This window comes from Pseudomonas sp. S2_F07, assembly GCF_054668325.1.
The window spans coordinates 5,923,583-6,035,013 of sequence record NZ_CP162758.1; the positions used below are offsets into that span (position 1 = coordinate 5,923,583).

106 protein-coding genes, 5 tRNA genes and 2 pseudogenes (2 of these 113 running past the window's edge) are annotated in these 111,431 nt (G+C 57.8%); 64 read left to right on the top strand and 49 right to left on the bottom strand.

The features are described from left to right. The 8 genes from AB4O40_RS26895 to sthA all read left to right on the top strand — a co-directional run. Nucleotides 1-520 carry the end of a glyceraldehyde-3-phosphate dehydrogenase gene (locus AB4O40_RS26895; protein WP_056722011.1) on the top strand. 944 nt of this gene lie to the left of the window's left edge, so only the last 520 of its 1,464 coding nucleotides appear in the window; its start codon lies beyond the left edge, outside the window; it ends in the stop codon at nucleotides 518-520. 216 nt (nucleotides 521-736) lie between these two features. Continuing rightward, a complete protein-coding gene (locus AB4O40_RS26900; protein WP_414914695.1) occupies nucleotides 737-1,222 on the top strand; it encodes a hypothetical protein in 486 nt (161 codons plus the stop codon). A gap of 115 nt (nucleotides 1,223-1,337) precedes the next feature. Continuing rightward, nucleotides 1,338-2,432, top strand: coding sequence for a polymorphic toxin type 44 domain-containing protein (locus AB4O40_RS26905; RefSeq protein ID WP_460057221.1), 1,095 nt, complete (start codon nucleotides 1,338-1,340; stop codon nucleotides 2,430-2,432). Then, nucleotides 2,404-2,829, top strand: coding sequence for a hypothetical protein (locus AB4O40_RS26910; RefSeq protein WP_414914697.1), 426 nt, complete (start codon nucleotides 2,404-2,406; stop codon nucleotides 2,827-2,829). The genes AB4O40_RS26905 and AB4O40_RS26910 overlap by 29 nt, the downstream gene beginning before the upstream one ends. A gap of 699 nt (nucleotides 2,830-3,528) precedes the next feature. Next, the gene (locus AB4O40_RS26915; RefSeq protein WP_460057218.1) at nucleotides 3,529-3,885 is read left to right on the top strand and encodes a hypothetical protein; all 357 of its coding nucleotides are present in this window, start codon (nucleotides 3,529-3,531) and stop codon (nucleotides 3,883-3,885) included. A gap of 49 nt (nucleotides 3,886-3,934) precedes the next feature. Then, the gene (locus AB4O40_RS26920) at nucleotides 3,935-4,378 is read left to right on the top strand and encodes a hypothetical protein (protein WP_460057215.1); all 444 of its coding nucleotides are present in this window, start codon (nucleotides 3,935-3,937) and stop codon (nucleotides 4,376-4,378) included. Between the two features lie 330 nt (nucleotides 4,379-4,708). Continuing rightward, nucleotides 4,709-5,746 carry an FAD:protein FMN transferase gene (locus tag AB4O40_RS26925; RefSeq protein ID WP_056722013.1) on the top strand — a complete coding sequence of 346 codons (1,038 nt, stop codon included), beginning with the start codon at nucleotides 4,709-4,711 and terminating at the stop codon, nucleotides 5,744-5,746. Nucleotides 5,747-5,953: 207 nt separating this feature from the next. Further along, nucleotides 5,954-7,348 carry a Si-specific NAD(P)(+) transhydrogenase gene (gene sthA, locus AB4O40_RS26930; RefSeq protein ID WP_007984277.1) on the top strand — a complete coding sequence of 465 codons (1,395 nt, stop codon included), beginning with the start codon at nucleotides 5,954-5,956 and terminating at the stop codon, nucleotides 7,346-7,348. 42 nt (nucleotides 7,349-7,390) lie between these two features. On the opposite strand, the gene AB4O40_RS26935 is transcribed toward sthA, so the two are convergent. Together AB4O40_RS26935 and AB4O40_RS26940 are read right to left on the bottom strand one after the other, a co-directional pair. Further along, complete coding sequence (locus AB4O40_RS26935) at nucleotides 7,391-8,113, bottom strand: glycerophosphodiester phosphodiesterase (protein WP_056722015.1); 723 nt, start codon at nucleotides 8,111-8,113, stop codon at nucleotides 7,391-7,393. Nucleotides 8,114-8,127: 14 nt separating this feature from the next. Then, nucleotides 8,128-8,709 (bottom strand): PilZ domain-containing protein, encoded by a 582-nt coding sequence (locus tag AB4O40_RS26940; RefSeq protein WP_414914701.1) that lies wholly within the window; start codon nucleotides 8,707-8,709, stop codon nucleotides 8,128-8,130. A gap of 94 nt (nucleotides 8,710-8,803) precedes the next feature. Here AB4O40_RS26940 and AB4O40_RS26945 point away from each other — a divergent pair, with 94 nt between their 5' ends. The 3 genes from AB4O40_RS26945 (at nucleotide 8,804) to AB4O40_RS26955 (ending at nucleotide 12,053) form a co-directional block, all read left to right on the top strand. Beyond that, on the top strand, nucleotides 8,804-10,054 hold the full coding sequence (locus AB4O40_RS26945; protein WP_056722020.1) for a lipoprotein-releasing ABC transporter permease subunit: 1,251 nt from the start codon (nucleotides 8,804-8,806) through the stop codon (nucleotides 10,052-10,054). A gap of 7 nt (nucleotides 10,055-10,061) precedes the next feature. Then, the gene (lolD, locus tag AB4O40_RS26950) at nucleotides 10,062-10,745 is read left to right on the top strand and encodes a lipoprotein-releasing ABC transporter ATP-binding protein LolD (protein WP_173677889.1); all 684 of its coding nucleotides are present in this window, start codon (nucleotides 10,062-10,064) and stop codon (nucleotides 10,743-10,745) included. 63 nt (nucleotides 10,746-10,808) lie between these two features. After that, on the top strand, nucleotides 10,809-12,053 hold the full coding sequence (locus AB4O40_RS26955) for a lipoprotein-releasing ABC transporter permease subunit (protein ID WP_414918614.1): 1,245 nt from the start codon (nucleotides 10,809-10,811) through the stop codon (nucleotides 12,051-12,053). Nucleotides 12,054-12,173: 120 nt separating this feature from the next. Here AB4O40_RS26955 and AB4O40_RS26960 read toward each other — a convergent pair whose 3' ends face one another. Further along, the gene (locus AB4O40_RS26960) at nucleotides 12,174-13,523 is read right to left on the bottom strand and encodes a heavy metal sensor histidine kinase (protein ID WP_414918613.1); all 1,350 of its coding nucleotides are present in this window, start codon (nucleotides 13,521-13,523) and stop codon (nucleotides 12,174-12,176) included. Further along, nucleotides 13,523-14,203 (bottom strand): heavy metal response regulator transcription factor, encoded by a 681-nt coding sequence (locus AB4O40_RS26965; protein WP_007995297.1) that lies wholly within the window; start codon nucleotides 14,201-14,203, stop codon nucleotides 13,523-13,525. The genes AB4O40_RS26960 and AB4O40_RS26965 overlap by 1 nt, the downstream gene beginning before the upstream one ends. A gap of 155 nt (nucleotides 14,204-14,358) precedes the next feature. Between AB4O40_RS26965 and copI the strand changes: the two genes are divergently transcribed. Together copI and queF are read left to right on the top strand one after the other, a co-directional pair. After that, entirely contained in the window at nucleotides 14,359-14,895 is a 537-nt protein-coding gene (gene copI / locus AB4O40_RS26970) for a copper-resistant cuproprotein CopI (protein WP_056722025.1), read from the top strand. Nucleotides 14,896-14,956: 61 nt separating this feature from the next. Further along, entirely contained in the window at nucleotides 14,957-15,787 is an 831-nt protein-coding gene (gene queF / locus AB4O40_RS26975) for an NADPH-dependent 7-cyano-7-deazaguanine reductase QueF (RefSeq protein WP_056722027.1), read from the top strand. Nucleotides 15,788-15,973: 186 nt separating this feature from the next. Here the strand turns inward: queF and AB4O40_RS26980 are convergent, their stop codons facing one another. Continuing rightward, nucleotides 15,974-16,237, bottom strand: coding sequence for a DUF4404 family protein (locus AB4O40_RS26980; RefSeq protein WP_008053327.1), 264 nt, complete (start codon nucleotides 16,235-16,237; stop codon nucleotides 15,974-15,976). Nucleotides 16,238-16,349: 112 nt separating this feature from the next. After that, nucleotides 16,350-16,970, bottom strand: coding sequence for a hypothetical protein (locus tag AB4O40_RS26985; RefSeq protein WP_056722029.1), 621 nt, complete (start codon nucleotides 16,968-16,970; stop codon nucleotides 16,350-16,352). Between the two features lie 201 nt (nucleotides 16,971-17,171). Between AB4O40_RS26985 and AB4O40_RS26990 the strand changes: the two genes are divergently transcribed. From AB4O40_RS26990 to rssC, 3 genes are all read left to right on the top strand, one after another. After that, nucleotides 17,172-17,861 (top strand): MlaA family lipoprotein, encoded by a 690-nt coding sequence (locus AB4O40_RS26990; RefSeq protein WP_056722030.1) that lies wholly within the window; start codon nucleotides 17,172-17,174, stop codon nucleotides 17,859-17,861. Nucleotides 17,862-18,249: 388 nt separating this feature from the next. Then, complete coding sequence (rssB, locus tag AB4O40_RS26995; RefSeq protein ID WP_056722032.1) at nucleotides 18,250-19,431, top strand: two-component system response regulator RssB; 1,182 nt, start codon at nucleotides 18,250-18,252, stop codon at nucleotides 19,429-19,431. Continuing rightward, a complete protein-coding gene (gene rssC, locus AB4O40_RS27000; protein ID WP_046038063.1) occupies nucleotides 19,431-19,913 on the top strand; it encodes an anti-sigma factor antagonist RssC in 483 nt (160 codons plus the stop codon). The genes rssB and rssC overlap by 1 nt, the downstream gene beginning before the upstream one ends. A gap of 262 nt (nucleotides 19,914-20,175) precedes the next feature. Here rssC and tal read toward each other — a convergent pair whose 3' ends face one another. Together tal and AB4O40_RS27010 are read right to left on the bottom strand one after the other, a co-directional pair. Further along, nucleotides 20,176-21,102 carry a transaldolase gene (gene tal, locus AB4O40_RS27005; RefSeq protein ID WP_056722034.1) on the bottom strand — a complete coding sequence of 309 codons (927 nt, stop codon included), beginning with the start codon at nucleotides 21,100-21,102 and terminating at the stop codon, nucleotides 20,176-20,178. 200 nt (nucleotides 21,103-21,302) lie between these two features. Continuing rightward, entirely contained in the window at nucleotides 21,303-22,268 is a 966-nt protein-coding gene (locus AB4O40_RS27010) for a glycosyl hydrolase family 5 (RefSeq protein WP_460057185.1), read from the bottom strand. Nucleotides 22,269-22,558: 290 nt separating this feature from the next. On the opposite strand from AB4O40_RS27010, the gene AB4O40_RS27015 reads away from it, so the two are divergent. The 8 genes from AB4O40_RS27015 to AB4O40_RS27050 are packed head-to-tail and all read left to right on the top strand — an operon-like array spanning nucleotide 22,559 to nucleotide 32,061. Next, nucleotides 22,559-22,999 carry a low molecular weight protein-tyrosine-phosphatase gene (locus AB4O40_RS27015; RefSeq protein WP_056722037.1) on the top strand — a complete coding sequence of 147 codons (441 nt, stop codon included), beginning with the start codon at nucleotides 22,559-22,561 and terminating at the stop codon, nucleotides 22,997-22,999. Nucleotides 23,000-23,038: 39 nt separating this feature from the next. Next, on the top strand, nucleotides 23,039-25,267 hold the full coding sequence (locus tag AB4O40_RS27020) for a polysaccharide biosynthesis tyrosine autokinase (RefSeq protein WP_409078434.1): 2,229 nt from the start codon (nucleotides 23,039-23,041) through the stop codon (nucleotides 25,265-25,267). Nucleotides 25,268-25,307: 40 nt separating this feature from the next. Further along, the gene (locus AB4O40_RS27025) at nucleotides 25,308-26,390 is read left to right on the top strand and encodes a glycosyltransferase (protein ID WP_056722040.1); all 1,083 of its coding nucleotides are present in this window, start codon (nucleotides 25,308-25,310) and stop codon (nucleotides 26,388-26,390) included. Nucleotides 26,391-26,405: 15 nt separating this feature from the next. Continuing rightward, nucleotides 26,406-27,518: a polysaccharide pyruvyl transferase family protein gene (locus AB4O40_RS27030; protein ID WP_008053317.1), complete on the top strand. Its 1,113-nt coding sequence runs from the start codon at nucleotides 26,406-26,408 to the stop codon at nucleotides 27,516-27,518. Further along, nucleotides 27,515-28,744 (top strand): MATE family efflux transporter, encoded by a 1,230-nt coding sequence (locus AB4O40_RS27035; protein ID WP_056722042.1) that lies wholly within the window; start codon nucleotides 27,515-27,517, stop codon nucleotides 28,742-28,744. Before AB4O40_RS27030 ends, AB4O40_RS27035 begins: the two co-directional genes overlap by 4 nt. Beyond that, entirely contained in the window at nucleotides 28,735-29,838 is a 1,104-nt protein-coding gene (locus tag AB4O40_RS27040) for a hypothetical protein (protein WP_056722044.1), read from the top strand. The genes AB4O40_RS27035 and AB4O40_RS27040 overlap by 10 nt, the downstream gene beginning before the upstream one ends. A gap of 12 nt (nucleotides 29,839-29,850) precedes the next feature. Beyond that, complete coding sequence (locus tag AB4O40_RS27045; RefSeq protein WP_223542354.1) at nucleotides 29,851-30,888, top strand: acyltransferase family protein; 1,038 nt, start codon at nucleotides 29,851-29,853, stop codon at nucleotides 30,886-30,888. Nucleotides 30,889-30,915: 27 nt separating this feature from the next. Further along, nucleotides 30,916-32,061 (top strand): SGNH/GDSL hydrolase family protein, encoded by a 1,146-nt coding sequence (locus AB4O40_RS27050; protein WP_056722048.1) that lies wholly within the window; start codon nucleotides 30,916-30,918, stop codon nucleotides 32,059-32,061. Between the two features lie 1,809 nt (nucleotides 32,062-33,870). Here AB4O40_RS27050 and AB4O40_RS27055 read toward each other — a convergent pair. Then, on the bottom strand, nucleotides 33,871-34,287 hold the full coding sequence (locus tag AB4O40_RS27055; protein ID WP_056722050.1) for a hypothetical protein: 417 nt from the start codon (nucleotides 34,285-34,287) through the stop codon (nucleotides 33,871-33,873). Between the two features lie 47 nt (nucleotides 34,288-34,334). Further along, nucleotides 34,335-35,168, bottom strand: a complete 834-nt coding sequence (galU, locus tag AB4O40_RS27060) for a UTP--glucose-1-phosphate uridylyltransferase GalU (protein WP_008053311.1) — start codon at nucleotides 35,166-35,168, stop codon at nucleotides 34,335-34,337. A gap of 390 nt (nucleotides 35,169-35,558) precedes the next feature. Between galU and galE the strand changes: the two genes are divergently transcribed. The 6 genes from galE (at nucleotide 35,559) to AB4O40_RS27090 (ending at nucleotide 41,763) form a co-directional block, all read left to right on the top strand. Next, nucleotides 35,559-36,575, top strand: coding sequence for a UDP-glucose 4-epimerase GalE (gene galE / locus AB4O40_RS27065; RefSeq protein WP_056722052.1), 1,017 nt, complete (start codon nucleotides 35,559-35,561; stop codon nucleotides 36,573-36,575). Nucleotides 36,576-36,807: 232 nt separating this feature from the next. Further along, nucleotides 36,808-37,044, top strand: a complete 237-nt coding sequence (locus tag AB4O40_RS27070) for a hypothetical protein (protein ID WP_046038091.1) — start codon at nucleotides 36,808-36,810, stop codon at nucleotides 37,042-37,044. A gap of 90 nt (nucleotides 37,045-37,134) precedes the next feature. Continuing rightward, a complete protein-coding gene (locus tag AB4O40_RS27075) occupies nucleotides 37,135-38,250 on the top strand; it encodes a polysaccharide biosynthesis/export family protein (RefSeq protein ID WP_457654017.1) in 1,116 nt (371 codons plus the stop codon). Between the two features lie 14 nt (nucleotides 38,251-38,264). After that, the gene (locus tag AB4O40_RS27080) at nucleotides 38,265-38,930 is read left to right on the top strand and encodes a YjbF family lipoprotein (protein ID WP_082562893.1); all 666 of its coding nucleotides are present in this window, start codon (nucleotides 38,265-38,267) and stop codon (nucleotides 38,928-38,930) included. Continuing rightward, nucleotides 38,927-39,688, top strand: coding sequence for a capsule biosynthesis GfcC family protein (locus AB4O40_RS27085; RefSeq protein ID WP_460057173.1), 762 nt, complete (start codon nucleotides 38,927-38,929; stop codon nucleotides 39,686-39,688). Before AB4O40_RS27080 ends, AB4O40_RS27085 begins: the two co-directional genes overlap by 4 nt. Next, entirely contained in the window at nucleotides 39,685-41,763 is a 2,079-nt protein-coding gene (locus tag AB4O40_RS27090; RefSeq protein ID WP_460057170.1) for a YjbH domain-containing protein, read from the top strand. Before AB4O40_RS27085 ends, AB4O40_RS27090 begins: the two co-directional genes overlap by 4 nt. Nucleotides 41,764-42,497: 734 nt before the next feature. Here AB4O40_RS27090 and AB4O40_RS27095 read toward each other — a convergent pair. From AB4O40_RS27095 to AB4O40_RS27105, 3 genes are all read right to left on the bottom strand, one after another. Beyond that, nucleotides 42,498-43,892, bottom strand: coding sequence for an undecaprenyl-phosphate glucose phosphotransferase (locus AB4O40_RS27095; protein WP_056722061.1), 1,395 nt, complete (start codon nucleotides 43,890-43,892; stop codon nucleotides 42,498-42,500). Nucleotides 43,893-44,283: 391 nt separating this feature from the next. Further along, nucleotides 44,284-44,943 (bottom strand): winged helix-turn-helix domain-containing protein, encoded by a 660-nt coding sequence (locus AB4O40_RS27100; protein WP_056722063.1) that lies wholly within the window; start codon nucleotides 44,941-44,943, stop codon nucleotides 44,284-44,286. A 281-nt stretch (nucleotides 44,944-45,224) separates the two neighbouring features. Continuing rightward, nucleotides 45,225-45,965 (bottom strand): winged helix-turn-helix domain-containing protein, encoded by a 741-nt coding sequence (locus AB4O40_RS27105; protein WP_056722065.1) that lies wholly within the window; start codon nucleotides 45,963-45,965, stop codon nucleotides 45,225-45,227. A gap of 558 nt (nucleotides 45,966-46,523) precedes the next feature. Here AB4O40_RS27105 and AB4O40_RS27110 point away from each other — a divergent pair. After that, entirely contained in the window at nucleotides 46,524-47,357 is an 834-nt protein-coding gene (locus AB4O40_RS27110) for an undecaprenyl-diphosphate phosphatase (RefSeq protein WP_409079154.1), read from the top strand. Nucleotides 47,358-47,412: 55 nt separating this feature from the next. Here AB4O40_RS27110 and dusA read toward each other — a convergent pair whose 3' ends face one another. Further along, a complete protein-coding gene (dusA, locus tag AB4O40_RS27115; RefSeq protein ID WP_056722071.1) occupies nucleotides 47,413-48,351 on the bottom strand; it encodes a tRNA dihydrouridine(20/20a) synthase DusA in 939 nt (312 codons plus the stop codon). Nucleotides 48,352-48,524: 173 nt separating this feature from the next. On the opposite strand from dusA, the gene AB4O40_RS27120 reads away from it, so the two are divergent. After that, complete coding sequence (locus AB4O40_RS27120) at nucleotides 48,525-49,637, top strand: tyrosine-type recombinase/integrase (RefSeq protein ID WP_460057163.1); 1,113 nt, start codon at nucleotides 48,525-48,527, stop codon at nucleotides 49,635-49,637. Here AB4O40_RS27120 and AB4O40_RS27125 read toward each other — a convergent pair. Genes AB4O40_RS27125 through AB4O40_RS27135 form a run of 3 tightly spaced genes read right to left on the bottom strand, consistent with a single transcriptional unit; the run spans nucleotide 49,634 to nucleotide 51,874 of the window. Next, a complete protein-coding gene (locus AB4O40_RS27125) occupies nucleotides 49,634-49,915 on the bottom strand; it encodes a pyocin activator PrtN family protein (RefSeq protein WP_460057160.1) in 282 nt (93 codons plus the stop codon). The genes AB4O40_RS27120 and AB4O40_RS27125 overlap by 4 nt on opposite strands. Continuing rightward, nucleotides 49,912-50,280, bottom strand: coding sequence for a hypothetical protein (locus AB4O40_RS27130; protein ID WP_460057157.1), 369 nt, complete (start codon nucleotides 50,278-50,280; stop codon nucleotides 49,912-49,914). Before AB4O40_RS27130 ends, AB4O40_RS27125 begins: the two co-directional genes overlap by 4 nt. Then, entirely contained in the window at nucleotides 50,258-51,874 is a 1,617-nt protein-coding gene (locus tag AB4O40_RS27135) for a hypothetical protein (RefSeq protein ID WP_460057154.1), read from the bottom strand. The genes AB4O40_RS27130 and AB4O40_RS27135 overlap by 23 nt, the downstream gene beginning before the upstream one ends. A 253-nt stretch (nucleotides 51,875-52,127) precedes the next feature. On the opposite strand from AB4O40_RS27135, the gene AB4O40_RS27140 reads away from it, so the two are divergent. The 6 genes from AB4O40_RS27140 to AB4O40_RS27165 all read left to right on the top strand — a co-directional run bounded on the left by AB4O40_RS27140 (nucleotide 52,128) and on the right by AB4O40_RS27165 (nucleotide 58,927). Beyond that, the gene (locus tag AB4O40_RS27140; RefSeq protein WP_460057151.1) at nucleotides 52,128-52,781 is read left to right on the top strand and encodes an HNH endonuclease; all 654 of its coding nucleotides are present in this window, start codon (nucleotides 52,128-52,130) and stop codon (nucleotides 52,779-52,781) included. A gap of 22 nt (nucleotides 52,782-52,803) precedes the next feature. Beyond that, nucleotides 52,804-53,469 (top strand): hypothetical protein, encoded by a 666-nt coding sequence (locus AB4O40_RS27145; protein WP_460057148.1) that lies wholly within the window; start codon nucleotides 52,804-52,806, stop codon nucleotides 53,467-53,469. A gap of 482 nt (nucleotides 53,470-53,951) precedes the next feature. After that, complete coding sequence (locus tag AB4O40_RS27150; RefSeq protein WP_460057145.1) at nucleotides 53,952-55,313, top strand: hypothetical protein; 1,362 nt, start codon at nucleotides 53,952-53,954, stop codon at nucleotides 55,311-55,313. Nucleotides 55,314-56,219: 906 nt separating this feature from the next. Beyond that, nucleotides 56,220-57,050, top strand: a complete 831-nt coding sequence (locus AB4O40_RS27155) for a PD-(D/E)XK nuclease family protein (RefSeq protein ID WP_460057142.1) — start codon at nucleotides 56,220-56,222, stop codon at nucleotides 57,048-57,050. 14 nt (nucleotides 57,051-57,064) lie between these two features. Continuing rightward, a complete protein-coding gene (locus AB4O40_RS27160) occupies nucleotides 57,065-57,688 on the top strand; it encodes a hypothetical protein (RefSeq protein WP_460057139.1) in 624 nt (207 codons plus the stop codon). 180 nt (nucleotides 57,689-57,868) lie between these two features. Further along, nucleotides 57,869-58,927: a hypothetical protein gene (locus AB4O40_RS27165; RefSeq protein WP_460057136.1), complete on the top strand. Its 1,059-nt coding sequence runs from the start codon at nucleotides 57,869-57,871 to the stop codon at nucleotides 58,925-58,927. 520 nt (nucleotides 58,928-59,447) lie between these two features. On the opposite strand, the pseudogene AB4O40_RS27170 reads toward AB4O40_RS27165, so the two are convergent. Beyond that, nucleotides 59,448-59,801, bottom strand: a pseudogene (locus tag AB4O40_RS27170) (P-loop NTPase family protein); the annotation flags it as partial. A gap of 51 nt (nucleotides 59,802-59,852) precedes the next feature. After that, nucleotides 59,853-60,659, bottom strand: a complete 807-nt coding sequence (locus AB4O40_RS27175; RefSeq protein ID WP_414913374.1) for an MmyB family transcriptional regulator — start codon at nucleotides 60,657-60,659, stop codon at nucleotides 59,853-59,855. 118 nt (nucleotides 60,660-60,777) lie between these two features. Between AB4O40_RS27175 and AB4O40_RS27180 the strand changes: the two genes are divergently transcribed. Then, entirely contained in the window at nucleotides 60,778-61,137 is a 360-nt protein-coding gene (locus AB4O40_RS27180) for a DUF2834 domain-containing protein (protein WP_093215836.1), read from the top strand. Between the two features lie 46 nt (nucleotides 61,138-61,183). On the opposite strand, the gene tnpC is transcribed toward AB4O40_RS27180, so the two are convergent. The 4 genes and pseudogenes from tnpC to AB4O40_RS27200 form a co-directional block, all read right to left on the bottom strand. Continuing rightward, on the bottom strand, nucleotides 61,184-62,761 hold the full coding sequence (gene tnpC, locus AB4O40_RS27185) for an IS66 family transposase (protein WP_414913365.1): 1,578 nt from the start codon (nucleotides 62,759-62,761) through the stop codon (nucleotides 61,184-61,186). A 61-nt stretch (nucleotides 62,762-62,822) separates the two neighbouring features. Continuing rightward, on the bottom strand, nucleotides 62,823-63,158 hold the full coding sequence (tnpB, locus tag AB4O40_RS27190) for an IS66 family insertion sequence element accessory protein TnpB (RefSeq protein ID WP_047542313.1): 336 nt from the start codon (nucleotides 63,156-63,158) through the stop codon (nucleotides 62,823-62,825). After that, nucleotides 63,155-63,472 carry an IS66-like element accessory protein TnpA gene (gene tnpA / locus AB4O40_RS27195; protein WP_414913366.1) on the bottom strand — a complete coding sequence of 106 codons (318 nt, stop codon included), beginning with the start codon at nucleotides 63,470-63,472 and terminating at the stop codon, nucleotides 63,155-63,157. The genes tnpB and tnpA overlap by 4 nt, the downstream gene beginning before the upstream one ends. Before the next feature lie 100 nt (nucleotides 63,473-63,572). Then, a pseudogene (locus AB4O40_RS27200) lies at nucleotides 63,573-63,752 on the bottom strand (AAA family ATPase); the annotation flags it as partial. Nucleotides 63,753-63,961: 209 nt separating this feature from the next. Between AB4O40_RS27200 and AB4O40_RS27205 the strand changes: the two are divergent. Then, a complete protein-coding gene (locus AB4O40_RS27205) occupies nucleotides 63,962-64,723 on the top strand; it encodes a GIY-YIG nuclease family protein (RefSeq protein ID WP_460057134.1) in 762 nt (253 codons plus the stop codon). 378 nt (nucleotides 64,724-65,101) lie between these two features. Here the strand turns inward: AB4O40_RS27205 and AB4O40_RS27210 are convergent, their stop codons facing one another. From AB4O40_RS27210 to AB4O40_RS27220, 3 genes are all read right to left on the bottom strand, one after another. Further along, nucleotides 65,102-66,214, bottom strand: coding sequence for a DUF2971 domain-containing protein (locus AB4O40_RS27210; RefSeq protein WP_460057131.1), 1,113 nt, complete (start codon nucleotides 66,212-66,214; stop codon nucleotides 65,102-65,104). 232 nt (nucleotides 66,215-66,446) lie between these two features. After that, a complete protein-coding gene (locus tag AB4O40_RS27215; RefSeq protein WP_460057128.1) occupies nucleotides 66,447-66,815 on the bottom strand; it encodes a hypothetical protein in 369 nt (122 codons plus the stop codon). Between the two features lie 5 nt (nucleotides 66,816-66,820). Beyond that, nucleotides 66,821-67,066, bottom strand: coding sequence for a hypothetical protein (locus AB4O40_RS27220; RefSeq protein WP_460057125.1), 246 nt, complete (start codon nucleotides 67,064-67,066; stop codon nucleotides 66,821-66,823). A gap of 966 nt (nucleotides 67,067-68,032) precedes the next feature. Between AB4O40_RS27220 and AB4O40_RS27225 the strand changes: the two genes are divergently transcribed. Continuing rightward, complete coding sequence (locus AB4O40_RS27225) at nucleotides 68,033-68,251, top strand: hypothetical protein (protein ID WP_223542387.1); 219 nt, start codon at nucleotides 68,033-68,035, stop codon at nucleotides 68,249-68,251. A 50-nt stretch (nucleotides 68,252-68,301) separates the two neighbouring features. On the opposite strand, the gene AB4O40_RS27230 is transcribed toward AB4O40_RS27225, so the two are convergent. Then, on the bottom strand, nucleotides 68,302-68,730 hold the full coding sequence (locus AB4O40_RS27230; protein WP_056722089.1) for a DUF2628 domain-containing protein: 429 nt from the start codon (nucleotides 68,728-68,730) through the stop codon (nucleotides 68,302-68,304). 232 nt (nucleotides 68,731-68,962) lie between these two features. Then, nucleotides 68,963-69,724: a transporter substrate-binding domain-containing protein gene (locus AB4O40_RS27235; RefSeq protein ID WP_460058035.1), complete on the bottom strand. Its 762-nt coding sequence runs from the start codon at nucleotides 69,722-69,724 to the stop codon at nucleotides 68,963-68,965. Nucleotides 69,725-70,113: 389 nt separating this feature from the next. Between AB4O40_RS27235 and AB4O40_RS27240 the strand changes: the two genes are divergently transcribed. From AB4O40_RS27240 to AB4O40_RS27250, 3 genes are read left to right on the top strand one after another with little or no spacing between them, the layout of a single operon-like run. Further along, nucleotides 70,114-70,611: a hypothetical protein gene (locus AB4O40_RS27240; protein ID WP_223542389.1), complete on the top strand. Its 498-nt coding sequence runs from the start codon at nucleotides 70,114-70,116 to the stop codon at nucleotides 70,609-70,611. Next, entirely contained in the window at nucleotides 70,608-72,020 is a 1,413-nt protein-coding gene (locus AB4O40_RS27245) for a PAAR domain-containing protein (RefSeq protein ID WP_056722095.1), read from the top strand. The genes AB4O40_RS27240 and AB4O40_RS27245 overlap by 4 nt, the downstream gene beginning before the upstream one ends. A gap of 17 nt (nucleotides 72,021-72,037) precedes the next feature. After that, nucleotides 72,038-72,406 carry a hypothetical protein gene (locus AB4O40_RS27250; protein ID WP_223542390.1) on the top strand — a complete coding sequence of 123 codons (369 nt, stop codon included), beginning with the start codon at nucleotides 72,038-72,040 and terminating at the stop codon, nucleotides 72,404-72,406. 184 nt (nucleotides 72,407-72,590) lie between these two features. Here AB4O40_RS27250 and copD read toward each other — a convergent pair whose 3' ends face one another. The 5 genes from copD to AB4O40_RS27275 form a co-directional block, all read right to left on the bottom strand. Continuing rightward, nucleotides 72,591-73,514, bottom strand: coding sequence for a copper homeostasis membrane protein CopD (gene copD / locus AB4O40_RS27255; protein ID WP_409079150.1), 924 nt, complete (start codon nucleotides 73,512-73,514; stop codon nucleotides 72,591-72,593). 3 nt (nucleotides 73,515-73,517) lie between these two features. Continuing rightward, nucleotides 73,518-73,901: a copper homeostasis periplasmic binding protein CopC gene (gene copC, locus AB4O40_RS27260; protein WP_056722101.1), complete on the bottom strand. Its 384-nt coding sequence runs from the start codon at nucleotides 73,899-73,901 to the stop codon at nucleotides 73,518-73,520. Between the two features lie 52 nt (nucleotides 73,902-73,953). After that, nucleotides 73,954-74,841: a copper resistance protein B gene (locus tag AB4O40_RS27265; RefSeq protein WP_223542392.1), complete on the bottom strand. Its 888-nt coding sequence runs from the start codon at nucleotides 74,839-74,841 to the stop codon at nucleotides 73,954-73,956. Between the two features lie 10 nt (nucleotides 74,842-74,851). Beyond that, nucleotides 74,852-76,543, bottom strand: a complete 1,692-nt coding sequence (locus AB4O40_RS27270; RefSeq protein WP_223542393.1) for a copper resistance system multicopper oxidase — start codon at nucleotides 76,541-76,543, stop codon at nucleotides 74,852-74,854. A gap of 79 nt (nucleotides 76,544-76,622) precedes the next feature. Beyond that, entirely contained in the window at nucleotides 76,623-77,351 is a 729-nt protein-coding gene (locus AB4O40_RS27275; RefSeq protein ID WP_056722106.1) for a murein L,D-transpeptidase catalytic domain family protein, read from the bottom strand. Nucleotides 77,352-77,432: 81 nt separating this feature from the next. On the opposite strand from AB4O40_RS27275, the gene AB4O40_RS27280 reads away from it, so the two are divergent. Further along, on the top strand, nucleotides 77,433-79,187 hold the full coding sequence (locus AB4O40_RS27280) for a L,D-transpeptidase family protein (RefSeq protein ID WP_056722108.1): 1,755 nt from the start codon (nucleotides 77,433-77,435) through the stop codon (nucleotides 79,185-79,187). A 128-nt stretch (nucleotides 79,188-79,315) separates the two neighbouring features. Here AB4O40_RS27280 and AB4O40_RS27285 read toward each other — a convergent pair whose 3' ends face one another. Next, on the bottom strand, nucleotides 79,316-79,783 hold the full coding sequence (locus AB4O40_RS27285; protein ID WP_414918947.1) for a hypothetical protein: 468 nt from the start codon (nucleotides 79,781-79,783) through the stop codon (nucleotides 79,316-79,318). A gap of 212 nt (nucleotides 79,784-79,995) precedes the next feature. Between AB4O40_RS27285 and AB4O40_RS27290 the strand changes: the two genes are divergently transcribed. Continuing rightward, complete coding sequence (locus AB4O40_RS27290; protein WP_460154621.1) at nucleotides 79,996-81,567, top strand: sensor domain-containing diguanylate cyclase; 1,572 nt, start codon at nucleotides 79,996-79,998, stop codon at nucleotides 81,565-81,567. A 135-nt stretch (nucleotides 81,568-81,702) separates the two neighbouring features. Here the strand turns inward: AB4O40_RS27290 and AB4O40_RS27295 are convergent, their stop codons facing one another. Continuing rightward, nucleotides 81,703-82,026, bottom strand: coding sequence for a hypothetical protein (locus tag AB4O40_RS27295; RefSeq protein ID WP_223542397.1), 324 nt, complete (start codon nucleotides 82,024-82,026; stop codon nucleotides 81,703-81,705). 205 nt (nucleotides 82,027-82,231) lie between these two features. On the opposite strand from AB4O40_RS27295, the gene AB4O40_RS27300 reads away from it, so the two are divergent. Then, nucleotides 82,232-83,026, top strand: a complete 795-nt coding sequence (locus AB4O40_RS27300) for an exodeoxyribonuclease III (RefSeq protein WP_056722114.1) — start codon at nucleotides 82,232-82,234, stop codon at nucleotides 83,024-83,026. 114 nt (nucleotides 83,027-83,140) lie between these two features. Then, nucleotides 83,141-83,971 (top strand): arylamine N-acetyltransferase family protein, encoded by an 831-nt coding sequence (locus tag AB4O40_RS27305; RefSeq protein WP_460057107.1) that lies wholly within the window; start codon nucleotides 83,141-83,143, stop codon nucleotides 83,969-83,971. A 55-nt stretch (nucleotides 83,972-84,026) separates the two neighbouring features. Here the strand turns inward: AB4O40_RS27305 and AB4O40_RS27310 are convergent, their stop codons facing one another. Next, nucleotides 84,027-84,332 (bottom strand): BrnA antitoxin family protein, encoded by a 306-nt coding sequence (locus tag AB4O40_RS27310; protein WP_056722118.1) that lies wholly within the window; start codon nucleotides 84,330-84,332, stop codon nucleotides 84,027-84,029. 3 nt (nucleotides 84,333-84,335) lie between these two features. After that, the gene (locus AB4O40_RS27315) at nucleotides 84,336-84,617 is read right to left on the bottom strand and encodes a BrnT family toxin (protein ID WP_108217825.1); all 282 of its coding nucleotides are present in this window, start codon (nucleotides 84,615-84,617) and stop codon (nucleotides 84,336-84,338) included. 256 nt (nucleotides 84,618-84,873) lie between these two features. On the opposite strand from AB4O40_RS27315, the gene AB4O40_RS27320 reads away from it, so the two are divergent. Then, entirely contained in the window at nucleotides 84,874-86,391 is a 1,518-nt protein-coding gene (locus tag AB4O40_RS27320; RefSeq protein WP_414914735.1) for a nucleobase:cation symporter-2 family protein, read from the top strand. Between the two features lie 126 nt (nucleotides 86,392-86,517). After that, entirely contained in the window at nucleotides 86,518-87,144 is a 627-nt protein-coding gene (locus AB4O40_RS27325) for a TetR/AcrR family transcriptional regulator (RefSeq protein ID WP_056722125.1), read from the top strand. Between the two features lie 148 nt (nucleotides 87,145-87,292). Here AB4O40_RS27325 and AB4O40_RS27330 read toward each other — a convergent pair whose 3' ends face one another. Then, nucleotides 87,293-88,753, bottom strand: a complete 1,461-nt coding sequence (locus AB4O40_RS27330; RefSeq protein ID WP_056722128.1) for an efflux transporter outer membrane subunit — start codon at nucleotides 88,751-88,753, stop codon at nucleotides 87,293-87,295. Between the two features lie 216 nt (nucleotides 88,754-88,969). Here AB4O40_RS27330 and AB4O40_RS27335 point away from each other — a divergent pair, with 216 nt between their 5' ends. Further along, a complete protein-coding gene (locus AB4O40_RS27335; RefSeq protein WP_056722130.1) occupies nucleotides 88,970-90,079 on the top strand; it encodes an efflux RND transporter periplasmic adaptor subunit in 1,110 nt (369 codons plus the stop codon). Beyond that, entirely contained in the window at nucleotides 90,076-93,231 is a 3,156-nt protein-coding gene (locus AB4O40_RS27340; RefSeq protein ID WP_056722131.1) for an efflux RND transporter permease subunit, read from the top strand. Before AB4O40_RS27335 ends, AB4O40_RS27340 begins: the two co-directional genes overlap by 4 nt. 113 nt (nucleotides 93,232-93,344) lie before the next feature. Here AB4O40_RS27340 and AB4O40_RS27345 read toward each other — a convergent pair. Next, nucleotides 93,345-93,420, bottom strand: a tRNA-Asn gene (locus tag AB4O40_RS27345). Between the two features lie 227 nt (nucleotides 93,421-93,647). Here AB4O40_RS27345 and AB4O40_RS27350 point away from each other — a divergent pair. Continuing rightward, nucleotides 93,648-93,878: a hypothetical protein gene (locus AB4O40_RS27350; protein WP_056722139.1), complete on the top strand. Its 231-nt coding sequence runs from the start codon at nucleotides 93,648-93,650 to the stop codon at nucleotides 93,876-93,878. On the opposite strand, the gene AB4O40_RS27355 is transcribed toward AB4O40_RS27350, so the two are convergent. The 3 genes from AB4O40_RS27355 to AB4O40_RS27365 all read right to left on the bottom strand — a co-directional run bounded on the left by AB4O40_RS27355 (nucleotide 93,875) and on the right by AB4O40_RS27365 (nucleotide 95,849). Then, nucleotides 93,875-94,084 (bottom strand): hypothetical protein, encoded by a 210-nt coding sequence (locus AB4O40_RS27355; protein WP_056722141.1) that lies wholly within the window; start codon nucleotides 94,082-94,084, stop codon nucleotides 93,875-93,877. The genes AB4O40_RS27350 and AB4O40_RS27355 overlap by 4 nt on opposite strands. Nucleotides 94,085-94,317: 233 nt before the next feature. Continuing rightward, the gene (locus AB4O40_RS27360) at nucleotides 94,318-95,514 is read right to left on the bottom strand and encodes an amino acid aminotransferase (RefSeq protein WP_008050829.1); all 1,197 of its coding nucleotides are present in this window, start codon (nucleotides 95,512-95,514) and stop codon (nucleotides 94,318-94,320) included. Then, a complete protein-coding gene (locus tag AB4O40_RS27365; RefSeq protein WP_056722143.1) occupies nucleotides 95,514-95,849 on the bottom strand; it encodes a hypothetical protein in 336 nt (111 codons plus the stop codon). The genes AB4O40_RS27360 and AB4O40_RS27365 overlap by 1 nt, the downstream gene beginning before the upstream one ends. Here AB4O40_RS27365 and uvrB point away from each other — a divergent pair. Beyond that, on the top strand, nucleotides 95,848-97,863 hold the full coding sequence (gene uvrB, locus AB4O40_RS27370) for an excinuclease ABC subunit UvrB (RefSeq protein WP_056722145.1): 2,016 nt from the start codon (nucleotides 95,848-95,850) through the stop codon (nucleotides 97,861-97,863). The genes AB4O40_RS27365 and uvrB overlap by 2 nt on opposite strands. A 108-nt stretch (nucleotides 97,864-97,971) precedes the next feature. Here uvrB and AB4O40_RS27375 read toward each other — a convergent pair whose 3' ends face one another. Beyond that, nucleotides 97,972-99,522 carry an MDR family MFS transporter gene (locus AB4O40_RS27375; protein WP_056722147.1) on the bottom strand — a complete coding sequence of 517 codons (1,551 nt, stop codon included), beginning with the start codon at nucleotides 99,520-99,522 and terminating at the stop codon, nucleotides 97,972-97,974. Next, the gene (locus AB4O40_RS27380) at nucleotides 99,512-100,600 is read right to left on the bottom strand and encodes an HlyD family secretion protein (protein ID WP_056722149.1); all 1,089 of its coding nucleotides are present in this window, start codon (nucleotides 100,598-100,600) and stop codon (nucleotides 99,512-99,514) included. The genes AB4O40_RS27375 and AB4O40_RS27380 overlap by 11 nt, the downstream gene beginning before the upstream one ends. A 230-nt stretch (nucleotides 100,601-100,830) precedes the next feature. Between AB4O40_RS27380 and gltX the strand changes: the two genes are divergently transcribed. The 10 genes from gltX to AB4O40_RS27430 all read left to right on the top strand — a co-directional run bounded on the left by gltX (nucleotide 100,831) and on the right by AB4O40_RS27430 (nucleotide 106,834). Continuing rightward, entirely contained in the window at nucleotides 100,831-102,312 is a 1,482-nt protein-coding gene (gltX, locus tag AB4O40_RS27385) for a glutamate--tRNA ligase (protein ID WP_056722150.1), read from the top strand. Nucleotides 102,313-102,568: 256 nt separating this feature from the next. Continuing rightward, nucleotides 102,569-102,644 (top strand) — tRNA-Ala (locus tag AB4O40_RS27390). Nucleotides 102,645-102,723: 79 nt separating this feature from the next. After that, nucleotides 102,724-102,799 (top strand) — tRNA-Glu (locus tag AB4O40_RS27395). A 53-nt stretch (nucleotides 102,800-102,852) separates the two neighbouring features. Next, a tRNA-Ala gene (locus AB4O40_RS27400) sits at nucleotides 102,853-102,928 on the top strand. Between the two features lie 80 nt (nucleotides 102,929-103,008). Beyond that, a tRNA-Glu gene (locus AB4O40_RS27405) sits at nucleotides 103,009-103,084 on the top strand. Between the two features lie 186 nt (nucleotides 103,085-103,270). Next, entirely contained in the window at nucleotides 103,271-103,810 is a 540-nt protein-coding gene (locus AB4O40_RS27410) for a TetR/AcrR family transcriptional regulator (RefSeq protein ID WP_056722152.1), read from the top strand. 29 nt (nucleotides 103,811-103,839) lie between these two features. Then, on the top strand, nucleotides 103,840-104,673 hold the full coding sequence (locus AB4O40_RS27415; RefSeq protein WP_056722154.1) for an alpha/beta fold hydrolase: 834 nt from the start codon (nucleotides 103,840-103,842) through the stop codon (nucleotides 104,671-104,673). Between the two features lie 49 nt (nucleotides 104,674-104,722). Then, complete coding sequence (locus AB4O40_RS27420; RefSeq protein WP_056722156.1) at nucleotides 104,723-105,172, top strand: acyl-CoA thioesterase; 450 nt, start codon at nucleotides 104,723-104,725, stop codon at nucleotides 105,170-105,172. Nucleotides 105,173-105,295: 123 nt separating this feature from the next. After that, the gene (locus AB4O40_RS27425) at nucleotides 105,296-106,255 is read left to right on the top strand and encodes a tRNA dihydrouridine synthase (RefSeq protein WP_008050845.1); all 960 of its coding nucleotides are present in this window, start codon (nucleotides 105,296-105,298) and stop codon (nucleotides 106,253-106,255) included. 132 nt (nucleotides 106,256-106,387) lie between these two features. Beyond that, the gene (locus AB4O40_RS27430) at nucleotides 106,388-106,834 is read left to right on the top strand and encodes an Hsp20 family protein (protein ID WP_057715580.1); all 447 of its coding nucleotides are present in this window, start codon (nucleotides 106,388-106,390) and stop codon (nucleotides 106,832-106,834) included. An 84-nt stretch (nucleotides 106,835-106,918) separates the two neighbouring features. Here AB4O40_RS27430 and AB4O40_RS27435 read toward each other — a convergent pair whose 3' ends face one another. The 5 genes in view from AB4O40_RS27435 to AB4O40_RS27455 are tightly spaced (at most 9 nt apart) and all read right to left on the bottom strand, a layout consistent with a single transcriptional unit that may run on beyond the window. After that, nucleotides 106,919-107,851 (bottom strand): phosphatidate cytidylyltransferase, encoded by a 933-nt coding sequence (locus AB4O40_RS27435; RefSeq protein WP_460057092.1) that lies wholly within the window; start codon nucleotides 107,849-107,851, stop codon nucleotides 106,919-106,921. 1 nt (nucleotide 107,852) lies between these two features. Then, nucleotides 107,853-108,473 (bottom strand): lysophospholipid acyltransferase family protein, encoded by a 621-nt coding sequence (locus tag AB4O40_RS27440; protein WP_460057089.1) that lies wholly within the window; start codon nucleotides 108,471-108,473, stop codon nucleotides 107,853-107,855. Between the two features lie 9 nt (nucleotides 108,474-108,482). Further along, nucleotides 108,483-108,938 (bottom strand): hypothetical protein, encoded by a 456-nt coding sequence (locus AB4O40_RS27445; RefSeq protein WP_460057086.1) that lies wholly within the window; start codon nucleotides 108,936-108,938, stop codon nucleotides 108,483-108,485. Next, nucleotides 108,928-110,271, bottom strand: coding sequence for a phosphatase PAP2/dual specificity phosphatase family protein (locus AB4O40_RS27450; protein WP_460057083.1), 1,344 nt, complete (start codon nucleotides 110,269-110,271; stop codon nucleotides 108,928-108,930). Before AB4O40_RS27450 ends, AB4O40_RS27445 begins: the two co-directional genes overlap by 11 nt. Beyond that, a protein-coding gene (locus AB4O40_RS27455; protein ID WP_460057080.1) for a bifunctional alpha/beta hydrolase/class I SAM-dependent methyltransferase crosses the window boundary here: on the bottom strand, nucleotides 110,271-111,431 show its 3' portion. It continues 594 nt past the right edge of the window; 1,161 of the gene's 1,755 nt are visible here — the last part of the coding sequence; the start codon falls outside the window, past its right edge; its stop codon occupies nucleotides 110,271-110,273. Before AB4O40_RS27455 ends, AB4O40_RS27450 begins: the two co-directional genes overlap by 1 nt.

Sequence of the window (111,431 nt, forward strand, 5' to 3'; positions counted from 1 at the left end):
CATCGTCAACGGCCACGTCGAAACCGTTCACTCGTTCACCAACGACCAGAACCTGATCGACAACTTCCACAAGGGTAGCCGTCGTGGCCGCGCCGCGCCGCTGAACATGGTTATCACCGAGACCGGTGCCGCCACCGCAGCCGCCAAGGCGCTGCCAGTGCTCAAGGGCAAGCTGACCGGCAACGCGATTCGCGTTCCTACGCCGAACGTGTCGATGGCCATCCTGAACCTGAACCTGGAAAAGGCCACCACTCGCGAAGAGATCAACGAGTACCTGCGCCAGATGGCCATGCACTCGGACCTGCACAAGCAGATCGACTACGTGAGCTCCCAGGAAGTGGTTTCCACCGACTTCGTTGGCTCGCGCCACGCAGGCGTAGTGGACGCTGAAGCGACCATCACCCAGGATAACCGCGTTGTTCTGTACGTCTGGTACGACAACGAGTTCGGTTACAGCTGCCAGGTGGTTCGCGTGATGGAAGACATGGCCGGTGTAAACCCGCCAGCATTCCCGCGCTAAGCCTTTAGCTGCACATGAAACGCCCCGGCCTTGGTCGGGGCGTTTTTGTTTGTGCGCTCCGCAATAAATACGCTTTAGAAACAGTCCTGTAGGAAAAGGATCGTTTCTATTGGCGAAACTTCTGAATCATTCTTTTGACCCTGCCGTGAGGATCGCGACGCTGTTAGCGTCCGCCGCATTATTTCTGAACACCCTTCCTGGGATATGGATTTTGAAATGAATGCACCCATGCAGCCTTTGTATACCAACGATGTTTCCCCAGAGTATCTGCGCAGTCTGGACAATCCACACTTCACTGAGCAGCAAATTGCGCAATTCCATGAGCACGCCCAAGTGGTTGTGCGTCAACAGCAGGCTTACATCGACGCTCATCCTGCTATCGCAATCTTCCGGTGCGCAACCGAGGGCAGCCACACCCGTAACGGCGGGGTGATCCAGCAAGGGACGGGGCCGCTGGAGTTCAAGTTGGAAAATGGACGCTCGGTGCGCGTAGCGCGAACAGGCGACTACGTCCTGTATGCCGATGGCAGTACGGCGCAAATCATCACCGGCGCAGGGCAAGACAACAATGATGTGGCGCTGGTCGGCAGCATGCTCAGCAATGGCGACGAAATCATCAATACACCGCAAGGCGGCTACGTGTTTATTGCGCGCGAAGGTGTGTCGATGGGCGAGGATTTTTTGCCATCGGTCGCGGATTGAGTGACGAAGTCTGGCGCTGTCCAAAGCTGTCTCAGTGCTGCGTTGCTTAAATGCTCACGCAGCTGATGGTCGAAAACTTTCTGGACTCGGCCGGAAGTAACGGAGAAGAAATTCAATGAAAGAAGGACATTTCATCGGTCTGAATGACCGAACCACTTGTGGTGGCAAAGTTCTGGATGGTGACACCCGGATCATGATGTATGGCGTTGCCCACGCCTGCGATGGTGATCGAGTTACCTGTGGAAAAGACGGGAAGACGTATCGGATCGTCGGTGGTATTTCGCACATGATCAGTCATGGAAAGCTCATGGCTGGTACGCTGGACAGTTACAGTAATTGCCCCTGTAAAGCTCGACTGATCCCCTCCGTAATGACGGCCACGTATCAAAGCAACGCAAGCCCTGCACAGCCGGCCACCAGGGCTGCGGGCTCATCGGCGGCTCCGGCTGAAAACAGCTTTACGGCCAAACCTCAGGTGGTTGATCTGAAGCTGGCAGATAAAATCTCTGCACCACCCGGCGACCTTGGTGGAAGCGAAGCCTGTAACCATCCAGACCAGATGGAAGAGCTTGCCAGCTACATCGCAGGTGAGATGAATAGGAACATCAAGCATCCGTCCGTGTTGAAAATGAAAGAGCTGATGAGCTACGACAGCAGCGCGCAAGCCAGGAAATTTCGGGCGTTACCCTGGTACGCCAGACTGGCTGGACCACCAAATTTCAACGGAATTGCATGGACGAAGAAGCTTGAGGCGATGGCGATCTGGACGAAGCAGGTGGGTCAGAATATGGAGTGGGATCACAAGCCGAAGCTTCGGGCTATGTACAACGATGACGTCCGGCACAAGCAAGGCCGATATGACTACTACTACGATATTTGGTCGAACATCCATTATGGGTACGTCGGCATAGTAGGTGGGCTTTCACAAAGCGTATTGTTGGATGGTGCGGGAGTTGAGCAAATTGGCTCGGACACAAAAAGGTGGATTGAAGACCATAAGAAATACCCAGGCCCGCATCTAACTGCGAGTCTAGTTGACGGACTACGGGCATTTGACGATATAGCCGATAGGGTGGCGATAAGTATTGGTGTGAAACTCGCCAGTCAATACGCAAATGGCGGGGTGACAGCCAAAATCATCATGAGCGAAGTTTTGGCAGTCGCACCCGAAAATTGGGGGGATGGAGTTCGTGAGCACTCCTGCACGTAAAAGAGGTCAATCTTTTAAAAGGTGGTTGTGGATTCCGATTGTGTATCTGGCCATCACCCACTGGGATATTGCGCTACCTACGGTTACTATTCACTATCCCGAGAGCGGGAGGGAGGAGCTCAGATACATCTGGAATGTCCAAGACCGGGTATACAAAGGAGGGATGCAACCCGGCGGAGGCACAGTCGATAATGGTCACCTGTTTCCGGATGATAATTTTTTTATGGAAATCTCCTGGTGGAGCAAAAATGTTCGTGCCCACTGCGTCAACATAACCCCGAAGTGGCCTAATACGGATATCTATCTTGATGCCAATGGTGATATTGATCTCAGCGAAGGCAGTGGCACTGATTCGGATCGCTTGAAACAATGTATCACAGATACCGCGAGCCCCTGAAAGATGCCAAGTTCTGAGGGGATCGGCTTCACAAGATTATCAGTATCCCAAAATGTAAATAAAAGGGTGCTGCTTTTGTTTATGCGTAGACTGCTAGCAATATTGCTTCTGATATATTTTGTCTGGTATGTCTCCGTGCCAAGGGTGAAAGTCTATTTCTCAGAGGAGGGGGGCGGAAAGTTGGAGTTTGTTCTAAATACTCAGCACGATATATTTCGAGGAGAAATCTCCCCTGGCCAATCTACAGGAGGTCCCGGCCATATTTTTAAAAATAATGATTTTTTCATGCAGTTCGACTGGACTGTCTCAGGGAAAAGTCATTGCGTAAGGATAAGTCCTAAGTGGCCAACGACCAGTATATATATTGGAGCAGATGGAGCTCTCGATAGCGGTCACACTAGTGCAGCCGATTCAGATCGATTAACGGAATGCCCTCGGCAATGAGTACAGGATCAAAAAAACGCTCCGACCTTCATTCTACGGTCAGCCCTTGGACTGAATTGTGACCATGGGAGGATAAAGTGTCGATAAACATCGGTTTAAAACTCGCCAATCAGCACCCTGATGGCGGGATAACTGCGCAGATAATTATGAGTGAAGTGTTGGCAATTGCTCCGGAAAACTGGGGGGAAGGAGTCCGTGTCCACGACTGCAAGTAAATCCCGGAGGCGGTATAAGCGATGGTTGTGGATTCCAGTTGTGTTTTTGGCCATCACTCATTGGGATATTGCGTTACCTACTGTGACTGTTCACTACTCCGAAGATGCTCGTGGCGAACTTAAATACATATGGAACGTGCAGGACCGTATTTTCAAGGGGCTTATGCAACCCGGAGGCGGTACGCGTGATTATGGCTTTCTGTTTCCGGATGAGAATTTTTTCATGGAAATTTCCTGGTGGAACGATGGCGCGCTCCGACATTGCGTCAACGTAACCCCTAGGTGGCCCAATACGCATATTTACCTCAATGCCAATGGCGACATTGATTACAGCGAAGGCAGTGGCACGGATGCGCATCGACTGAAGCAATGCTTCACGGATACCGCAAGCCCATGAAGAGTAGTGAGATGCACAACTTGTAAGGTGAATCTAGGAGACGGAGTCCGTGTCCATTCCTGGTAATAAACCTCGGTCGCGTTACATTCGGTGGCTATTGATTCCGTTGATACCACTATTGCTGCCATTGGTGGTTCTTCTCTTGATCGCCCTCTGGCAAATTATTGTGCTGCCCGCCGCGACGGTTCATTACTCCAAGAATGGCGAAGGCGAATTGCGGTTCATCTGGAATGTACAACGCCGGATATACAAAGGTGGTATGCCCCCTGGCAGCAGCACACGCGATCATGGTTTTTTGTTTCCAGATGAGAAGTTTTTCATGGAGATCTCTTGGTGGAACGATAAAGATCTCCGACACTGCGTAAATATCACCCCGACATGGTCCAATACGCACATCTACCTTGATGCCAACGGCGATATTGATCGCAGCGAAGGCAGCGGTACGGATTCGCATCGACTAAAACAATGCGTCACCGATACCGCGACTCCATGAAAAGACCCCGTTTGCAGCCATTGCAGTTCGGTCAAGAACTTTGTAGGAGCGAGATTACTCCGGGCGGTGTTCCGATGATGGAGCCAAGAGCGCTGCGTTTAACCAGTAAACATGCGTTATCGTTGACGACCATCGCGAGCGAGCTCGCTCCTACAGGGATTGGTGGTGTTTGCGCGGTCGTGATCACACCAGCGATCCAATGTGGGAGCGAGCCTGCTCGCGATAGCGGTCTGACAGAAATATCAATGTTGACTGTGATGGCCTCTTCGCGGGCAAGCCCGCTCCCACAGTTCTATCGCATAATGGCTGGCCCTGGCGGCGTGTCAGGGGATGTTTCGGGGAGCTCGGGAATTGTTGATCAGGTGGCAGGGGGTGGCATTTTTGCTGCTCGGCGCACTATCAGGCTGTGGTAACGGCGACGCCCTCGAAAGCTTTGGCGGCCCGACCATGGGCAGCACTTATTCGATCAAGTATGTACGCCATGCCGGTCTTCCGGCGCCGGACGTGGTCCGCGTCCAGGTTGAGCAGATCCTCGCTGACATTGACCGGCAAATGTCCACTTATCGCAGTGACTCGGACATTGAGCGCTTCAATGCATTGCCGGCCAACCGCTGTCAGGCGATGCCGGCCTCGATCCTCGAATTGGTCCGCGTGGGCGAGCAGCTGTCAGTGCAAAGCGACGGTTCCTACGATCTGACGGTGGAGCCGTTGCTCAATCTCTGGGGATTTGGTCCGCAGGCCCGTGGGGAGAAAGTCCCGACCACCGAAGCCCTCGCCGAAGCCCGCAAGCGCGTCGGCCATGAACACTTGCGTATCGAGGGCGACCGGTTGTGCAAGGACGCTGCCGTCGAGGTCGACTTCAACAGCATCGCCGCCGGTTATGCGGTGGACACGATTGCCGCAAGACTCGAGACGATGGGCATCCACGACTACCTCGCCGAGGCTACGGGCGAGCTCAAGGCCTCCGGTAAGAAAGCTGACGGTTCGCCATGGCGCATTGCCCTGGAAGAGCCGCGGGATGACCGGCAGGTGGCCGATCGGGTCATTGTCGTCGACGGCTATGGCCTGTCCACTTCCGGCGACTACCGCAATTATTTCGAGCAGGACGGCCAGCGTTTTTCCCACACCTTCGATGCCCGCACTGGTGCGCCGGTCTCACACACCCTGGCATCGGTCACGGTAATTCATCCTTCCGCGTTGATGGCCGATGGCTTATCGACGCTGTTGCTGATTCTCGGCCCGGAGCGCGGTTGGGACTACGCAGAAAAACACGATATCGGCGCATTTTTTGTGATTCGTGCCGATACAGGTTTCGTCACACGCAGCAGTCACGCTTTTGAGCGCCTCAGTGGCAAAAAAACCGAATGATTTCGGCGATTTGAGCATTGAAAACTGGCGTTGTAGCGCAGGCAAAAGTAGCCTACGACGCGACCAAGGGTTAATGTGCGCGGCGTTGACGCTTCTATAGACTGTGTCCGGGTTCTGCACTGGCCCCAAATTGTTCCTTCATGCCACGCATTGGCGTGATTTAGCCGCAGGTGCCGAGGGTGCCGCGGCCTGTTCTGAGGAGTACGCATGGCTGTCTACAACTACGACGTGGTGGTGTTGGGTTCCGGCCCGGCAGGGGAAGGCGCGGCAATGAACGCCGCCAAGGCAGGGCGCAAGGTGGCGATGGTCGATAGCCGTCGCCAGGTCGGCGGCAACTGCACTCACTTGGGCACCATCCCGTCCAAGGCACTGCGTCACTCGGTGCGGCAGATCATGCAATTCAACACCAACCCGATGTTCCGGGCCATTGGTGAGCCGCGCTGGTTCTCGTTTCCGGACGTGTTGAAAAGCGCCGAGAAAGTCATCTCCAAACAAGTCGCTTCGCGTACCGGCTACTACGCCCGTAACCGCGTCGACGTGTTCTTCGGCACCGGCAGCTTCGCCGACGAGCAAACCATCGAAGTGGTCTGCGCCAACGGCGTGGTCGAGAAGCTGGTGGCCAAGCACATCATCATCGCCACCGGTTCGCGTCCTTATCGCCCGGCGGACATCGATTTCCACCACCCGCGTATCTACGATAGCGACACCATCCTCAGCCTCGGCCACACCCCGCGCAAACTCATCGTTTACGGCGCTGGCGTGATCGGTTGCGAATACGCTTCGATCTTCAGTGGCCTGGGCGTATTGGTCGAACTGGTGGACAACCGTGGCCAGTTGCTGAGCTTCCTCGACTCGGAAATCTCCCAGGCGTTGAGCTATCACTTCAGCAACAACAACATCACGGTTCGCCACAACGAAGACTACGACCGCGTCGAAGGCGTGGACAATGGCGTGATCCTGCATCTGAAGTCCGGCAAGAAGATCAAGGCCGACGCCTTGCTCTGGTGCAACGGCCGTACCGGCAACACCGATCAGCTCGGTCTGGAGAACATCGGCGTCAAGGTCAACAGCCGTGGCCAGATCGAAGTCGACGAGGCGTACCGCACCTGCGTGCCGAACATCTACGGCGCCGGTGATGTGATTGGCTGGCCGAGCCTGGCCAGTGCCGCCCATGACCAGGGTCGTTCGGCCGCCGGCAGCATCGTTGATAACGGTAGCTGGCGCTTTGTGAATGACGTGCCGACCGGCATCTACACCATTCCGGAGATCAGCTCGATCGGCAAGAACGAGCAGGAGCTGACCCAGGCCAAGGTGCCGTACGAAGTGGGCAAGGCGTTCTTCAAGAGCATGGCGCGGGCGCAGATCGCCGGCGAGCCGCAAGGCATGCTGAAGATCCTGTTCCACCGTGAAACCCTGGAAGTGCTGGGCGTTCACTGCTTCGGTTATCAGGCGTCGGAGATCGTGCACATCGGTCAGGCGATCATGAACCAGCCGGGTGAACTGAATACGCTGAAGTACTTCGTCAACACCACGTTCAACTACCCGACCATGGCCGAAGCCTATCGGGTAGCTGCGTACGACGGCCTCAACCGGCTTTTTTGACGGGCTCCGGCCGGTGGCCTGAGCCGGCCGGGGAGACCGATTTCAGCAATTCTCGAGCGTGGCAGTGGCCAAACCGGGAAAGTCTGTAATCAGGCTGTCAACGCCGAAGTCGGCGAGTCTGCGCATCAGCGCGGGCTCGTTGACGGTCCATACCGACACATGCAGCCCCTGACGCTGCGCCTTTTGCAGGCGTTCCGGCGTGCACAGGGTCCAGTTCAGCGCCAGAATCTCACAGCCATAGCTGGCCGCGACCTTCAGCGGGTCGAGCCAGGCATACTCGGCCACCAGCCCGCGGGACACGTCCGGCACCAGTTCCAGCGCAGCCTTGAGCACTTCACGGGAACTCGAAGTGATGGTCACCTTGTCCATCAGGCCATGACGCTGCGCCATTTCACGGATTGCCAGCACGGTGGTCGCGGCACGCATCCTCGATGCGCTTTTGACTTCCAGCTGCCAGTGATCGAAGTCGCATTTCTCGAACAGTTGTTCCAGCGTCGGAATCGGGCACGGCTTGATCCAGCCCGGGCCACCCTTGCGTGCGTCATACGTCACCAGCTCGGCCGCCGTGTGTTCGACGACCTTGCCGCGACGGTCAGTGGTGCGCTTGAGGGTCGGGTCGTGGATGACCATCAGCTCGCCGTCCATGGACAGGTGCAGGTCCAGTTCGCAGCGACGCACGCCGTGCTTGAGACATTCCTGAAAGCTGGTCAGGGTGTTTTCCGGTGCTTCGCCCTTGGCGCCGCGATGGCCGTAGATGAGGGTCACGGTTCTTCCTTAAATTAATTGCCTGATTCTAGTTGGTCGCGGGCCAGGCGTCGTTCCTGGGCCTGCTTCTGCAAGATGTGGCGGGCCAGCAGTTGGCGTTGGGCGTCGGTCAGGTGTTCGAACTCGGTACCGACGTCATAGCCGTCGTCCTTGCGGTCGCAATGGGTGACGCGGGCGCGCAGCAGCAGGCCCAGGGCTTGCGGCATCAGCACCAGTTTGACCGACAGGCGTGCGCCGGCGGCAAGGGGCGATGGATGCTGAAAGTCGATGCCGCCTTCGGAGATGATCACCGGCTGCGGTTCGCCGATCTGCCCGAGCACGGTGATGGCGATCACCTGGCTCAGCAGGTCGATGCGTTTGTTCTGGGATTTGAGGAACGCCGCGAGGTTGCGGTCGCGTTCGCTGATCTGGCGCAACAGGTGTTGCGACTCGAATTCGCTCAGGTGCAGTTCGCTGAGCAAGTTGAAGAGTGGGGAAGCATCCTGCAACACTTCCTGGCCTGTGGCTTCAGAAGCGGACAGGGGCCGAATTTCCAGTGCGATCGTATCCTCGATACGGTAGTATTCGCGGCGATCTTCTTCATCTAATGTCGACATGGCGAACCCATGGTAGCGGCGGTGGTCTGAGTGTAAAGCTGGTTATCGACCCCCGCCACAAGGACGTTCCTTTTCCCTCCGAACAAGCCCCGACATGTTCAGACCTCTCTTCGTATTTATCGGCACGCGTTACACCCGTGCAAAGCGTCGCAATCATTTTGTGTCATTCATTTCCCTGACTTCGATGATCGGGCTCGCCCTTGGCGTGGTCGTGATGATCGTGGTGTTGTCGGTGATGAACGGCTTCGATCATGAAATGCGCACCCGCGTGCTGGGCATGGTGCCCCACGCGACCATCGAGTCCGGCGAGGCCATCAGCGATTGGCAAAGCCTGGCCGCGAAGGTCAAGCAGAACCCGCAGGTGACGGCCGTGGCGCCGTTTACGCAAATGCAGGGTTTGCTGACCAACAACGGCAAGGTCTCGAAGGTCCTGCTCAATGCCATTGACCCGGTGCAAGAGCGCCAGGTGTCGATCATCGATCAATTCATGACCCAGGGAAAACTCGACGACCTGGTGCCGGGTGAGTTCGGCATCGTCATCGGTGACAAGGCCGCGGCCAAGCTCGGGGCCGCGATTGGCGACAAGCTGACCTTCGTCGCGCCGGAAGTCACCGTGACCCCGGCCGGGATGTTCCCGCGCATGAAGCGCTTTACCGTGGTCGGCATCTTCCATGTCGGCGCCGGTGAACTCGATGGCTATCTTGGCGTCACCAACCTGCAGGATCTGGCCCGGCTGCACCGCTGGAAACCGGATCAGGTCCAGGGCCTGCGCCTGAAGTTCGACGACCTGTTCCAGGCACCGCGCACCGCGTGGAGCATCGCCCGCGATCTCGGCGAAGACCGCTTCTACGCCCGCGACTGGACCCGTACCCACGGTAACCTGTACCAGGCAATCCGCATGGAAAAAGCCATGATTGGCCTGTTGCTGCTGCTGATCGTTGCCGTCGCGGCGTTCAACATCATTTCCACGCTGGTGATGGTGGTGAACGACAAGAAGGGTGACATCGCGATCCTGCGCACACTGGGCGCCACGCCGGGCACGATCATGCGCACGTTCATGGTGCAAGGCACCGTGATTGGCGTGGTCGGCACGGCCATTGGCGCCGTGGTCGGGATCTTTGCCGCGCTGAATGTCAGCGCCGCGATCTCGGCCCTCGAAGGCTTGATCGGGCACAAATTCCTCAACGCCGACGTGTATTTCATCGATTACCTGCCGTCGCAAGTGCAGAGCCAGGACGTGGTGATGGTCTGCTCTGCGGCGTTGGTCCTGAGTTTCCTCGCCACCCTGTATCCAGCCTGGCGTGCCGCGCGCACCCAGCCTGCGGAGGCGCTACGTTATGAGTGAGTCGGGCATGAGTGATAAAGCAATCTTGAGCTGCCGCAGCCTGGGCAAGTCCTACGAGGAAGGCCCGGAATCGGTGGAAGTGTTGGCCGGCCTGCAACTGGAGTTGCACCCGGGAGAGCGTGTGGCGATTGTCGGCAAGTCAGGCTCGGGCAAAAGTACCTTGCTCAACCTGCTGGGCGGCCTCGATACCCCGACCAAGGGCAGCGTCTGGCTCGACGGTGAAGAACTGTCGGCGCTGAGCGAGAAGAAACGCGGCCTGCTGCGCAATCGCGCCCTCGGCTTCGTGTACCAGTTCCACCACCTGCTGCCGGAATTCACCGCCCTGGAGAACGTCTGCATGCCGCTGCTGATCGGCAAGACCGCGATCCCCGAAGCGCGCCAGCGTGCCACGGCATTGCTGGAGCGGGTAGGGCTGGGCCATCGCCTGGAGCACAAACCGGCCGAACTGTCCGGTGGTGAGCGCCAGCGCGTGGCCATCGCTCGCGCCCTGGTGAACAATCCGGGCCTGGTGATGCTCGACGAGCCGACCGGCAACCTCGATTCCCACACCGCCCAGGGGATCCAGGACTTGATGCTGGAGCTCAGCACCTCGATGCGCACAGCGTTCCTGGTGGTGACCCACGACATGAACCTGGCCCGCCAGATGGATCGCGTCCTGCACCTGCAGGAAGGTTGCCTGACTCCCATCTGATTGGCTTAAACCCGATGCCTGAAAAGGCGTCGGGTCATTTATTTCCATACGGTGCCCCAGCGAATGTTCAGACCGTTATCGATCTTTATCGGCACGCGCTATACCCGCGCCAAGCGCCGCAATCGCTTTGTTTCCTTCATCTCGATGACCTCGATGATCGGTCTCGCCCTCGGCGTGCTGGCGATGATCGTGGTGCTGTCGGTGATGAACGGCTTCCAGCGCGAAATGAGCTCGCGCATCCTCGGCATGGTGCCCCACGCCACCATCGTCGGCGTCAATCCGATTGATGACTGGAAGCCCGTGGCGGCGGCCGCGATGAAAAACCCGCAAGTGACGGCGGCGGTGCCGTTCACCGAGATGGAGGGCATGCTGTCCTACAAGGGCACGATGCAGCCGATCCAGGTCAGCGGTGTCGACCCGGCGCTGGAAGGCCAGGTGTCGATCGTTGCCAAGCACATCGTTCAGGGCAGCCTCGAAGCCCTGAAGCCGGGCGAGTTCGGCGTGGTGATCGGTGAGATCACGGCGCGCCGTTTCCGCTTGAATGTCGGTGACAAGATCACCCTGATCGTGCCGGAAGTCAGCAATGCGCCGGGCGGCATCACCCCGCGCATGCAACGGCTGAACGTGGTCGGCGTGTTCAAGGTGGGCGCCGAACTGGACGGCACCATGGCGCTGATCCACATGGCCGATGCCGCGCAGATGCAACACTGGGAGCCGAATCAGGTGCAGAGCGTGCGCCTGGCGGTGAAGGACCTGTATGCCGCGCCGCAAGTCTCGAACGACATCGCCACGGGGCTGGGCGCCGCCTACAAGGCTGACGACTGGACCCACACCCAGGGCAGCCTGTTCAGCGCGATGAAGATGGAAAAAACCATGATCGGCCTGCTGTTGCTGATGATCGTCGCGGTGGCGGCGTTCAACATCATCGCGACCCTGATCATGGTGGTGAACGACAAGGGCGCGGACATCGCGATCCTGCGCACCATCGGCGCCACGCCCCGGCAGATCATGGCGATCTTCGTGGTGCAGGGCACGGTGATCGGCATCGTCGGCACCCTGATTGGCGGTGTGTTGGGCGTGATTGCAGCGCTGAACGTCAGCCAGATCGTGGGCTGGATCGAGCGGGTCAGCGGGCAGCACATCTTCAGTTCCGACGTGTATTTCGTCAGCAACCTGCCGTCCGAGCTGCAAGGCGCGGATGTGGCGCTGATTTGCACGGCGGGGTTTGTCATGAGCTTCCTGGCCACGGTTTACCCGGCCTGGCGGGCGGCGAAGATCGAGCCGGCTCATGCGCTGAGATATTCGTAACCAGTAACACCGCCTTCGCGAGCAAGCCCGCTCCCACATTAGATCTGAGTCAACTCGGTCAACTGTGGGAGCGGGCTTGCTCCGGGCGGCGTTCCGACGAAGAGGCCGGTACTGCCAGCCTCAATCCCCCCTTGGCAACTCGATCACAAACCGCGTCCACCCAATCTCCGATTCACAACGAATCTGCCCGCCATGGGCGCGGATGATCGACTGGGTAATCGCCAGTCCCAGTCCCGCATGTTCACTGCTGCCTTCGCGGCGCGCAGGATCGGCCCGGTAAAACCGGTCAAACAGGCGCGGCAATAAATCTTTGGAAATCTGTTGGCCCGTGTTTTCAACGGTCAGGCGCAACTGTTTTGGCTGATCGACGATTCGCACCCGAACCTCACCATCGGCCGGCGTAAAGCGCAGTGCGTTGTCCAGCAGGTTCGACAGCGCCCGCCGCAACATGCTGCGGTCACCTTCGATGCGGGCATTGCCGTCACGACTCAGTTTTACCTGCGCGTCTTCGGCCAATGGCGCAAAGAACTCCAGCAACAGATCCGCTTCCTCCGCCAGTTCCAGTGGCTCGCATTTGGGCATTAACAACCCGTGATCGGCTTTCGCCAGGTAGAGCATGTCGTTGACCAACTGCGCCATCCATTGCAGCTCTTCGAGGTTGCTGTGCAGGGCTTCGCGGTAATCCTCGATGGGGCGAGGGCGGGTGAGGGTGACCTGGGTATGGGTCAGCAGGTTCGACAGTGGCGTGCGCAGTTCATGGGCAATGTCGGCGGAAAAGGCCGACAGCCGCTGAAACGAGTCGTCCAGGCGTCCGAGCATGGCGTTGAAGTTGTGAGACATTTCCGCCAGTTCCGGCGGCATGTTTTCCTCAGGCAACCGCGCGTTCAGCGATTGCGCGGAAACACCGCTGGCCACCGCGCTGATCCGCCGCAACGGGCGCAAGCCGCTGCGTGCCGCCCAGGCGCCCAGCAGTGCGGTGGCCAGGGCTGACAGGCCGACGGTCAGCCAGATCAGATGCTGCATGCGTTGCAGGAAGTGCTGGTGGTGGGTGATGTCCAGCAGCAACGTCAGTTGCGGTGAGTCGGGTTTGTCGGCGAAAAGCGGCGCATTCAGGACGCGGTAATCCATGCCCTCATGGCTCACCGTCGATAACCCGGGCTGGCGCGGCAGTGCCTGGGGAATGTTGGCCGAGCTGTCATACCAATGCTGGCCGTCGCTGCCGGTGATTCGCAGGGACAGGTCCGCCTGCCGGCTCAGTTCTTCGGCCAGTTTCACCTCGCTGTCACTCGACTGAAGGTCGTGCAGGGCCCGACGCAAGCCAATCAGCTTGCCGTCCAGCAATTGCTGGTCGAGCTCAACGAAGTGCGCCTCGCTGGCGCGACTGAACAGCACGCCGGCGAACAACGACACCACGGCGGTGCACGCCGCAAACAGCAGCGCCAGGCGGCTGCTCAGGGAGAGGCGGCGCATCAGGCCGGGCGCTCTTCAAGGACATAGCCCATGCCGCGCACGGTATGAATCAGCTTGTTGGGGAATTCATCGTCGATCTTCAGGCGCAGGCGACGGATCGCCACTTCGATGACATTGGTGTCGCTGTCGAAATTCATGTCCCACACCTGGGACGCAATCAGCGACTTGGGCAGGACTTCGCCCTGGCGGCGCAGGAGCATTTCCAGCAGGGCGAACTCCTTGGCGGTCAGGTCGATGCGCTGGCCGCTGCGTTCGACCCGGCGCCGGATCAGGTCCAGGCGCAAGTCGGCCAGTTGCAGGCTGGTTTCCTGCGGCGTGGCGCTGCCGCGGCGCAACAGGCTGCGAACCCTGGCCAGCAGTTCGGAGAAGGCAAACGGCTTGACCAGATAGTCATCGGCGCCCAGTTCGAGGCCGTGAACCCTGTCTTCCACGGCGTCCCGGGCGGTCAGGAAAAGTACCGGCGTGTCCAGGCCGGCGCTGCGCACCGCTTGCAGGATCTGCCAGCCATCACGACCTGGCAGCATCACATCGAGAATCAGCAGGGCATATTCGCCGCTGAGGGCCAATTGCTGGCCGGTGTTGCCGTCGGCTACCAGTTCGGTGTTGAACCCGGCCTCGGCCAGGCCCTGGCGCAGGTAATGGCCGGTTTTCGGTTGGTCTTCGACGATCAGCAGTTTCATGGGCGACTCTTGGCAAGTGGAACGAACGCTTTATACCGTGGGCAGCATTGGCACAGGGCAACCTGACAAAGTTGTAATCTGGCTGTCAGGTTACGGGCAGTGGCAGCAGTTTAGAGTTTTGCCCATGCTGAGCCTTATCTTGTTGGAGTATGACGATGTTTTTACACAAAACCGTGGCGCAAATCCTGTGTTTGCTGGCGCTGAGTTCGCCGGTGTGGGCGGACGCCGGGCATACCTTCGATTTCGGTCAGCCGGCCCCGGCGGCCAAGGCGACCCGCAGCATCGAGGTGGTGATGGAGGACATGTCCTTCACGCCGCGGGCCATCGACATCAAGGCCGGGGAAACCGTGCGCTTCGTGCTGGTCAATAAAGGCCAGTTGTTGCATGAGCTCAACCTGGGGGATGCGGCGATGCACGCCAAACACCAGCAGGAAATGCTGCAGATGCAACAGAGCGGCATGCTGACGCCCACCGGCATGAAAGCAATGGACCACGGCAACATGGCCGGCATGGATCACGGCAAAATGGACCACGGCATGAAGCATGACGACCCCAACAGCGTGCTGGTGGAGCCAGGCAAGACCGCCGAGCTGACCTGGACCTTCAGCAAGGCCACCAGTCTTGAATTTGCCTGCAACATTCCCGGTCATTATCAAGCCGGCATGGTCGGCAAATTGACTGTCAGTCAGTAAGCACTCAAAGGCGGGAGCAAAGGCTGATAGAATCCGCTGATTCTTCAGTCAGGTTTCCGTCATGCATCCCGCAGCCGAACATTCGCCGCTGGGCAAGTCCAGCGAATACATCGCCACCTACACGCCGTCCTTGCTGTTCCCGATCCCGCGCACCGCGAAATGGGCGGAACTGGGCCTGACGGCGCAAACCCTGCCGTACAAAGGCGTGGACTTCTGGAACTGCTTCGAGCTGTCCTGGCTGCTGCCTTCGGGCAAGCCGGTGGTGGCGATCGGCGAATTCAGCATCCCGGCGGATTCGCCGAACATCATCGAGTCGAAGTCGTTCAAGCTGTACCTCAACTCCCTGAACCAGACGCCGTTCGCCGATACCGCGAGCCTTGAGGCGACGCTGGCCAAGGATTTGTCGGCGGCTGCCGGCAAGCCGGTGGGCGTGCGTATTCGCAGCCTCAAGGATGTCGAGAACGAAGGCGTCGTGGCCTTGCCGGGCGTGTGCATCGATGAGCTGGATATCAGCGTCAGCAACTACGAGCATCCACGGCCGGAACTGCTGCGTTGCGATGATTCGCGCATTGTCGAGGAGAGCGTGCACAGCCATTTGCTCAAGTCCAACTGCCCGGTGACCAGCCAGCCGGACTGGGGCAGCGTGGCGGTGGAGTACCGTGGCTCGGCGCTGGATCACGCGAGCCTGCTGGAATACATCGTCAGCTTCCGCCAGCACTCGGACTTCCACGAGCAGTGTGTGGAGCGGATATTCCTCGACCTGCAGCGGTTGCTCAAGCCGGAGAAACTGACGGTGTATGCGCGTTATGTGCGCCGTGGCGGGCTGGATATCAACCCGTATCGCAGCACTGAAGAGGTGCAACTGCCGAACCATCGTCTGGTCCGTCAGTAAAGATCTAATGTGGGAGCGGGCTTGCTCGCGAAAGCGGTGGGTCAGTCAACATCATCGTTGAGTGTGAAGCCGCCTTCGTCGGAGCGCCGCCCGGAGCAAGCCCGCTCCCACAGGGGATTTGTATTGCCAGGCGCAGAAACGAAAAAGCCCTGCTGGCGATAGCAGGGCTTTTTTTATCAGCAGGGTTCAGATCCCCATGTTGGCCAAGGCCTGCCCGATGTTGCGCAAGGTGCCAGCAAGGGTAGGGTGTTCGAGTTCGAAGCGTTCCACGGCCAGGTTGACGCCATCGGCGAGGCTGGAATCCTGGGTTTTGGTTTCGAGCTCAAGCTTCAACTCGATCTGTTGCATCAGTTCGTGTAGCTCGGCGCGTTCGGCTTCAGACAATGGAGGATTCTGTTCCAATTGCTCGCGCAGGGCATTGAGCTGTTCTTGCAGTTCGCGGGCAGGCATGGCGTTCTTCCTTCTTTAATCGATAGGCACTGGCATAGACCATGGCAGCAGGCCAAAGGTCGATGGCTGACCTTTAGATTAATCCACTCGCGCCCAACGTGCATGATCTCGATCAGGGCTTTTCGCCCTTGAGCCGACGCAAGCTGATATCCGCCAGGCAGGTGTCGAGTTCACCGAGATGATCGATCACCGAATGCACGCCCAGGCCGAACAGTTGCATCGTCGCCTTGGCGCGTTTGATGTCGCGTTCCTGCGGGGATAAGGCTTGCCATTGCTCGGGCGCCAGGCCGCACAGCGAGCCGCAGGAGGCCAGGCCGATGGTCCACAACCCGGCATTGAGCCCCGCTTGCAGCAAGCGGGGTTCGCCGCTCACCAGTACGCAGCCGTCGAGTCGCTCGACGTTCAGGGTCATCAAGGCTTGCCAGCAGGCATTCGGGGCGGGCCATGGGTTGTTTGTTGCTGGATGTTGCGAAGGTTTGATCCATTCCGGCAGCGCAGCGGCCAGGGATTGGCTGAGGGCAGGGGGCAGTTCATCGAGCCAGGCGCAGGGGATCTGCTGGCGCTGCAAGCTGCGCAGGCTATCCAGTGCGCCGGGAGTGGCCTCGGCGTGTTCGGCCGAGTGGCTGCCGTGCCTATGCGTGTGCGCGCCGAAATCCACCAGGCAGCCACTGAGGCCGAACAGTACGGCGGTCAGGCTGGGTGCGGTTTGGGGCAAGGCTTCGGCGAGCGGCATGTGGACGTCCCTGAAATAGCCTGAAGGCTAGTGGGCGACGGTGACAGTTCAATGACAAGGATGTGAATCGCTCACACTTGGCACGATTGTGTTTGTGTGGATCTCGTGCAAAGTGCGTTAAACGGCGTTTACGTCTTATACTTGGCAACTTATTGCCTGGGCCAAGTGCCCGAGCCGGTACAAACCAAGGAGTTTTTTTCTATGCGCTGGAGCAATCATCTAGCCAGGATTTGTGTATGCGCCAGTGTGATGCTGGTTCCGTTCGTTGCCCAGGCAGCCACGGAGGATGATCCTTGGGAAAGCGTCAACCGCCCGATTTACAAATTCAACGACGTGATCGACACCTACGCGCTCAAGCCCCTGGCCCAGGGCTACCAGTACGTGGCGCCGCAGTTTGTCGAAGACGGCGTTCACAACTTCTTCCAGAACATCGGTGATGTGCGTAACCTGGCCAACGATATCCTGCAGGCCAAGCCTCGCGCCGCAGGCGTTGATACCGCACGAATCATTTTCAACACCACTTTCGGTTTGCTGGGCGTCATTGATGTCGGCACCAAGATGGGTTTGCAGCGCAATGACGAAGACTTCGGTCAGACGCTGGGTTACTGGGGTGTCGGCAGCGGTCCTTACTTGATGCTGCCGCTGCTGGGGCCAAGCACCCTGCGTGATGCGCCGTCCAAGTACGTCGACAGCTATACCGGTGCTTATCGTTACGTAAACGACGTTCCGGTGCGTAACTCGTTCTACGCGCTGGACATCGTCGATACCCGTGCCAACCTGCTGTCGAGCGAGAAGCTGATCACCGGCGACAAGTACACCTTCATCCGTAATGCGTACTTGCAGAACCGTGAATTCAAGGTCAAGGACGGTCAGGTCGAAGACGATTTCTAATCTCGACCGATAAACTGAAAAAGGCGGCCATCAGGCCGCCTTTTTTGTCTGCGAAGACCGGCATGGGGATGTCATCGCGCTTTTTGCTGTAGTCACGAGGGGTTTGACTCATGGGTTCGAACCTTCCATTGGGTTACGGATTTGCCTGTTCTTATAACTCTCGGTGATTTGACAAATAAAGACGTCAAGCGACCATCGGCGTGAGCTTGAAACGCCCCGCGGATGGGAGTACCGTCTGCGCCTTAGAAGGGCACCTCTGGTGAACATGTGTGTAGGGCAAATGCCCGAAAGCGGTGCGACAGAGAGGCTAGAAAGCGAATCCAGTAGTCAGTGCCGGGCCAAAGTCCCCGCCTGCTACGCCAACCTAATTCTGGCGCCGTTTGCCCACATGCCAAAAACCAGTGCCACGCTGCTGATAATCGATGATGACGAAGTAGTGCGCGCGAGCCTCGCCGCCTATTTGGAAGACAGTGGTTTCAGCGTCTTGCAGGCCAGCAATGGTCAGCAGGGTCTTCAGGTATTCGAGCAAGACAAGCCCGACTTGGTCATCTGCGATCTGCGCATGCCGCAGATGGGCGGACTCGAACTCATTCGCCAGGTGACCGAACGGTCACCGCAAACCCCGGTGATCGTGGTGTCGGGTGCCGGCGTGATGAACGACGCGGTCGAAGCCCTGCGCCTGGGCGCGGCGGACTACCTGATCAAGCCTCTCGAAGATCTGGCTGTGCTCGAGCACTCTGTGCGCCGGGCCTTGGATCGTGCGCGCCTGCTGCTGGAGAACCAGCGCTACCGCGAGAAGCTGGAGAAGGCCAACCGCGAACTCGAAGCCAGCCTGAACCTGCTCCAGGAGGACCAGAACGCCGGTCGCCAGGTGCAGATGAACATGCTGCCGGTCAGCCCCTGGACCATTGACGAGTTCAAGTTTGCTCACCAGATCATCCCGTCGCTGTACCTGTCGGGTGATTTCGTCGATTACTTCCGGGTCGACGAGCGCCGGGTCGCCTTTTACCTGGCGGACGTTTCCGGTCATGGCGCCTCTTCAGCCTTCGTCACCGTGCTGTTGAAGTTCATGACCACGCGCTTGCTGTTCGAGTCCAAGCGCAGCGGCACCTTGCCGGAATTCAAGCCTTCAGAGGTTCTTGGTCATATCAACCGGGGCCTGATCAGTTGTAAGCTGGGTAAACACGTCACAATGGTCGGTGGAGTCATCGACGAGGAGACCGGTTTGTTGACCTATAGCATCGGCGGTCATCTGCCGTTGCCAGTGTTGTACACGCCAGACAGTGTTCGTTATCTGGAAGGGCGTGGCCTGCCGGTGGGCCTCTTCAACGAAGCCACCTACGAAGACCACGTGCTGGAACTGCCACCGACGTTCAGCCTCACGCTGATGTCTGATGGCATTCTGGACCTTTTGCCAGAACCCACACTCAAAGAAAAAGAGGCGGCGTTGCCCCAACGGGTCAAGGCTGCGGGCGGCACCCTGGATGGGTTGCGGCAGGTTTTTGGATTGGCCACGCTAGGGGAGATGCCGGATGATATCGCCCTGTTGGTGTTGAGCAGGAATCTTTGATGAGTACCGGTAGAATCCAGTTCGCCGAGCAGGATGGCACCTTCGTCCTGAAGTTCGTCGGTGAAGTTCGCCTGACCCTGTGTTCGGCGTTGGATGCGACTATTGAGCGGATCTTCAGCGCGTTGAATTTCAACACGATCGTGATCGATCTGACCGAAACCCGCAGCATCGACAGCACCACCCTTGGCCTGCTGGCCAAGCTGTCGATCCTGTCGCGGCAGAAGGTCGGCCTGCTGCCGACCGTCGTCACCACCCACGAAGACATCACGCGTCTGTTGCAGTCCATGGGCTTCGAGCAGGTGTTCAACATCGTTGACAAGCCAGTGCCGTGCCCGGAATGCCTGGACGACCTGCCAGACCAGGATCAGTCCGAAGAAGTGGTGCGGATCAAGGTGCTTGAAGCGCACAAGATCCTCATGGGGCTGAACGACACCAATCGTGAAGCTTTTCATGACCTGGTGAATGCGCTGGAGCGTCACTGATTTCCTGAAGTGATGTGGGTCAGCCTGGCCCACAAAACTCCAATTCCAACTTCAATCTCCTGTGGGAGCGGGCTTGCCCACGAAAGCGTCAGTCCGTTCACCGCGATGTTGAATGCGAGGCCGCCTTCGCGAGCAAGCCCGCTCCCACATTGGTTTTGCACTGAACGCACGAATCGATTTCAACCCATAATCCCTGTGAGTGCGCTCACAAAAAAGGGCGAACCTGTGAGGGTTCGCCCTTTTTGCATTACACCCGCTCAGATCACAGCTTGGCTTGCAACAACGCCTCGAGCTTCTCCTGGTCCCGCGCAAACTGACGAATGCCTTCAGCCAGTTTCTCGGTCGCCATCGCATCTTCGTTGGACAACCAGCGGAACTGCGATTCGTTGAGGCTCAGGCGCGCTTCACCGGCATGGCCTGGCACCAGTTTGCGCTCCAGCTTGCCGGTATCCGCGGCCAGCTTGTCGATCAGGTCCGGGCTGATGGTCAGGCGGTCGCAGCCGGCCAGTTGCTCGATCTGCCCCAGGTTGCGGAAGCTCGCCCCCATGACCACGGTCTTGTAGTCATTGGCCTTGTAGTAGTTGTAGATGCGCGTCACCGACTGCACGCCCGGATCATCCGCGCCGGTGTAGTCGTTGCCGTTGGCTTTCTTGTACCAGTCGTAGATACGGCCCACGAACGGCGAAATCAGGAACACCCCGGCGTCGGCGCAGGCGGCGGCCTGGGCGAAGGAGAACAGCAGGGTCAGGTTGGTCTGGATGCCTTCCTTCTCCAGGATCTCGGCAGCGCGGATGCCTTCCCAGGTGGAGGCGATCTTGATCAGCACGCGGTCGCGGCCAATGCCGGCCTTGTCGTACAGCTCGATCAGGCGATGCGCCCGCTTGAGCATGGCATCGGTGTCGAACGACAGGCGCGCATCCACTTCGGTGGAAATGCGGCCCGGGATCACTTTCAGGATTTCTTGCCCCACGGCCACGCCAAAACGGTCGCTGGCCAGTCCCACATCGCCCTTGCAGTCATGGACGCAGGCGTTCAGCAGCTCGGCATACGCAGGAATGGCCGCGGCCTTGAGCAGCAGGGAAGGGTTGGTGGTGGCGTCCACGGGTTTAACGCGAGCGATAGCTTCGAAGTCGCCGGTATCGGCAACGACGGTAGTCATTTGTTTGAGTTGTTCCAGCTTGGAAGTCATGGGCGTGCTCTGTCCTATGGGTCTGATGACATTACCCGAGCGCTGACAGCCACTCAAGGGCGTGTACGTGTATCGACGGCCCCTGCGGCAACAACCGGAATACAGTTGTTTGAAAGGCGGGCCCGGTATTGATCAATACGATGCCGAAACGCGGCACAGGTTCCAGGCAACTGACCGTCAGCACCCCGTGGACGTACCTCCTACTGCGGATTCAGCTGGGTAGAGGCTGCCATTTTTGCTGGTTTCGCTTGACCGTCGGAGGTCAGGAAACCGAAATTTCGCTCTCGGTCATTGCTGCCCGTTTCACTGTTTTTCCACTCGTAAATCGATGTCAGCGGGATGTCGAGCTTCTTGACGTCGGCGATGAAGGTGCTGATTTTGCTGGCCTGCGCTTCGATCCCGCCGTTGGAACTGAGCGAAGGAACGCCCCATTCACTGATGACCCCCGGTAGATGGAAGTTTTGCTGAATAAACGCCTGGGTCTTGCTGATCTGTGCGCCCGACATGCCGTAGGGGTGATAAGAGATCGCACTCAGGCACTGGGGGTATTCACTGACGATTTTTTTCAGCGCCAATGCTGACGTCGTGCCGGCACTCGGTGCCCGGGCGAAGCCAAAACCGATCAGCGGCGTCGATTGTGGTTGTTCCTGCAGCGACTTGCACAGGGCGCTCATGAACGGAACAAAGGTCGTGTCGAGATTTCGGGTTGGCCAGTACTTCGCTAGGTCCGGTTCGTTCCATATTTCAATCGCGACGAGCTGTGCGCCGTATGACTGCTCCAGCCCTTTCACCGAACTGGCGAACGATTCGCCGGCAGCGACGAGTTCGCTGGTGTTGTCGGGCGCGGAGGTCAGCGCCTTGGTCGAGCGTACGGTCATCAGTACCGGCAGGTCGGCGGACTTGGCCGCGGCGAAGGCATCGCTGATCTGCTTTTGATACGCAGCGCCGCCCATGCTGTTGGTCCACACGCCAAAGCGCACGAATCCGAAGCCAGCGGCCTTGATTTGCTCGGCGTCGGTGGGGGAGAAGGTCTGGATCTTCACCTGGACACCGATGGTTTTGTTGGCGGCAAGCAGGGGGAACAAGTCGCTGGCGTCAACCTGGCTGGCTGCACCCAGCATTAACAGGGTTGAAGCGGTGAGCCGTTTGAGACGTGCTGATTTCATGCCTGCACTCCTGGCGGGTAATGACATTTTCCAATGATTGATTCGTTACTTTCATTTGGATGCTCGCGAGGGTGCCAAGTGCGCGAATGTTATTTTTTGTCAGGTAGTTAGTTCCGGAAAATCACAGTTATTTTTGGTCCGGTAATTCTGGTTGGGTGGCTTTTGGGGGCTGTGGTACTTAATGCACTTGTATTAACAGGGCGAATCTATTTCTCAGTGCCGCAAGGTCTTTTGGGTTCACTAAGCCCACTCGAAATGTTGGCATATTGATATTACACGGGAAAGTAACCTTGTTCAGAAAGATCCTTGTCGTCTGCGTGGGCAATATCTGCCGAAGTCCGACAGCAGAAACTTTGCTGCGTAACGCGCTGGCCCCTTCAGCGATCTCGGTCACCTCGGCGGGCCTTGCCGCACGGGTTGGCGAGGCCATGGAACCGTCGGCCCTCCAGGTTCTGGAAGACCACGGGCACAACGCCCAAGGGTTTAAGGCGCGGCAAATTACACCGGACATCGTCAATGAATCAGACCTGATTCTGGTCATGGAAAAAGAGCATGTAAAACAAGTACTGAAGATTGCCTCTCATGCCAGGGGCAAAGTGTTTCTGCTCGGCAAGTGGCAGAGCGAGCGAGAAATACAGGATCCGTATCGTCAAGGAAAGGCCGCTTTTATTCATGCCCATGCATTGATTGAAGATGCTGTTAGCTCATGGGCGCAGCGCCTCGGACATTGATGAATATTCTTCAGATCAGTGAATGGTAAGAACAGACTTATGCAGTTACCGTCAGTAATCGGCACCCGTGACAACGATCAAGACAGCATTGATCTTCTCGGCATATTTGGCAGTTTGGTCGACCAGAAATGGTTGATCGGCGCGCTCACCGGTGCCTTCATGGCGACCGGCGTTGCCTATGCGGTTTTGGCGACTCCCGTGTACCTGGCGAACGCGCTGGTGCAGGTCGAGCCGAAGAAGAACGACATGCTCGGGTTCTCCGATCTCAACAGCATGCTCGGCGGGCAATCGCCGTCGGTGACCGAAATCGGCATCATCAAGTCCCGCGCGGTGATCGGCAAAACGGTCGATGATCTTCGCCTTGATATCGACGTCACCCCCAACACCTTCCCGGTCATTGGCGGCTTCCTCGCCCGACGTTATCGCGGCGAGACCGAGTTCAGTGTCGCGGCGCCGCGCTTGGGCCTGAACAGCTACGCCTGGGGCGGTGAGCGTCTGGAGATCAACCGGCTCAATCTGCCGAAAGAACTGCTGGGCAAGAAGCTCACGCTGGTCGCTGGCGAGCAGCATCGATTCCAGTTGTTCGATGAAAACGACAACTTGCTGGCCGAAGGCGTCGCAGGCGAAGCGTTCAAACAGGACGATGTAGAGGGGTTGATCGCTCAACTCTCGGCAAACCCTGGCACCCGTTTCGAAGTAGTGCGCAATCCACGGATCGTGACCATCCAGAGTTACCAGGATGCGCTGGATATTTCCGAGCAAGGCAAGGAGTCGGGGATCATCCGTTTGGCCCTGGCCAGCAGCGACGCGGCCGAGGCGGTGAAAATCCTCAATAAAATCGCTTCGTTGTATGTGCAGCAGAACGTGCAACGCACGTCGGCGGAAGCGGCGCAGAGCCTGGAGTTCCTGCAAGGCCAACTGCCGCAGGTCAAACGCGACCTGGCCAAGGCCAGCGATGCACTCAATGGTTATCAAACCCGTGGCAAGACGGTCAACATTTCCCTCGAAACCCAATCGGTGCTGGAACAGGTCGTCAGTCTGGACACCCGTATCTCCGAACTGAAAATGCAACAGGCGGAGATGGATCGCAAGTTCACCAAACAGCATCCGGCGTACCGCGCGCTGATGACCCAGATCGGCGAATTGACCCAGCAGCAGAAGGCGCTGGAGGGCAAGGCCCAGGACCTGCCTGCCACGCAACAGGAACTGCTGAACCTGACCCGCGACGTGGAAGTGGCGTCGCAGATCTACACGCAACTGCTGAATAAATCCCAGGAGCTGGACATCGTCCGGGCGGGGGCCGTGGGCAACGTGCGATTGGTCGACCCCGCAGATGTCGACCTGACCAGCCCGGTCAAACCGAAAAAAGCCTTGATCGTGCTGATTGCAACCTTCCTCGGCGCCTTTTTCGGCGTTGCGCTGGTGTTGCTGCGCAAGTCCCTGAGCCGGGGCCTGGAAGGTCCGGAGGCCATCGAGCAACTCGGTTTGCCGGTGTACGCGTCGATTCCCTATAGCGCCTTGCAACAGGAAGAGGACAGCAAAAAAGGTCGCGCCCGGGACGGCGCGGACAAGCCGGCGTACCTGTTGGCCCTGCGTAACCCGACGGACCTGTCCATCGAGTCGATCCGCAGTCTGCGCACCTGTCTGCACTTTGCCGGGCTGGATTCGACCAACAACCGGATCATGATTTCCGGCCCGAGCCCGCAGGTCGGCAAAACCTTCGTTTCTTCCAACCTCGCGGCAGTCATGGCGCAGAGCGGACAGCGGGTGGTGCTGATCGATGCCGACATGCGCAAAGGCCATCTGCACAAGACGCTGAACACACCGATCACCAATGGCTTGTCGGACCTGTTGGTCAAGCGCTGCAGCATCGAGCAGGCGATCAATAAAGTCGAAGTCGACAACCTGCATTTCATCAGTCGTGGGCAGGTCCCGCCCAATCCTTCAGAACTGCTGATGCACGTCAATTTTCGTGAGCTGCTGGCGCAACTCAGTGAGCTGTATGACGTGGTGATCATCGACACGCCACCGCTGCTGGCGGTGACGGATGCGGCGATTGTCGGTCGTGACGCGGGGATCAGCCTGATTGTCACGCGCTTCGGGGTGAACCCGGCCAAAGAGATCGAACTGACGATTCGTCGATTCGCCCAGAACGGCATCGAGTTGAAGGGCGCGGTGTTCAACGGCGTCGAGAAGCGTGCGGCCAGTTACTACGGTAACGGTAGCTACGGCTATTACAACTACGAATACGCGTCCGACAAATCCTGAGTGTCAGCGATTGTCCTTTCATGTTTGAAGTGGGTGAGTTGTGAAAAAAATACTGCACGTGGCAGAGACGATCAAAGGTGGCGTCGCGACGGTGATCCGCACGATTTCGGCTTCGCCCGAAGGCGACGCGGCAAGCTATGAGCTGGTCTATCTGGTCCCGCAAGATCAGGAAAAGGAACTGCACGGGATTGCCGGGCAACAGATCCGCACCTTCGCCCGGACCGGACGCAATGTGCCGTCGTTGCTGCGCTTCGCCTGGCGACTGACCCAGGTGATGCTCAAGGAAAAACCCGATGTCGTGCATTTGCATAGCACCTTCTCCGGCGTCATCGGGCGTTGTGTGTGCGTGCTGTTGCGACCTTGGCGCAAGCCGAAGATCGTCTATTGCCCCCATGCCTTTTCGTTCCTGATGGAAAGCTCGCCGACCAAGCAGAAAGCCTACGCGTGGATCGAGCGGGTATTGCAGAAGGTCACCGACGTGATCATCTGCGTCAGCCAGTACGAGCTCGACAAGGCCGCGCGGTTCGGCATTGAGCGCAAGCGCATGAAGCTGATCTACAACGGCATTCATCACAAGGATGAAGCGCCGAAAGCCAGCAATCCCGAGCCGATTCATCTGCTCTTTGTCGGCCGCCTCGATTATCAGAAAGGCTTCGACGTGTTGCTCAAGGCTTTCGCCAAAGTCCAGCGCAGTGATCTGAAACTGACGGTGGTTGGCAGCGCCGTGAACGAGGATTCGGTCGAGTGTCCGCCGATGGAAGGGGTTGAATACCTGCCGTGGGTGACACCGAGCGAAGTCCAGGCGCTGTACCGCAAAGCCGATGCGCTGATCGTCCCGAGCCGCTGGGAAGGCTTTGCCATGGTGCCGCTCGAAGGCATGGCCATGGGCTTGCCGGTGATTGCCAGCAACTGTACGTCACTGCCCGAACTGGTCACCAACGAGGTGTCCGGCTACGTCTTTCCCAGCGGCGACCACCAGGCGCTGGCCGATGTACTGAAGAAAATCCAGAAGCCGCGGTTGCTCGACCTTGGCAGCGAAGGGCGCAGCATCGTCCGCGAGCGCTTCAGCGCCGCGTTGATGATCCGCCAGACCTATGACCTGTATCGCGCCCCCACTTTTTAAGTAGAACTCAAGCTTATGAACGTAACGATTTTGCATGGCTACAGTGCGTCCAACTCCGGTGACGGTCTGCTCGTGGATCTGGCCATTGCCCTGGTGCAGCGAAACTTTGGTGACGACACTTCGATCAGTGTCGTGGCCTCCGATCCAGAGTCCTTCAGCTACTTGCCGCACCCGCGTTTTGACGCGCCGGTGATGGCGGCCAAGGGGTTGGGGCGGGTCAAGCAGGCGGTGTTCCTCAACCAGTCCTACGCCGGTCTCGCTGACCTGTTGAAGAAAACCGATTTGATCGTCGGCGTCGGTGGCGGCTACATGCGTTCCAAAAGTGCCTTTGAGCACATCAAGTTGAAACTGGGCCACGCCAAGCAACTGGAAACGGCGATCCTCAGCAAAGTGCCGTCGGTGTACCTGCCGCAAAGCATCGGGCCGTTCCACGGCGAGAGCAGCAAGATCGTCGAGCACTACGCCAGCGCCGATGCGGTGTTCGTGCGTGACAACAGGTCGTCGGCGATTTTCGATGCCTGTGAAAATGTCTACCGCGCGCCGGATCTGGCGGTCCAGTCATTGGCCAGCAAGATCCTCATGCAGCCCAAGTTCACCCGTTGCGCGTCATCGCCGGCAACGGTGTGCGTGGTGCTGCGCAAGCCGCCGGAGTGGAGCAAGGAAAAGAAGGTCGCCTACGTGGCCAACTTGAAGTTGCTGCTGCAACGCTTGAAGAACAAAAGCAAAGTGGTTTGCGCGGTCCAGAGCGCCGTTCGCGGCAACGATGACGGTGCGTTCTATCGCGAGTTGGGCATTACCGAAGACCTGCTGCCGTTGAAGGCCACGCTGGCCAAGTATCAGCCGGACCTGGTGATTTCCGTGCGCCTGCACGGCGCCATCGAGTCGCTGCTGTCCGGCGTCCCGGCGTACCACATCAGCTATGAGCGCAAAGGCTTCGGCGCCTATCAGGACATGGGCGTGGAAGACTGGGTGATCAACGGCGGCGACATCAATGTCGATACCATCATCGACACGGTCTACGCGCCGAACGCACTGTCCGGTTTCGGCAAGCGCCTGACCGACACCTGCCGCGAGATTGAGGCAAAAACCGTGGCCATGGACGACATCATCAAAGGTATCGTTCGATGATATTTCGGCTACTGCTTCGCGGCGGGGCATTGGGCGCGAAGTTTTTGCTGGTGCTGGCGATCACCCATTTCCTCGGTTATGAGGCGCTGGGCTTTTACGGCGTGGTGGTCGCCGCCTCGTTGATTGCGTCGAAGTTCTACAGTGTCGGCTTCAGTTCGGAAATCAATCGGTTGATCAGCGTCGGTGGCAGTTCGCGACGGGTCGTCGACAAGGTCCTGCTGCTGTACCTGGCCGTGGGGCTGTTGTTGTCGGTGGTGACGGTGTTGGTGTATTCGCTGTTCCAGGCAGTCGAGGCAACGACCGCGCTGATCCTCTGCGTGACCCTGGTTCTGCTCACTGAACACCTGTCGTTCGAAATCAACTCCTTCGTGTTTTCCGCGCAGAAAGCCACGGCCGGTGCGCTGCTGTTTTTCATCAAGACCGGCCTCTGGGCGCTGTTGGCGGTGGGCGGGATGATGCTCGGCTGGGTGTCCGGGATCGCCAGTGTGCTGTGGCTGTGGGTTGTGGCCAACGTGCTGGTGATCGTCGCCGGTTACTTGATTGTGGTGAACGTGCACAAGGGCCGGGTGAGCGGGACGCTGGCCACGGCAACCGTGTGGAAGGCCGGGTTGCCGTTCTATCTCGGCACAGGCTTGATCGCGTTGAGTCAGTACGCCGAGCGCTTTCTGATTATCGACATCGAACCCTACGCCAGCCTCGGTAAATACGTGTACGCCTGGTCGGCGGCCAATACCTTGCAGGCGCTGTCCTATGCGGTGGTGGCGGTGGTCGGCATTCCGGTGCTCGCCAAGCGCTTTCAGGCTGATCAACAGCCGTTCACTGTCCGGCAATTGTTCGTCAACAAATGGGTCATGCGCTCGCTGGTGGTATCCGCCGCGGTGGCGGTGCTGATTTATCTGTTCTTCAACGTTGTGCTTGATTACGTCGCCACGAGTGTTCCTCGTCCGGACAACGCAATCCTCGGCGTGTTGATTTTTTCCTTCGCCCTGCGTGCGATTGGCGACATCGTCTGGGGTGGTTTGATTGCCTCGAAGAACAGTCGCGTGTCGCTGGCCAGCGCGGCGATTTGCCTGTTGGTTTCGGTGCCGGTCAGCTACCTGCTGATCAAGCACTATTCGATTTATGGCGCTGCCTGGGGCAACGTCTTTGCGATCATCGTGCAACTCGGCGTGATTGCCGTGTTGACCCGTGTGACTCGGCCGAAAGGGGCTCTGGCATGGGGTTGAAGCTGCCGTGCATCGAGTTTCGCGGCAAGAAACTCGATTCCTCTATTTCGTTCCTGATCCTGTTCACCGGGTTGTTTCTGTCGGTGGCCATGCCGCTGCTGATTCCTCGCGATCCTGGCCCGGATGCCATGACCTTGTGGTCGTCCTACGCGCGGGCCGACAACTGCAATTTCTGGAACCCGTTCTCGCCGGATCGCTCTTCCTATGAGTGTTCGGCGTTTCTGCTGCGGCCCACGGGGATCAATCTGACCAATGCCTGGGCCTATGGCATGTTCTGCAATTTTTTCCTCACGGCGATCCCGGTGGTGGTCTTCCGGCGCATGCCGCTGGCGATCTTCGGCACGCTGTGTCTGTGGGGCATCGTTCGTTCGTTCTTCCTTGAGAACCTGACCAAGGAAATCATTGTGTCGGTGGCGGTGTTGAGCATTTTGCTCAGCTCCTTGACGCGCAAATATCGCGGCGGATTTTTCTTCTCGGCAGTGATCTACGGCGTGTTGATCCGCCCCTACTGGATTCTGTTTTCACTGTCCTGGGTCGGCGTCTGCGTGATGAAGAAGTATGTCTCGCGCTTCACTTTCTTCCTGATGCTGTTCCTGTTCTACCTGGCGGTCGCCATGGCGATCCAGGTGGCGCTCGGGTTTCCGGTGTCGTCGATTCGCGCCAGTAACAACGAACTGCGCACCGCGGGTGAGGAGGGGTCCAAGTCGTTGATCGTCTCGTGGCTCAGCGGCAGCGACTTTGTCTCGCAGGCACTGGACTCGATGATCATCTTCTTCCGGCTGTCGTTCCCGGTGGAGCTGATTCTGCTGTCCGGGCCGGGCCAGGTGATCTTCGTGGCGTTGATGATCATGACCGCGTTGCTGCTGTTCAAAGTCATCACCTCGACCGATTACAAAGGTGCGCCGATCCAGACCAAACCCAAGGAACTGATCGCGATTCCGCTGGCATTTTTGCTGGTTCAAGGCCTGTTCGAACCGGACTTCGGCTCCTTCGCCCGGCACTTCTCGATGGTGGTGCCGGTGTTGTTCGTCGGCCTGGGATTGATGTTGCGGGCAAACAAGCCGGTGCAAGTTGAATCAAGAATTCTGAATTGAGGCAGGTGCTTTATGTCGAGCAAGAAAAAGTCCCTGGAGATCGAAACCCTGCGTGGCCTGGCGTGCCTGCTGCTGGTGCTCTATCACGTCATCGGCCCGTTGGGTGGCGGCTTGAAGATAGACCTGGGCTCGCCGTTCCGGGTGATCGCCGACTCGATGGTGTATGTGCGCATGCCGCTGTTCACCTTCATTTCCGGCTATATCTACTCCATCTACAAAATCCGCGGCAATGACTTTTCCGCGTTCTTCAGCGGCAAGGTGCGACGCTTGATCGTGCCGCTGTTCTGCGTGGGTGTGCCGTTCTCGGTGTTGCAGGCGGTGGGGCCGGGTGTGAACAAGGACGTCGGTGTGATCGACGCGTTGTTGTCGTTCTGGGTGCCCGTCAACCACTTCTGGTTCCTGCAGGCGGTGTTCATCATTTTCATGTTCGTCGGCCTGCTGGAGTGGCGTGGTTTGCTGCGTTCGGCAACGCGCTTGTATCTGCTGTTTGCCTTTGCGGCGGTGTTGTTTGTGCTGCCGCCGTTCAAGCTCGATGCGTTTGGCATTAATGGCGCGATCTACCTGCTACCGTTTTTCGTGGCGGGGATGATTGGCCAGGAAAACGTCGATGCATTGAAGCAACGGTTCAAGGTGATCGGGCCGTTGGTGTTTGTGTTGATCTCGCTGACACTGCTGTACGTGGCGGCGGTGGATCGCGAGTTGATCGTCGACCGCCGCAGCCTGATCGGTTTGACCGTGGGTTGTGTGTCCTGCATTGCGTTGCTGTCCAGTGACATGCGCTCGAAGTGGCTGACCTGGCTCGGCGGGTATTCCTACGCGATCTTCCTGTTCCATGTGTTGTTTGCCGCCACTTCGCGGTTTGTCCTGGGGCGTTTGGGCGTGAAGGACGAAAGCCTTCTGGTGCTCGGTGGCCTGGCGTGTGGCTTGCTGGGGCCGGTGGTTCTATCGATGGTTTTCAGTCGATTCAACGTCACCTCCGTGCTGTTCCTGGGTGAGCGCGCGGCGGCTAAAAAAACGCCGGCAAACGCCACCCCGGTGCCCCAGACTTGAGGTTTGTCCGAGTGAAGGAAGCGATGCATGTTGGCAGTTGATGAGGTCCAGCCTGTTGCGGCGTCAGTGGTCGAAGTCGGCGACGCTCGCGAACGGTTTGGCCAGTGGCGCGAAGGCAAGGGCGGGAAAGTCCTGTCCATCTCGGTGATCGGCGACAGCTACAGCGCCGGGCAGGATTTCTATCTGAACAAACTGGTGCAGCGGCTGGCCGGGGAGGCGGGTTTCGCCGGCCCCGGCTATGTCGGTTTCAACCACGGCGCGGCACTTGGCGGCACGCACTTCAAATACAGCCGCAGCAGCGAAAAATACTTCGGCGGTGACTGGCAGGTGTCCGCCCTTGGCCAGGCCAGCCCCGACAGTCGTACCCTTGCCGGAGGGCCTGGCGCCTGGCTGGAGATCGATGCCAGCCCGACACCGGCCATCAACACGGCTGTCACCCAAGCGAAATTGCTTTACCTCGGCAATGGCGAACCCAATGAGGTTCGCTACCGCTGGGCACCGTCGCAATCCTGGCAGCCCTTGACGCTCGCAGGCTCAGGGGTACAGGAAGTGCCACTGCCAGGCATGTCGGCAGCGAAAGACTGGTCGTTCCGGCTGGAAGTGGTGAAAGGCGCGCCAACGCTCTTCGGCCTGTGGATGAGCAACGACCAGGGCGGCGTGCGGGTATCCAAACTGGCGGCGTCCGGCGCGGCGTCCGCTGACTTCTACCACGGCGATGGCCGTTGGCAGGCGCAGTGGAAGACGGTGGTGTCGAAGATTCCCGCCGACCTCTACCTGATTATGCTGGGTGGTAACGACCAGGGTTTTGGCGTGAAGCCCGAGCAGTACCTGAAGAACGTTCAGGGTTTGGTGGGGATGGTCCGCGAGATTCAACCGGCGGCGAGCATCAACCTGATCCTGCGTCAGGACACGACGCGTTCCAGTGCCTACCCGATGTCGGCCTATGCGCAAGTCCTGGAACCCTGGGCGCGCAAGGAACATCTTGGTTACGCCAATCTGCAGTGCGCATTCGGCACTGACTTCAAGCGCTATGCCGCCACCATGATCGGCCCGGACAAGATTCATCCGGTTCCGGCCACGGGCGGGCGAGTGATTGCTGATTATTTCTATCGTCTGATCGTCGGTGACAATACCGGGAGATCAGCACAGGACACCTGCGACGCGGCACTGTAGGAGCGAGCTTGCTCGCGATGGTGGTGTGTCAGGCGATGTGGATGCTGGATGTGCCGGCCTCATCGCGAGCAAGCTCGCTCCCACAGGTTTAATGGCTATACGCAAAATCTGCGAACTACCCAAATCACTGTGGGAGCGAGCTTGCTCGCGATGGTGGTGTGTCAGGCGATGTGGATGCTGGATGTGCCGGCCTCATCGCGAGCAAGCTCGCTCCCACAGGTTTAATGGCTATACGCAAAATCTGCGAACTACCCAAATCACTGTGGGAGCGAGCTTGCTCGCGATGGTGGTGTGTCAGGCGAAGTAGATGCTGGATGTGCCGGCCTCATCGCGAGCAAGCTCGCTCCCACAGGTTCAATGGCTATACGCAAAATCTGCGAACTACCCGAATCATCGTGGGAGCGAGCTTGCTCGCGATGGTGGTGTGTCAGGCGATGTGGATGCTGGATGTGCCGGCCTCATCGCGAGCAAGCTCGCTCCCACAGGTTTAATGGCTATACGCAAAATCTGCGAACTACCCAAATCACTGTGGGAGCGAGCTTGCTCGCGATGGTGGTGTGTCAGGCGAAGTAGATGCTGGATGTGCCGGCCTCATCGCGAGCAAGCTCGCTCCCACAGGTTCAATGGCTATACGCAAAATCTGCGAACTACCCGAATCATCGTGGGAGCGAGCTTGCTCGCGATGGCGTTGTGTCAGGCGATGTGGATGCTGGATGTGCCGGCCTCATCGCGAGCAAGCTCGCTCCCACAGGTTCAATGGCTATACGCAAAATCTGCGAACTACCCAAATCACTGTGGGAGCGAGCTTGCTCGCGATGGTGGTGTGTCAGGCGAAGTAGATGCTGGATGTGCCGGCCTCATCGCGAGCAAGCTCGCTCCCACAGGTTTAATGGCTATACGCAAAATCTGCGAACTACCCGAATCATTGTGGGAGCGAGCTTGCTCGCGATGGTGGTGTGTCAGGCGAAGTAGATGCTGGATGTGCCGGCCTCATCGCGAGCAAGCTCGCTCCCACAGGTTCAATGGCTATACGCAAAATCTGCGAACTACCCGAATCATCGTGGGAGCGAGCTTGCTCGCGATGGCGTTGTGTCAGGCGATGTGGATGCTGGATGTGCCGGCCTCATCGCGAGCAAGCTCGCTCCCACAGGTTTAATGGCTATACGCAAAATCTGCGAACTACCCAAATCACTGTGGGAGCGAGCTTGCTCGCGATGGCGTTGTGTCAGGCGATGTGGATGCTGGATGTGCCGGCCTCATCGCGAGCAAGCTCGCTCCCACAGGTTCAATGGCTATACGCAAAATCTGCGAACTACCCGAATCATTGTGGGAGCGAGCTTGCTCGCGATGGTGGTGTGTCAGGCGATGTGGATGCTGGATGTGCCGGCCTCATCGCGAGCAAGCTCGCTCCCACAGGTTTAATGGCTATACGCAAAATCTGCGAACTACCCAAATCACTGTGGGAGCGAGCTTGCTCGCGATGGTGGTGTGTCAGGCGAAGTAGATGCTGGATGTGCCGGCCTCATCGCGAGCAAGCTCGCTCCCACAGGTTTAATGGCTATACGCAAAATCTGCGAACTACCCAAATCACTGTGGGAGCGAGCTTGCTCGCGATGGTGGGGTGTCAGGCGAAGTAGATGCTGGATGTGCCGGCCTCATCGCGAGCAAGCTCGCTCCCACAGGTTCAATGGCTATACGCAAAATCTGCGAACTACCCGAATCATCGTGGGAGCGAGCTTGCTCGCGATGGCGGTGTGTCAGGCGATGTGGATGCTGGATGTGCTGGCCTCTTCGCGAGCAAGCTCGCTCTTACAGGACAGCCGATTCGAAGTGCTCCAGATGACTGAGCAGCTCTGCGGTTTTTAGCGGCATCAGCTGCGTAGCGCACCGGGTCTCCACGTTGATGATGATGGCTGGGTCGTTGCAGCAAATGCGCACCCGGAATCGCCAGTCGCTGAAAATCACTTTCAGCCCATCGCGGTCATCGATTTCCAGCGCCTGCCCGCGGTAAAGCCTTTTCAGGTGAGCGAGCAGGGGATAGGGGTCGCGCATTGGCCGGCGGATGTCTCCGGAAGAGGGAAACATACCGATCCGTTCCACCAGCAGAGTGGGGCCGAGCCAGGACTGGTTGGCGCTCGGCAACCGCTGATGTCGCGATAACGAGGACATCACTCCGAGGTTGCCCACCTCCATTTCAATGTATGCCGAGAGCTTTTTAATGTTCATGGTTGGCCTGCCTGAATGAAGAGTGGGCGTCGGGTGCTGGAGCCGTCTTAGCGGCCCTTGAGGTACAGGTTTTCGTAGCAGAAGTTGGTCGCCTGCAGGTAACCCTCGGCGTCGCCGCAATCGAAGCGCAAACCCTTGAACTTGTAGGCCAGCACGCAGCCGTTCTGCGCCTGTTTCATCAGCGCGTCGGTGATCTGGATCTCGCCGCCTTTACCCGGTTCGGTGTCGGCGATCAGGTCGAAGATATCCGGCGTCAGAATGTAACGGCCGATGATCGCCAGGTTCGACGGGGCGTCCTGCGGGGCCGGTTTTTCCACCATGTTGTTGACCCGGTAGATCCCGTCGGAGATCGGCTCGCCGGCTATCACGCCGTACTTGTGGGTCTGGTCGCGGGGGACTTCCTGGATGGCCACGATCGAGCAGCGGAATTTCTTGTAGAGCTCGATCATTTGCGTGAGGACGCCATCACCTTCCAGGTTCAGGCACAGGTCATCGGCCAGTACCACGGCGAAGGGTTCGTCGCCGATCAACGGACGGCCGCTGAGAATCGCGTGGCCCAGGCCCTTCATTTCCACCTGGCGGGTGTAGGAGAAGGTACAGGTGTCGATGAGCTCGCGGGTTCCGGCCAGGAACTTCTCTTTCTCGGTGCCGCGAATCTGGTGCTCCAACTCGTAGCTGATGTCGAAGTGGTCTTCCAGCGCGCGCTTGCCCCGCCCGGTGACGATCGCCATGTGTTGCAGGCCGGCGTCCCGTGCCTCTTCGACGGCGTACTCGATCAACGGCTTGTTGACGATCGGCAGCATTTCCTTGGGCATGGCCTTGGTCGCGGGCAAGAAACGAGTGCCATAGCCGGCAGCGGGGAACAAACATTTACGAATCATAAAAGTATCCTGGACAGTCATGGAACACAGCCAACGGGTGCGCGCAACAACGAGTGATTGCAAGTTTCAATGTTTATTGAAGGCTTACTTTAATACCTGAGTCTGGCCACTAGTGGCAAATAGCAATGTGCGGATAACACGACAATGTTATGAGATGTCGGGTTGATAGTTGTTGGTTATTTTTAGTCGGTATCTGTTGATAGTGGTGCGTGCGTCGGAATGCTAATAAGTATTCCGCAATACAGTTTGGCCTGAAAAAATATTTATTGCCAGTCGTTGAACTAATTTTGTTTTGGGTTGTTGTCGCTCTTATTTGTGTGGTTCAGCACACAGCTTTAACAAGAGGGGCTTGACACGCAACTTCGCACTTTTCCCACTATGGACCGCGCTATGAAAATTCTGGTAACGGGTGGAGCTGGATATATCGGTTCGCACACCACGCTCGCACTGCTTGAGGCAGGCTATGAAGTTGTTGTGCTGGATAATCTTTGCAACAGCAGCGACGCGGCATTGCACGCGGTGGAAGCCATTTGCGGCAAGAGTGCGCTGATGATTCAGGGTGATGTGTGCGATCGGGCCTTGCTGGACCGGATTTTCCAGCAGCATGCCATCGATGCCGTCCTGCACTTTGCCGGTCTCAAGGCCGTGGGCGAGAGCGTGCGCAAGCCCCTTGAGTATTACGAGACCAACGTCAGCGGCAGCATCACGCTGTGTCAGGCGATGGCGGCTGCCGGGGTGTTTCGCCTGGTGTTCAGTTCGTCGGCCACGGTATACGGCGAGCCGGAGCAGATGCCGATCCGCGAGGATTTCCCCACGGGCATCCCGACCAATCCCTACGGTCAATCCAAGTTGATCGTCGAGAATGTGCTGCGCGACCTGGCCTTGGCCGAGCCGCGCTGGAGCATCGCGCTGTTGCGTTACTTCAACCCGATCGGGGCGCATGACAGCGGCCATCTGGGCGAAGACCCGAGTGGCATTCCGAATAACCTGGTGCCCTACATCAGCCAGGTGGCGGTTGGCAGCCTGCGGGAGTTATCGATCTTCGGCAACGATTACCCCACGGTCGACGGTACCGGGGTGCGGGACTACATCCACGTCGTGGACCTGGCGGACGGCCATCTAAAGGCCTTGCAGTCCATCGCCGGGCGTACCGGCATTCATACCTGGAACCTCGGCACGGGCGATGGCTACAGCGTGTTGCAAGTACTGCGGGCGTTCGAGCAGGCGTGCGGTCAGCCGGTGCCCTATCGAATGATGCCGCGTCGCTCGGGTGATATCGCCGAGAGCTGGGCCGACCCTTCCAAGGCGGAGAAAGAGCTGGGCTGGAAGGCCACGCGCAACTTGCAGGACATGGTCACGGATACCTGGCGCTGGCAATCGAATCACCCCAAAGGCTATCTGGGATGATGGCGTTTTAGCCAAATGTTATTTCCGGTCAGGTTGTTAGATATCGTCGGGAAAATACACTGGTCATGCCTTTTGCAAGTCCGTAGATATAAACCTGCCGTTCGACTTTTATCAGTTGGGTAAGACTGTGAAAGAACAACGGATCATGTCCGCATTTTTCGCGGACTTGAACTCTACCACCTCTAACGCACTACCCGATTTCGATCGGGTTGAATGTTAGAAAGGAGTTGATATGAAGAAAGTGATGGCAATTGCCCTGTTGACGATGTTGAGCAACTGGGCGTCCGCGGTAGAAGCGCCGCTTACAACTGCGACCAATGTATTGGGTAACGTGGCGGCGACTCAAGCCACTGCAGCCAGTACAGCAATGGTCGCCAGTGCTGTAGCAGCGTCCAACAGTGGTGGAAGTGCAAACGGCGGTACGACGGGTACGACAGGTACCACGGGTACAACCGGCACGCACAACTAACTGAAACATCTGTTGGTGCAGTACAAGGTCGCCCGATGCAAATCGGGTGACTTTGTTTTTAGATTCGCCCTTGAATAGCGTAGTGCCATTATGACTCGTAGTTTTTCTCTTTTAATGTTGGCAAGCATCGCTTTACAAGGTTGCATGTTTTCCCCCGGCCAATACCTGAGCACCAGTGATATCACGCGCCAGGGCGCCAGCGAGAGCAGCCGGGTCGAGCTCATTCCGATCACGCCCAAGCTCATCGCCATGAACAGGGCCACGCAAAAGCGTGAGTCCGTGCCGACGGAACTGTTGGCGGCCCCGGCCGAGTACCGCATCGGCAGTAACGATGTCCTGTACATCACGGTCTGGGATCATCCGGAGCTGACCGCACCCTCCGGCGCGCAACAGCAGATCGATGCCAACGGTCGCCTGGTGCGTGCCGATGGCACGCTCTACTACCCGTTTATCAAAGAAGTCCAGGCGGCCGGCAAAACCGTCCAGCAACTGCGATCGGACATCGAAGCCAGGCTGTCGGCCTTCATCGCCGAACCGCAAGTGGATGTCGCCGTGTTGCGCTTTTCCAGTCAGAAAGTCGTGGTGACGGGCGCCGTTTCGAAAGCCGGTCCACAAGCGATTTCCACCAATCCGCTGAGTGTGGTCGAGGCCCTCGGTTCTGCCGGTATCGATACGACGAGTGCCGACTTGTCCGGCCTGTTGCTGACGCGAAACGGGCGGGTCTACACGCTCAATCTCGACACGCTCAACCAGCCGGACTCCGAGTTGCAGAACGTTTACCTCAAGGGTGGCGATCAGTTGTATCTGCCGTACAACGACAAAAAGCGCATCTACGTCATGGGCGAGGTCAACCAGCCCCGCGCACTGAGCTTCAAGACCGCCACCATGAACCTGTCCGATGTGCTGGGCTCGGTCGGCGGATTGAGTCAGACCACCTCCAACGGTAACGCCGTGTACGTGATCAGAGGTGTTGAAAACCTCGATGTGGAGCCGGCGAAGGTCTACCAGTTGCAAGCCCAATCACCGACCGCCATGGCGCTGGCCACGCACTTTGAAGTACGTCCCCAGGACGTTGTCTACGTAGGTCCTGCCAACGTGACTCGCTGGAATCGCTTCGTCAGCCAATTGGTGCCGTCGGCAGCGATTGTCGGTACGGGCGCATCCGCGGCGAAGAACATGAGTGAAGTCAGCAGCAACAGCAATTAAGGCCGGGTCCGATCGTGAGAACGTTGAATGTTGGCGTCTGCTTGATAGCGGCCTTGATGTTGTGTGGCTGTAACCCGCTGATGGTCGCTTCGGTGACCAACCTCAAGTCGGCGGTGTCGGGGCCGGATGAGCTGGACGTGACGGCGGCCCAAGTGGCGGATGTGCGCTATCCCCAGCTCAAGCTGACCACGCCGTCCGGTTCCGGCGTGCTGGCGCTGGTGCGTGAGCGCGACGACCTGCAATTCTGGGTCGCGTCCGGCAAACAGGTTCTGCTCATGCGCGATGGCCTGGCGGTGCGCAGCATCGGCCTGGGCCTGGACGGCGATCTGGACGGCACGCGCCTGGCTGACGTCTCGCCCTTCAAGCAAGGCCTCCATCAAGTGCCCGATGGCTACACCAGCCAGCGCTGGATCGACCTCTATCAGGGCCAGGAAGTCGGGGTGACCTTGAACAGTCGCTTCTCCCGCAAATCCATGGAAACCCTGGAAATCCTCAACAAGGAATACGCCGTGCTACGTGTCGATGAGCAGATTGACGCGCCGGCCATCGGCCTGCGTGCGACCAATCGTTACTGGGTCGATCCCGTTGACGGTTTCATTGTGCAGAGTGAGCAGCAACTGACCTCGCAGTTGCGGGTCAAGATCGTGCAACTGACCCCAGACCGCAGGCATGCCCGGTGAAGCGGGTCAGGGCTCTATCGGCGTGCCTGCTGTTGATCACCGGCATCAGCCATGCAGCGGTCACCGTCACCGGTGACGTTGCCAACCCGGGGGCGGTCGAGCTGCCGGCGGGCGGGCGGTTGCTGGACGTGATCAGCGTGGCACAACCCAATGCCGAGAGTTACTGGTTGGCGGCCGTACTGCTGCGTAAATCCCTGGTCGAGCAACAGACCCGACTCAAGGTCGGGGTGCTGTTCGATCTGGACGTGTTGCAGCGCATGGCCATGCTTTTCGACAGGCCGAGCCGGGCTGCCCTGGCGGTGCGGTTGGCCGAGCAAGTCAGGCGCATGCCGGTCACCGGACGCCAGGTAGCTGTCCTGGACCCGGTCGCCGTGGAAGTCGGGTTTGCCCGCAACATTCGCCTGGACGACGGCGACCGCCTCATCTACCCGTTGCGGGTCGACGAAGTCGAGGTGCTCGGCGCTGTCGCCGAGTCGTGTCGGTTGCCCTATCAAGCGCTGCAAGAGGCCCGCGATTACCTGCGGGGTTGCACGCCGCTGGCCGATGCGGACGCCGATTACCTGTGGTTGATCCAGCCCAATGGCGTCACCCGGCGCGTCGGCATTGCCCACTGGAATCGCGAGAGCGGGCAGATACCGGCCGCCGGCAGCAAGATTCTGGTCCCGGTCAAAAACGATGACCTTGATCCGCCTATCCCTGAACTGAATCAGCAGTTGGCCGAATTTATTGCCACGCAGCTGGCTGAGGTGGTTCGTTGAATTTACGTTTTGCAGCCGTATTGTTATTGCCGTGTGGTCTGGCTCATGCAGAACCACGCATTACCCAGAATGATTTCGGTGGCGCGGGCTTGTTGCAAACGCCGACGGCGCGCATGGCGCCGGCCGGTGAGTTGAGCCTGAATGCCAACCGCACTGACCCCTACAGCCGTTACAGCGTTTCACTTCAGCCACTTGAGTGGCTGGAAGGCTCGTTTCGCTACACCGCGATCACTAACCGCCCTTACGGCCCCGAATCGTTGAGCGGCAACCAGAGCTATAAGGACAAGGCGGTCGACCTCAAGGCCCGCCTGTGGGAAGAAACCCATTGGGCGCCCGAAGTGGCCTTGGGCTTCCGGGACATCGGTGGTACAGGCCTGTTCTCCAGTGAATTCGTGGTGGCCAACAAGCGCTACGACAATTTTGATTTCAGCGCCGGCATTGCCTGGGGTTACCTGGGCAACCGCGGCGACTTCGAAAACCCGCTGGGCTACGTCAGTGATCGCTTCAAGACCCGGCCCGACAGCGAGGGCACCGGTGATGTCAGCGCCGGGGCCTATTTTCGCGGCAGCCCATCCTTTTTCGGCGGCGTGAGCTACCAGACACCCTGGGACCGGCTCAGCCTGAAACTCGAATACGAAGGCAACGATTACAAGCACGAGCCGAAGGACAACCAGATCAAGCAGGACTCGCCGATCAACCTCGGCGCGGTGTTCAAAGTAACTGACTCGATCGACCTCAGCGCAGCCTGGGAACGCGGTAATACGGCAATGTTCGGCGTCACCTTCCACACCAACTTCGCCAGCCGCAAGGCGCCGGCGAAGACGTTCGATCCGCCGGCTGAACCCTTGCCAGCGAAAGCGCCGAGCACCGGGATGGATCAGGTCAACTGGGCCGATGTGTCCCGGCGCCTGCAGCAAAATGCCGGGTACAAGGTCGAGCGTATCAGCCAGCGCGATTCCGAGTTGATCGTGTATGGCGAGCAGCAGCGTTACTTCCATTCGGCCAAGGCCGTCGGCCGCGCGAGCCGGATCCTGGACAACAGCGTCAACGACGATATCGACTGGTTCACCGTGGTGAACAAGCGCTACGACCTGGCGCTTGAAGAAACCAGCGTGCCTCGGCAAACCTTCCGCGAAGTGATCAACAACGAAGAGCCGTTGCAAGCCCTGCATCGCACCACCGAAATCAATCCGGCGATGCCGCACAACGAGAAAACCCTCTACACCGAAGCGATGCAGCCATTCGCTTATGGCGTCGGGCTGGGCTTCAAGCAGAACGTCGGTGGCCCCGATGGCTTGCTCTATCAGTTCAGCGCCGACGCGGACGCCGAGTACCGCTTCAACCGCAACACCTGGTGGAGTGGTTTGCTCAGTGCCAACCTGATCAACAACTTCGACAAGTTCACCTATGACGCACCCAGCGGCTTGCCCCGCGTGCGCACGGACTTGCGCCAGTACATGACCACGTCGGATGTCACCATGCCGTTGTTCCAGGTCAGCCATGCCGAGCAGTTGGACAAAGACCTGTATGGCATGGTGTACGGTGGCTACCTGGAGTCGATGTTTGCCGGCGTCGGGGGCGAGGTGCTGTTCCGTCCGACCGGCGAGCGCTGGTCGGTGGGCGCGGACCTGAACTACGTGCGCCAGCGCGAGTTCGACCAGGGTTTTGGCTTGCGTGATTACTCGGTGTTGACCGGCCACATCACCGGCTACACCGACTTGCCCTACGATACGCTGGCAGCCGTCAGCGTCGGGCGTTACCTGGCTGGCGACTGGGGCGGCACGCTGGATATCTCGCGAGAGTTTTCCAACGGCGTACGCTTTGGTGCCTGGGCAACCATCACCACCGCAACCGGTGCTGAATATGGCGAAGGTAGTTTCGACAAAGGCATCTACCTGTCCATTCCGTTCGACGAACTGATGAGCATGTCGACCATGCGCCGTGCCAACCTCGTCTGGTCGCCACTGACCCGGGACGGCGGTGCACGGCTCAATCGCAGCTACCAGTTGCACTCCATGACCGACAGCCGCGACGACGACATGTTCTACCGCAACTTCGAGAAGATCACTGAGTAACCTGTAGGAGCGAGCAGGCTCGCGAAGGCGTCGGCACATTCAGCATTGATGTTGACTGACCCGACGCTTTCGCGGGCAAGCCACGCTCCCACAGTGGTCATTTGGCGAGCCGAAGACCCAGACAACCCCCAATCCCCTGTGGGAGCGGGCTTGCTCGCGAAGGCGTCGGCACACTCAGCATGGATGTTGACTGACCCGACGCTTTCGCGGGCAAGCCACGCTCCCACAGTGGTCATTTGGCGAGCCGAAGACCCAGACAACCCCCAATCCCCTGTGGGAGCGAGCTTGCTCGCGAAGGCGTCAGCACATTCAGCATTGATGTTGACTGACCCGACGCTTTCGCGGGCAAGCCACGCTCCCACAGTGGTCATTTGGCGAGCCGAAGACCCAGACAGCCCCCAATCCCCTGTGGGAGCGAGCTTGCTCGCGATGGTGTCAGTACATTCAGCATTGATGTTGACTGACCCGACGCTTTCGCGGGCAAGCCACGCTCCCACAGTGGTCATTTGGCGACCCGAAGACCCAGACAGCCCCCAATCCCCTGTGGGAGCGGGCTTGCTCGCGATGGCGTCAGTACATCCAGCATTGATGTTGACTGATACCCCGCTATCGCGAGCAGGCTTGCTCCTACACTGGTCTTTTGGTGATCCATAAATCCGGGCAGTCCCAAATCACAGCCACAAAAAAGGGGACTTGCGTCCCCTTGCGGTGTTGCCTTGTGCAGCCCTAAACCTTCAGTAGATGTCCTTCGACAACAAGGTGAACGGCGTTTTCACCAGAATCTTCAGGTCCAGCCACAACGACCAGTTGTTGATGTACTTGAGGTCGATCTCGACACGCTTCTGCATCTTGTCGATGGTGTCGGTCTCGCCGCGGCAACCGTTGATCTGCGCCAGGCCGGTGATGCCCGGTTTGATTCGATGGCGCGCCATGTAGGCGAGAATCTTCCCGGAGTAGTAGTTGTTGTGCGCGACGGCGTGAGGGCGCGGGCCGACCAGCGCCATTTGCCCTTGCAGCACGTTGAACAGTTGCGGCAATTCGTCCAGCGAAGTGCGACGGATGAAGCGTCCGACGGCGGTGATACGCGAGTCGTTGCGGCTGGCCTGTTTGACCTCATGGTCATCGTGCACACGCATGGAGCGGAACTTCCAGACCTGAATCACTTTGCCGTTCCAGCCATGGCGGTCCTGCTTGAAGAATACCGGGCCAGGGGAGTTGAGCTTCACGGCCAGGGCGATGACCAGCAACACCGGGCTCAGCAGGATAATGGCCAACAGGGCCACGCTTTTCTCCACCAGGCTTTTACTCAGCGCGGCGGTGGGCCGGCTGGTCAGCGGACTTTCGTTCAAGTAGATCGCCGGCAGGCCGTCCACGACTTTCACCGAGTGATTGAGCAGCGTCAGGCTGTTCAAGTCCGGCACCCAGACCACGTCAACGTTGGCATCCAGCAAATCGACGTACATGGCTTCGATTTTTGCCGCTTCCGACAGGGGCAGGGTGATGTACAAACGACGGATGTCATGGGTCTTGATCAGTTCCAGCAGGTCTTCCTGGGCGCCGACGATGCTGGGTGCGCCCGGCTCCAGTGAGGGAGGGGCGCCGTTGCTGACCAGGCCCACCAACGGCAGGTTTTCGAGGTCGCTCAGCTTGTTCGCCAATCCCAGCGCCAGTTCACCGGTGCCGACGATCAGGGTTTTATGCTCGCTTTTGCGTGACCGCTGGTAGAACTTCGAGAACGCATGCAGCGGCGCATACAGCAACGCCTGGCCGAGGAAACCGTACACCGCCCAACCCAGGATGACTTGTCGGGAAAACAGCTCATCGGCCTTGCAGATAAACGCGATGCACGCCAGCGCGGCCATCGTCATGGACCAGCCCATGAACAGGCGTCCCAGCCCTGACAGATAATTGTCTCTTTTGCGGTACACACCGCTGAACGTATAAGCCGGAACCGAGGCCAGTACGGCGAGCGTTGCGCACATCCGGTAATAGAACTCGACCGTTCCAGTGTGCCGCTCGGCAAGTATGAACAACAGGGAAACTACAAAGCCCTGTGCCAGCGCCCATTGCCCCCAAAAGGTAAGTCCCTTGAGGCCGGTGTTTCGATTGATACTAAGAGTAAGATCCATACAATATCCCCAAAAGACGTCCATTCAGGTTTCGACAGTTGAAATCCGAGTTGTTAAACAGACTTGTTATTGTTGTTATAGCGAGTGTCCTGAGGTAACAACGTCGATATGCCGAACTGTCGTCAGTCAATAGACTAAGTTATTGGCGGAGATGCTGTCTGACGAGTTCTAACAAGGTGGCAAAGTGCCAACTATCAGAATTTTAGAAAAAGCCGAGCGTTAGAAAAGGTCGAATGGAAGAGGGTGAATAATTAGAGTGGTCTTTGGTATTGTAGGAGGGGAGGGGATGAGGGCGGTCTGACTAGCGCGGAGGTTGAAACCAAACAGAGTGCTTTTTTATTATTGTAGTCGCACTGTTTCTGTTTGTTTTATTCGCTAAGGGTGGAGGTGTTTACGCCACGACTTCCTGGATCAGGCAATAGCCACGATTTCTTACTGCGCGAAACAGTCGTTCACCGTTACTGGCCATTTTGAATTTGTCTTGCAGCCGACTCAGGCACATTTCCAGGCCACGATATTGTTCTGGCTCCCTGCCGATGCTGAGGATCAGTTCGTCTCGACTGACGACACGCTCTTCATGGTGCAGCATTTTCTTTACCAGCGCGGCTTCCAATCCGGTCAGGCTGATCTCGACGCCCTCTTTTACCAAGGCGCTTTGATCCTTGTCGAGTTGCCAGGCTTCGCTGTAAGGAGTGTCGCCCTCAATGGTTTGCGCAATATCGTTGGCTGCTCCGGTCGTTGCCGGCATGCTGTGGAATGGATTCGTCGATTGCGCTGCCAGCCATTCGGATTCCAGGGTCGCCAGTAGTCGCTGTGTATCATGTTCGATACTGCGCGCTACGTTTTTCCTTGAAACGCTTGGGTAGCTGAACTCCATCAGCACAGGTGCGGAAGAGGGTGAAGCAACGCCTTCAATAAACATTTGTGCCTGGGAGGTGCCAAACGAGTTGAAGCGCTCACTGGACAGGATGGTCTCAAGTTCACGCTGCGACGTTGTGCTGTGGGTCACGACGACAAAGTATTTCCTTGGGAGGGTTGTACTAGTTTCCATGTCTCTCTCCTGAAGTACACACCAAATTTGGCTAAAAGATGATCGGCAGGGGAGCAATGACTCCCTGGGAAGTAGTCGAAAGGCAGGGTCTGGGCCCAAATTTGGCCCTCGATGGGTTCCACTCGATCTGCTGCTATAGAATAAACTTTTATTGTTATGGTTAGATGTTGCCACGGTCATGGAATCGATAAGTGCCTTTGGTATGAAATACAAGAAACGCTGAAGCCGAGGTCTTTGTATGGTTGATAAAGTTGATGCTAAAGCGCCATCTTTTCGGTGTGTCAGAGAGTTGAAATCAGTCCCCTCATCAACCGGTACCCATGCCCGCGGATGCTCTGGATAGCGTTTGTGCCATAGGTGTCCTTGATTTTTCCACGAAGGCGACTGATCGATTTTTCCAGCGCCCTGGGGTCATAAAAGTTGCTGTTGAGCCCCATGATGTTGGCAATTTCATCGTGACTTAGTATGTGGTTACTGGTTTGTGCAAAGGCTTCCAGGATCTTCATTTCCGCAAAGGAGATGTCCAGCTTCTTGCTGGTGCCCAGTAGGCAAATACGGGTAGGGTCCAATATCAAATTGATATCTCTTTGCCATTCTTCACTGCTGAAGAACTCGGCGAGCAACTCAGAGCTTTCATCGGAAAGGGTATTGAACTTGATGCAGTAGTCGGCCCCCGCAAGATAGTACTTGATCTTGTTGTAGGTGCCTCGGCCCGTGATGACCGCGCAAATGATGGGTTTCAAGTTGCCGTTGCGCAGGTTTTCCACTAGCGCGAGGCTTTCCTCGAGGGCCTGGGGGCTGTCGATGATGATGAAGATGGCGCGATACGAACCAGAGCGTTCATTCTTCTTGAATGAACTAGTGTAGGAATTGGCCTCTAGTGCCATATCGGTCCGCACATGCCTTGCGACTAGCGCTCTAAAATGTTCAGCCACGCCACGGGTACGACCCAGAGTGAGAACTCCGGGTTCATCGTTTGTCTGGCGCTGGCTTCTAGTCGCTAAGTTCCCTGTAAGCATCATGCATTGACTCGAATAGGTGCTGACATCGGGATGTTAAAGCACCGGTTCTCATCTGTGACTGACAATTGGTAACATTTACGCGAATTTTAGACGTGGCTCCCGAGTTTTTTAACAATACTTAAGCTTTTCAAGCTTTTAGTTGATTTTCTCGGCGAACTGAACTAGTGGAATATCGTCGTTAGATGGTGGCAATATGGAATTGTGCCACTATTTTGAAACGATGGCGATTAATTTTTTATGTCCTTTTGCCACTGTTTGGCCCACTACGTGCCACCATTCATGCCAAGGTGCTGAATCCACTAAGAAACACAAATAGTGTGAGAGCGATCACACTTTATTGAGTGGCGAGACTTTTTTCCACTAAATACCTAAATATATTTCCAGGGTGTTCGTACTCGGACGATTATTAACATGGCTTGAGTGTGCCTTTTAATAAGACATATTCTCCCTCGCTACATCAGATAATGGGTGTGGATGTGTCGAATGTTTTGCTTGAGCTACTCAATATCTGAGTGCAGTTGACGGATCGTTCCCAAAGAACGGTCTGATGGAGGATTGATGGATTTCTGGACCCTTTTCAAAGTGTTGATCCTGGGCGCGGTAGAGGGCCTGACTGAGTTTTTGCCGATCTCCAGTACGGGCCACCAGATTATTGTTGCGGACTTGCTGGAATTTGGCGGTGAACGCGCCATGGCGTTCAATATCATTATTCAGCTGGGCGCAATTCTTGCCGTTGTCTGGGAGTTTCGCCGCAAGATTACAGAGATCGTCAAAGGACTGCCGACCCAACGCAATGCACAACGATTCACTCTGAACTTGCTGATCGGTTTTCTTCCGGCCGTGGTTCTGGGTGTCCTGTTCGCCGACCAGATTCATCACTACCTGTTCAACCCGATCACCGTGGCAGTCGCCTTGGTCGTGGGCGGCATTGTCATGTTGTGGGCGGAGCAGAGAGACCACGTGGTGCACGTCGACCATGTCGACGACATGCGTTGGTCGGATGCGCTGAAGGTAGGCTTCGCGCAATGCCTGGCGATGATCCCGGGCACTTCCCGCTCCGGATCGACCATTATCGGCGGCTTGCTGTTTGGCCTGTCGCGCAAGGCCGCCACCGAGTACTCGTTCTTCCTGGCAATGCCCACCATGGTCGGTGCGGCAGTGTATTCAGGCTACAAGTACCGGGAGTTGTTCCAGGCCGGCGACCTGCCGGTTTTCGCCCTGGGCTTCGTCACAGCGTTCTTCTTCGCCATGATCGCCGTACGCGGCCTGCTCAAGTTCATTGCGAACCACAGCTATGCCGCCTTCGCGTGGTACCGGATCGTTTTCGGACTGTTGATCCTGGCAACCTGGGCATTCGGTTGGGTGAACTGGACGGCAGCGGCCGCCAACTGACAGGCGAGCCAGGCGGATCAAACCGCCTGGCTGAAATGGCGAGAACAACCGGGCATTAACGCCCTTCAAGCAACCCGGCAGCTTGATCCAGCAGGGCCAGGGGCTCCTTGGCCTTGTGGATATCCACCGACAACAACTGCCGAAACTTGCGCGCCCCCGGGAACCCGGTCCCCAGCCCCAGCACATGGCGAGTGATGTGGTGCATCGAACCGCCGGCGTCGATGTGTGCAGCGATATACGGCCGCAACTGCGCCAGTGCTTCGGCACGGGTGATCACCGGCGCCGTGCTGCCGAACAGCTGCTGGTCCACCTCGGCCATCACATAAGGGTTGTGATACGCCTCGCGGCCCAACATCACACCGTCGAACGTCTGCAAATGCTCGTGGCAGGCCTCCAGCGTCTTGATCCCGCCGTTGAGGATAATCTCCAGCTCGGGAAAATCCGCCTTCAACCGCGCCGCCACGTCATAACGCAGGGGCGGGATGTCACGGTTCTCCTTCGGCGACAACCCCTCCAGAATCGCAATCCGCGCGTGCACGGTAAAACTGGTGCACCCGGCATCCCGCACCGTGCCAACGAAATCACACAGCTGCTCGTAACTGTCCCGCCCGTTGATCCCGATACGGTGCTTGACCGTCACCGGAATCGACACCGCATCCCGCATCGCCTTCACACAATCGGCCACCAGTTGCGGATGCCCCATCAGGCACGCGCCGATCATATTGTTCTGCACCCGATCACTCGGGCAGCCGACATTCAGGTTCACCTCATCGTAACCATGCTCCTGCGCCATGCGCGCACACGCGGCCAGGTCCAGGGGAACACTGCCACCGAGCTGCAGGGCCAGCGGGTGCTCGGCTTCGTTGTGCCGCAGGAAACGCTCGTGATCGCCATTGAGCAGGGCACCGGTGGTGACCATTTCGGTGTAGAGCAGGGCGTTTTTCGACAGCAGGCGCAGGAAGAAGCGGCAGTGGCGGTCGGTCCAGTCCATCATGGGCGCAACAGAAAACCTCCTGGATACCGAATCTGTTGGGGAGGCTAGGTTTTCTGCGGGTTTCGTCTGCATTTAGCTACTTCTCATTTGCTGCTGTTTGCCACTGTTTTTGCTTGTTTTAGAAAGGTCGTTGCTACAATGTAGCAACTCAAACCTGTCGTGTAGCAAAATTCATGGGATCAATCACCGTTCGCAAGCGCAAGGATGGTTCTGCAGCGTACACCGCGCAGATCCGTATCATGCAAAAGGGTGTGACAGTTTATCAGGAAAGCCAGACGTTCGACCGTAAGACCACGGCTCAGGCCTGGATCAAGCGGCGCGAAACGGAGATGGCCGAACCTGGTGCGATTGCCAAGGCCCATCGTAAGGGCGTGACGGTCAAAGAAATGATCGAGCGCTACCTCGGGGAGTATGAAAAACTCCGGCCACTGGGCAAGACCAAGCGCGCCACCCTCAAGGCTATCAGCGAAACCTGGCTGGGTAAGCTCGAAGACAAGGACATCACCAGCCAGAAGCTGGTTGAGTACGCCAACGACCGGATGCAGAGCGACGGCGTTCAACCACAGACCGTTGGCAACGATCTGGCACACTTTGGCGCGGTGCTATCTATTGCTCGGCCCGCTTGGGGATATGAAATCGATCCCTTGGCCATGCCGGACGCACGCCGCGTGTTGCGCAAGATGGGCGCCGTATCCAAGAGCAAGGAGCGAGGCCGCAGGCCCACGCTGGAAGAACTCGACAGCATCCTGGCCTACTTTGTCGATATGCGGGCACGTCGTAAGCAAGAGATCGACATGGTCCGGGTGACTGCTTTCGCAATGTTTTCCACGCGTCGACAGGAAGAGATCACCCGGATTCGTTGGGACGCCATGGACGAGGCTCGCCAGTCGGTGCTGATCACCGACATGAAGAACCCCGGGCAGAAATATGGCAACGATGTTTGGTGCCATGTTCCGGACGAGGCGTGGAAGATATTGAAGTCCATGCCGAAGATCGCCGACGAGGTGTTTCCATATAATGCCAGATCCATATCCGCGTCCTTTACCCGGGCCTGTCATTTCCTCGAAATCGAAGACTTGCATTTTCACGACCTGCGCCATGATGGCGTGAGTCGGCTGTTTGAAATGGGGTGGGATATTCCGAAAGTAGCCAGCGTGTCGGGCCACCGAGATTGGAACTCGATGCGACGCTATACGCATCTGCGGGGGAATGGCGACCCGTACAAAGATTGGCCGTGGTTGGAGAGAGTGGTAACTGGCCCCGTGATTGGGGCCAGGTCGCATTAAGACACTCGGTGTATACCTCGGCCCATCAGTTTTTCGTGCTCGGCCTTAGCCTTGGTGTGCTGAGCGTCGAGGTAATCAGCCAGGTCAGACAGGTGGACGCCTCGCGCTGATTTCTGGCTGCTCTCCATTGGCACCAGTGTTAGGTCTATCTGGCCAGCCGCGACCTTGAGCTTCATTTTCTCCGGCGTCAGATGGCTGAAATAGTCAGCGCAGACACGCTCAAGCGGGATGATTGCCTGGCCGTTGTACTGGGCCATTAGCAGAAAGGCCGTATTCATACTGCACCTGTCATCGACTTCCCGGCTGTGGCCAGTTCGTCGTCAAGAGCAAAGACTTTCTGCATCAAGTTGAGCTGGGTGTGTTCGCCGTTCACACTGCTAACTTGGTCCCAGTGTTTGCTGGTGACGCCAAGCCGCTTAAGGTTGCTCGTGTAGATGTAATGCGGGGCGGTCCCCCCCGCCAGTATTGATTTCCATATGCCCGGTTCAGGGGGCAGTTTGTACCACTGGTTATGCACGCAGAGGCTTGGCTTTCGTACTTTGGACTTGAACGGTTTCTTGTCCAACTGCACGAACGGGGTCACCGCCAGATAACGATCAATGCCGGCGCGCTGGAAGTATTCAGCTAAAGTTGGCGTTTGCATTCGTACCTCCCCAGCCGAGCAGGCTGATGTCGATGTTCTTTTCCTGAAGCATTTTCAGCGACAGGAACAACATCGGACGGCCGCCACCCATACCGGCAAACGGCTCGTACTTCATGTAATAGGGCTCTTCGGTGATCAACTTGAGGAACTGCGCACCGGTGTTGATCACCGGCGTGGTACGTTCGTTGACGTTGCAATAGCGGGTGTAACTGGCATGGGACAGCACCGGGTCGAGGATCAGGTACTCGGACGTTACGGTGTAGTGTAGGCCTTCGTTCAGGTACGCCATGCCGGTGCCAGTCTCATCTGCGCCGCGCGAAATCGCCACCATGACCCCGATCTTTTGCATGACCAGATCAATCTCACTCTGTACATAGCCGTCGCCGTCGCCGGCAAACCTTTCGATGACCGTCTTGATCACTGGGTCGAGGGTCTTGAGGGCGGTGAACAAGCGCAATTCCTCGCAGACTTCACGCAACAGCCAGAGGCCGATCAGGACCACCTGCAGCGAGTAGCGTGGGCGGTCGTCCATTCCCTCGGGCAGTAGCGTGGAGGCCTTTTTCATCAGCCCGTCGATGACTTCGGGCGGGGTAATCAGCGCCTTGGCCATGAGCGCCTTGCCCAAGCGGCGGATGTCTTCGCGGTGCTTGCTGGCCTGGAAGAAGTGTTCCCGGCACTGGCCGCGCTTCTTTTTGGTCAGATGAACCTGAATGCTGCGCTCTTGGATTGCCGGTACCTCGATCTCTTGCTCAGAAATCACGATCAGCGGTGACGACAATGGAATGGCAATGGCTTCGGCATTGGTGCGCCCCAAGTTGCCTTTGCACAACCGGCCTTTAAGAGTTGCCTCGCCGTTCCAGGCCTGCTTAATCCGCTCCCCCACATCCTTGTAGCCCCTGGAGGTCATTTTGGATTTGTTGAACTCTTCGACGATGCGCGGAATCGTCGTGGTGCTGGACAGGTATTCGAGCATGGCGTAGGGCGAGGTCGACGGGGCGCTGACCCCGGTGTCTTTCTCCATGTAGTCGGTGCCATTGAGCCAGGTGATGAGGCCGGCGGTCTTCGACTTGCCAGAACCCGCGCTGCCCCACAGGCAGAGAATCGGGAACTGGCTGTGCAGGTGCATGAAATGGGTCTTGAGGTGCGCCGCGGTGCTCCAGCCGATTAGCAGGCCGACCTCGTGTTTCTGGTTGATCTTGAGTAGCCAGGTCAGCGCCTGGTCTGCCGCTTGATCGGCGCGTTCCGCCATCGAACAGTGCGCGAAATACGGGCGGGCCAGCAGGTTGCCAAGGAACTGGTGGGTGCCGCGCACCTTCTCCGAGTTCACCGACATATCCGGTTCGACATAGGTGAAAACGGGGCTGTTGTCGACGATGTCCAGATGGACCCCTGCGGTATAGACCTGGAAGATTTCTCCCACGTCGTTGACCTCTCTAAAAACAGCAAATTTGATCTTCTGAATGTCGAGGTCAGTGCCCTGAAACGTCAGGTCAGTGATGCCCTCGAATTCTTTCAGAAAGGTTGAACGACCGGAAAAGGCCGGCTCTTTAAAAATGATCTTGCCCAAGTCATTGCCATTCTGCAGGACTGCCATGCGGGTGCTGATACGGCGCGGGTTACCGCTAGCGGCTGAGGTTTGGAAGGAGTGAAGTAGCCTGTGCGTTCGACTTACGTCTATTGGCGAGCTGTAAATACATGCCGATTTGCCCCCTTTCGAGTGGCTGTTTCTGGCCAATTACGAAATCCCCGGCAGCTCGTATAGTCTTGGCATAAGCCTCATCGAAACCAAAGCGCTACCGGACGACTTGGAAGCGAATCTCGAATTTATTGGCAAAGGGAAATGTTGAGTGTTCAAAGATCAGGTCATCGAGCGGTTTCACCAAGAGTTCGGCAACCCGGACCGAACCACCGTGAAAGTCACCGCCTTCAATACTGCGGGACTTGGGGTAGTAGTTCAAACAGACCAACCCAATCGCGAAGATGCCGCGTTTGTTTGGCTGCCTTACCCGCCCGACGATCAACCAGTACCGGAAATAGCCCTGGAATACGCGGGCGACTCAGGACGGCATAGCGGCACCCATGCTTCCGCGGGCCTGGAAAAAGGACAGCCTGCGCTCAAGTTGATTTTGAGGTCCGATGCCGAGCTCAATGACGTTGTGGCATATATCAAGGCCTTTGCCGCCAAGGTCGTCCTGCCTTCGGTGAATGCTGCACCTCGGTCTAGCGCCTCGAGCGAGGCTAGCGCCGAAGGCGTGCTTATCCCCGTCGATATGAAGAGTATGCCTGCACCAAAGCCCGTCGCCCCGCGCAGGGAGGCTATTCCCCGGGCCGTGCAGCGTGAAGTCTGGCAACGGGACGGCGGAGCTTGCGTACAGTGTGAGTCTCGAAAGTTGTTGTGTTTCGACCATATCGTCCCGTTTTCCCACGGTGGCAGTAACACTGTCAGAAATCTGCAGTTACTCTGTGAACCTTGCAACCTGTCCAAGGGTAACCGGATCTAGAGAATTAGCAGGAGATAGTTGGATGGACATTGCGCATCAGCGAGTTTTGGAGGGGGAGGTCTTTGAAGCGGTTCGCTCTCGCTCGCCCCTGGTCGGAAAACAGATCATCAATCTAGGTTCGTTTAGCGTCCTTTTCGAGGGCGAAACGTCTGACTCGGTGTATCGATTGTCTTCCGACAACGCCACCCATGACTTCGCAGCAAAGGCGAAAAAGTTCGGTATACCAGGTGTAGTCCGACTATTGGCCGATTATGGCGCCGTCGCGCTTTATCAAAACGATGACTGCTACCCCGACTACCTTTGGTTGGCCCATCTAGAACATCTGGATAGCCTAGAGACTTACCCTAATCAGCAAGCGGCCGTCGCGCGTCTCTTGCTGCATCTGACCGATAGTGATGACGGAGACCTGCTAGCCTCACCGGAAGACAAGCACGTTCTGTTGGCAAAGTTGGACGATGCCCCTATCGAGCCTTGCACGCGACAGGCCGTCGAAGCCATGCAACGCCTGCTCCCTGAATACATTGCGGAAACAGACGTTGACGTGGATCTTGGAGCCAGCAATTTCATGGTCTGCGCACTGACAGGTGACGTGGTATTAAGCGATCCAGTCAGCGGGCTTTCCAACATATCGGAAGAGCACCGTAGACGCTTGTTAGCGGAGGGGATTGTGGTAGAAGTCCAGCAATGAGTGAATCCCCCCAGCTTTTCTAGGCATCACGATAGGCTTGCGTTGGTCGCGACAGGCCGAACTCGATCCTTTGCTGCCGCTCGATGGCGTCTAAGCGATCAAGGGGTAACTCACATAAAACAGCATGCGCCCGTACTTCCTAGCGAGAGGCTCATAAATTTGTATGTTTTCACGCGCCATACGAAAGGCCATTAAACGAGTACACGCTAGCTAGACTTGCAGAAGGCATATAAATTAGGTTATTTCGAAATTCATTGTCCAAAAACGATAAACAAGCATGTCATGTAATGCCTTTGCTTAATGTGCAAAACTCAACTAAAAATTTTCGATTCAAGGTTAGCGCTCTTAACTTTTATCGCAGTCGAAGCGACACCTTAATAAATATAATCGACGCCTAAGTTTCAACTATCGATAGAATATTACTATTTGCGAACCAGGTGCTTACGTACGAAACTCCATCCCTATGTTGCGAGGGGTAGGCAATGCAGACAAATCAGCTTTTGGAATTTGAGAGCAGCTTTGTCAGAGGGCCTAGCATCATTCGCTTTGCATTAGATGATTTCCGGAATTCCGTTTTGTCTCATAACCCGTACGACCAAGAATTCAACAGGCTTACCGCTTCACTCCAGGCCGTCGCTCTCAAGGTCAGAGAGAGCCGAGGATTATACGAAATCTATGACCCGGCTAATAGGCTGGCATTGGAGCAGGCTGTTATTACGGCGCAGAAAAGATATGCCGAAGTGACGTCGATGGTTAAGGCTTGCGCTAAACATCAGCAAAAACTGGATGAAGAGCGAGAGCGTGCCGAAGCGGCCGTCGACGCCCAAAAATGGAGTGTCAAAGGCTTGCTAAATGGCAGCAGTTCCAAGCTGAGGCGGGATCGTGATGAGTCAAAGGTGAGGGCCGTCAAGCAATTCAAGGATCTTGAACATGCCCGCAAACAGGAGTCTGACGCGCGTCAGAACCTTTACGACTTCCAGCAAGAGCTCAAGGTGTTCCTAGAGCACTCTACATATCACGACGCCTATGGCGAAGCACTGGCCTATCACGAAAAGGAGCAAGCGGAGCTAGTCGCTAGCCTGAGTAAGGTCCGTGTCCCCAAAGAGGCCTTAGACCTAGAGTTACAACCCCTGGTGTCCGATTTAAACGCTTTGCGCAATAGCATTGGCGCTCTGGGAAGAGACATAGCCAATGCAGAGCAGCTTGAATCTGAGCTCACTAAAGCCACAGATGGGAGCGAAAGGCGGCTGGTCCACGAAAAATCTCAGAATCAATTCAATGAGAGCCAGCCGCGCAAGGTCATAGATCGCTGTAATAAAGAACTCAAAAAGTTTGAAAGAAGCTACAAAAAACTCATCAGCAGGCAGGGCGATATCGTGAGACGTCATACCATGACGATTGAGGGCATCGTCATTGATGGTAGCAACCTGTGCTATATGCAAAGCGATTTCATTGGAGCGGCAGCCGTTGTGGCTGTAGCCGATCAACTTGCTGAGAGGTACCCGGTCACCGTGGTATTCGATGCCTCCATTCGTCGGAAGCTGGGTATGGGGCATGATGAGATTCGTAACCTGTTTAGCGACAAGGTAAACGTCTATGTCGTGGCCACGAAAACCAAGGCCGACAACCTGATTCTGAAGGAGGCTGCTGGGGCCAACTACTGGGTAATATCGAACGATAGGTTCGTGGAGTTCATGACTGAGCCTGTGGTGTTCGAGAACCGAGTTATTCGCCACGAAATCACCAACAAGGCCGTCTACATCAACCAACTAGGGCTTCAAATGCCGCTCAGACCGGACGGCAGTTTCAGCATAGCTTCGGATAACACACCAAATACAAATTGAGTTAGAGAGATGTTGCAGGGTTGACGGGAAGACTGAGAACTCGCCGCCGCGTGCTAACACGCCTGATCTAATAAACCTCGATCACAGGTAGACCGATTGACCATGATTCGTCAGTGCCCAAAGTGCGGTAGCTCTAATTGCAATTCCCTTCAGGTCCTTCACGAGGCTGATAAACTGGATAAGTCGCTGCAACCGCCAACGAACTTTGGTATTAGGACATTCCTTATCTTGGTGATCCTTGGTGGGGGACTGATTTTTTTTCGCCTCCCTATCACGATAGCTATTGGTGGATTTCTTCTCCTCTTGGCGTTGGGAATGGTATCGGGTAGGAAGGACACCTCTAAGAAGTATCTAGTATGGACAAGGTCCTATCGCTGCAACGACTGCAGCAAGGTCTTTGAAGCAAAAAAATAGGGTTCAATGCAGCTAGGCGATGGATCGGCGCTGATCTTCTATGTGACTTCGAGTGTCCGTTTCTGACCGATTCTGTTGAAAAAGTCGGTCCGCCAAGACTCCCTGATCATTGACTGGTGAAAAAGCCTTTTTTTGCACGCTGCTACGTGAAATTCGAGTCCAGATGCCTCTGCCAAAAGTAAAGATTTCAATCTCGGACGCGTACTTTTCTGATGCGCAAACCATAGCCGACTTTTTCAACAGAATCGGCCGATTTCTGCCTGCCGCGAAGGGCATCAGTTGCCCCTTTGCGGTCGTTTACCTACAAACCCTCCGGAGCTGCTTTCAGGATGAAAAGTCCTGCTGCGGAACTAACCCTGTATCGAACATTCGTAGGCGGGTGCCTTCAGATCTTATTCAGAGGTTCGAGCCCAGAAAAAAATTGCAAGACTATGCCTCAACGATATTTAAATGCCATCATCTGGACTAAATACTGGCTTATGAGGAACGTTGATGAGCACTGGAAGCTCCGAAAAACTTCGCGACTTTTTTGATCGCCTTCGTAACCTGCCCCCGCCTACCTCAGCTACTAAGATACTTACGTTGAGTCCGGTCCATCTTTCTGGATTTTTCCACGCCTTGCGGGCTTTACCCCCGGACGCACTGGCGCTCAATCGCATGGCGCTAACTCCGGCAGAGATCGATGTGTGCTCTTTGGCCGTCTTATTCGACGGCATGCGCACCCCGTTCCAATACCTACGGGCTGCGGGCGGATTCTGTAATCCATGGCGAATCGCCCGGCTGGGTAGGGACGAAGTGCGCAGTACGGCGGTGCTTGCTTGGCTACTTGACCCCGCTGGTGATCATGGTCTAGGCGATGTGCTACTAGGCGCTATGATGGCACGGGTGCATCGCACTCAGATGCAGATTCCGCATGCACCATTGGGCCGTGTCAGCGTAATACGTGAGGCCTGCCTGAATAGCGATGGTAACAATAGGGTAGATATCGAACTTCGTAGTAACAGTCTAGGTGGAGCTTTTTATCTGCTGATTGAAGCAAAAATTGATGCGCCCGAGGGGGCGGAGCAAATCCTGCGATATGTCAAAGCAGCAGAATTAGGCGCCGGCAGCCTACCATGGGCCGTCATCTATTTAACTACGGATGGTCGTGCATCGCGGAACATCGTCGAACTGGACAGCCGCCGAGTGGTTAATCTTTCATGGAAGGAGCTGGCTCGCGTATTACTGCGTTCACTTGATTGCATGGCAGTCACTAATCCGGCCTTTCAGGGATTCAGTTACCGGCTGGCTGAAACTTTCCTGCGCCATGTGCGCGCTTTTTGATCGAGGAGTCTTTCATGAATCACAACAAGCAAGCTGGTCGCATGATTCTCGGGGATTTGCAATTATTTAACCAGGCTGCCGTTTTGTTCGAACAAGAACTTGAGCCAGAGGTCCTGGTTAATTTTTCTGAATTGATCCAGACGTGGGCTAATGATCATGGTTGGAGCTCTATGGTCGACGGTGAGGATATAGTTGGTTATTGGATAGCCCCACCAAAATGGAGTTTTAAAGATGAAAAAGGCGGTGATAGGGCTAATCCTTGGTATGAGATCGCAACCGTAGAAGAAAGCCAAAACTATTGTCTTGCCAATCTTTGTGGTGTCGCCTCAACGAGCGTGAGTCTGTGGTTTTCTGTGGCTGAGAAAGACTTGGGTTTTGAAGGCAAGAAGGCTTGGAAAAAATCCCTGCAAATAGTCGCTCAAAAGTATGCCGATTATCTAAAACCACTCGGATTCATTTATGACGATCCGTACTTTCATCTTCCCCTCAAACTGGACCATGCCAAGCTTGCCGATGCGTGGGGGGATGACAGCTACGATGAATTGTTCGAGCCGCTGATCGCCGTGCTTGATGCGTTGGAAAAGGCAGTGCCGATATTCGATGAGATGATTGTCGAAATGCTAACTTGTCAACATTGAAAGGGGTCGCTCTATTAGCGAGGAGTCGTCGGAAGTGTTTTAAAATTACACTCCCTATACTATGTGCGTGGCAGTAAGCTAATCCTGAGCTCTTAAATCAGCCGGATAAAGGCCAGCGGAATTTTGATTATGTGCGGAACAGGCGACGCCACCTTTGCATCAAAATAATTAAGGATAAATATGTCGAGCAGTAGGATAGAAATAAAGTTTGTTTGCGGTGCAAGCAAGAAAAAATTGTTTTCCGGGAGCGCAATTTACCGTTCCAGCAACGCTAGTGCCGACGTGCTCCATTGGTACAATAAAGTCGTGATCATCGAGTCGAGCAGAACAACGACGCAGCAGCAACCACTCAAGCAGCATAACAGCACATTCTACAAACAAATTATCAAAGCAATATGCCTGTACTACGTCTTGGAGCGAAATCCCAGGCCTATCCGGGAAATTGCGATAACTCAGTATGTTGGCAGTGCTCGGGAAAAACGGCATTCGCTGGGCCAGAAAGATCTAAAGCAGATAGTCTCCAAGGGGACTGATTTGGCAGCCCTACAGGCGATTGTCCACGCAAAGGCTGCTTTGCTTCTAGAGGAGACATTAAGAGGGCGAGCGGTGCTTTATGCAATAACTCATCTCATTAGGTCATTAGACTCAAACAGTCCCTTTGATCGTTTCGAGCGGCTTTGGCGCGCTTTCAATGCGCTTTATCGCGCCTTCGCGAAAAAGAGTAGCGATCACGAATGTCATGTGGCTTTAAGGGATCATATCCAGCAATTTCCCCAGCTTTTCCCCCTATCGCTAAAGCAAGTATCCCCACTTACGACCGTTAATATACGGTTGCACTTGAGATGGGTTCAGATGATTCAGAACAATCACGGAACGATAAAAAAAGCCGCCATGTTGCGAGACAGCATTTTGAGGGTTGAGGATCATCGTATTCTTGAGATCTACCGTGATTCTTTAACTGTTCGTGCAGCACATCTGAATTCTATAGGTGCTATGCCGGCAATCCAGTCGCATATTGCAACACACACACATTTACGGACAATCCGCGATTCCGACGTTCTGAGTACTCTCTGTGTCAAATACATGTACTTTGTACGTAATAAGATTGCACATGCAGAACGGCCTGATCACAGTTTTTCTTTCCTGTCGGGATCGGACGAGGAAGTAGAAATTCAGTGGCTGATCCCAACCTTGGAAGCGCTAGTGATCGATCTTGTCAACATTTCGGATACTTTTTAACGACGTCAGGTGGGCGTTGCCGATTGTCCCTTCTGGCCGATTGTGTTGAAAAAATCGACCCGGCTTGGTTACCCTTGCATTGAGCGCTGAAAGCGCCTTTTTTTGCACGCTGCTACGTCAAATCTGTGTTGACCCTTCTACGCAAAACACGGATTTCAATTTCAGACGCGTACTTTCCTGCCGTAGAAACCGAAGCCGACTTTTTCAACACAATCGGCCGATTACTGTCTGTTGCGTAGGGCCGCAACCGACCCAGGCTGTGTGAAAACGTTTTTGAGCAGGTTTGGTAGTAGCTAGGACTCGAGCGAAAATCGTGTTCCTACGCAAATTTTCGGGCTGCTGATAAACCAAACGCTGGCAGATTTTACATGGCACCGCAGACTTCAAAACGGCGCATGTGTTTTCACACAGCCTGGACTCATATCGGGCGTTCTTAATAGCGTCCGATTCTGCTTGTACCTCAACGCGTACGAGTGCGGGTGTCTCTACAGAACCTTGGGTGTCGAGTGCCGCTGTCCACCTATTCAAGAAAGGTTTGAGGCATTGGGGGCAAGTTATCAACAAGTGCGGCAATTTGCTGGCGATGCCGCAAGTGCACCATCGGGGTCTGTGGGCCTATGGGGCCAGACGTACCACCTCGATATCTGGGCGGGTAGCCTCGATCGAAATTCCACACGAAGTTCAGAAAGGTAAAGAACGCCCGGTCGAGCTTCTCTGTCCAACCTGCTGCAAGGTCAGACCGAGGACGTTTCAATATGCTGCGCATGATCACCCGGGTGAAATAGATGAGTCGCGGTGTATCGAGCCAGATGATCAAGTCGGGACGGGGCAGGCGAAGATCGAAGGTACGCTGGGCATAGTTGCCTTCACAAAGTAAGCGTCTGGCGAACACACCTATGAATGTGTTGAACCGAAGATAAGGGCATCAGCATTTCAATTGTCCATAGGCTCGGGCCATGACTTCCCAGGTTCTCGCGTCGGCAGGAATCAGATGCTCAATACGCAGCGACTCCATCGTAATGTCGAGAGGCATGCCAAATGTTGTAAAAGTTGACATGAATTTCAGTTCCCCGTGCCTTGAGTCGAGCCGCGTCAGTACCAACGGAGGCAGTTCGTTTGTCAACGTGGAAGCCTCTTGAGGCATGGGGAGGCTTTTCAGAAGCGTAGCGAGCCCCGGGTTGCTCAGGGCCTCTCTAGCTGCCCTTTGCCAAGCAATCAATCTGATTTCCTCGACGTTGTTCAGATGATCGCCCAACCCTCCAGGCTCCAGCAGCGTTACCAACAGATTTAGGCCTTCTGCCGCATCGGCACTCAGGCCGACCAGATCGAACAGCACTCCAGTGCTGGCGTTGGCTGCCAATATCTCCCACTGACTCCCCAAGACAATCGCTGGTGCGGGGTTGTTGGCATGAAGGAGGTGAGTTATAGCGTCACGAACAGCCTCCATGCTTGGCGAGGTAAGAGGTGTTGCTTCGTAGCGCGGTGCATAACCACTGGCGAGAAAGACACTGTTGCAGTGCTCTAGAGGCGCATCGAGTGCCATGAGTAGGTTATGCAGAGTGCCTGGGCTTGGCTTGGCGCGCCCTGTCTCGATGCAGCTGAGGTGGCGCTGAGAAATACCTGACATCAAGGCGAGGTCGAGTTGGCTCAATTTTGCCTGACGTCGCAGTTGACGCAACTGCTCACTTGCAGTGATGGAGGGTGTCGTTCGAGGAAAAGGTCGGGGGCTCATTGTTCGACTCTGACGGCGCGAATTGGCTGAGTCCATGACCTGTGAGGTCATTGATCTCGTCGTGACAATATCACTACCTTGTCAGCGTTGATCATCGCTTCTTGCTCAAGGAGGACAAATGAAAAGACCCTACCTCTCACTTGCCACATTGGTGATTTTTTCCTTGTATACGGCGGGTACCATGTTCGTTGCCGATCAATCGCTCATCGACTTCGGCCTGGAGTTAATATCCAGCCCGGACACTGCCCAAGTAGTTATTGACCTTTACCTGCTCGGCGTCCTCGCTTGCATCTGGATGTATCGGGACGCTCGTTCCAAAGGCCGATCTGCGGTCTCTCTTGTGCCTTACTTTCTGATAACGGCAGTCTTCGTATCGATTGGCCCATTGCTTTACCTCGTTATCAACGGATTCGCCAAGAAGAAGCTGCCTACGGATAGCACCGGTTACAGCATCAATATTTCGCGCAATCTCGACTAAAAGGAATGAAGAGGAAGTCCGTTGGCGTTTGGCAATTCCTTTGTTTCTAGATGTCCGGCCAACACGCCTTGCGTGATTGAATGGGCGCCCATCGATGCGGCAGCAACTCCGTAATCTCACTCGCCCGCTGCGTCGGCAGGCGAGTCAGAACATCCTTCAAGTAAGCATACGGATCATGCCCGTTCATGCGCGCAGACTGGATCAAACTCATGATTGCTGCCGCCCGTTTGCCGCTGCGCAGTGACCCGGCGAACAACCAGTTGGAGCGCCCAAGTGCCCACGGTCTTATCTGATTTTCGACCGCGTTATTGTCTATGGGCACAGCACCGTCATCGAGATAGCGCGTCAGTGCCATCCAGCGCTTGAGGCTGTAATCCAGAGCTTTGGCGATAGCCGACCCTTCGGGTACAAGGTCGCGCTGGGCCATCATCCAGGTATGGAGTGCGTCGATAAGGGGCCCCGCTTTTTCCTGACGTACTCGCCAGCGTTCTTCGTCGGTCATCTCCCGCGCCAGCCGTTCAATTTCGTACAACCCACCAATTGAGTGCAGCGCCTGCTCGGCCAGTTGGCTTTTGTTCGTCGCGTGCAGATCAAAAAACTTGCGGCGGGCGTGGGCCATGCAGCCGATTTCAGTGATGCCTTGCTGGAAGCTTGCTTTGTAACCACCAAAATCATCGCAAACCAGCTTGCCATTCCACGCGCCAAGGAAGTTGCGTGCATGCTCTCCCGCACGGCTTGGACTGAAGTCATAAACGACCGCCTTGAGCGCCGAATATGGCGTAGTGCAGTAGGCCCAGACATAAGCACGATGCGTTTTCCTCTCACCCGGGGCGAGCATCTGCACCGGCGTTTCGTCAGCGTGGATCACGCCTTGAGCAAGCACTGTTTCGCGTAGCGCATCGACCAAGGGCTGGAGCTGCACACCGGTTTGACCGACCCATTGCGCCAGTGTCGATCGGGCGATGGCGAAGCCGGCGCGGCCAAAGATTTTCTCTTGCCGATACAGCGGTAAATGGTCGGCAAATTTGGCCACCATCACGTGAGCCAGCAGCCCTGCCGTCGGGATGCCCTTATCGATGACCTGGGCGGGAACCGGTGCCTGAGTCAGTGTTTCACACTCGCGGCAGACCCATTTCCCGCGCACATGCTGCTCCACCGTAAACACGCCCGGCGTGTAATCCAGCTTCTCGCTGACGTCCTCGCCAACCCGCTGGAGCTGGCAGCCGCAGGCGCATTGGATGTTGTCGGGTTCGTGATAAATCACGGTACGCGGAAACTGCGCAGGCAAGGAAACACGCTTGGGCTGCTTGCGTGGTTCAGCTTGCGCAGCCGGCGGATTCAACGCCTTCAGCTCGGCTTCAATGGCCGCGATGTCGGTGTCGAGCAAGTCGTCGAGCAAGCTGCCTTGGTCGGGACTCAATTGCTCACTGCGCTTGGCAAACTTGTTACGTTTGAACCAGGCGATTTCGTGGGTGAGTTGCTCGATGATGGTTTGGTCGCGGTCGTTCTTCTTGCCCATCCTGTCGACTTGCTGTCCGAGCGAATCAACCTGGGACAGCAACTGCGCAGCGAAAGCGCGCAGTTGGTCGGGGGTCATCTGATCGAGATTGGGCGAGGAAGTCATGCCCTGGATTTTACCAAAGCGGATCGCCTGCGGCAGCAGGCCGAGGCGCTAATTACAGCTTCTAGAGCAATGTGATTGCACCGCCAGCCCCAACGCGTTGCCAAGGCAGACCGAGCACCAAAGCCTGAAGTTGCTCGGCATCCAGCTCCATCTCGCAGCCTAGTCGAATGCCTGGCCAGTGAAACTTTCCTTGGTTCAATCGACGAGCAGCCAGCCAGACGCCAATCCCGTCATGCACCAGCACTTTCATACGAGTGGCGCGGCGGTTGGCAAACAGATAAGCACAGTGCGGCTTCGCCGCACCGAACACCGCGATCACTCTGGCTAACGCGGTCTCGGTGCCGGCACGCATGTCCATGGGCTCGGTGGCAAGCCAGATGGCGTCGATGCGAATCATTGCGTGAGTCCACGGACAAAGCGAGCGCAGCCTTCAGGATCAGACATCGGCCATTTCACCGTGATCGATTGCTCGCCAAGCGGCAGCTCAATAATCGCCAAAGCTTCCGTCTGCCGCTTGGGTGCAGCTCTCAACGGAACGAAAGCCGGCAACGCTGCTGGCGGCTGGTCTCGGTAAAGCGGCAGCCACTTGCGGATCATGTTGGCGTTGATGCCGTGGCTGATGGCGACGCTGGATAGGGTTGCGCCCGGTTGCAGGCATTCCTGAACAACCTGGGCCTTGAAGGGTTTCGGATAAGAGCTTCGATGGCGCATGGAACTCCTGACGTTAAGGCCGATAGCGTCCGCTTAAAAATACGCGGACACCATCGCCCTTAATGCTGGAGTTCGGAAGGTGACTTCCCCAGACGCTTACTTCACAAATCCAGGCAGTCGGTGCGATCGCTTCGCTGACCCGTGCGCGAAACTGCTCAGCGTCGGGCTCCCAGAACAGTGTGTCCAAGTGCACCACGGGCAGGCCAAGTCGCTTACCGAGGGCGCGGGCGAGGGTAGATTTGCCGCTACCAGCATTGCCCAGAATTACAATCCTTTGCATGGTCGGACTTCCTGTCGCGAAAAAAGCCGGCAATAGTGCAGGTTTCGGGGCATCAGTTAAAGGCTGATGAGGCGACCGCACCTCAGGAATGAATTTTTTTGTCAACTGCGCTATTTGCAGGTGTTAGAGCTCTCTCTCTATCTGGGGGGAGCATCCGACACAAGCAATAGTAGACTTTTGAAACTGGATCAGTTGGACGTCAATTAAAAATGAGTAGGCGAGACGACAACGGTAGAGAGCTTTACAGACATTTCGATGCCTCAAAGAGGCTTCTGTATGTTGGAATCTCTCTGTGCACCATCTCTAGGCTGTCGCAGCACCGTCGGTCATCTCGATGGGCCAATGACATCGTCTATATTGAAGTCGAACGATTCCCCACCAAGGAGTTGGCTGTCGAGGCCGAAAAACAAGCGATTATTCTCGAAAACCCGATTTGGAATGTTATTCATAAGCCCGTCGAGGAGTCTGGAGGGCTATCGGCGAGCACTAAAGGCTCGAGAAAATCTAGGCATACGATCGATCTCTTTGATGTCTCTAATGTGGCGCGCTGCCTGCGTGAAACTACCAGGTTGGTCTCTCGTACTGTTAATTTCGCTAAAAACATTCGCCTAAGCGGATCTCCCGAGACTGATACGTTTGTCAGCTTAATTCTGGATTTGAAAGAAGGGGTACTGTCAGACGAACTGCGCCTGAAGGAACTCTTTGAGGTCGAATCGCCCGAACCCGCACCGGCGGAGCGGTTTAGATTGATAGTACAAGCGACGTATCATGAGCCCGGCACCATTGTTGATCAATGCGGTTTCACTCTCATCACCCCCTATTGGCTGTCCCAAATGTGCGAGCGCTTCCTGGGGCGGCGTGACGATTTTGATAACTCGTTTGATCTGGATATCCAGCCGGCGGTTGCCGAATTCACACGCATGTTCGAGTCATTGGAGTTCGAAACATGCCTCCAAGTCACGCCAGATTGATGGAACAGCACTTCCTTTCATACCCTTCATCATTTGCCACGATTGGGACCCACCTCAAGTAGTGCTAGCCGTTTTGTAACGTTGCATACATTGACCAGAGCAGCTGTTCCAAGGCGGGTGGTGGATATCAGGCATTGTCTGAGAGATGTTCAGTAGTGTTGCCGCTTGATCAAGACAACGTAACGGGTGCCGGGCGCCAGCTTCGATAGAGGAAGGCACGTCTTGGCCAAGCTGCCCCACCAGCATTGGTTTCTGGTAACCCAAGCTAGTGATTACTATTTGGTCATTCAATCACTTGTGGCAACGGCAGCTTCTGGCCGAGTGCTGTCTGTCGTGAGATAGCAATCAAAAAAAAACTACCGTCAAACGCGTTGGTGTTCAAGGTCGGAATGGAATAATTGAGCGTTCAATTTTTACATTCTTATAGGAGTTCGCTTTTAGTAAATTTGCAATAGACGCATAATTTCGCTCAAAGTCGACGCCGGGACCTACAACAATGCGTTCTATAGGTAGTCTAGGCTCATTGTCGTCTGTAAGTAGCCCTAAAGACATTGGTATATAGGGTATCAGATCGCTCCCCTTTGCTCTAAACTTTAGGGGGCGTTCATTCGTAAAGTTGTCAACGCCCTCGCTGGTGTGGCTGCATATCAAGCGGCTTTCTTGCTCTTCACTATAGCCTTGATGTTTAAAAGACTTCGCAATAACGTTTAATGTGGTTGCCCACTCTCCATACATCATATCCTTCCACTTGGCAGTGGCAGATACGAAAAGTTCGAGAAGATCAACGGCAAGATCCATAAATTGGTCATCGCCATAAACCACATCATAAAAATGAGCAATCTGCGGGTGTGGCGCACCGAAATCAAGATTCAGACCAATCGCGTAGCCTTTACCGAAGTCGCCATACCCCCGCCATTGGCTAAGCAGATCACCATTGGCCGAAAGACTGACGCAGAAGGCAGGATAATTTGAGCGTGGGGAGTGGAGAGCATCTTTTACACCCTTGATGATTTTCTGCTCGGTGTCACTAACTCCCCCCGGCTTCGAGGCCATTAGTTCCAGTAGCCTTTCGGGCAAGTAAGTCCCTTCCGACGGATCATTCAGGAAGCGAAGGTCAGTCGCCCACAACCGACCATTTTGAATAATGCCTAATAAACCTGCTGCATCAGTATAGTGGTAACGAAGCCCATTTTTTCGCCAGCCATACTTAGGGGTGTCGTGGTTCTGACTTAAATACCCGAGAAGCACCATCATGTGGGGGGATTCAATCACTGCCTCGCGAGAGAACATTTTATCAAGTTTGTTCATTGAGTACTTGCTTTTATCATTCAATTTAAAGCCCCCATTTATCTTGGCTATCACTAAAACATTTTCGTAGGTTTCTATTGACCATTCAGCCAATAGTAAGTGGTTTGGCCCATTGGTGAATCTCCGATATTTTATCGAAGTATGCTTGTCATTTCCGCCTTGAGCTCGAAATGGACTGGTCAAAGCGCGTCACCGCTGGCCGTAGTGGTTCGGAACCAAGTAGTCACGATGGACGGCACCCAAAGCTGACGGTGACGACAGTCAGAAATCGGCCACAAGTAGCCAGTCAGATACGTCTATGAAACTAGGGACGATTCAATTCGGCCTTTACCTATAGCTGGCATCTGAAAAAATGCTTTCGAACTCTGGACAAGTCTTTAAAAAATAAATTCCTCCTCCCTTTTGTCCTACGTGGTCATCGGTAGATAAATCTTATCTCCTCATGAACCTTCCATTTGTCGGCTACGCCTGTGATCGGCTTGACGCTACCAATAGCCACAAGATTGGTTATGGAATGCAGGATATCAGCAGGGGAGAGGACGTTCCGCTCGTACTTTTTCGCGTGCAGGTCGGCATAGGCCTTAATATCTGCAAGTTTGGCGATCAAGCCATCATTGATGCCAGCTTGCCACATGGCCAAGATGGTTATGGCATCAGACTCGGTCAACTGGACGTTCAGATTTCGACTAAGGCTACGCAACACCATCAACAGACCCAGCGGTAGCGTCCACCAAGTGTTTATTGACTCGAGAGTCAGCGCCCCCCCAGCTATGGTCTCAAGCAACAGACCTAAATCCAGCCTGATATTACCCGGTTTGGTGCTCCTCCCCCTCCTCTGGCCGACGAGTTCATGACAATCATCTCCATGAACTGTGACTCTTCTTCTGGTGGCGATATCCGTATGGTAGAGTCCATCAGCTTGCGAAGCGCGTCTTCTAGCGCTGTTTCGGGAATACCTGCCAAACGCATTTCTTCTCTGAGCAGCTTCTCGATCTCTGCTTTTATTTGTTCTTTCCTTGTGTAATCCCAGCCCATAACCCTTCCTTTGACGTCGAGTGCTTCATCAGGTAGGCACGCTGCTTATTCGATTGAAATGCGTGCACTGATGGAACGCTATTCTTTTGCCATTATTTTGTCCATCAGGCCTCTGGCTTAAGTCCACGCGCATTGTTCGACTATTGCCTCCTCCAACCTAGGGAGTGGCCCCGGATTTCCTAGGCACTCGATGACGGCTTTTGGCCGAAAGTGGTCTATCGAGATACTTTATAAGTGGCAATCACTGGGATTGCCGGCTGCCACCGAAAATGCCCAATTCAATCACGGCTAGCTTTGCTAAACAGGAAGGGGTTTGGGGTAATTAGGGTGGATTCAGGACCGCTATAGACCGTAGTACGCTACAGCAGGAGAGCGAAAGTACCGTGCTTTATAGTCTGGATGCAGTCCTCACTGATGCGTGAAGAGGTTCGAATCCCTTGCTCAGTTTTACTCCAGCGCAGCGGTCATGATTGCTGGCCTAGTTTGAGGAATCGCTTAGCGTCATGTCTGGGATGCCAGTCCGGTATGTCATGGATTGGACAGACTTTCGTGTAAAAAATAGCTCTTTAGGGGTTATTTCAGCCTTTTTCATTGCTTGCTTTTTGCTGCAGCAAGGATGTTTTTGTTTTTATGATGCTGAAATATAACGAAATATTATTTTAGTCGGTCCAATCCATCATAGGCGCGACGGAGAAACGGCGGGAGAGCGGGGCAGGTGTGGCGGTGGCTGCGGACATGGGGGATCTGGAATCGGTGAGGCTGGGAGGTGGGGAGTTTATCAGGAATGGGCTTGTGGGGCGCGAACGGGTCCCAGGACGATTTAACGGGCGTTGCGTTGCCGACATTTCGACTGTTCCTGAACCGGAGCTGTCGCAGCGCTAAGTTTCATCATGCCTGGCCATTAACCTGCATAGGATCCAGGCCAAAGCTCTTCAATCTGCTTCCACACCCACAGGAACCTGCAAAATGATCGCAAACCTGATCAAAGTCTCGCTGATCGCGGGCGTCGTGCTGTTGAGCGCCTGTTCGGGTGTGAGTACCGACGACCGTTATCCGGATGACTCGCAGTCGTCTAACGGTTTCGGTCCAGGGCCGACCCACAACCCCAACCAACTGAATTTACATGGCAGTGCGCTCGGCAACAGCTTCGGCGAGTACAGTTCGGGGTTGTTGCGCGACGATTGACTGGTGGCACAACGGTGGAGTGATTTCCACCGTTGCGCTTCGGGTGAGACTCAGACGAACCTCAAGCCTTCAAAAGGATTCCAGCCTTGCGAACCTTTTACCTGTTTCAGGTAGTAGGCGTAGTTGGCGCTCAATCCGTACATAAGTGCAAAAGCGACGTTCATGCCGGTGTCAAGGGCCTTGGGCGCTTCTTCATAACCCAGCAGGGTGAAAATCAATGCCAGGGCAAAGGAAAGGGCAACGATGATCGCGATGATTGCCAGGTTCTTTTTCCACAGCCCAAGTACGAAGAAATAGATCGGCCCGAAAAAAAACGCGATGAAGTTCAGGTTGATCAGGATGCGCTTGCGCGCTGGCAACTGTTTGAAAGCCGTTTTGAATTCGGGGCTTTTGGGGCTGCCGTGTTGATCAAAAAAAGCGAAACGTTCTTGCCATTTCGGGCTGGCGTTGTAGGTTTGCAATTCATCCGTGCTGCTCATTGTCTGTCCTTTTTTTGAGGGGGCTGCTCGGTCGAGGCATCGACCGAGTTTTCGTTCGGTGCGTGTCAACGCGTCTTGCATATGACCGGCTTGCTACCGGTGCGATAGTAGTTTTAATCATGTAACGATATTTAACAAGCCATGAGGTAGAGCCTTGGCGGGCTGTTGGCGCGTCACGGCTTGCGGGACAGTCGATCAGGCGGCGGTCTCCATTTCAGTGGCGGGCACGCCGTTATTTACCCCCAGGCACCGCCAGCCACTGGCGCAGGATCTTCTGGTAGTTGCCTGTTGCCTTGGCCAGGTGCAGCCACTGATCGACGTACAGCTTCCAGGTGATGTCGTCGCGGGGCAGCAGGTAGGCTTTTTCGCCGTATTGCATGTAGTGCGTGGGGTTGACCGCGCACAGGCCCGGCTTGAGCTTCTGCTGGTACAGCGCCTCCGAGGCGTCGGTGATCATCACGTCGGCTTTTTTATCCAGCAATTCCTGAAAGATGCTCACGTTGTCGCGCAGTTGCAATTGCGCCTTGGGCAGGTAGGCGTGGACGAAGGCTTCGTTGGTGCCGCCGGCGGGTTCGACCAGGCGAACCGTTGGCTGGTTGATCTGTTCGACGGTCTGGTACAGCGCCTGGTCTTCGCAGCGCACCAGGGGGATTTTGCCGTCGACGTCGAGGATGCTGCTGAAGAAGGCTTTTTTCTGCCGTTCCAGGGTGACCGAGATGCCGCCCATGGCGATGTCGCACTTGCCGGCGAGCATGTCGGGCATCAGGGTTTTCCAGGTGGTGGGCACCCACTCGACCTTGACGCCAAGGCTGTCGGCCAGGGCGCGGGCCATGGCGATGTCGATGCCGGAATATTCGCCGTCCTCGGCTTTGAGGGTGTAGGGCTTGTAGTCGCCGGTGGTGCAGACGCGCAGTTGTCCCTGTTGCATGACGCTGTCCAGGTGCGAAGGTTCTGCCAGGGCGCCAAGGGAGAGTGCGAGCAAGCCGCCGAGCATCATTGCTCTTTTGATGTTTTTCATTGTTATCGGGCTTTTGTGCTGGAGTGGTATTGAAGCGGGGAGTGTAGTGAAGTTTTCATGGGTGTGAAAAATCCGGTTCGGGAAGATGTCGTTTTTTAGTTAACCCATCGGACTACGCTCGCACGCGAAAAAACCACACACACAGCGGGCCTCCACTGCGCAAAAAAATACTTCTTGTAACTACCGTTGTAGGAAATGGGTTGTTGGTTATTGCGAAAATTCCTATTCGTTCATTTGGCTATGCCAGTGTATTGCTTTCAGCACGCACTCCACCGTCTTATTCGTCGTCGTCCAATCTTCTCTTTGCTCAGCACTTCTGCCGAGAGGGAAGGCAACTCAAACCGATGACGATAAGGAAGTGGCAAATGAATGCACCTGTGCACCCCTTGTATACCAACGAAGTTTCTCCTGAATTTCTCCGCAGTCTTGACGCCCCAAATTTCACTGAAGAGCGACTTGCGCACTTTTGCGACGAAGCTTTGGCAGTTGTTCGCCAGGGGCAGGCATACATGGAAGCTCATCCCGCTCACGCCATTTACCGAATCGCGACTGAGGGCAGTCAAACCCGCGATGGCGGGGTGATCAAGCAGGGAGTTGCTCACCTGGAGTTCACATTAGAGAGCGGCCAGAAAGTACGGGCGGCACAGAAAGGCGACTACGTCGTGTACGCCGATGGGCGTACGGCGCAGATCGTCACGGGCGCGGGACAAGGAAATAGCGATGTGGCGCTGGTCGGCAGTCGTCTTTGCAATGGAGACGAGATCATCAACACCTTGCAAGGCGGTTGTTTGTTGGTGGGACGTGAAGGTGTAGCGATGGCCGAGGATTTTCTGCCCTCCATCAAGCAGGAAGAACATCAATGAACGAGGGACATTTCATTGGTCTGGATGACAAGACTACCTGTGGTGGCAAAGTCCTGGATGGTCATACCGGCGTCATGATGTTCGGTATCGCCCATGCCCGCGAAGGTGATCGAGTCAGCTGTGGCAAGGATGGCAAGACTTACAAGATCGTGGGTGGCATTTCGTACATGATCAGTCATGGCAAAGCCTTGGCGGGCACGCTGGACAGTCATAGCGATTGCCCCTGCAAAGCCCGGCTGATCCCTTCGATGGTCACGGCGACCTATCGCAGCGCCAATTCTGCACCGCGAACGGGCAGGAGCGTTGTGCAACCCGTTTCCAGTGCGGCAACCAGTCAACCGGCCGCGCCACGCCAGCCTGGTTTCGCCCCTTCGAACCCTCCAGCGCCTGCGATATTCGCCCGCGCGGAACCTCAAGAACCGGGCTTCTATGTGGTGCCCAAAAGCATGACCCGCGAGGCCATGGAGGCCACACTGTTCGCCACACCCGATGCCGTCGTGATGCGCAAGTTTCGAGCGCTCAATCCTGAGCGAGGCGATATCAAGGCCGGTTCGCTGATCGTGCTCGGCGACCCGAACAACCACTCCTGCACCTATCAGGAAGCGCAACTGATGCAGGCCGCGCAGCAGGTCAAGTTGGCCCTCGATCCCCTGACGCCGGACGAAGCCGAATTCATGTTCCGCCACGGTGCTGAAATCGCCAGTTTTACCGGCCGTACCTCGACCTGGCTTGGCGTCAGCGCGGTGGTGATGGAAAAACACCTGACCCGATTGCGCGACACCCTGCAAGCCATGGAGCGCCTGCATCAGGACAGCTATCGTCAGCATGGCCACCTGCGGTCGCCGCAGTTCTTCGCCGAGCGCCAGCGGCTGCTCGCCCAACTCGATGCTCATCTGCTGAACTCCACTCGCCTGCGTGGCCAGACTACCTTGGGCGATCACCCGAAGCTGAAGACGGCGCTCGGCATTTCCAGTCGCAGCCTGGTGCACCATTGGGACAAGGCCGGGGCGCCGGGGCAGATACCAGGGTATTCCACTCATGTGAATGCAATCAGTCGGGCTGCCAAGTACATGAGCACCGGTGGTTACATCGGGATTGGCATTGGCGGAGTTTCGTCGTTGCTGGCTATTCAGGAGGTTTGTGTTGGTGACTCTGGAACTGCGTGCGAGAAGGTCAGGTTTACGGAGGGAGGAAAGTTTGTTGGGTCCACCTTTGGTGGCGTTGCGGGTGCAGAGATAGGTAAATATGTCAGTGGACCTATCTGTCTGGCACTTGGAGTATCTACCGGAGTTGGAGGAGTTGTCTGCGTCGCGACCTTGATAGGTGCTGGAGCATGGGTGGGTACGACTTATATGGGGGATGGAGGTGAGTTAATGGGTGAAATTTTATACGAGAAAACCCATCCATGATGGGAAAGGGTTTTTGGATGTCTTGGCTAGCTTTTTGGCTTCTAGCCGGTCCGATCTTGCTGGCCATTGCGAGCACTGCATACAGTCTGTACCTCAGATGGCGTTACCTTGATGCCATGCTGGAGGCCTTAAAAAATAGTCGTTATGTCCACACCTGGGGGCCAGGTTTGCGGCAGCAGGGGTGGTTTGGGGGCCTCTTGCTAATAGCAAAAATCGCCGGGATGGTGACTATGCCAAGGGTTTCAATCCGCATTGGCGAGCTGGACCCCGAGGATATTAAAAACTTTCCCCCACATCTAAAGCGTCTTTTGAAAATCAAAGCGGTAATGCTGGTAGGCATTGCTGTTTGGGGATTCATTGCGTATGGGCTGATGAAGTTGGAGTGATATTTGGGGCTATCACCTCAAGCTTAAAACAGCCCTCGGCATTTCCCGTCATAGCCAAATGGACCTCTGTGACAAGGCCGGGACACTGGGCAAGATAAGTTAAAGCAGGACTGCGAAATTCGAACGGCACCGGAAGGTGCCGTTTTTTCACCGCTATGAAAAATCAACGCCCCCTAAAGATGGCTCACTCCATTTCCGGACTCAACGTCCCCAACCACGCCACCAACCCCACAATCAAAAACGCCGCGGCCATTTCCACCACCACACTGCGCCGAAGCGCATGGGCTGCCACGCGATACTGGCCCTCCCGCAACGACCGCTCCAGCAAGGGGCCAAGATGAAAGCGGTTCAGCGCCGCCAACGCCAGCATCCCGGCAAACAACAGCACTTTGATCGCCAGCAGAACTCCGTACTGGCTGAGTAAAACCTCATCGAGTTTCGGCCCGACGATGAACAGGTAGTTCACCACGCCCGTGACGGTGATGATCAGAACGACCAGCGCGCCGACAAGCTCAAATCGCCTGACTGCGCGAGCCAACAAGCGTATGTGTGCTTCGGTTTGCAGGGCCCGGGGTTGCGCCATCAACGCAAACGCCAGCAGCGCACCGAGCCAGGCGCCGGCGGCCAACAGGTGCAGGATGTCCGTTGTAAAGTGCCAGAAACGGCGGCTGCCTTCGTCCATGGCGCCATGCCCGTTCCAGGCCAGGCTGGCGAGGGAGATGCCGCCGGCCGTGGCGGCGATCACCAGGCTGATGCCGGGGGCGCGTGGGTTGAGCATCAACGCCAAACCCGCGACTGCTAACGCAATCATCCGCACGGCCCAGGCCAACCCCGTGTCTGTCTCGGACAGCATCATTTCGAGGTGAGGGCGCAACTCGGTGACGTCTGATTCGCCGCTCATGGCGCGGACCATCAGCACCATGCCCGCGACGGACAGCAGTGCACCGAGCCCGACTGTTGCCGTCGACAATCGGTGGAAGGGAAGCACTGTCCCGGATAGCCGTTCCTGTCCCTTGAGGCTGTAGAGCCCGAACAGCGCCACGCCAAACAACAGCATCAAATCCACATACAACACAAACCGCAGCACGACGTTGGCCGAGTCGCTCATCGATCATTTCACTTTGAAGGTGACGTTGCCGGTGATCGGGTGGGTGTCCGATGACACCGCACGCCATTCGACCTTGTAGGTGCCGGCAGCCAGGGGGGCTGTCGGGGTGATGAACATGGTTTTTGGATCGCTGCCGCCGCTGACCTTGGCCTTGACCGGCATCGGGGCGTGGGCCATGCCGGCCATTTCGGTCATCAGCAGTTTGGCGCCGGAAAACTGGGTGACGAGGTTTTCCGAAAAGTGCAGTTCGATCTTCTCGGGTGGCGCACCTTCCGCGCCATCCGCTGGGGTGGAGGCGAGCAGTTTGGGGTGTGCCTGAGCGAGGGTGCTCATGAGCAGGCCGCTGAGCAACGCGATAACGACGGCGGTGGGTTTGATGATGCGCATGCAAGGTCCTTTACCGCTTGAAGCGGTTGTTGTTGATTTTAGGTGAGTCTGTTCAGAACCACATCCGAATACCGAGCACCAGGCGGGTTTCGCCGCGGTCCTCGCCTTCGTCGTTGGCGTAGTCGGCGGTGTTGCCGTAGGTGCGGTTCCAGGTCACGCCGAGGTAGGGCGCGAATTCCCGGCGGATTTCGTAGCGCAGGCGCAAACCCGCCTCGGTGTTGGACAGCCCCGAGCCGATGCCCCGTTGTGGATCGTTTTTGCCGTAGGCGTTGAGTTCGACGGTCGGCTGCAGGATCAGCCGATTGGTCAGCAGGATGTCGTAGTCGCCTTCCAGCCGCACGGCGCTCTGGCCGCCTTCGCCGATGAAGGCCGTGGCTTCGGCCTCGAAGTTGTACAGCGCCATGCCCTGCACGCCGAACGCGGCCCAGGTTTGCGGGGCGCCGGGTTTGAAGTCCTGGCGCACGCCGCTGACGACGTCCCACCACGGGGAAATGGCGTGGCCCCACAGGGCCTGGATTTCCGCGTCCTCGGTCACGCCGTTGGTGCGTTCGCCTTCGGAGCGCAGCCACAGGCGATCAATGTCGCCGCCGACCCAACCGGACAAATCCCAGGCCAGGGTGCTGCCGTCATCGGCGTCCTGCCATTCCAGTTTGTCGGCGAGGAAGAATGAATTGAGCGTGCTGTCATGTACGTGGTGGCCGGCGGGATCGGCATACACCGCCGCGCGATCGGCGTCGGTCAGCACCGGGATTGGCGTACGGCTTTCGCTGGGGGCGGCGGGCTGCATCTGGCCCTCGTCCATGGTTTGCATCTGATTGTCGTCCATGCCCTGCATCTGGCTGTGGTTCATCAGGCTGTGATCCATGCCTTGCATGTCATCGCTGGCGGCCATCGCCGTCGAGGTCGCGAGGGCCAAAAAAAACGGGGTGAATCGAATCATGGGGTGCACCTCATTCTTCCACGCGAACTTCACGGAACATGCCCATTTCCATGTGGTACAGGAGATGGCAGTGGTAGGCCCAGCGGCCGAGCGCATCGGCAGTGACCCGATAGGTGCGCCGGGAGCCCGGTGGCATGTCGATGGTGTGTTTGCGCACCATGAACTGGCCGTTCTCGTCTTCGAGGTCGCTCCACATGCCGTGCAGGTGGATGGGGTGCATCATCATTGTGTCGTTGACCAGCACGATCCGCAGCCGCTCGCCGTATTTGAGGCGCAGGGGCTCTGCATCGGAGAACTTCACACCGTTGAACGACCAGGCGAATTTTTCCATGTGGCCGGTCAGGTGCAGCTCTATGGTGCGGCCGGGCTCGCGGCCGTCCGGGTCTTCGAAGGTGCTGCGCAGGTCGGAGTAGGTGAGCACGCGGCGCCCGTTGTTGCGCAGGCCCATGCCGGGATCGTCGAGTTTCGGTGAGGTGGACATGGCTTGCATGTCCACCAGCGGGTTGTCGGTTTCCGAGGCCGGGTGGGACTGCATGCCGGGCATGTTGCTGTGATCCATGCCTGCCATGCTGCCGTGGTCCATGCCGCCCATGCCCATGTCCTCCATGGTCACCAGGGGGCGCGGATCCAGTGGCGGCAGTGGCGCAACCTGTCCCGCTTTCAGCGCCAGGGTGCCCCGTGCGTAGCCGGTGCGATCCATTGCCTGGGCGAACAGGGTGTAGGCCGCTTCGGTCGGCTCGACGATAACGTCGAAGGTTTCCGCCACGGCAATGCGAAACTCGTCGACGCTCACCGGTTTGACGTGCAGGCCATCGGCGGCGACCACGGTCATTTTCAGGCCGGGGATGCGCACGTCGAAGTAGCTCATGGCCGAGCCGTTGATGAAGCGCAGCCGCAGCTTTTCCCCCGGGCGGAACACCCCGGTCCAGTTCGAATCCGGCGCCTGGCCGTTCAACAGGTAGGTGTAAGTGGCGCCGCCGACGTCCGCCAGGTCGGTGGGGTTCATCTTCATCTCGGCCCACATCTTGCGGTCGGCGACGGTCGGCCCCCAGCCTTTTTCGCTGACGTCGTGGATGAAGTCGCCCACGGTGCGTTTGTTGAAGTTGTAGTAATCGGACTGTTTTTTCAGGGTCTTCATCAGGCCGACCGGGTCTTCATCGGTCCAGTCGCTGAGCATTACCACGTAGTCGCGGTCGTACTGGAACGGCTCCGGGTCCTTGGCGTCGATCACCAGCGGGCCGTAGACCCCGGATTGTTCCTGAAACCCCGAATGGCTGTGATACCAGTAGGTGCCGTTCTGGCGCACGGTGAACTGGTAGACGTACATGCCGCCCGGCTCGATGCCCTTGAAGCTCAGCCCCGGCACGCCGTCCATGTTCGCCGGCAGCAAGATGCCGTGCCAGTGAATGGAGGTGTTGTCCTTGAGTCTGTTGCGCACCCGCAGCGTCACCGTATCGCCTTCACGCCAGCGCAACAGCGGGCCGGGGATGCCGCCGTTGATGGTCATCGCGGTGCGCGGGCTGCCGCTGAAGTTGACCGGGGATTCACCGATGAACAGCTCGAAATCATTACCGGCCAGCACCTGGGGTTCGCCGGGGCTGCTGATCGCCCAGACCGGCGTGCGCCATAACCCGAGGCCGCCGAAGAGCCCGCCGATGGCCAGGCCTTTGACGAAGGTGCGTCTTGAAGTGTGGGAGTGCATGCCGTGTGTTCCGCCCGTCAGCCTGTTGAACTTGTCGACTAGTCTAGCGGGCGGTGCTTTCAGCAGGCTGAGGCGAAGATTACAGTTTTGACAGGTTGGGCGTCGTTTTCTGGCTTGAAGTGGACTTTTCCCTCGAGGCCACGGTGTCGCCGCCGCAGTTGATGTAGGACGACGACTTCAGCCAGCGTTGGTCCGGGTAGTAGGAAAACAGCAACTGCCCGTCCTTCATCGAATCAATCAGCCGGTGGGCAATCGCCGGTCTGACGGCGGGGCAACCCAGGCTGCGGCCGATACGGCCATTGGCGCGGGCCAGCACCGGGCTGACATAGGGCGCGCCGTGAATGACGATGGCCCGGTCAAAGGCGTTGTCGTTGAAGCCGGGCTCCAGGCCTTCCATGCGCAACGAGTAACCGTTCTGGCCGAGGTAGCTTTGCTGGGTGCGGAACAGGCCGAGGCTGGTGGCGTGGCTTTCGTTGCGGTTGGAAAACAGCGTGGCCATGTTTTCACCGCTGTTGCGACCATGGGCGACGAGTTCGTGAAACAGCAACTTGCGCCGCTTAAGATCGAAGACCCACAGGCGTTGTTCGGTCGAGGGCAGGGAGTAATCGATCACCGCCAGTCGTTGGGCGGGGGCGACACCCTGGGCGCGGCTGCATTGGGTGGCGCGAACGGCCAGGGCAATCACTTTGGCGTCGGCGCCGGGTGCTGCTTTGACCAGCGCGTTTTCAAGCGAATCGGCGTAGGCTGACGTTACTGAAAGGCACGTCAGTAAAATGGCAAATAAAAGGCCAAAGCGGTTTAGCGCCATAGTCGGGTCTCATCATGATAATTTCGAGTCTAGCAGCGAGTGGAAAGCTAGCCGTTTGAAACGGAGGATTAAGGATTATCCATGGTGCAATTAACAAGGTCATTCGTCATAAGCCGCATATTTTTTATGGGCTTTCTGATCAGCGGTGCGGCGTTTGGGCAAACTTCGCCGATTGAGCCGGTATCTGCGCCGAGCAGCACAATCGATGCCGCGGCGCCCGACGACGCGGTCGGCCAAGCGATTCAGGCGACGCTCGAACCGCTGCGCTCGGCCTTTCCGCCGTTGCTCACCTCCAGGCGCCATCAGCGTGTGGATGTCAGCCGGGTGGTGCTGGATTTCTATATGCATCGCAACTATCGCGCCGCGTGGACGGACGATCGTGACGTGGCGCAATTGCTCAAGAGCCTCGAAGACACCCGGATCGACGGCCTGAACCCATCGGATTTCCGCATAGCCGAACTGGCCCAGGCCCATGAATCGCTGGTGGCGGCCATGCCATCCACGGCGCAACGGGCGATGTTCGACATGGCGGCGACCCGCACCTTCATCACCGCGCTGCTGCAACTGCGACGGGGCAAGGTCGATCCGTCGCGGCTGGACATTCACTGGAATTTCGAACCTGCCGGCGGCGATGCCCACGAGGACATGAACAATCTGTTTGCCGCCCTCGATGCCCACGACGTGGCGCGTGCATTCGCCGATGCACCGCCTCAGGAAGAGATTTACCGCAATTTGCGTGAAGGCCTGGCCCGGTTGCGTCAGGTCCAGGATGCGGGCGGCTGGCCGAAAGTCACCGAAGGTCAATCGCTCAAGCCCGGTATGGACGGGGTGGCGGTCTCACAACTGCGCGCGCGCCTGGTGGCGGGCGGTTACCTGGACCCGCATCTGTCGAAAAAAGCCGGCTACGACGATAAGGTCATTGCCGCGGTGAAGAAATATCAGGCCGAGCAATACCTGGGGGCCGATGGCGTGGCGGGGGCGGCGACGCTGGCGGCACTGAACGTGCCGGTCGCGGCGCGGATCGATCAGGTGCGGGTCAACATGGAGCGCGCCCGGTGGCTGTTGTACAAGCTTCAGGGCACCTTCGTGATCGTCGATATCGCCGGCTACAAGGTGGCGATGTACCGCGACGGTCTGCCGATCTGGCGTTCGCGGGTGCAAGTCGGTAAACCGGTGCGCAGTACGCCGGTATTCCAGGCCGAAATCACCTACATCACGTTCAACCCGACCTGGACCGTGCCGCCGACCATTCTCAAGCAGGACGTGATTCCAAAAGTCCAGAACGATCCGGGCTATCTGGCGGCCAACCGGATTCGCGTGCTTGATCGCGAAGGCAATGTGCTCGATCCGTCGAGTGTCGACTGGAGCAACCCGCGGGGCATCCACCTGCGTCAGGATGCTGGCCCCGACAGTTCGCTGGGGCAGGTGGTCATCCGTTTCCCCAACGACTATGCGATTTACCTGCATGACACGCCGCACCGCGAACTGTTTGCCAAAACGGTCCGGGCCACCAGTTCAGGCTGCATCCGCGTGGAAAACCCGCTGCAACTGGTCGAGTTGTTGTTCAACGACCCGGTGCGCTGGAACAGCGCCGGCATCCAGAAGCAATTGGCCAATGGCCGGACCGAGAACGTCCTGCTGCCGGTGAAAGTGCCAGTGTTGTTGGCTTACTGGACCGTGGACTTGAGCAATGACGGGCGGGTGACGTTCAAGCCCGACATTTATGATTACGATGCCAGGGTGCTGCAGGGCCTGAGTCAGCCTACGAAGTTGCCGGCCCTGGACTTGCGTCGTGCAGAGATACCGCTGGTGGTGACGGGGCAGAACCAACAGTAACGAATAACACCGGGCATTGTGGGAGCGGGCTTGCTCGCGAAAGCGGTGTGTCAGCGCGCCCTGAGGCGATTGACACGACGCCTTCGCGAGCAAGCCCGCTCCCACAGGATTTGCGGTGGGTGCCCTTTTTACAGCGCCAACCCTTGTTGCACCACCACAAGCAGATCGGTTTCAGTCAGCGCCACCGCATCTGCCTGCGCGGTGGCTTGCTCGATCGTTTGTAGCCACCAGTGTGTTTCACCGTGTTCATCCACGGTGCGCAACAGGGCGAGTTCATTGCCTGCGGTGTGGATTTCGACCCGCCCCTCGCCATCGGTGGTGAAGCGTGCAACCGGGTCAAAGGTAATGCTGTGCTCGTTGCCGGTGATCACCAACTGGTCGATGGCGTAGTCGTAAGCGTCGCCATCGGGGTGACTCTCGAACACGTGGGTGGGGTTGCGCCGCAGGACCAGGCCCGCTTCGGTCAAGGGCAGCAGCCAGGTTTCTATCCGCTGATACAGTTCGTAGACCAGGCCCGGCCAGCCATCGATCGCCTGATCCGCGCTGGTCAGCCGTGTCTGTTTCAATTTTGCAGCGAGCTCGTCTGCTTTGTTCATGTCGATTCCCTGTATTGAGGTCTGTCTAATCGTAGCTCGTTGATGCGCAGGCAGTGTTTGCCCTGGGTCATGTTCGCAGCTCAGGCAGGGCAGGCGTGATACCGCTGGGCAAGTGGCCACCCATTTGTCCTGGATAACCCCGTAAACTACGCCCCACGAAGACTGAGGGCTTCGGGTTGTTGCCCACGCCTTGCCCCCGACAGGATGAATTTTTGCCCACGCGCTTTAACGACCTGGACCACACCCCTGGCATCGCATTGAAACGCATACCGCTGCGCAAGGCCGCGGTATTGTTCATTGTGACGGTGTGCCTGTGCCTGTGCGGTTTGCTCTACCTGCAACTGGAACAGTCCCGTCGCCACGACCTGAGCCTTGCGCAAGTGGCGTCTTCGAACCTGACGCGGGCCATGGCGCAGCAAGCCGAAGATACCTTCATGAAGGCCGACCTGGTGCTGACCAGCCTGGTGGACTGGATTCAGGTCGATGGTTTCGGCCCGGACCAGCGGCCACGCTTGCAGCAGACCTTCGCCCGGCGGGTGCTGGCGCTGGATCAATTGCACGGCATCCTGCTGTTCGACCAGAAGGGCCAGTGGGTGGTGACCTCGTTTGAAAACCTGCCCCGGGGTCCCGGCGTCGCCGATCGCGAGTACTTCAAGTATCACCAGCAGAACGTATCGTCGGTGGCGCATATCGGCCCGGCCATCCGCAGTCGGGAAAACGGCGAGTGGATCATTCCGGTTTCCGGGCGGGTCAACGACAGGAACGGGCACTTCCAGGGCGTATTGCTGGCCGGCATCAAGATGTCGTACTTCGACCAGTTCTTCAAAAGCTTCAGCCTCGACGACAACGGCTCGATGTTTCTCGGCCTGACCGATGGCACGTTGTTGGCGCGCCGGCCTTTTGTAGAGGCGCAGATCGGCGTTTCGCTGGCCCAGAGCGAGATCTTCCAGAAGTTCCTGCCGCTGGCCACCTCCGGCAATGCGATGTTCGCGTCCACCATTGATGGTGTGACGCGCATGTACGGTTACCGACAGCTGGAGGGCTATCCGCTGGTGGTCGCTGCTGCGTCATCCACGGACTCTATTCTCGCGGGCTGGTACGACACGGCGTTTCGCTCCAGTCTCATCGTTGCCGTGGTGCTGCTGGGTGTGGGGCTGTTCGGGTGGGTGTTCCTGCATCAGGTGCGTGTTGGCGAGCGGGTCGAGTCGGATTTGCGCAGGGCCCAGCAAGCGCTGGAACTGATCGCCACCCACGACAGCCTGACCGGGCTGGCCAACCGCCGACTGTTCGAGCGGGCGCTGGACGTCGAGTTTGGGCGCGGTGCCCGGCAGGCCAGCCCGTTGAGCCTGATCATGCTCGATATCGATTACTTCAAGCGTTACAACGACACCTACGGCCACGTGGTGGGGGATCACTGCCTGGCCGAAGTGGCGCGCGCGCTGAAAAGTTGCTGCCAGCGCAAGGCCGATCTGGCGGTGCGTTACGGCGGCGAAGAGTTTGCGGTGCTGCTGCCGGACACCGACATCCATGGCGCCATGACGATTGCCGAGCATATCCGTCGCAGCGTCATCGACAGGCACATCAGTCACACCGGCTCGCCCAACGGCTATGTGACGGTCAGCCTCGGTTGCTATTCGTTTGTGCCGTCGGGGCGTGACAGCATGGATGTGTTTGTCGAGCGGGCGGATGCGGCGCTGTATCAGGCCAAGCATTCGGGGCGAAACCGCGTGGCAACCTTGTCGATGGCCGGTGGTGTCGAGGCGTTGATGCGCTCCGACCGCTGAAGTGCCGTTGCTGCCGATGGTCTGTCTCCCGGACCAGGCTCGATTGATCGTATAGAGTTCGGTTAGCGCTGCCGAACCCGCCGGCGGTCAAGCCGATGCAAGCCTCGGGCGACCAAGACCCTCAACGACTGCAGGTCATTGGCGGCTTTGGCCTGTCCAGCTACCCGTTCCGCCGCCAGCTCCGCCGGTTCCGCCACCGGGCGCACCGGTGCCACCGCCCGCGCCACTGCCCGGACCATTGACGCCGGTAGTGCCGCTTGAGGAGCTGGGGCCGCGACTGCTGCTATTGCCCGAGGGGGCACTGGGGCGGTTGTTGTCTGGCAGCAGGGTTGAATTGCGGGTCGCGCCGGGTGCCGTACCGGGCGTGCCAAGGCTATCGCCGGACGCCGCAAAGGTGGCCAGGGACGTTGCCGACAAGCATCCGGCCAAGAGCAACGAAGTCATTCTGATGTTCATCATGGTCGTCTCCCGGAGTGAGTCGTTACCTGATGTTGGTGTGACGGGGCACGCGGTTGGTGCTGACCGGATGACGAGCGGCTGTCTCAGCGCCGGCCATCATCTTCCAGCTTACGCTCAAGGGTCTACGCCCCCGAGATTGGTGACGCAACCTCCGAAACGTGCTGCTGTCACACGTCAGGCATCTCGCCCTCAGGAGTGTCCATTCATGAAGAAACTGCGGATTGCCACGTTCAACGTCAATGGCCTGCGCGCACGGCTGCCGAATCTGCTGGCCTGGCTTGAGCGGGAAAAACCGGACATCGCCTGCCTGCAGGAGTTGAAGGCGGTGGACAGCGCATTCCCGGCGGCTGAACTTGAGGCGGCCGGCTACGGCGCCATCTGGCAGGGGCAGGCGTCCTGGAACGGCGTGGCGATCCTGGCGCGGGATGCGCAGCCGCTGGAAAGCCGACGCGGATTGCCCGGCGATGACAGCGACAACCACAGTCGTTATCTGGAAGCCGCTGTCCACGGGGTTCTGGTGGGTTGTCTGTATCTGCCCAACGGCAACCCGCAACCGGGGCCGAAATTCGAGTACAAGCTGGCGTGGTTCGAACGGCTTATCCGTCATGCGCAGACACTTCAAGGCAGCGAACATCCGGTGGTGCTGGCGGGCGACTACAACGTGGTGCCCACCGACCTGGACATCTACAACCCGCGCTCCTGGCTCAAGGACGCCTTGCTGCAACCGGAAAGTCGCGAGTGCTACCAGCGGTTGCTGGACCAGGGCTGGACCGATTCGTTGCGGCACTTGCATCCGCAGGACCGGCTCTACACGTTCTGGGATTATTTTCGCCAGCATTGGCAGAAAAACTCGGGGCTGCGCATTGATCATCTGCTGCTCAACCCGGCCCTGAGTCCGTATCTGCAAGACGCCGGGGTGGATGCGTGGGTGCGCAACGAGCCCCATGCCAGCGACCACGCGCCGACCTGGATTCAATTGGGCTCGCACAAGCGGCGTTGAGTTTTTTCATGCCGGGTGATTGGCTAAATCAATTGTCGGCGACAGTGCTTGATCCCGTATACATAGCGGCCACTGGCGGAACAATCCGCCGCTTGCGTGCAAAAGGATTGAACGATGAGCGAGCCACGCCTGACCGACCTTGTCTTGTATCTGCGACGCCTGGGCTTCGATGCACCTCCGGCACCGACCCTGGAAACCTTGCGCCAGCTGCAATTGCGCCATACCGGCGTTTTCCCGTTTGAAAACCTCACCACGTTATCCGGCGAACCGGTGCTGATCGACTTGCCGTCCATCGAGCAGAAGGTCTTGCACGATGGTCGTGGCGGGTACTGCTACGAACTCAACAACCTGTTCCTGGCCTTGCTTCAGGATTTGGGTTTTGACGCCCGTGCCATCAGCGGCCGGGTGGTGATGGGCCAGCCGGAGGGTGCCTGGACGGCCCGGACCCATCGCCTGAGCCTGGTCATCATCAATGACGTGCGCTACATCACCGACGTCGGCTTCGGCGGCATGGTGCCGACCGCGCCCCTGCTGCTTGATACTCGCGCCGAACAACCCACCCCGCACGAGTCGTATCGCATCGACCTGCACGTCGATGGTTTTACCCTGCGCGCCAACGTCGCGGGCGAATGGCGAGCGATGTACATCTTCGACCTGCAACGCCAGGAAGACATCGATTTCGCTGTGGGCAACTGGTACGTCTCGACCCACCCCGAGTCGACTTTCGTCAAGCAGTTGACGGTGGCGCGCACCGGGGAGGGATGGCGGCGCACGCTCAACAACGGCAGCTTCGCGATTCACCGGATTGACCATGACAGCGAGCGGCGGGAGGTGACGGATGTTCAGGAACTGATTGGCCTGCTGGGCAGCGAGTTCGGCATTCGCGTACCGGAACAGGCGCAATTGGCGCGGACGCTGGAACGATTGATCACTGCACCCCGGTAGCTGGCTGATCCTGGATATCACCAAGGGCTGATCCGATTGATCGGCCCTTGGTGTTTCAGGGCCGGACTCCCGGCTCCATCACCCGTTGAATTTCGCGCAAGGCCTCTGCCAGTTTCTGCTCCAGGCCCTTGAGTTCGGCAGGGGTCAGGGGTTGCTTCAGGTGCGCGCGCTTGCCTTCGTTGAGCAAGGCTCGGCGCAAGGTATTGTTAATCGCCGTCTGGTAACCGTACCCCTCGTTTTCCGCCAGAGCCCGGGCGGCTTCGATGACAGCGTCATCGAGCATGATGGTTATGCGGGTCTTGCCTTTGGCGGGCACCACGGCCCCGCGCCTGGCGTTGCTGAAATCGTATTCGTCTTTCATCGGTCATGCCTCCAGGTACTGACGGCGCTCGCTTTTGGTGGCGATGCGCGCGGAAATGATTCGAACGAAATTCGGATCGCGATGGGTGTACGCGACGACCAGCAATCGGCCTTTGGCATCCAGCCCCAGGGTGATCCAGCGTTGTTCATCATGGTGGTTGTCCTCGATGGTCAGCGCTCGTTCGTCATGGAATACCGGTTCAGTCTCTGCGAGGCTGATGCCTTGGTGCTTGAGTTTGTTGGCTGCGTTCTTTGCCTTGTGGAACTGAATTTCGAATGGCTTCATTATGCATACTTTATATGTATATAGAAGGGGCACACCTTACCGATGGTCGCCAGGAATTCAAAAGACTAGTCAGCACCCGGTGGTGGGCGGCGAGGGATGTATTTCGAGGTTTTTGGCGGGGCCGGGAGGGTGGGGATCGGGCGGAAATGGACAAGTATCCATTTTGTGACCGACAAGTTGTATACAACTCTATAGACATTTGTCCTATGTCTTGCATACAGTGTGCGCATAACAAAAACCAGGGAACCCCCCCACCATGAAAACGCCCCATGTTTCACACCAACGGCCCGAGGACGAAAACCTAGGGATCGGCGCGAATATGGCTTATGGCCTGCAACATGTTCTGACCATGTATGGCGGTATCGTCGCTGTGCCATTGATCATCGGCCAGGCGGCCGGGCTCTCGCCAGCGGACATCGGTTTGTTGATTGCTGCTTCATTGTTTGCGGGGGGGCTGGCAACGCTGCTGCAAACCCTGGGTCTACCGTTTTTTGGTTGTCAATTGCCGCTGGTGCAGGGCGTATCCTTCTCTGGCGTCGCGACCATGGTGGCGATTGTCAGCAGTGGTGGGGAGGGCGGGTTTCAATCGGTGCTGGGGGCGGTGATAGCGGCGTCCCTGATCGGGTTACTGATAACCCCGGTGTTCTCGCGTATCACCAAGTTCTTCCCGCCGCTGGTGACCGGCATCGTGATTACCACCATCGGCCTGACGCTGATGCCGGTAGCCGCGCGCTGGGCAATGGGCGGCAACAGCCATGCGCCGGACTTCGGCAGCATGGCGAACATCGGTCTGGCGGCGGTAACGCTGGTGCTGGTGCTGTTGCTGAGCAAAATCGGTAGCGCGACCATCTCCCGCCTGTCGATTCTGCTGGCCATGGTCGTCGGCACGGTGATCGCGGTGTTCCTCGGTATGGCGGATTTCTCCTCCGTGACCCAGGGCCCGATGTTCGGCTTCCCGACGCCGTTCCACTTCGGCATGCCGACCTTCCACTTCGCTGCGATCCTGTCGATGTGCATCGTGGTGATGGTGACGCTGGTGGAGACCTCGGCGGACATTCTTGCCGTCGGCGAAATCATCGGCACCAAGGTTGACTCCAAGCGCCTGGGCAACGGCCTGCGCGCCGACATGCTGTCGAGCATGTTCGCGCCGATCTTCGGTTCCTTCACCCAGAGCGCCTTCGCCCAGAACGTCGGCCTGGTGGCGGTCACCGGCATCAAGAGCCGCTACGTGGTGGCCACTGGCGGTCTGTTCCTGGTGCTCCTCGGCCTGCTGCCGTTCATGGGCCGGGTCATCGCCGCCGTACCGACCTCCGTACTGGGTGGCGCCGGCATCGTGCTGTTCGGCACCGTCGCGGCCAGCGGCATTCGGACCTTGTCCAAGGTCGACTACCGCAACAACGTCAACCTGATCATCGTTGCCACCTCGATCGGCTTCGGCATGATCCCGATCGCGGCACCGAGCTTCTACGATCAATTCCCGAGCTGGTTCGCAACCATTTTCCATTCGGGCATCAGTTCGTCGGCGATCATGGCCATCGTGCTGAACCTGACCTTCAACCACCTCACCGCCGGTAACTCCGACCAGCAATCGGTGTTTGCGGCCGGTACCGAGCGAGTGCTGCGTTATCAGGATCTGGCGGCGTTGCGTGAAGGGGACTACTTCAGCGACGGTAAGCTGCACGATTGCGACGGCAAGGAGATTCCGGTGGTTGAGGTGGGCCACGAGCATGGCGAGCCACGGGCGGCGCACGTGAAAAGCAGTGAGCATGTCTGACGCTCACTGCGACTGAAAAGGGCCGATCTGTTGAATAGACAGATCGGCTTTTTGCTGTCGGTTTGTGACTATAAAACTAATTGGTCACAAGTTGTCAGTCTTTGATAGGGTGAGTAAGCTGTACTCATGAATCAGCCATCAAAATCTTCCTCTTCGCCTAGCCTCCGTGGCCCGGCCGATCACGACATTCGAGACCAGATTGTCGCAGCGGCCAATGAACATTTCAGTCAGTACGGCTACGGCAAAACCACGGTTTCCGACCTGGCTAAGGCCATCGGGTTTTCAAAGGCCTACATCTACAAATTTTTTGATTCCAAGCAGGCGATCGGTGAAGCCATCTGCGCAAATTGTCTGGCAGAAATCGTCGCGGCTGTGGAGCAGGCAATCAATGTAGAAGACCTGTCGCCGACGGAGCGCTTTCGACGCTTGGTCAAGACGGTGATCGCCACAGGTGTGAATCTGTTCTTCAACGACCGAAAACTGTATGACATTGCAGCGTTCGCGGCGTCGGAAAGCTGGCCCAGTACGCAGGCTTATGACGCACAGATCAAACGCTTCGTGGCGCAAATCGTGCGAGAGGGGCGAGAGATTGGCGAATTTGAACGCAAGACTCCGCTGGATGAGACAGTAGAAGCGATACATCTCGCGCTGCGACCATTCGTCAACCCTTTACTGCTGCAGTACAACCTCGATTTCGTCGAGGAGGCGCCCACGCTCACCTCCAATCTCATCTTGCGTAGCCTCATGCCTTGACCTTCGGCTAAAGGTTTGCGGCATACCCGGGTAAGCACCAGATCATCAAAACGGCTTTTAACTTTGCCCTTCTTCCCATCCATCGAAGGGCATTTTATTTATCTTTTTTGTGATTATTTATTGAGTTGGTCACTTCGCTCCTATCAGGTCATCGTGTCGCAACAGGCTGGGCTTCAGGAGGTTGCCAGCCACCACCTAGCGACTTGAATGCCGCAACCGCCGCTCGTGCCGATTCCGTTCGTGCTTGAGCTCGGGCATCAGAAGCCTGCAGCAACGTCTCGTCAGCGTGCAGGACATCGATCAGGCTGGCCGTGCCTTTCTCATAGGCAATGAACGACGATTGGCGAGCCTGTGTCAGAGACGCCTCTCCAACAGTGAGGGTGGTTGCTTGAGCTTCCCGATTCACCAGTGAGGAGAGCGCGTTCTCGACATCCTCGGTGGCACGCAGTACGGACTGACGGTAAGCGGCCAGGGTTTCGGTCTCCTGTCCCTTGGCTTGGTCGATTTGGGCGTTTATGCGACCGAAGTCGAAGAGTCTCCAGCGCAGTCCCAATACGCCCGCCGACTGGCTGGCGCCGCCGGTAAAAAGGTTGCCTGCGGAGACAGCCGTGGCACTACCCAGCAATGCGCCAAGGGAGAATTTCGGGTAGTACTCAGCAATCGCCTCTCCGATGCGTGCGTTTGAGGCTGCAAGATGGCGCTCAGCCACAATGAGATCTGGCCTGCGGCGCAGCAAATCGGCCGGCGTTCCCATTGCCTTTATCTGCGGCGCTACCGGAATGCTCCCCGCACTTGCCAATTGCGTGCGGTGAGTGCCTGGCGGCGTGCCGAGCATGACATCCAGCGCATTCATCGCAGCATCCAGTCCGGTCTGCAGGGCCGGCACTGTTGCTTGGACCTGCGATAGCGCCCCCTCGGTCTGGCGAACCTGATAGTTGGCGGCGAGCCCCTTGCTGTAGAGCAATTGGACTTTCTCTAACAAATCCTGCTGCGTTTTGACTTGCCTATTCGCAATGTCCAGCCGGGTCTGCAGTCCGCGGATAGTGATGTAGATATCAGCGGTCTGCGCGGCGATGGCCAATCTTGTGGCAGCGACGCCCGCCTGGGAAGCCTGGTACTCGGCAAGAGCAGCCTCGTGTCCGCGGCGCAATCCGCCAAAGACATCTGCCTCCCAGCTGGCATCGAGGTTGGCCTCGTAGGAACTTGCGTACCGATCATTGCCAGGTGTTGAGTTCAACACCTGGCCGAGCGGCGTCTCGATTGACTGGTAGGAACGCGCGGCCTGTGCGCTGATGTTCCCTGAGGGGAGTAAAGCGGCATTTGCAGCACCTAGTCCGGCCCGCGCCTGTGTGACTCGCGCCGATGCCTGCGCCAGGTCCAGATTCTGCTCAAGCGCCTTGGAGATGAAGTCGGTGAGCACTGGATCACCAAAGCCTTCCCACCAGGCTACAAGGCTGGCCGGCGTCGCTCCACGCCGCTGCTCGACAGAAGACTGACCCAAGTAACGATCCGAAAGCGGAGCGTCTGGACGATGGTAGTCCGGACCGACCGCGCAACCTGCCAATAAGCCGGCGCTGACCAAAAGAGCGATGGGGCGGAGGGGAGGCATTGAGATTCCTTCAATAGAGGATATTTGTGACCATAGTACGCAATAGTCACAACCTGTCAATTGAGGTGATTTGAGCGAATTTTGGGTTTTCTCGTTGGTGGCGCCGTTTATGTGTTGAGCTTGAGACGCTGAATGTTTCATGGTTTGTGACCATTGACACTTATGGTCACTAGACTGAGAATGGGGCACTCGTCCTATTTTCAAGTAAGGGAACCTATGCGCCGGCTTCGACCTTTCCCTATTGCCGCTTGCTTGTTGCCTCTCGTCCTGACGGCATGCGGCGACTCATCCACCGTTGAAGATCCACGCACGCATGCTCCTCTGGTCAGGTCCGCAGCGGTTCAGGGTTCCTCCGGCGCCTCACGTTCTTTCACGGGGGTCGTGGCTGCCCGCGTCCAGGGCGATCTGGGTTTTCGGGTATCAGGCAAGGTGCTTGAGCGTCTGGTTGACACCGGTCAGACCGTTAAACGTGGTCAGCCACTCATGCGCCTTGACCCAATCGACCTGGGATTGCAGGCGCGAGCACAGCAAGAGTCAGTCATGGCTGCTCGGGCGCGAGCCAAACAGACAGCAGATGACGAGGCGCGATACCGCAGTCTGGTTGCCGCAGGCGCTATTTCTGCATCGGCCTACGACCAGATCAAAGCCGCGGCGGATACCGCAAAGGCGCAGCTTAGCGCCGCCCAAGCGCAGGCTGATGTAGCCCGTAATGCTTCTGGTTATGCGGTGCTGTTTGCGGATTCCGACGGCGTTGTGGTGGAGACGCTCGCCGAGCCCGGACAAGTTGTCGGCCCGGGGCAGCCCGTGGTTCGATTGGCGCGGGCAGGGCAGCGCGAAGCGATCGTGCACCTGCCCGAGACGTTGCGCCCCGCAGCAGGATCCACCGCGCAGGCGACGCTTTATGGCAATGCCACGGATGCTGTTACAGCGAAGCTGAGATTGCTTTCTGATTCGGCCGACCGAATGACACGTACCTTCGAGGCGCGGTATGTGCTTGAGGGCGCGCTGGCCAATGCACCGATAGGTTCGACCGTCACGCTTCGGATCGCTGAAGGCGCCACGCAAGGGCAGGGGCTGCAAGTACCGATCGCTGCTGTCTATGACCCAGGCCAAGGCACTGGCGTGTGGGTCATCGCCGGTACACCGGCGAAGGTGGCCTGGCGACCTGTACAAATCCTGGGTTTGAGCGACGATACCGTGCGAGTCGCGGGCGACCTTAAAGTCGGCGAGCAGATCGTAGCGTTAGGTGCACATCTGTTGCGCGAAGGTGAAGAGGTGAGATTGCCTCAACAGGATGACGAAAAAGTTGCCGGGGGTCGTCCATGAGCGAGGGGCGCTTCAATCTTTCCGCGATCGCCGTTCGTGAGCGCTCTGTCACGGTGTTTCTGATCTTCCTGATTGCCGTTGCGGGCATCCTGGCGTTCTTTCAACTGGGGCGTGCGGAAGATCCTCCGTTTACGGTCAAGCAGTTGACGGTCATTACCGCGTGGCCGGGCGCCACGGCGCAGGAGATGCAGGATCAGGTAGCAGAGCCACTTGAAAAACGCCTGCAAGAACTGAAATGGTACGACCGCACGGAAACCTACACCCGTCCTGGCCTGGCCTTCACGATGGTGTCACTGCTCGATAGTACGCCGCCCTCGCAAGTGCAGGAGGAGTTCTATCAGGCGCGTAAAAAACTCGACGACGAGGCCAGAAAGCTGCCGGCGGGTGTCATCGGGCCAATGGTCAACGACGAGTTTTCGGACGTGACATTTGCGCTTTTCGCCCTGAAAGCCAAAGGCGAGCCGCAGCGACTGTTGGTGCGAGATGCAGAGTCGTTGCGCCAACAACTGTTGCATGTGCCCGGCGTGAAGAAGGTCAACATTATTGGGGAGCAGCCCGAACGTATCTTTGTTTCCTTTTCGCATGATCGGTTGGCCACCTTGGGTGTCTCTCCTCAGGACATCTTTGCCGCGCTGAATAATCAAAACGTGCTCACGCCCGCCGGTTCGATCGAAACCAATGGGCCGCAGGTCTTCCTCCGGCTGGATGGCGCCTTCGATAAGGTGCAAAAGATTCGTGACACGCCCATTGCGGTTCAGGGGCGCACGCTCAAGCTCGCCGACGTGGCGACGATCGAGCGTGGGTATGAAGATCCGGCAACCTTTCTCGTACGCAATAATGGTGAAGAAGCCTTGTTGCTGGGGATCGTGATGCGTGAGGGCTGGAACGGCCTTGACCTCGGCAGGGCGTTGGACGCGGAGACGGTCAAGATAAATGAAGGCATGCCGCTGGGCATGACGCTCTCCAAGGTCACCGATCAATCTGTAAATATCGATTCGGCCGTCGGCGAGTTCATGGTCAAGTTTTTCGTCGCGCTGCTTGTGGTGATGCTTGTCTGCTTTCTCAGTATGGGCTGGCGTGTAGGCGTTGTGGTCGCCGCGGCTGTGCCGTTGACGTTGGCCGTGGTGTTTGTGGTGATGGCGGCCACGGGAAAGAACTTTGATCGAATTACCCTCGGTTCGTTGATTCTGGCGCTCGGACTGCTGGTGGACGACGCCATTATCGCTATCGAAATGATGGTGGTGAAAATGGAAGAGGGCTACGACCGCATCAAAGCTTCCGCGTACGCCTGGAGTCATACGGCCGCGCCGATGCTTTCCGGTACGCTAGTGACGGCTATCGGCTTTATGCCCAACGGCTTCGCGCAATCGACAGCCGGCGAGTACACCAGCAACATGTTCTGGATCGTGGGCATTGCCCTGATTGCCTCCTGGGTGGTTGCGGTCGCTTTTACCCCATACCTGGGGGTGAAGATGTTGCCGAACATCAAGAAAGTCGAGGGTGGTCACGCGGCCATCTACAACACCCCTAACTACAACCGCTTCCGCCGTGTTTTGACGCGAGTCATCGCTCGCAAATGGCTGGTGGCCGGCACTGTCATCGCTTCGTTTGTCGTGGCGATCCTCGGCATGAGCCTGGTCAAGAAGCAGTTCTTCCCGACCTCGGACCGTCCCGAGGTATTGATTGAAGTGCAAATGCCTTATGGAGCCTCCATTGAGCAGACCAGCGCGACCACGGCCAAGATAGAGACCTGGCTACAAAAGCAGGATGAGGCAAAGATCGTCACGGCCTATATCGGGCAAGGCGCGCCGCGCTTCTATCTGGCGATGGCGCCGGAACTCCCTGATCCGTCGTTCGCCAAGATCGTGGTGCTGACGGACAGCCAGGAGGAGCGCGAGACCCTCAAGTTCCGAATCCGCGAAGCGGCGGCTGAGGGACTTGTCCCAGAAGCGCGTGTCAGGGTGACTCAGCTTGTTTTCGGGCCGTACTCGCCATTCCCTGTTGCCTACCGGGTGATGGGACCTGATCCATCAAAGTTGCGCGAGATTGCGGGCCAGGTACAGGACGTGTTGCAGTCGAGCCCGATGATGAGAACCGTCAACACCGATTGGGGACCGCTGGCGCCGACGCTGCATTTTGCTCTGGATCAGGATCGCCTGGAGGCGGTGGGGTTGACGTCAAATTCAGTCGCGCAGCAATTGCAGTTCCTGCTGGCCGGAGTACCGATCACCGCGGTTCGTGAGGACATTCGTTCGGTGCAGGTGGTTGGTCGCGCAGCGGGTGATATCCGGCTCGATCCCGCCAGGATAGAAGGCTTTACGCTGGTGGGTGCGGCGGGGCAGCGGATTCCGTTGTCTCAGGTGGGAGCGGTCGATGTGCGTATGGAAGATCCGATCCTGCGGCGTCGTGACCGCACGCCGACCATCACTGTGCGTGGCGACATTGCCGAAGGCTTGCAGCCGCCAGACGTCTCGGGCGTGATCATGAAGGAGCTGCAGCCGGTCATCGACAAGCTGCCTGGCGGATATCGGATTGAACAGGCGGGTGCAATCGAGGAGTCGGGCAAGGCCGGTAAAGCGATGTTGCCGTTATTCCCGATCATGATTGCCATGACGCTGCTGATCATCATTGTCCAGGTGCGTTCGATCTCGGCGATGATCATGGTGTTCCTCACCTCGCCACTGGGATTGATTGGCGTGGTGCCGACACTGCTGATCTTCCAGCAACCGTTTGGGATCAACGCTCTGGTCGGCCTGATCGCCCTTTCGGGCATTTTGATGCGCAATACGCTGATTCTGATTGGGCAAATCCATCACAACGCGCAAGAAGGGCTGGACCCGTTTCACGCAGTGGTCGAAGCCACGGTACAGCGTGCCCGCCCGGTACTGCTGACAGCGCTGGCGGCCATCCTGGCATTCATTCCGCTGACACACTCCGTCTTCTGGGGGACGCTGGCCTACACGCTGATCGGAGGTACGTTCGTCGGAACCATCATGACACTGGTGTTCCTGCCAGCGATGTACGCCATCTGGTTCAAGATCCGTCCAGACAATACGGGTCAAACGGAGGCAGCGAATAAGCAGGCAAGCCTGGTGGACAGGACGCCACCCCGTCCTCTCGCCACTCACCTGAGCACCAAGCTCTACCCTTAAAACGGGTGGTACCCACCGGGATCCCACAGAACGCCAAAACGAAAAAACCCGCCTGAGAAGGCGGGTTTTTCGGTGGTTTCAGAAATTTTGGAAGCTTTCTCTGGAACCTTGTCTGGCTCCACGACCTGGACTCGAACCAGGGACCCAGTGATTAACAGTCACTTGCTCTACCAACTGAGCTATCGCGGAATGGCGCGTATCTTACTGATTCAAAAAGAGAAGTCAAGCATCGAATAACAATTGGCGCGAATCAGCGGGATGGGCGGTGGTTTGGTGGCGATTGACGGTTACCAGGATGGCCCCAGAGGTCTACCATGGCCACCCGGAAGTGGTGACACGCGCTGCCGGCCATTCGCCGAAAAGGTACGCGCCATGAATCATTTGACCCTCACACCTCGATACCACGGGGTGCGCCGATGAGCATCTCTCAGATCAGCCTGCCCAAAGGTGTCGGCCCCCACGCCGAAAAGTTGTTCGACGCCATCATCCAGGCCGGCACCGCTGAAGCATTGAACCGCGCTGGCGGCAAGGCCGAAGGCTTTGTCCTGGGCCTGGAAAGCACCAAAGCGATCAAGAGCCAGGTTGCGGAATCGCTGTATGTCGCCTACGACGACGCTGCCACCCAGCGTGCGACCGAGCTGGCTTAACCGCCGAAAGTAATCGTGGCAAGCATCAGCTTGGCGTAGAGCGCCGTGGCCCCCAATTGCACCAGCCACAGGGCCAGGCCGCCAAGAAACACACCGGCGGCCACTTGCATCACCAGGTTGTTGCCGCGTTTGGTCGGGACGCGGGGGGTGAAGTGATCCAGGTCATCCAGATCATCGCGGTCGGCGCGCAGGTCATCGTTTTTCATTTGAGTTCTCGGGAATGCTTCGTACACAAATCCTGTGGGAGCGGGCTTGCTCGCGAAAGCGGTGGGTCAGGTTGTACAAGTATTGAATGTACTGCCGTCTTCGCGAGCAAGCCCGCTCCCACATTTTGACTTGTGTGGAGTTTAGAGGGCTGCGTCGTTGCGTTGAGAATTATCTGAAGCAAATAAAAAAACGGGAAGCCACATGGCTTCCCGTTTTTCATTTCAAGGCGTAATCAGATGACCTGGACGATAGCGTCCGTCACAACCTTGATGTTGCTCTGGTTCAGCGCGGCCACGCAAATGCGGCCGGTGTCCAGGGCGTAGATGCCGAACTCGTTGCGCAGGCGGTGAACTTGCTCAACCGTCAGGCCGGAGTAGGAGAACATGCCGCACTGGCGACCGACGAAGCTGAAATCACGCTGAGGCGCTTTTTGTGCCAGCAGGTCGACCATCTGGGTGCGCATGCCACGAATGCGCAGGCGCATCTCGGCCAGCTCGGCTTCCCACTGGGCGCGCAGTTCCGGGCTGTTCAGTACTGCAGCGACAACGCTGGCACCGTGGGTCGGCGGGTTGGAGTAGTTGGTGCGGATCACACGTTTGACTTGCGACAACACGCGCGCGCTTTCTTCTTTCGATTCGCTGACGATCGACAGGGCCCCAACGCGCTCGCCGTACAGCGAGAACGACTTGGAGAACGAGCTGGAAGCGAAGAAAGTCAGGCCCGATTCAGCAAACAGGCGCACGGCGGCGGCGTCTTCGTCGATGCCATCGCCAAAGCCCTGGTAGGCCATGTCGAGGAACGGCACGTGGCCTTTGGCTTTAACGACTTCCAGGACGTTCTTCCAGTCCGCCGGGCTCAGGTCCACGCCGGTCGGGTTGTGGCAGCAGGCGTGCAGCACAATGATCGAGCCGTTTGGCAGCGCGTTCAGGTCTTCCAGCATGCCGGTACGGTTCACGTCGTGGGTCGCGGCGTCGTAGTAACGGTAGTTCTGCACCGGGAAACCGGCGGTTTCGAACAGGGCGCGGTGGTTTTCCCAGCTCGGGTCGCTGATCGCCACGACGGCGTTCGGCAACAGTTGCTTGAGGAAGTCGGCGCCGATTTTCAGTGCGCCAGTACCACCAACGGCCTGGGTGGTGATGACGCGGCCAGCGGCGATCAGCGGCGAGTCATTGCCGAACAGCAATTTCTGCACAGCCTGGTCGTAGGCAGCGATGCCGTCGATTGGCAGGTAGCCACGGGAAACGTGTTGAGCGGCGCGAATGGTTTCGGCTTCGACAACGGCGCGCAGGAGTGGAATTCGCCCCTCCTCGTTGCAGTAAACACCGACTCCCAGGTTGACTTTGTTGGTCCGGGTATCGGCGTTGAATGCTTCGTTGAGGCCCAGGATTGGATCGCGTGGTGCCATTTCGACAGCGGAGAACAGGCTCATTATTGCGGCGGCTCTGAATGGAGTGTGGAGGGACGTGTCGCGCTCCAGCCGAATGCACTAGAGCGGTGCACAAACGGGGAGCTAGTATAGAGGCCATCGGCGATGGCTGGCGACAGGCGAATCAACATTTCGGGTAAGTTTTTCCTATTATTTCTCGACCGGTAGTCGAATGGCGTCGGCAAAGGTTTTGCGCGATGTAGGACGTTTGCCTTGAAAGCGCTGGCAATCGGCTCCACATTGAGCACAATCCAGTTTTTTTCGGGCGACATCGGTCGTTTGCGGTCTTTCTCGTTCGTGCCGGTTTTACCGGCAAGAGTGATCCAGAGGTATTTCATGTCTGAATTCCAGCTAGTCACCCGTTTCGAGCCCGCCGGCGATCAGCCGGAAGCCATCCGACTGATGGTCGAGGGCATCGAGGCCGGGTTGGCGCACCAGACGCTGCTCGGTGTGACCGGCTCGGGCAAGACCTTCAGCATCGCCAACGTGATCGCCCAGGTGCAGCGTCCGACCCTGGTGCTGGCGCCGAACAAGACCCTGGCGGCGCAGTTATACGGGGAGTTCAAGGCGTTCTTCCCGAACAACGCGGTGGAATATTTCGTTTCCTACTACGACTACTACCAGCCGGAAGCCTACGTGCCGTCCTCGGACACCTTCATCGAGAAGGATGCGTCGATCAACGACCACATCGAGCAGATGCGTCTGTCGGCGACCAAGGCGTTGCTTGAGCGCAAGGACGCGATCATCGTCACCACGGTGTCCTGCATCTACGGTCTGGGCAGTCCGGAAACCTATTTGAAGATGGTGTTGCACGTGGATCGCGGTGACCGGCTCGATCAGCGCGAACTGCTGCGACGCCTGGCCGACCTGCAGTACACCCGCAACGACATGGATTTTGCCCGTGCGACCTTCCGTGTGCGCGGCGATGTGATCGATATCCACCCGGCGGAATCCGATTTCGAAGCGATCCGCATCGAATTGTTTGACGATGAAGTGGAAAGCCTGTCGGCGTTCGACCCGCTGACCGGCGAAGTGATTCGCAAACTGCCGCGCTTCACCTTCTACCCGAAGAGCCACTACGTAACGCCCCGGGAAACCCTGATGGGCGCGGTCGAAGGCATCAAGGTCGAGTTGCAGGAGCGTCTGGAATACCTGCGCTCCAACAACAAACTGGTGGAAGCCCAGCGTCTGGAGCAGCGCACCCGTTTCGACCTGGAGATGATCCTCGAACTGGGTTACTGCAACGGCATCGAAAACTACTCGCGCTATCTGTCCGGCCGCGAAGCCGGCGCGGCGCCACCGACGCTTTACGATTACCTGCCGGCCGATGCCTTGCTGGTGATCGACGAGTCCCACGTCAGCGTGCCGCAGGTCGGTGCGATGTACAAAGGCGACCGTTCGCGTAAAGAGACCCTGGTGGAATACGGTTTCCGCCTGCCGTCGGCGCTGGACAACCGGCCGATGCGTTTCGATGAGTGGGAACGCATCAGCCCACAGACGATTTTCGTCTCGGCGACCCCGGGCAACTACGAAGCCGAACACGCTGGCCGCGTCATTGACATGGTGGTGCGCCCGACCGGGCTGGTGGACCCACAAATCGAGATTCGCCCGGCACTGACCCAGGTCGACGACTTGCTGTCGGAAATCAGCAAGCGCGTCGCTCTGGAAGAGCGGGTGCTCGTCACCACGCTGACCAAGCGCATGGCCGAGGATTTGACCGATTACCTGGCCGACCACGGCGTGCGCGTGCGTTACCTGCACTCGGACATCGACACCGTGGAACGGGTCGAGATCATCCGCGATTTGCGCCTTGGCACCTTCGATGTGCTGGTGGGCATCAACCTGCTGCGCGAAGGCCTGGACATGCCGGAAGTCTCGCTGGTGGCGATCCTCGATGCCGACAAGGAAGGCTTCCTGCGTTCCGAGCGCTCGCTGATCCAGACCATCGGCCGGGCGGCGCGTAACCTCAACGGTCGGGCGATTCTGTATGCCGACCGGATCACCGGCTCCATGGAGCGCGCGATCGGCGAAACCGAGCGCCGTCGCGACAAGCAGATCGCCTTCAACCTGGCCAATGGCATCACCCCCAAAGGCGTGTTCAAGGACGTCGCCGACATCATGGAAGGCGCCACCGTACCCGGTTCACGTAGCAAGAAGCGCAAGGGCATGGCCAAGGCTGCCGAGGAAAACGCCCGGTACGAGGCCGAATTGCGCTCGCCGGGCGAGATCGCCAAGCGTATCAAGGCCCTGGAAGAGAAGATGTACCAACTCGCCCGCGACCTGGAATTCGAAGCGGCGGCGCAGATGCGCGACGAGATTGCCAAGTTGCGCGAAAGACTTCTGACGGTCTGACACAAATTCTGTAGGAGCTGCCGAAGGCTGCGATCTTTTGATCTTGTTTTGAAAGGAACAATCTAAAGATCGCAGCCTTCGGCAGCTCCTACGGTAATTTGCGGTGAGTCAATGAGCCTCACCCGCCTTCAACCCTTCCGGCAATTTCCTGGTCAGCAACACCGCCACCATGCTGATCCCCAACGCAATCCCGACAAAGTGAAACGCATCGTTATAGGCCATGATCGACGCCTGTTGGTGGGCGATCTCGCTGAGTTTGCCCAGGGCTGCCGTTTCGTTACCCAGCCGGTCAGCCAGCGAGGCAATCCGTTCAGCCACCTGCGGATTGCCCGGCACGATGGATTCACGCAGGTAGTCAAAGTAAACCTTGGTCCGCGCATCCAGCAGGGTGGCGAGCAGGGCGATGCCGATGGCGCCGCCGAGGTTGCGCAGGATGTTGAACAGGCTCGAGGCCGACCCCGCGTCTTGCGGAAGAATGTACGCCGTGGCGATCAACGAAATGGTGACCATGATCAGCGGCTGCCCCAGGGCACGGATGATCTGGATCTGATTGAACTGCGGCCCGGCAAAGTCCGGGTTCAGCACGCCCGAAGAGAAGCTCGCCAGACCGAATAGCCCGAAGCCCAGGGTGCACAGCCATTTCGGCGAGACGTATTTCATCAACTTGGGCACCAGCGGGATCAGGAACAGCTGCGGCACGCCCATCCACATGATCACTTCACCGATCTGCAGGGCGTTGTAGTTCTGGATCTGCGCCAGATAAAGCGGCAACAGGTAGATCGAGCCGTACAGCCCGACCCCCATCCCGACACTGGAAATGCTCGATAAGCCAAAGTTGCGATTGCGCAGGATGCCGAGGTTGATCAGCGGATTGGGTTTGGAGGTCTGCACGATCACAAAACTGATCAGGCTGACCAGTGCGATGCTGCCCAGGGTTACGATCAGGCTCGATTCCAGCCAGTCCTTGCGATGGCCTTCTTCCAGGAACACCTGCAAGCAACCGAGCCCGACGCCGAGGGTGAGAATGCCGGCGTAGTCGGTGCTTTTGAGCAATTCCCAGTGGGCTTCTTTTTTCTCCAGGCCGTACATCAGGCCGGCGATCATGATCAGGCCGGGCGGGATGTTGATGTAGAAGATGTATTCCCAGCCCCAGTTTTCCGTCAGCCAGCCGCCGAGGGTCGGGCCGATGGAGGGCGCGAATGTGGCGGTCATGGCGAACATGGCCATGCCTTTGGCGCGGTGGTGTTCCGGGAGCTTGATCAGGGTCAGGGTGAACGCCAGCGGAATCAGCGCGCCACCGGTAAAGCCTTGCAGGGCGCGGAACACGATCATGCTTTCCAGGCTCCACGCCATGGAGCAGAGCAGGGATGCGACCAGGAACCCGAGGGACACCCACACCGCCAGGCGTCGCGCCGACAGCAACTGCACGAGCCAGGCGGTGAGCGGGATCATGATGATTTCCGCCACCAGGTACGAGGTGGAAATCCACGAACCTTCTTCCAGGGTCGCCGACAGCGCACCCTGGATGTCCTTGAGCGAGGAATTGGTGATCTGGATGTCCAGCACCGCCATGAACGCACCGAGCATCACGCTCATCACTGCAATCCAGTCCCGCCGGGTCGGTTCGCCGACCGGGCGGATCAGTTGATCACCGGCCATCGTCAGGGGCGTCTTTGTGGCTCACTTTGGGGGTGACTTCTTCAGGGGTGTCCTTGATGTTCACCTTGGCGGTGACCGACATGCCTGGGCGGATCTTGCCGCGCAGCGGATTGTCCGCGGCGAAGGTCAGTTTTACCGGAATCCGTTGGACGACTTTGGTGAAGTTGCCCGTGGCATTGTCCGGTGGCAACAGGCTGAACTGCGCACCCGAGGCGGCGAACAGGCTGTCGACCCGGGCTTTGATCGGGGTGTCGCTGTAGGCGTCGAAGGTCAGTTCGGCTTCCTGGCCGGGTTGCATGTGGCCAATCTGGGTTTCCTTGAAGTTGGCCTGAATCCAGATGTCTTCGTCCGGCACGATCGACAACAGGTAAGCGCCGGCCTGCACGTATTGGCCTTCGCGGGCTGCACGCTGGCCGATCAGGCCGCTGATGGGCGCGTGGATTTCGCTGCGGGTCAGGTTCAGTTCGGCCTGGGCCAGGTCGGTTCTGGCGTTGGCGATCTGCGCGTCGAGGCGTTTGATTTCCGCATTCAGGGCATTGACCTGCTGGCGCTGGCCTTGCGCGTCGGCCTGGGCCTTGGCCACTTGCGAGCGGGCGATGTGGTTGTCGGCGGAGAGGGTGGTCACCCGTTCTTCCGAAATAAAGCCTGGTTTGCGCAAGGTCTCGGCGCGGGTCAGGTCGATTTGCGAGCGACCCAGGCTGGCCTGGCTGGATGCGACTTGCGCTTCGCTGGCGGCAATCAGGCTGGCCTGCTGGGTCAGTTTACTCTGGGCTTGCAGGCGCTCGGCCTCGCGGGTGGCCAGGGCGGCATTGGCGCGGTCGACCGCGAGGCGGAAGTCGTCGCCTTCGAGTTTGACCAGCAACTGGCCTTTCTCGACATGCTGGTTGTCCTGCACCAGCACCTTATCGATACGCGCGCCCAATTGGCTCGACACGCGGGTGATCTCGCCCTGGACATAAGCGTTGTCGGTGCTTTCATAAAAGCGCCCCTTGAACAGCCAATGGGCAAACAGGCCCCCGGCAATCAACAGGACAATCAGCAGGAACGAGAAGAGGCGACGCTTGAGTTGGGCAGGCATGGGGCAAACTGTAGTCGAGAAATTGTAAGAGAAGTTATCAGCAGGCAAATCTGGCATACAGCCGATAAGCGGTAAATGCCATCGGCTGATATTCGGCCATTCACCTCCCTATACGGGCGTTACAGACGCAACCTTGGCTTAAATGCCCTGTTCACTGGAGCCGGGCGGGTGTCGCCTGTTACCATTCGCGCCTTGTTTGAACTTCGCTTTTATTCTTTTCGAGACATGCCATGACCACCGTCCGCACTCGCATCGCGCCATCGCCTACCGGGGATCCCCACGTAGGTACCGCCTACATCGCCTTGTTCAACTATTGCTTTGCCAAGCAACACGGCGGTGAGTTCATCCTGCGGATCGAAGACACTGACCAGTTGCGTTCGACCCGCGAGTCCGAACAGCAGATTTTCGACGCCTTGCGCTGGCTGGGCATCGACTGGAGCGAAGGCCCGGATGTCGGCGGCCCGCACGGTCCGTACCGTCAAAGCGAGCGCGGCGACATTTACCAGAAGTATTGCCAGCAGCTTGTAGAGCTCGGTCATGCTTTCCCGTGCTTCTGCACCGCCGAAGAGCTGGACCAGATGCGCGCCGAGCAGATGGCTCGCGGTGAAACCCCGCGTTACGACGGCCGCGCGCTGCTGCTGTCCAAGGAAGAAGTCGACCGTCGCCTGGCCGCTGGCGAGCCCCACGTTATCCGCATGAAAGTACCGAGCGAAGGCGTCTGCGTGGTGCCGGACATGCTGCGTGGCGACGTTGAAATCCCGTGGGACCGCATGGACATGCAAGTCCTGATGAAGACCGACGGCTTGCCGACGTACTTCCTGGCCAACGTGGTCGACGACCACCTGATGGGCATCACCCACGTATTGCGTGGCGAAGAGTGGCTGCCATCGGCACCGAAGCTGATCCTGCTGTACGAGTACTTCGGCTGGGAACAACCGGAGCTGTGCTACATGCCGCTGCTGCGTAACCCGGACAAGAGCAAGCTGTCCAAGCGCAAGAACCCGACCTCGGTGACCTTCTACGAGCGCATGGGCTTCATGCCTGAAGCGATGCTCAACTACCTGGGCCGCATGGGTTGGTCGATGCCGGACGAGCGCGAGAAGTTCTCGTTGCAGGAAATGGTCGACAACTTCGACCTCAAGCGTGTGTCCCTCGGCGGGCCGATCTTCGATATCGAGAAACTGTCGTGGCTCAACGGCCAGTGGCTGCGTGACCTGCCGGTGGAAGAGTTCGCCGCGCGCGTGCAGAAGTGGGCGTTCAATTCCGAATACATGATGAAGATCGCACCGCACGTGCAGGGCCGGGTCGAAACCTTCAGCCAGGTGGCACCGCTGGCCGGGTTCTTCTTTGCCGGTGGCGTGAACCCCGATGCCAAGCTGTTCGAATCCAAGAAACTGTCGGGCGATCAGGTTCGTCAGTTGATGCAGTTGATCCTGTGGAAGCTCGAAAGCCTGCGTCAGTGGGAGAAGGACAGCATCACCGCGACCATTCAGGCGGTGGTCGAGTCCCTGGAGCTGAAGCTGCGTGATGCCATGCCGCTGATGTTCGCTGCGATCACCGGCCAGGCCAGCTCTGTGTCGGTGCTCGATGCGATGGAAATCCTCGGGCCGGACCTGACCCGTTTCCGTCTGCGCCAGGCCATTGACCTGCTGGGCGGCGTGTCGAAGAAAGAAAACAAGGAATGGGAAAAGCTGCTGGGCGCCATCGCCTAAGCGCATTTGACCTTGTGCAGGAGCTGCCGAAGGCTGTGATCTTTTGATCTTGCTTTCTGGTTGCTCCGAAAAGATCGCAGGCTTCGCCAGCTCCTACGGGCCTGCGCTCTTTCCCCAAACCCCGGATTTCCGGGGGGAGGGCGGTAAGTGGTTGTTATGTCGGCAAAAAATTTTAAATTTTTTGAAAAATAAGTTTGACAGGCTTTCGATACGCCCTTAAGATTCGCCCCGTCCTCAGCGATGACATCAACGATGAGGGGCTATAGCTCAGCTGGGAGAGCGCTTGCATGGCATGCAAGAGGTCGACGGTTCGATCCCGTCTAGCTCCACCAATTTACACTTCGAGGCCTGGCCACACCGGCCTTGAAGCGATCAACACTCAGCGTTGATCAGTTGTATAGAAGGGTTTGCGTCCCCTTCGTCTAGTGGCCTAGGACACCGCCCTTTCACGGCGGTAACAGGGGTTCGAGTCCCCTAGGGGACGCCAGTTTTACAGAAGCGATGTTGCAAGATGTCGCTCCGCCGCGAGGCGAAAAATCCGGGGCTATAGCTCAGCTGGGAGAGCGCCTGCATGGCATGCAGGAGGTCAGCGGTTCGATCCCGCTTAGCTCCACCAATTTTACAGTTCAAGGTCTGGCCACACCGGCCTTGAATCGATCAGCACTCAGCACTGATCAGTTGTATAGAAGGGTTTGTGTCCCCTTCGTCTAGTGGCCTAGGACACCGCCCTTTCACGGCGGTAACAGGGGTTCGAGTCCCCTAGGGGACGCCACGATTACCCGCTCTGCGGGATTTTATAAGGGTCATTCAATTATTGAATGGCCCTTTTGTTTGTCTGGCGTTTGGCCAAATTCCTCCTTTTCCCAAAAAAACTGTTCTTCAGACCAGCGGTCACACCCATGACTTGCTAAAATTTATTATGAGAATAATATTTCAATCGTAATATTCGGAGGCAACGATGAACGATAAAAAAGCTCAAACCCGCGAGCGCATCCTCAAGGCTGCCAGCGCAGCGCTGATTCAGCGCGGCCCGGCCGAGCCAAGCGTGGGCGAAGTGATGGGCGCGGCGGGCCTGACGGTCGGCGGCTTCTACGCCCACTTCGAAAGCAAGGACGCGATGATGCTCGAGGCGTTCAGGCAATTGCTCGGTCACCGCCGTGACCTGATTGCCGACATGGACTCGGAGTTGACGGGTGAAGAGCGCCGGGCGCTGGTGGCGGCGTTTTATTTGTCGCGCAAGCACCGTGATTCCTCCGAATCGGCCTGTCCGATCCCGGCATCGGTCGGCGAACTGGGGCGGTTGCCGGAAGCGTTTCGTGTTGCGCTCAATGAGCATGTGGAGCTGATGGTCGCGCAGTTGGCGGCCAGCCCCGAAGAAACCGAAAAAGCCCTGGCCGACATGGCCTTGATGGTGGGTGGGCTGGCTCTGGCGCGAGCGCTGGGGCCGGGAGAGTTGTCCGATCGATTACTGCGCGCCGCCAAATCGGCAGTGCGCTGACCTGAAGGCTGCGGCCTGAGGAGAATGCGATGAGCGCGTTAAAGTGGGTTCGTGGCGTTAATGGCACCTTGGGCTGGTTTGCCCCGAAACTGGTCGCAAGCAAAATGCGACAGGCGTTCATGACGCCACGGGATCTGCCGCTGCGTGACTGGGAGCTGCCACTGTTGGCCAGGTCCGAGCGAATCACCCTGCGTTTCGGTCTCTCGGCCTTGCGCTGGGGCCAGGGCCCGGCAGTCTTGCTGATGCATGGTTGGGAAGGGCGGCCCACGCAGTTTGCCAGCCTCATCACCGCGCTGGTCGATGCCGGTTACTCGGTCGTGGCTCTCGATGGTCCGGCCCACGGTCGCTCGCCGGGCAGCGAAGCGAATGTGGTGCTGTTCGCCCGCGCCATGCTTGAAGCGGCCGCCGAACTGCCCCCCCTGCAAGCGGTCATCGGCCACTCCATGGGCGGCGCCAGTGCGATGCTCGCGGTCCAGTTGGGCTTGCGCACCGAAACCCTGGTCACCATTGCCGCTCCGGCGCGGATTCTCGGCGTGTTGCGTGGCTTTGCCCGCTATGTCGGGCTGCCACCGAAGGCCCGCTCGGCGTTCATTCGCCAGGTCGAGCAAGACGTTGGCATGCGAGCCGCGATGCTGGATGTCGCGCACTATCAACTCGACATGCCTGGCCTGATTGTCCACGCCGAAGACGACAACTTCGTCCTGGTGAAGGAATCCCAGCTGATTCACGAAGCCTGGTTCGACAGTCGCTTGTTGCGTTTGAAGGACGGTGGTCATCAGCGAGTGTTGGCTGACCCGCAGGTGATTGATGGCGTGTTATCACTGCTGGCCGGGCGCAGTCTGCAATCGCGCCAATCCGCCTGAGCTTCCGTTACACTGCCCCGGTCGAAATTATCTGACCAGGGAGTCGGGCATGGGCTGGGATCGGGAAACGCCGTTCATCATTGATCTGCAAGTGAGCGCCGAGGACATTGACGGGTTGGGGCATGCGAACAACGCGGTCTACGTGACCTGGCTCGAGCGCTGTGCCTGGCGCCACTCCCAGCGCCTTGGCCTGGACCTGGTCGAATACCGGCGGCTGGACCGGGCCATGGCGGTGGTGCGACACGAGATCGATTACCTGGCGGCAGCCTATGAGGACGATGAGTTGCAATTGGCGACCTGGATCGTCGATTGGGATCAGCGCCTGAAAATGACCCGGCACTTCCAGTTGATCCGCCCCAGCGACAACACCACGTTATTGCGCGCGCAGACCACGTTTGTCTGCATCGAACTGTCCACCGGCAAGCCCAAGCGCATGCCGACTGAATTCATCGAGGGCTATGGCCCGGCGATCCGGGCGCAGGAGTTGGTACAACCCTGACTTCATGTGGGAGCGGCGGTGCGGCGGTCCGACTTGCTCGCTCCCACAATGGATCTGCGATGTTCTGCAGATTTTCTCTGAACCCAGTAAACTGCCGCACGTTTTTCCTCGAGTGTGTTTTTCATGCAAATTGCTTTGGCGCCCATGGAGGGGTTGGTCGACGACATCCTGCGCGATGTGCTGACCCGCGTGGGTGGTATTGACTGGTGCGTGACCGAGTTCATTCGGGTCAACGACCAGTTGCTCACACCTGCCTATTTCCACAAGTTCGGCCCGGAGTTGCTCAACGGTGCCCGGACGGCCTCCGGTGTGCCGCTGCGTGTGCAACTGCTCGGTTCCGACCCCGTGTGCCTGGCGGAAAATGCCGCGCTGGCCTGCGAGCTGGGTTCCGAAGTGATCGACCTGAACTTCGGTTGCCCGGCCAAGACGGTCAACAAATCCCGTGGTGGCGCGGTATTGCTCAAGGAACCCGAACTGCTCAACCAGATCGTCGAGCACGTCCGTCGTGCCGTCCCCGCGCACATTCCAGTCACCGCCAAGATGCGCCTGGGCTTCGACAGCCCGGACGGTTCGCTGGTGTGTGCCACGGCCCTGGCCGAAGGCGGCGCCGAACACATCGTGGTGCATGCGCGGACCAAGGTCGACGGCTACAAGCCGCCAGCGCACTGGGAATGGATTCCGCGGGTGCAGGACGTGGTCAAGGTGCCGGTGTTCGCCAATGGCGATATCTGGAGCGTCGAAGACTGGCGGCGCTGCCGCGAGATCAGCGGCGTGGAAGACATCATGCTCGGTCGCGGCCTGGTTTCGCGTCCGGATCTCGCCCGGCAGATCGCCGCGGCGCGGGCCGGTGAGGAGGTGGTCGAGATGACCTGGGCCGAGCTGCTGCCGCTGATCCAGGACTTCTGGCTGCAAGCCAAGGCGCAGATGACGCCACGCCAGTCGCCGGGTCGCCTGAAGCAATGGCTGGCGATGCTGACCCGCAATTATCCCGAGGCGGTGGAACTGTTCACCGTGCTGCGTCGTGAGACCGAGCTGGATAACGTCTCGCGTTTGCTGGGGCTGCCGGTGGCAGAGGCGGCCTGAAACTTTTTACAAAAAAAGCAGAAAATAATCTCTTGAAATGCAATCAGCGATCCCTATCTAAGGATTACGCGATGCCGAATTCGGGTCGCGGAGACAAAAAACCTTGCTGATTGTTTTCAGGAGATTTGCATCATGGCTACTACATTATCCCTGGCCCCACTGTTCCGTTCCTCGGTAGGTTTCGACCGTTTCAACGACCTGTTCGAGACCGCCCTGCGCAACGAACCAGGCAGCAGCTATCCACCCTATAACGTGGAGAAACACGGCGACGATCAATACCGCATCGTCATTGCCGCAGCCGGTTTCCAGGAAGAAGATCTGGAACTCGAAGTCGAGAAGGGTGTACTGACCATCAGTGGCGGTAAACGCGACGCGAACGAAGACGTCACTTATCTGTATCAGGGCATTGCGCAACGTGCCTTCAAACTGTCCTTCCGTCTGGCGGACCACATCGAGATCAAGGCTGCCGGACTGAGCAACGGTCTGTTGAGCATCGACCTGCTGCGGGTGATTCCGGAAGAGGCGAAAGCCAAGCGCATCCCGATCAACGGGACGCAAAAGCCGGCTCTGCAACACTGAGTCAGAGCCAGAGGTCGGGCTGGGTGAGCGTCACTCAACCGACTGACACCAAAAGACCCCGACTTGTCGGGGTCTTTTTTTGACTCAAGTCCAGCCGTAGCGCACCAGGTGAAAGAAGATCGGTGCCGCAAAACACACCGAGTCCAGCCGGTCGAGCATGCCGCCATGACCTTCGATCATGTGCCCCCAGTCCTTTACGCCACGGTCGCGCTTGATCGCTGACATCACGATGCCACCGGCGAACCCCAGCAAGTTGATCAGCAGGGCGATGAACAGTGACTGCCAGGCAGTGAACGGCGTGATCCACCACAAGGCGCAGCCGATCAGTGAGGCCAGCACAACGCCGCCGACAAAACCTTCCACTGTTTTGGAGGGCGACAGTTTCGGCGCGATCTTGCGTTTGCCGAACAACTTGCCGCACACGTATTGCAGCACATCCGACATCTGCACCACGATCACCAGATAAGCGATCAACAGCAGGTTTCGCCCTTCATAGCTGGCGATGTCCAGCGTCAGCAGGGCGGGCACGTGGGACACGCAGAACACGGCGATCATCAGGCCCCACTGGACCTTCGAGGCGCGCTCGAGGAAGTGCGTGCTGTCGCCGCCCAGGGATGCCAGGATCGGCAGCAGCAAAAACACGTAGACCGGGATGAAAATCGAAAACAAACCGTACCAATCGTAGTAAATCAACAGGTACTGCAGCGGCAACGCCAGGTAAAAGGCCGCCACCAGTGCCGGGTAGTCGCTGCGACGTGTCGGCATGAGGGTCATGAATTCGCGCAGGGCGTAGAACGACACCGTGTAGAACAGCAGGATCACCGCAGTGGTACCGAGCCAGAAGGCCGCCCCGATCACCAGTACCATCATCCACCAGGCGTTGATGCGGGCATTGAGGTTGTCGATCACCGGGTTGGGGGTGCCGTGTGTACGTCGCTTGAGCACGAAACCGATCAGCGAAGCCAGCAGCAGAAACGCGCCGATGCCCGCGAACAACATCAAGGTCTGTCTGTCCATGTCAGGCATGCTCCCCGGCCAGGTTCAGCAGCGCTTCGCGACTGCGCTCGAGAAACTGCGTCTTGCTTTCTTCTTCGCTCAGGTTCAGCGCGGCACCAAAGCTGATGGTGCACAACAACGGTAGCGGCAGCACGCGCCCCTTGGGCATGACGCGGTTGAGATTGCCGATCCACACCGGGATCAATTGCGCCTCGGGGTACTTTTTCGCCAGGTGATACAGCCCGCTTTTGAACGGCAGCAGACCGTCTTCGGGATTGCGTGTGCCTTCAGGGAAGATGATCAGCGAATCGCCGTTTTCCAGGGCGTCGAGCATCGGCTGCAACGGATTCTCGGCAGCATCCTTGCGCTCACGGTCAACCAGCACGCCATTGAACACGCGGTTGATGATGTACCGACGCAGTGGGCTTTTGAGCCAGTAATCGGCGCCGGCGACCGGTCGTGTGATGCGACGCAAGGTCGGCGGCAGCGAGGCCCATAGCAGCACGAAATCACCATGGCTGCTGTGGTTGGCGAAGTAGATGCGCTGCACCGATTGCGGCGCGCAACCGAGCCAGAGGCTGCGGGTACCGGTGAGGAGGCGCGCGGCCGAGGTGATGAGCGTGGCAATCACGGGTTCCAGCATGAGAACTCCTTATCCGGCAAAGTTCAGCCAAGGGCCGGCCAAGATGAAAAACAGGGTCAACAGCACCTGTGCCGCCACCAGCAGTGCCTGGCGGTGCAACAGCTTCAGGGCGCCGGTGATACGTTCGCTCCAGGGGCGCCCGCCATGCTCGGCGGGCTGCAGATTCAACGTTGTCAGGGCTTGATCCAGGGACAGGGTGTGCTCGGGAAGATTTTCAGCTCGCTCGGCAAGGCGTTGGAACAGATCGGCATCGAATGCCACCCGCAGCGCCCAGTATTTTTGCCCCAGGCCGAGCAACAGCAACCCACAGCTGCAGGTCGCGCTCCAGAACCCCTGGTCGGCCAGGAGGGACTGGCTCAGGCCGAACAAGGCGCCCAACAGGGTAAGCCCGTTGGACAGTCGATCCAGCAAGTCGCCACGACGCAACAGACTGGCTGTCACTTGCAGCTGCATATCAATGGACAATGCTACTCTCCATGCGGGTCGCTACCTGCTCCAGGGCTTTTCGTTGAAGGGGACCCAGAACAATCCCTGGACGCGCGCACTGGATCAGCCGGATAGCTTCATCGACGCTGGCAGCCCGCCCGCTGTGCAGCAGCCACGCCGCTACCGCCGTGGCGCTGCGCGAGTAGCCCAGCGCGCAGCAGACCAGCAGCGGGCCTTGCTGGCGCAGGCTTTCGATGTCCAGCGCCGCCTCCTGGCATTGCGCGGCTGTGGGAGCGGTCAGGTCCAATACAGGCAGCGATCGGTAGGCGACGGAGCCCGGGTTCAGTGACAGTTCGGCACAGAGGTCGAGCACGGCGGTGAAAGCACTATTCTTGAGCTCTTGGTGTGTCGGTATGCGTCCGAGCCAGACGTTATCGAGTACTTGATCGGGATCTGGATCCTTGCGGGTCCACAGGCGCGAATTGAGCCAGGCGGCGGCCAGATAGGGGGCCAGTAGCCAGCGGGCAGCAGCTGACAGGCGTCCGTTGGCCCGTTTCTGAAAGCCGCCCGTGTTCAGCACCGCGTAATTGAGCGCCACCAGCAACAGCGCCAGCGCCGGCCAGAGCAGCCACAGCCAAACTCCCCCCAAGAAAAAAGCCGGGACAGTGAAAGCCGCCGCCCCCAGCACGTAATACAGCGCCAGTTTCCAGCGTTTTCCCCGGGGCGCCAGACGCGCGGTTTGCAGGAGGGAGGAGCCCTCCAGCGGCCATAGCCAGACACACAGCCAGCCGAGCATCACGCCGGTGGGCAGATCGATGAAGTGGTGCTGGTAAGTGGTTAATACCGAGATCCCGATCAGGGCGAACCAGCCATGCATCACCGTGCGCCAGATGCCCTGCAAGTGCCGCTGATAACAGGCCCAGAGGATCACCAGCAAGGCGATGTGCAGCGATGGTGCCTGATTGAACGGCTTGTCAAAGCCGGCAAGGACATCGAACAGCCAGCCAAACACGCCATCCAGTTCGGGTCGGGCGAAAGTGAAGCGCAGCGGCCATATCAGAAAACAACTGACGGCAATCGCCTGCGCGGTCAGCAGGCGCAAGGCATGGCGTTTTAGTTCCTCGCGGCTGCGGGGCAGCAGCAGGGATAAGCCGTACAGCAGATCAATGGACCAGTAAGGGACAATGGTCCAGGCCCAGAATGGCATGTGGTTTTCCCAACCGAACACCAGGCTGCCGACATCGTCGCGCTGGTCGGTGACCCAAGTGGCGAAACCATAGGTGCCGAAGAACAGCGGCGCCAGTAGCAATAGCCAGAGCACTGCCGATTTGAGCAAGCCAGGCTCGGGTGCCGCCGTTGCAGTGAGCTGCATCACGACACCCGTTGCGCGAGGGCCACGCTGAAGATGCCCCACTCATCGACGCGCAGGTCGATCCTGCGAAAGCCGGCGGCCTCCACCAGTTGGTCCATTTCCGCCTGGGTGCGGCGGCGCATGACCCAGGCCTGGCCTTCACGGTGACTGGTCAAGGCGCGGGCGATCAGCTCCAACTGCGGGTGCCAGGGTTGACCGGTATAGACCAGATAGCCACCGGGTTCGACGGCGTCGGCCAGGCCGGCGAGGGAGGCGCTGACCATTTGGTTGTCGGCGAATAACTCGTACAGACCGGATACCACCGCCAGGGTCGGCCTGGGCTCCAGTGCAGTCAGGTCGGCACGGTCGAAAGCATCGCCCTTGACGAATCGTGCGATCCCTTCCAGGCCTTTTTCGCGGATCAGCGCACTTCCATCACGCACATTGATGTCGCTGTAGTCGCGCAACAGAATCGACTCGGGCAGCGGGCTGACACCCTGCAAAGCTTCGAGAATGTAGCGCCCGCGTCCGGCGGCGATGTCGACAATGCGCACTTCGCGATCCTGGTCGCGTAACTGCTGCATGGCCAGGCGCAGCAACTCTTCGACATTCAGCTTGCGTTGGCGAATGCCGCGCCAGCCGATGGAGTTCAGGTAATTGCGGTCGATCATGCGGCCGAGACCGGATGTGCCGGTGGGGGTGTTGCGGTAGACGTAGTCCAGGGTACTGCCGGAGTCGAACCCGGTGTCGAACCCCAGCTTGATCCCCGACGACAGCTGGCTGCCCAGGCGCATGCTGGCGCGGGTTATGCGCCAGTACAGGTCACGCAGGGAGTTGTGCGGCAGTGGTGCGGCCAATGATTCGGATTCGGCGCAGGTCGGGCCCAGGCGGTCGGCGGCCAGCAGGGAAGGGCGGGCATTGGGTTGGGCGAAATTCTGCAGGATGAAGCGGCGTGCGCTGGCGACGGCGGGGCCGCGATGCTTTTCGCCCAGGGTGTCGTGGAAGAAGCCCGGCAGCACATGTTTTTCCTTGTGCAGGCTGCCCAGACGATCGAAGAACTGTTCCTGGGGTTGGCGATGCACCACGAAATCGGCGCCGGAGATCAGCAACTGAACGGGTATCTGAATCGCCTGGGCATCGGCCACGACCCGTTCGGCAGCTTTGTAGAGACCGAGCAGGAC

What these genes read in the sequence shown, in the direction of transcription:
- AB4O40_RS27380 (WP_056722149.1), bottom strand. Translation starts at nt 100,600, where the DNA reads ATGCCTGCCCAACTCAAGCGTCGCCTCTTCTCGTTCCTGCTGATTGTC.
- AB4O40_RS27420 (WP_056722156.1), top strand. Translation starts at nt 104,723, where the DNA reads ATGGGCTGGGATCGGGAAACGCCGTTCATCATTGATCTGCAAGTGAGC.
- dusA (WP_056722071.1), bottom strand. Translation starts at nt 48,351, where the DNA reads ATGATGGACTGGACCGACCGCCACTGCCGCTTCTTCCTGCGCCTGCTG.
- rssC (WP_046038063.1), top strand. Translation starts at nt 19,431, where the DNA reads ATGAGTACCGGTAGAATCCAGTTCGCCGAGCAGGATGGCACCTTCGTC.
- AB4O40_RS27330 (WP_056722128.1), bottom strand. Translation starts at nt 88,753, where the DNA reads ATGCCTCCCCTCCGCCCCATCGCTCTTTTGGTCAGCGCCGGCTTATTG.
- AB4O40_RS27305 (WP_460057107.1), top strand. Translation starts at nt 83,141, where the DNA reads ATGAGCGAGCCACGCCTGACCGACCTTGTCTTGTATCTGCGACGCCTG.
- copI (WP_056722025.1), top strand. Translation starts at nt 14,359, where the DNA reads ATGTTTTTACACAAAACCGTGGCGCAAATCCTGTGTTTGCTGGCGCTG.
- AB4O40_RS27285 (WP_414918947.1), bottom strand. Translation starts at nt 79,783, where the DNA reads ATGAACAAAGCAGACGAGCTCGCTGCAAAATTGAAACAGACACGGCTG.
- AB4O40_RS27180 (WP_093215836.1), top strand. Translation starts at nt 60,778, where the DNA reads ATGAAAAGACCCTACCTCTCACTTGCCACATTGGTGATTTTTTCCTTG.
- AB4O40_RS27425 (WP_008050845.1), top strand. Translation starts at nt 105,296, where the DNA reads ATGCAAATTGCTTTGGCGCCCATGGAGGGGTTGGTCGACGACATCCTG.
- AB4O40_RS27155 (WP_460057142.1), top strand. Translation starts at nt 56,220, where the DNA reads ATGAGCACTGGAAGCTCCGAAAAACTTCGCGACTTTTTTGATCGCCTT.
- tnpB (WP_047542313.1), bottom strand. Translation starts at nt 63,158, where the DNA reads ATGATTCGCATCGACGCCATCTGGCTTGCCACCGAGCCCATGGACATG.
- AB4O40_RS27105 (WP_056722065.1), bottom strand. Translation starts at nt 45,965, where the DNA reads ATGATGCTTACAGGGAACTTAGCGACTAGAAGCCAGCGCCAGACAAAC.
- AB4O40_RS27125 (WP_460057160.1), bottom strand. Translation starts at nt 49,915, where the DNA reads ATGAATACGGCCTTTCTGCTAATGGCCCAGTACAACGGCCAGGCAATC.
- AB4O40_RS27360 (WP_008050829.1), bottom strand. Translation starts at nt 95,514, where the DNA reads ATGAGCCTGTTCTCCGCTGTCGAAATGGCACCACGCGATCCAATCCTG.
- AB4O40_RS27035 (WP_056722042.1), top strand. Translation starts at nt 27,515, where the DNA reads ATGATATTTCGGCTACTGCTTCGCGGCGGGGCATTGGGCGCGAAGTTT.
- AB4O40_RS27340 (WP_056722131.1), top strand. Translation starts at nt 90,076, where the DNA reads ATGAGCGAGGGGCGCTTCAATCTTTCCGCGATCGCCGTTCGTGAGCGC.
- AB4O40_RS27110 (WP_409079154.1), top strand. Translation starts at nt 46,524, where the DNA reads ATGGATTTCTGGACCCTTTTCAAAGTGTTGATCCTGGGCGCGGTAGAG.
- AB4O40_RS26955 (WP_414918614.1), top strand. Translation starts at nt 10,809, where the DNA reads ATGTTCAGACCGTTATCGATCTTTATCGGCACGCGCTATACCCGCGCC.
- AB4O40_RS27130 (WP_460057157.1), bottom strand. Translation starts at nt 50,280, where the DNA reads ATGCAAACGCCAACTTTAGCTGAATACTTCCAGCGCGCCGGCATTGAT.
- AB4O40_RS27295 (WP_223542397.1), bottom strand. Translation starts at nt 82,026, where the DNA reads ATGATGAACATCAGAATGACTTCGTTGCTCTTGGCCGGATGCTTGTCG.
- AB4O40_RS27265 (WP_223542392.1), bottom strand. Translation starts at nt 74,841, where the DNA reads ATGATTCGATTCACCCCGTTTTTTTTGGCCCTCGCGACCTCGACGGCG.
- galU (WP_008053311.1), bottom strand. Translation starts at nt 35,168, where the DNA reads ATGATTCGTAAATGTTTGTTCCCCGCTGCCGGCTATGGCACTCGTTTC.
- AB4O40_RS27315 (WP_108217825.1), bottom strand. Translation starts at nt 84,617, where the DNA reads ATGAAGCCATTCGAAATTCAGTTCCACAAGGCAAAGAACGCAGCCAAC.
- AB4O40_RS27310 (WP_056722118.1), bottom strand. Translation starts at nt 84,332, where the DNA reads ATGAAAGACGAATACGATTTCAGCAACGCCAGGCGCGGGGCCGTGGTG.
- AB4O40_RS26900 (WP_414914695.1), top strand. Translation starts at nt 737, where the DNA reads ATGAATGCACCCATGCAGCCTTTGTATACCAACGATGTTTCCCCAGAG.
- AB4O40_RS27040 (WP_056722044.1), top strand. Translation starts at nt 28,735, where the DNA reads ATGGGGTTGAAGCTGCCGTGCATCGAGTTTCGCGGCAAGAAACTCGAT.
- AB4O40_RS26925 (WP_056722013.1), top strand. Translation starts at nt 4,709, where the DNA reads ATGTTTCGGGGAGCTCGGGAATTGTTGATCAGGTGGCAGGGGGTGGCA.
- AB4O40_RS27230 (WP_056722089.1), bottom strand. Translation starts at nt 68,730, where the DNA reads ATGAGCAGCACGGATGAATTGCAAACCTACAACGCCAGCCCGAAATGG.
- uvrB (WP_056722145.1), top strand. Translation starts at nt 95,848, where the DNA reads ATGTCTGAATTCCAGCTAGTCACCCGTTTCGAGCCCGCCGGCGATCAG.
- AB4O40_RS26960 (WP_414918613.1), bottom strand. Translation starts at nt 13,523, where the DNA reads ATGCGCCGCCTCTCCCTGAGCAGCCGCCTGGCGCTGCTGTTTGCGGCG.
- AB4O40_RS27120 (WP_460057163.1), top strand. Translation starts at nt 48,525, where the DNA reads ATGGGATCAATCACCGTTCGCAAGCGCAAGGATGGTTCTGCAGCGTAC.
- AB4O40_RS27270 (WP_223542393.1), bottom strand. Translation starts at nt 76,543, where the DNA reads ATGCACTCCCACACTTCAAGACGCACCTTCGTCAAAGGCCTGGCCATC.
- tal (WP_056722034.1), bottom strand. Translation starts at nt 21,102, where the DNA reads ATGACTTCCAAGCTGGAACAACTCAAACAAATGACTACCGTCGTTGCC.
- AB4O40_RS27145 (WP_460057148.1), top strand. Translation starts at nt 52,804, where the DNA reads ATGGACATTGCGCATCAGCGAGTTTTGGAGGGGGAGGTCTTTGAAGCG.
- AB4O40_RS27450 (WP_460057083.1), bottom strand. Translation starts at nt 110,271, where the DNA reads ATGCAGCTCACTGCAACGGCGGCACCCGAGCCTGGCTTGCTCAAATCG.
- AB4O40_RS27225 (WP_223542387.1), top strand. Translation starts at nt 68,033, where the DNA reads ATGATCGCAAACCTGATCAAAGTCTCGCTGATCGCGGGCGTCGTGCTG.
- AB4O40_RS27240 (WP_223542389.1), top strand. Translation starts at nt 70,114, where the DNA reads ATGAATGCACCTGTGCACCCCTTGTATACCAACGAAGTTTCTCCTGAA.
- AB4O40_RS27235 (WP_460058035.1), bottom strand. Translation starts at nt 69,724, where the DNA reads ATGCTCGGCGGCTTGCTCGCACTCTCCCTTGGCGCCCTGGCAGAACCT.
- AB4O40_RS27300 (WP_056722114.1), top strand. Translation starts at nt 82,232, where the DNA reads ATGAAGAAACTGCGGATTGCCACGTTCAACGTCAATGGCCTGCGCGCA.
- galE (WP_056722052.1), top strand. Translation starts at nt 35,559, where the DNA reads ATGAAAATTCTGGTAACGGGTGGAGCTGGATATATCGGTTCGCACACC.
- AB4O40_RS26940 (WP_414914701.1), bottom strand. Translation starts at nt 8,709, where the DNA reads ATGTCGACATTAGATGAAGAAGATCGCCGCGAATACTACCGTATCGAG.
- AB4O40_RS26965 (WP_007995297.1), bottom strand. Translation starts at nt 14,203, where the DNA reads ATGAAACTGCTGATCGTCGAAGACCAACCGAAAACCGGCCATTACCTG.
- AB4O40_RS27430 (WP_057715580.1), top strand. Translation starts at nt 106,388, where the DNA reads ATGGCTACTACATTATCCCTGGCCCCACTGTTCCGTTCCTCGGTAGGT.
- AB4O40_RS27275 (WP_056722106.1), bottom strand. Translation starts at nt 77,351, where the DNA reads ATGGCGCTAAACCGCTTTGGCCTTTTATTTGCCATTTTACTGACGTGC.
- copD (WP_409079150.1), bottom strand. Translation starts at nt 73,514, where the DNA reads ATGAGCGACTCGGCCAACGTCGTGCTGCGGTTTGTGTTGTATGTGGAT.
- AB4O40_RS27440 (WP_460057089.1), bottom strand. Translation starts at nt 108,473, where the DNA reads ATGCTGGAACCCGTGATTGCCACGCTCATCACCTCGGCCGCGCGCCTC.
- AB4O40_RS26905 (WP_460057221.1), top strand. Translation starts at nt 1,338, where the DNA reads ATGAAAGAAGGACATTTCATCGGTCTGAATGACCGAACCACTTGTGGT.
- AB4O40_RS27205 (WP_460057134.1), top strand. Translation starts at nt 63,962, where the DNA reads ATGAGTAGGCGAGACGACAACGGTAGAGAGCTTTACAGACATTTCGAT.
- AB4O40_RS27435 (WP_460057092.1), bottom strand. Translation starts at nt 107,851, where the DNA reads ATGGACAGACAGACCTTGATGTTGTTCGCGGGCATCGGCGCGTTTCTG.
- AB4O40_RS27045 (WP_223542354.1), top strand. Translation starts at nt 29,851, where the DNA reads ATGTCGAGCAAGAAAAAGTCCCTGGAGATCGAAACCCTGCGTGGCCTG.
- AB4O40_RS27150 (WP_460057145.1), top strand. Translation starts at nt 53,952, where the DNA reads ATGCAGACAAATCAGCTTTTGGAATTTGAGAGCAGCTTTGTCAGAGGG.
- AB4O40_RS27050 (WP_056722048.1), top strand. Translation starts at nt 30,916, where the DNA reads ATGTTGGCAGTTGATGAGGTCCAGCCTGTTGCGGCGTCAGTGGTCGAA.
- AB4O40_RS27375 (WP_056722147.1), bottom strand. Translation starts at nt 99,522, where the DNA reads ATGGCCGGTGATCAACTGATCCGCCCGGTCGGCGAACCGACCCGGCGG.
- AB4O40_RS27075 (WP_457654017.1), top strand. Translation starts at nt 37,135, where the DNA reads ATGACTCGTAGTTTTTCTCTTTTAATGTTGGCAAGCATCGCTTTACAA.
- AB4O40_RS26985 (WP_056722029.1), bottom strand. Translation starts at nt 16,970, where the DNA reads ATGCCGCTCGCCGAAGCCTTGCCCCAAACCGCACCCAGCCTGACCGCC.
- AB4O40_RS27220 (WP_460057125.1), bottom strand. Translation starts at nt 67,066, where the DNA reads ATGGGCTGGGATTACACAAGGAAAGAACAAATAAAAGCAGAGATCGAG.
- AB4O40_RS27335 (WP_056722130.1), top strand. Translation starts at nt 88,970, where the DNA reads ATGCGCCGGCTTCGACCTTTCCCTATTGCCGCTTGCTTGTTGCCTCTC.
- copC (WP_056722101.1), bottom strand. Translation starts at nt 73,901, where the DNA reads ATGCGCATCATCAAACCCACCGCCGTCGTTATCGCGTTGCTCAGCGGC.
- tnpC (WP_414913365.1), bottom strand. Translation starts at nt 62,761, where the DNA reads ATGACTTCCTCGCCCAATCTCGATCAGATGACCCCCGACCAACTGCGC.
- AB4O40_RS26945 (WP_056722020.1), top strand. Translation starts at nt 8,804, where the DNA reads ATGTTCAGACCTCTCTTCGTATTTATCGGCACGCGTTACACCCGTGCA.
- gltX (WP_056722150.1), top strand. Translation starts at nt 100,831, where the DNA reads ATGACCACCGTCCGCACTCGCATCGCGCCATCGCCTACCGGGGATCCC.
- AB4O40_RS27055 (WP_056722050.1), bottom strand. Translation starts at nt 34,287, where the DNA reads ATGAACATTAAAAAGCTCTCGGCATACATTGAAATGGAGGTGGGCAAC.
- AB4O40_RS27135 (WP_460057154.1), bottom strand. Translation starts at nt 51,874, where the DNA reads ATGGCAGTCCTGCAGAATGGCAATGACTTGGGCAAGATCATTTTTAAA.
- AB4O40_RS27095 (WP_056722061.1), bottom strand. Translation starts at nt 43,892, where the DNA reads ATGGATCTTACTCTTAGTATCAATCGAAACACCGGCCTCAAGGGACTT.
- AB4O40_RS26980 (WP_008053327.1), bottom strand. Translation starts at nt 16,237, where the DNA reads ATGCCTGCCCGCGAACTGCAAGAACAGCTCAATGCCCTGCGCGAGCAA.
- AB4O40_RS27165 (WP_460057136.1), top strand. Translation starts at nt 57,869, where the DNA reads ATGTCGAGCAGTAGGATAGAAATAAAGTTTGTTTGCGGTGCAAGCAAG.
- AB4O40_RS27100 (WP_056722063.1), bottom strand. Translation starts at nt 44,943, where the DNA reads ATGGAAACTAGTACAACCCTCCCAAGGAAATACTTTGTCGTCGTGACC.
- AB4O40_RS27010 (WP_460057185.1), bottom strand. Translation starts at nt 22,268, where the DNA reads ATGAAATCAGCACGTCTCAAACGGCTCACCGCTTCAACCCTGTTAATG.
- tnpA (WP_414913366.1), bottom strand. Translation starts at nt 63,472, where the DNA reads ATGCGCCATCGAAGCTCTTATCCGAAACCCTTCAAGGCCCAGGTTGTT.
- AB4O40_RS27280 (WP_056722108.1), top strand. Translation starts at nt 77,433, where the DNA reads ATGGTGCAATTAACAAGGTCATTCGTCATAAGCCGCATATTTTTTATG.
- AB4O40_RS27070 (WP_046038091.1), top strand. Translation starts at nt 36,808, where the DNA reads ATGAAGAAAGTGATGGCAATTGCCCTGTTGACGATGTTGAGCAACTGG.
- AB4O40_RS27355 (WP_056722141.1), bottom strand. Translation starts at nt 94,084, where the DNA reads ATGAAAAACGATGACCTGCGCGCCGACCGCGATGATCTGGATGACCTG.
- AB4O40_RS27320 (WP_414914735.1), top strand. Translation starts at nt 84,874, where the DNA reads ATGAAAACGCCCCATGTTTCACACCAACGGCCCGAGGACGAAAACCTA.
- AB4O40_RS26990 (WP_056722030.1), top strand. Translation starts at nt 17,172, where the DNA reads ATGCGCTGGAGCAATCATCTAGCCAGGATTTGTGTATGCGCCAGTGTG.
- AB4O40_RS27365 (WP_056722143.1), bottom strand. Translation starts at nt 95,849, where the DNA reads ATGAAATACCTCTGGATCACTCTTGCCGGTAAAACCGGCACGAACGAG.
- AB4O40_RS27030 (WP_008053317.1), top strand. Translation starts at nt 26,406, where the DNA reads ATGAACGTAACGATTTTGCATGGCTACAGTGCGTCCAACTCCGGTGAC.
- AB4O40_RS27325 (WP_056722125.1), top strand. Translation starts at nt 86,518, where the DNA reads ATGAATCAGCCATCAAAATCTTCCTCTTCGCCTAGCCTCCGTGGCCCG.
- AB4O40_RS27160 (WP_460057139.1), top strand. Translation starts at nt 57,065, where the DNA reads ATGAATCACAACAAGCAAGCTGGTCGCATGATTCTCGGGGATTTGCAA.
- AB4O40_RS27250 (WP_223542390.1), top strand. Translation starts at nt 72,038, where the DNA reads ATGTCTTGGCTAGCTTTTTGGCTTCTAGCCGGTCCGATCTTGCTGGCC.
- queF (WP_056722027.1), top strand. Translation starts at nt 14,957, where the DNA reads ATGCATCCCGCAGCCGAACATTCGCCGCTGGGCAAGTCCAGCGAATAC.
- AB4O40_RS27350 (WP_056722139.1), top strand. Translation starts at nt 93,648, where the DNA reads ATGAGCATCTCTCAGATCAGCCTGCCCAAAGGTGTCGGCCCCCACGCC.
- AB4O40_RS27020 (WP_409078434.1), top strand. Translation starts at nt 23,039, where the DNA reads ATGCAGTTACCGTCAGTAATCGGCACCCGTGACAACGATCAAGACAGC.
- AB4O40_RS27410 (WP_056722152.1), top strand. Translation starts at nt 103,271, where the DNA reads ATGAACGATAAAAAAGCTCAAACCCGCGAGCGCATCCTCAAGGCTGCC.
- AB4O40_RS27245 (WP_056722095.1), top strand. Translation starts at nt 70,608, where the DNA reads ATGAACGAGGGACATTTCATTGGTCTGGATGACAAGACTACCTGTGGT.
- lolD (WP_173677889.1), top strand. Translation starts at nt 10,062, where the DNA reads ATGAGTGATAAAGCAATCTTGAGCTGCCGCAGCCTGGGCAAGTCCTAC.
- rssB (WP_056722032.1), top strand. Translation starts at nt 18,250, where the DNA reads ATGCCAAAAACCAGTGCCACGCTGCTGATAATCGATGATGACGAAGTA.
- AB4O40_RS27175 (WP_414913374.1), bottom strand. Translation starts at nt 60,659, where the DNA reads ATGAGCCCCCGACCTTTTCCTCGAACGACACCCTCCATCACTGCAAGT.
- AB4O40_RS26910 (WP_414914697.1), top strand. Translation starts at nt 2,404, where the DNA reads ATGGAGTTCGTGAGCACTCCTGCACGTAAAAGAGGTCAATCTTTTAAA.
- AB4O40_RS27415 (WP_056722154.1), top strand. Translation starts at nt 103,840, where the DNA reads ATGAGCGCGTTAAAGTGGGTTCGTGGCGTTAATGGCACCTTGGGCTGG.
- sthA (WP_007984277.1), top strand. Translation starts at nt 5,954, where the DNA reads ATGGCTGTCTACAACTACGACGTGGTGGTGTTGGGTTCCGGCCCGGCA.